This window comes from Roseomonas chloroacetimidivorans (assembly GCF_049629625.1).
Taxonomy (GTDB): Bacteria; Pseudomonadota; Alphaproteobacteria; order Acetobacterales; family Acetobacteraceae; genus Roseomonas; species Roseomonas chloroacetimidivorans.
In genome coordinates this window covers 1-112,945 of record NZ_JBNBZS010000013.1, presented here as the reverse complement: position 1 = coordinate 112,945, position 112,945 = coordinate 1, and the positions used below count along the sequence as shown (strand labels likewise).

Genomic DNA, 112,945 nt, shown 5'->3' with positions numbered 1-112,945 from the left:
CGCCGTTCCAGCACCGCGGTCTCGAAAGGCAGCATCCTCACGCCGCGGCCTCGGCGAAGCGGGCGATGTGGAAGGGCTCGATCGGCGTCTCCGTCCGCCCCGTGGCGATCAGCTCCGCCATCACCTCGCCCACACCGGGGCCGAGCTGGAAGCCGTGGCCGCAGAAGCCGAAGGCGTAGAACAGGCCGGGCCATTTCGCGCTCGGCCCCATCACCGGGATGTCGTCGCGCATGTAGCCCTCGATCCCGCTCCAGCTCCGGATGATCCGCAGAGCGCCCAGCGCCGGCACCATGCGGCGAAGCTGCGTGAACTGATGCAGGGTGATGCGCGGGTTCGCGCGGAAGGGCGGCCTGTCCAGCTCGGCTGGCCCGTGCCCCGTGCCGCCGAAGACGATGTTCCCGCGCTTCACCTGCCGCAGGTAGATCACCTCCCGGATGTCCTTGGTGGTGATCCCCAGCACCGGTTCCAGCGCATAGGGCACCGGCTCCGTCACCCCCATCTGCGGGCCACGCGGGGTGAGGGGCACCGGCTCGGCCAGCCGCGCCGCGATCCGCCCGCCCCAGGCTCCCGCCGAGACCTGCACCACTGGAGCGCGCCAGCAGCGGCCATCCGCCGTGTCCAGTCGGAAGTCGCCTCCCTCGCGCTCAATGTTCAGCACTTCCGTGTTCTCCTCGATCCGCGCCCCCGCGCGCCGGGCGGCCCGGGCGAAGGCAGGGGCGGCGAGGCGAGGATTGGCGTGGCCGTCATGTGGAGAATAGGAGCCGGCAAGGACCTCAGTGGAGAGCCAGGGAAACCGCGCGCGCACCGCGTTCCCGCTGAGGATCTCGAGTTCCAGCCCGTAGGGCCGTGCGCCGTCGCGATAGGCCTCCATGTTCGCCACCGCCTCGGGCGTGTAGGCGACGCGGAGATGGCCTGTGGGGAGGAACTCCGCCTCCTCGCCCAGCAGCTCCGGCAGCCGGCCCCAAACGGCGCGGGAGCGGTTCGCAAGGGGAAGCTGCGGCAGGAAGCGCCCCTGCCGCCGCACGTTGCCGAAATTGACCCCGCTGGCCTGCTGCCCCACCAGCCCGCGCTCCAGCAGAATGACGGAAAGGCCGCGCTGCCGCAGGAAGAAGGCGGTGGCGGCACCCATCAGCCCGCCCCCCAGAACCAGCACGTCGGCGCGGTTGTCGCTCATTCCGCCTCTTCCAGCGTGACGGCAACGGGCAGGGGCTTCACCGGCGCTTGGCCGCGCAGCCGCCCCGCCGCCTGTACGGGCAGGCTGCGTGCGGCCGCGACGATCTCAGCCCCCGCCATGCCGCAGTACCGGCCCTGGCAGCGCCCCATGCCGACGCGGCTGAAGGCCTTGGCGCGGTTGACCTCCCGCGCGTCCAGTTCCGTCGCGGTGCGCCGCAGGTCGCCGGCTGTGATCGTTTCGCAGCGGCAGACCAGGGTTTCGTCGGGCAGGTTGGCGACAAGATCGGCCGGCCAGGGGAAGGCGAGGGCCAAGCCGCGGCGGAAGCGGTCCATCACCCGCTTCCCCCGCCGCAGCACCTCCAGGTCATAGCCGGGCGGCGCCGGCAGGCCGAGGTCGCGCAGAGCGGCCAGCGCCGCCAGCCGCCCAGCAACCTCTGCCCCGTCCGCGCCGAGGATGCGCACCCCATCGCCGGCGAGGTACACGCCGGAAACCTCGCTGCGCCCATCCTCGTCGGCACGGGGGAGCCATTGGCGACTGTCCGGGTCATAGTCAAAGGAGCAGCCCGCGAGGTCGGCGAGCTGGCTTTCCGCCCGCAAATGCCAGCCCATGCCGACAGCATCGCAGGTGATCACCTCCTCGCCCCCGTCCGAACCGGCAATGGCAAGGCCCGCCACGCGGGTTCCGGTGGCATCGGCCAGGATGCGGCGGGGCACCACGCCCCGGCGGATGGGCACGCCCGCCCGCATGAGCCGCCCTATGAGCGCAGCACCCTTGGCGAGCAGCGCGGGGCGGGATGCCATCAGCGGCAGCCCCTTCCAGCGCGCTCCCGGGGGCGCCGTGTCCAGCACGGCCGCGACCTCCGCTCCAGCCTTCACGTACTGCGCCGCGACGAGATAGAGCAGCGGCCCTGAGCCGAGGAAGGCGACGCGGCTTCCGATCGCGCAGGCCTGGGCCTTCAACGCGATCTGGGCGGCGCCCAGGCTGAAGGTGCCGGGCAGAGTCCAGCCGGGCAGGGGGATCAGCCGGTCCGTGGCACCGGTGGCGAGGATCAGCGCGTCGAAGGGCAGGATGCACGCCCGCTCGCCGCTCTGCAGATAGAGCTCCCCACCATGGATGTTCCAGGCCAGGGTTTCCGGCAGATGCTCGATCTTCGGGCGCAGCGCGTCGAAGGTGGCGTGCAGTGCCGTCGCGCGGCTGGCCTCTGTACCGTAGAGCGCGCGCGCGTCGCGCCGGAAGCCCGGGGGCTGGCGGCGGTAGATCTGGCCTCCGTTGTTCCGCCCCTCATCCACCACCACAGGCCGCAGCCCGGCCGCGGCCAGGAGCTCAGCCGCCCGCGTTCCGGCCGGTCCGGCGCCAACAATCACTATCCGAGGTGGGGCCATGGAGCCTCCCGCGTCACGATCCGTATTCCCGCCGCGAGCGGCGTGCCGCAGGCCCGCAGGCGCTCGCCCTCCTCGGTCCAGACCCAGCAGTCCTGGCAAGCCCCCATCAGGCAGAAGCCCGCCCGCGGGCCGTCCCCGAATTCCGAGACGCGCAGCGCGGCGGCATTCAGCAGGATGGCCGTGAGCAGCGTGTCGCCCTCCAGCCCCGTGGCGGGCTGGCCATCGATGGTGAAGGCGATGCTCGGCCGGTCCGTCTCGCCGAGCCGCCGCAGGAGGGGAGTGCCAATGGTCATCAACGATCTCGCCGCAACCGCCGTGCCACTCTGCCCGTCTCCCCTTCCGATCTGCACGAGCGAGGATCGGGCCGGCGGCGCGTCCGGGTCCAATTGCTTCTCACGTAGCGTCCAGAACCCCGGGTTATTGATCCATGGCCCATAACCCCCGGTTTGTAGGGACACCCGAGAAGTCATTGGCCGGGCCCGACCGGGCATGGCAGTCATCCCCGGCGATGCGGGGAGCATGTGGATGGGCTGGCGCGTGGGTGTCGATGTCGGCGGCTCCTTCACCGACTTCGCCGCGCTGCACGAGGAGGATGGGCGCCTCGTCACCCTCAAGGTCTTCTCCAGACCTGACGCGCCTGGCGCCGAGATCGAGCAAGGGCTGGGCCTGCTTGCCGCGCGGCACGGCGTCGCGCCGGAGGAGGTCGCCTACTTCACCCATGGCACGACGGTGGGCATCAACACCGTCATCCAGCGCAACGGCGTGCCGCTCGCCCTCCTTACCACGCGCGGCTTTGAGGATGTGCTGGAGATGGCCCGGCTCAAGATGCCGCGCTACCACAACCTCTATGCCCGCCGCCCCGATCCGCTGGTCCCGCGCGATCGCGTCTTTGGCATCGAGGAGCGCATCCGCGCCGATGGCCGCGCGCTGCTGCCTGTCTCGCGGGATAGCGTGCTGGCCGCCCATGCCGCCGCGCGCGCGGCCGGCGCCGAGGCGATCGTCATCGCCCTGCTCCATGCCTGGCGCAGCGACGCGCATGAGCGCGAGGTGGAGGCCATCCTGGCCGAGATCGATCCTGCCTTGCCCGTGTTCCGCGCCAGCGCTGTCTGGCCGATCATCCGAGAATACGAGCGCAGCGTAACGGCCTGCATCAGCGGTTACGTACAGCCCCGCGTGGCCCACTACCTCGATCGCTTCGAGGAGACGCTGGCCGGGCTCGGCGTTCCCGCGGCACCGCGCATTACCCGCTCCAACGGCGGGGTGATGGCGCTTCGGCAGGCCAAGGCCGAGTGCGTGCAGATGATTCTTTCTGGCACAGCCTCTGGCGTAATCGGCGCCGGCTTCATCGCGCGCCAGTGCGGCTTTCCCCGCCTGCTGACCCTCGATATCGGCGGCACTAGCGCGGACCTGGCGGTGCTGCTGGACGGCGAGCCCGAGTATGGTACGGGCGAGGTGATCGGCGACTTCCAGATCCACATCCCCTCCGTCTCCGTCACCTCCATCGGCCAGGGCGGCGGCTCTATCGCCTGGGTGGACGATTTCGGCGTGCTGCAGGTCGGGCCGCGAAGCGCAGGATCGACGCCGGGGCCCGCCTGCTACAACAAGGGTGGCACTGAGCCGACAATCACCGACGCTGTGGCCGTGCTCGGGCTGATCGGCCACAGCGACCTCGGCTACAGCGCCGTGCGGCTGGACGTGGAGGCGGCGCGTAGGGCCGTGGGCCGCATCGCCGAGCGGCTGGGCACGACGGCGGAGGAAGCAGCCGCGGGCATCCTCGAACTCTCCGTTTCCGCCATGTACGCCGATGCCAGCGGGTTGATCTCCCGCTTCGGCCTGGACGCGCGCGAGTTCAGCCTGCTGGCCTTCGGCGGCGCCGGCCCGATGCTTGCCTGCTTCCTGGCGCGGGAGCTGAACATGGCGGGCGTGGTGGTGCCGCCGACACCCGGTGTGCTGAGCGCCCTCGGCGGCCTGGTCGCCGATCTCCGCAGCGACTTCATCCGCACCCTCTACGCCACGCTTCAACCGGGGGTCGAGACGCCGCTGCGCGAGGCGCTGGAATCCATGCGACGTGACGCGACGACGTGGCTGGTGGAAGAGCAGGGCTTCACCGGCACGCCCGTCATCAATGTTTCTGCCGAGATGCGCTACCGTGGCCAGTCCTTCGAGGTGGACACGCCGGTCGAGGCGCGCTGGATCGAGGCCGGCGATGTCGAGGCTCTGCGCACTGCCTTTCACGCTCAACACGAGCGCCTCTACGGCCACGCCGATCCGAAAGAGGTGGTGCAGGTTGTCTCGCTTCGCCTCCTCATCGCTGGGGCGACGCCGAAGCCTGTCCTTCCCCGCGTCGCCGAGGCAACCGCCCCTGCCATACCGGAGGCGGTGGTGCAGGCCTTTTTGGATGGCGCGCCCCGTCCCGTGCCGCTCTATGCGCGCGCGTGCCTGCGCGCCGGCCATACCTTCCCCGGCCCCGCCATCATCGCCCAGCCTGACAGCACCACCTGCGTGCCGGCCGGCTTCGCGGTGACGGTGGATGGCTTTGGAAACCTCATCATCACCCCCGAATCCCGCTGAGGGTGCTTCCGATGTCCATCGACCGCCGCAGTCTGCAGATCCTGGCTAATCATTGCGGTGCCGCCGCCGACGCGATGGCCTTCACCCTGATGCGCACCGCCCACTCCGCCTTCGTGAAGGAGACGGAGGACTTCTCCTGCACGCTGGTAACGCCGGAGGGCATGGCCTTTGTCTCTCCTCGCCAGTTCGGCGCGCCCTGGTACAGCGGCATCGACTACGGACCGGTGCTCGAGATGATCCCCTCCTACGAGGAGGGCGATATCTGCATCACCAACGATCCCTATAGCGGCAACGTGGCCACCCATACGCCGGACATCCACATCTGGAAGCCTGTTTTCCACGGTGGCCAGATCGTCTGTTTCGTGGTCGGCCACATCCACAACACCGATGTCGGCGGCGCCGTCCCCGCCTCGCTCTCCCGCTCCCTTACGGAGATCGAGCAGGAGGGCATACGCGTGCCCCCGCTGAAGCTCGTCAGCCGCGGCCAGATGAACGACGACGTGCTGCGAATCATGCAGCTCAATGTCCGCGCGCCTGGCCAGAACTGGGGCGACCTGAAGGCGCAGATTGCCTCCGTCAATATTGGCGAGCGCAAGATCCACGAGATCATCGCCCGCTTCGGGATCAGCACCTTCCGCGACGGCACCCGCGAGATGCTGGACTACGCGGAGGAGCAGGCTCGCGCGGTGATCCGCGGCATCCCCAACGGGGAGTACTTCTTTGCCGACTTCGCCGATGAGGACGGGGAGGGGGGCGTCCCCTGCCGCGTCGCCCTGACCCTGAGAGTCCAGGACGAGACGGTGGAGCTGGACTATACCGGCAGTGACCCGCAGGTGGCTTCCTCCCTCAACATGCCCACCGGCGGGCGGGAGCGGCACCCGCTCGGCCTCGTCGGCCTCACCTATGTTCTCTACACGCTGAATAACGACCTGCTGCTGAACGCCGGCACGTTGCGCGCCGCGCGGGCCATCATGCCGGAGGGCACGGTGGTGAACGCCGTCGCCCCCGCGGCCGTCGGCATGCGCTCGCTCACCTGCATGCTGACGCAGATCGTCACCTTCGGCGCCTTCTCGCTCGCGCTGCCCGACCGAATGCCCGCCACTTCACCCGGCGGCAATTCCATCATGAATGTCCGCACCACGGGCTGGGATGGCCGGCCCGTCATGGCCTCCATCGGCCCCGTGGGCGGCGGGGGCGGGGGCACGCCGATCTCGGACGGCCCGAACGGTGCGGGAGGCGCCCAGGCCTTCCTGAAGAATACGCCTATTGAGATCAGTGAGGCGGAGGTGCCTATTCTCTTCCGCCGCTACGGGTTGTGGCCGGACAGCGCCGGGCCGGGTCGCTACCGCGGTGGCCTCTCGGCCGTGATGGAGTTCCAGGTGTTCTCCCCGGACACGGTGGTGACGGCCCGCAACCGTAACCGCTCCGTTTTCGCGTCCTGGGGCGTCATGGGCGGCCGCGCGGGCGCTACCTCGCAGTTCCTGCGCAACCCCGGAACGCCGGGGGAGCTGAGCCTCGGCAACACCGACATCTTGCGCTGCGAGCCCGGCGACGTCGTCCGCGTGGTTGGCGCCGGCGCGGGCGGCTATGGCGACCCCCTCACACGCGACCCGAAGCTGGTGGCCGAAGACGTCAGCCGGGGGTTCGTCTCGCTGGACCGAGCACGGGACGCCTATGGTGTGGCTTTACGCAACGGGGCCGTGGACGAGGCCGCTACTCGCGCCCTGCGCGCCGAGGCTGGCCGCGCGCAGCCGTCGGGCCATTTCGACCTGGGTGATGCCCGCCGCGCTTTCGAGGCGCTTTGGCCAGAGGAGCGTTACGAGGCGTTGACCCGCTTCCTGGCAGGCCAGCCGCTCCGCTGGCGTCACCACCTCAAGCGGCGCTTCTTTGCGGCCGTTGCAGCGGGGATAGGGGCCGAGCTGGGCCTGGCCGAACAGATGGACCGGATCGGCGCTGAGCTGCTGGCGGTGGCAGGGCTGCAAGCAGAGCGTTGACGTCACCCGGCTTGGACCTGGATCGAAGGCATTCTGACGTCCTGCTGGGCGAGTTGGCTTATCGCTTCCCCTAAGGCGCGCAGGGAAGGCCTGCCTCGTTCTTGGTGCCCGTAGCAGGTGTCGCTGATCCTTGACGGGGCTCTGGCGGATGATCGGCGCAGGCGCACGACCGCATGCTGTTGTCGCGCCAGGCTCGGCGCTTGTTGAAGTAGGCCGGCTGCCGCCGGCGAAAAGAGCCAGAGCCGGTGCCTTGGAAATCGGGCGCCATCGTTCCGGGTTGCTCATGACAGGCGTGCCCGCTGGAAACTGACCAGAGGCGAGAAACTGGATGGCCTGTGCGGCCGCTCATCCCGCCCCATCTATCATGAGCGCCATCGCGGAGGTGGTGCTGCGACGACCCTCGGCGCTCGCCTTGCTCCTCCTAGCCAACTCCTACCACAGGGCCCTCGCGCGGGCGTGGACGTCCGGCCGGCCTTCCAGACGCGGAGCGCGCTAAGCGCGCTGGCAATGGTCCGGGAGGGAGTCGGGATCGGCTTGGTCACGCGGCTCATGGCTGCCTCCGTGAGGATGACCGACATCACTCTGCTGCCGGTGCAGGACGCCGTGCTGAGCCGAGAGGTAGGTGTCGCTACGGTGCACGGGCGCGCGCTGCTGCCGAGTGGACGAGCCGCCGCCGAGGTGCTGCGGCAGGCCCACGCGGAGTAACGATCGTAGGTTAGCAGCCAGCAGCTGAGGCGATGGAAGAACCGGATTGGGCACCCAGCGGAAGAGCTGACCCGACCGCAGGCGGGATGTCCAGTTTCGGGCTGCGGCACGACGAAGCGGATGCGCGAGAGCAAGCCTGGTCTGGTTGAATGCACGGCCTGGCTGACAGCACCACTCTAATGGAGCCGGACGATACGCGAGAGTAGCGTCTCCGTGATCGCCGTGAAGCGTTCCGGCTCGCCAAATGCTCTTGCCGACAGCATCGCTCCGTAAATGGCCGACATGAAAGCGTCAGCCTCTTCCGCCGGCGACCTGACCAGCGACACGCTGCCCTGGCGGACACCCAGGGCGAGGAGCCGCGCCAGCCATCCCGTGAGATCGGCGAAGTGCAGCCTGACGGAGGCCGCGAGATCATCCGGCAGGCTCGGAAGCTCGGCGGCAAGCATCGCGGCTACGCAGAACGGCGCGGTGTTGTCCGCAATGCAGCGCTCCCAATAGGTCGCATAGGCACGGAGCTGGGCGCTGGCCTCCGGTTCCGCTTCCGCCAATTGCTCAACCTGCAAGCGGATCACCGCGCGCGACTGCTCCACGACCGCCTTCGCCAAATCGCTCTTGCCTGGGAAGTGGTGGTGGATGCTTGCCTTCCGGACGCCGATCACTTCGGCCACATCAGCATAGCTGAAGCCGTTGTACCCCCGCGTCATGATGAGGCGCCGCGCTTCGTCGATGATTCGCTCAGAAGTGGACCGCATCGTTCCCTTTGTTTCCCTTCTACTAGGTAGGTAGTCGCTTGACGCGGGGCCGACAACGGCGCTTAGTCTACCTACTAGAAGGGAGACACATGGCCCGCCGGGCCATGGTGATCGCCCTGGGTCCGCAGCATTCGAGGAGTGCATCATGCAGGCATCCCATAGGCCGAGCTCTCGCCTAAGCGCCTTCGCCGTCATCGGGGCTGTGCTGTGCGGCGCCACTGCCGCCTTTGCCTACACTGCCGGATGGATCTCGCCGGATCGCCTCTCGCGCGAGAAGGTGCTGGCTGGCCTGAGCCCTCCAGGAGGTCCTGCGCCTGGCCACCGGCGCAATCACGTGAAGGGTATCTGCTTCACCGGAACTTTCGAGGCCAACGGTGTCGGCACGGCCCTCTCCCGCGCATCGTTGCTCTCCACCGGCTCCTATCCCGTGATCGGGCGGTTCAACCTCGGCACCGCTGACATCTCGGAGCCCGATGCCAAGCCCCGGGCGCGCGGACTGAGTCTCCAGATCCTCGGGCCTGACGGCTCGGAATGGCGTACCGCCATGATCACCGCGCCCTTCTTCCCTGTCTCTACCCCAGAAGCCTTCTACGCCCTGCTCCAGGCCTCGCGGAGCAAGGAGCCGGGTGCCATGCGTGCCTTTGCCGCGGCGCATCCGGAGATCGCCCGCTTCGGTGCTTGGGCTGCCAGCGCTCCCTGGACCGGCAGCTATGCCGAGGAGCGCTATAACTCACTAAACGCGTTCATCTTCACCGATGCGCAGGGGCAGGACCATGCCGTCCGCTGGTCGATGCGCCCGCAGGCGCAGCCCGTGCCTGTCCCGCCTGACCAGCTCGCCACCCGTCCACCGGATTTCCTGAACGAGGAGATCAAGGCCCGGCTCGCCGCTGGCCCGCTGCGCTGGACCATGGAGGTGACCGTGGCCGAGCCCGGTGACCCCGTGGCCGATCCGAGCCAAGTCTGGCCCGAGAGCCGTCGCACCGTCGATGTCGCCACCCTCACGATTCAGGCGCTGCAGGACGAGGCCGATGGCCCCTGCCGGGATGTCAACTACGACCCGACCGTGCTGCCCCGGGGCATGAGCGTCTCTATCGATCCCTTTCCGGCCGCCCGCTCCTCCGCCTACGCGCTTTCGTACCGGCGGCGCGCAGCAGAGGACGCCCAGTACCCTCGCACCACTCCGGGAGCCCATCCATGACCCGCCTGCGTTTCAGCCCGCTACAGCGCGTCCTCCACTGGCTGATGGCAGCCTGCATCCTGGCCATGCTCTTCATCGGAGTAGGAATGGTTTCGACCATATCGGCCCGCTACCTGACGCTCGTCTCCATTCACAAGCCGCTTGGCATCGCAATTCTCGTCCTCGCCCTGCTGCGCCTGATCCTGCGCCTGCGACGTGGTGCCCCCGCGCTGCCGGCAGACCTGCCAGAGCCGATGAAGCTCGCCGCCCATCTCTCCCACATTGTCCTCTACGCGCTGATGATCGCCATGCCACTGCTGGGCTGGGCGATGCTCTCGGCCGAGGGAATCCCTGTGCTGCTCTCTGGCGGCATGCGCCTACCGCCCATCGCGCCGCAGAGGCCGGACCTATATGCCCTGCTTCGAAGCGCGCATGGATACCTCGCCTATGCCTTTTTCGCTGTGATCCTGCTCCATCTGGGCGCGGCCCTCTACCATGCGCTGATACGCCGCGACGGAGTGTTCAGCGCGATGGCGCCGGTTGCGACACGCCGCCTTAGTCGCTGACACGTCAGCCGATACCTAACGGCCGATGCGGAAGCCCAGCTTCCCGAACAGGGCCTTCAGGCCTGGGGCAGAGATCGTCGTAGATGGTGGAATAGCGGAGCTGTGAAGGTCCGCCTTCGGCGGTCCACCTGGAGCGACCGTCCGCTGGCGAGGGGCGCTGAGCCGCCATGGCAGAGTCTGGCCGGTGGCCGCGGGCGTTTTCGAGGCGATCGTGCGCGACCTTCAGGTGCTGCTGCGGTTAAAGACGGGCCGTGCTCCCGAGCCGACGGCCGCGGTGCTGGACGGCCGCACGCTCCGCTCCTCGCCAGAGAGGGGGCACCACGCGGCCATGGCGGGGCCAAGCGAAAGCGCGGCTCGAAGGTGCACGCGGCCGTCGGCATGTGGGGCCACCTGCTCGCCCTTCATGTCTTCCTTCGTGGCACTACAGGAATTCTTCGTCCTCTACCCGCTCGACCGGCTGCCGCCCCGCAAGCTCGGTCCGCGCGCCGGCCATCGGCGACATCCCTGGATCGAGGCGCAGGACCGCATCCGGCCGCACAACAAAATCCTCCGGAGCGAGGAGGAGCGGCAGGCCGCGGTGGCGGCCTGTTCCGCGCTCTGCGGCTACGTCCATTCGAACGTGGGCGTCGTGCTCGACGCGCTGGAACGCTCCGGCCCTATCGTCAGCACGCGCGTGATTTACACCAGCGACCGCGGCGACAACGTCGGTGCCCGTGGCCTCCGAGGCAAGAGCAACCTCTACCAGGAATCGGTGGCTGTCCCGATGCTCATGGCCGGCCCCGGCATTCGGCCGGGCGCGGTCGAAACCCCGATCAGCCTGATCGATCTGTATCCCACGATCCTGGACGCTGGTGCGCCAGATCGGGCGCCCGATCATCAGATGGACGCTCATCCATGATGACCAGCATGAAGGAAAGGCCGAGGGGCAGTGGCACGAAGAGGAAGTGGTAGAGCGCGGTCAGCGCGAATTGCAGCCGCGACAGGTCGACGACACCGGGGTCCATTGGTTTGCTCGGCCCGACCGGCCGCCGCGCGCGTCGGGGGTGCGGTTCGGCCTGGGGATGACCCCAGAAGCCATGGATCGGGGGGGCGCTTTGATCTCGACCAAGGACCCGGGAGGGCGGCTCGGCGAAGAGGGGGGGCATGTCGCACCCCGATCGGATAAGCAACGCAAGGCCCGCCGCCAGGCCTGGCTGAGGGAGGCCAAGGCGCGGCTGGACTCCATGCCGGAGGCCTGCGAAGCGCCCCGCCCCGCGCGCCCGGCCATGCCTGGGGCGCCGCTGATCCGGCTCGTCGCCCCGGCGCCCCCGCTGATCAGGAAGGGCGCGGGCGCGGCAGATAGTCAGCCGCTCGGAGCGCTTCCAGGCCTCGTAGTCGGACTGGGGGATCAGGGTCTCGGCGACGGTTGTCCCGAACTTCGAGACGGTCTTGGGTGCCCTAATCTGATCCTCTGCATCGGGTCCGAAGGGACAACGCAGCCGAATGGCTACACCGCGTTCATCCTTCACGCCGGCCAGAGCGAAGCGAAGCGCGGCTGACTGTTGCCGGGGTGCCACGGGCAGCGAGTAGTCGCAAAAGAAGATCCCCGCAGCCCAGGGACAACTCTGGAGCGGGCGGCGGCGTGCGCGTATCCAGCGCTCGCGCAGATCGTAGTTGAAGCCCTGCCGATCAGGATATGATGATGTTAACGCGTGCGGCCCTGCTCGCAACCACTCTGCTCACCCTGCCACTGATAGCCCGTGCCGAACCTGTACAGGGCGTCTATGTCGCTGGCGCCGCAGGCGTGAACCTCCTTGCCCGCTCCGTGGGTGACGCCGAAATCCCGCTTCTTCAAGCGCTTCAAGCCACAGGCGTCTCGGACCGCTCCGAGTTGCGGTGGGACCTGGGCTGGGCCGGCATCGCCAGCCTCGGTTACGGCTTCAGTAATGGCCTTCGTATCGAGGCTGAGGGTAGTTTCCGGGAGAACAGCCTGGACCGGGCTACTGTTTTTGGCGCGGTGGCCAGCCAGATTGGCGGCCATGCGCGTAGCTACGGCGCAATGGGCAATGTGCTCTATGACTTCAACACCCCCGGATGGTCCGTAACGCCCTATCTCGGCCTGGGCCTGGGCTATGTCTGGCACGAGTATGACGGCTTGCGCGGCACGTTTGGCCGTGTGCGTGCAGGCATCGACGACACCGACGGATCCTTTGCCTATCAGGCGATGGCGGGTCTCTCCATGGATCTGGGTATCGCTGGTCTCGCGCTGACTGCCGAATACCGCTTTCTCGGCACGTTGTTCCCAGAGATGGAACTGCTGGCCAGCAATGCCGTCACGCGCACCCCGCTCGGCCAGGGCACGCTGGAGGTGGGGAATTACAATCACTCCGTCCTGATCGGCCTGCGCTACAACTTCGGTGCGCCGCGCCAGGCCCCGGTGCCCGTCGCTGCCCCGGCTCCGGCCGCTGCTGCTCCGGCTCCGGCCCGCACCTACCTGGTGTTCTTCGACTTCGACCGCGCTGACCTGACGGACCGCGCCCGCCGGATCATCGGCGAGGCCGCCCAGGCCGTGCAGAGCACCGGCACGACCCGCATCGAAGTGGCCGGCCATGCCGACCGCTCGGGCACGCCGCAGTACAACCAGCGCCTGTCCATGCGCCGCGCCGAGGCCGTTGCGGCCGAGCTCGCGCGCCGGGGCATCGCCCGCAATCAGATGTCGATCCAGGCCTTCGGCGAGAGCCGTCCGCTGGTCCCGACCGCCGATGGCGTACGTGAGCCGCAGAACCGCCGCGTCGAGATCGTCCTGCGCTAGGAGACGGCAAGCCTCCTGGCACCGTAAGAGGCTCCGCCCACAAGGCGGGGCTCTTGCGTTGAAGGGCTGATGGCTGCTGTACTGCCAGCCCTGGCCACCTTGCGCGGCCCTCGCTCTCGGCATCGTTTACTTGCCTGACCCGGTTGGCGCATTCGCCAGAGTAGGGGTGCCCGCAACCCTAGCCTGCCGCAGGCCTATGCCCGGCGGTCCTAAACCACCAAAGCAGCAGAGGTCGCCCCGTCGCGAGCCGCGAATGGCGGGGCAGCTCGTGTGTATTGGGGGGAAGGGCCGTTCCTATTCGCCAGGAAGCAGCGGCACGTCAGCCAAGCAAAAGCGGCAGCGCAAGGGGGTGCGCTGCCGCTTGGGGGAAGCAACGCAGGGGGCTGCGTCGCGGCTGCAACCCTGATCGGGCAGATGACTACCCACAACCCCAAATCCGCCGTTCGGTGGCAGATCTGGCACAGTGTTGCCGTTCGATCACAAAGGGCGGTGCTGTCTGCTATCAATTTGCCGAGGAAATGCCTCGATGAAGAGCGGCCTCCTCCTGCAACGCCTTCCTCACAATCTCTGCCGCGTCATCAGTCAAGGCGACACAGACCCGCCGGCGGTCAGATCCATGAAAGTAGCGCCGCACCAATTTTGCTTTCTCAAGCGCGTCCAGCTTGCGCAAGGCGGTGCTCTGCGGCGCGCCGGAGGAGACACAAAGCGATGATACAGAGACATGGCCACCCTCAGCCCGGACAGCTGCGAGATCGAGCAGCATGTCCCAGGCCGGCCACTCAAAAATCTCGCCGATCGCCGTGCGACGGCGGTGCGCACGAAGCTGGAGGAGCCGCTTCAACGCAGCCGGGGAGGTAGGGTCAGCAGACCTGGGCGCCTCATCACCGCGCGCATGCCGCACCGACAAGGGTGCCGCCTCGGCCTGGGAGGCAGCAACATTGAGGATGCGTTCAAACGTCGCTTTGAGTTCTGCCACTAGAGCTGCCGTGTCCGGCCCGTGCGAGGGGCCGCTCCCTAGGCGGGAAGGCGAGGCGGGCGGAGCAGTGCTGCTGGTGCTATGCGCCCCAACCGATGCTAGGACATGTGTCACAGAACTTAACCCTTTACGGAGCTCGGATGCACTTACGTTCGAGGTGGCATAGGTTTTCATCTCGCACATGCAGCATCCTTAGTTCAGCGCCACCGTACCTTTTTTGCAACACTTTGTCGGACCGGAGGGCCTTAATCGCTGAAGGCAAAAGCTCAGCAGCAGCCCAGCCATGGGTCCCCAGGGGCGGCAGCATAACGTCTGAGCTGATCTACCCGGCGCCGATCGTCGGGACGGCCGCGGACGGTGCAGGCAAGCTGGTCATGGCGCGCCGGGGCATTCCTGGCGCCGCCTTTGCCCGACGGGCAAGAGGACCGACACAGGAGCTACCAAGACCACCTCCTTGCTGCATTGGCGCCGCTGGCTCTCGCCTGTGCATCGCTGCCCCGTGCCACTGACCGCCTCTAGTGAACCAGATTGCCGCCCGGACGGAGAATTCATGCGGCCCCGATTTGCACTCGGCCATGGCGGTGAGCGCCCGTTAGCCCTCCTTCCGGGATCCGGGATCCGGGATCCGGGATCCGGGATCCGGGATCCGGGCGCCGCAGTGGTCTTATACGGACGGAGCAGGCGGGGAGTGGCACCATGCGCTGCCCAGAATTGCGGCCCTCCGATCGACCAGGTCCGATAAGGAGGACAAAACATCAGCAAACCCAGAGAGAGTTGTGTGGGTCTTCTAGCTAGAGGAAGTCAGTCGCAGGCCGGCGGGCACGAGGCGCATACGGGCTCTCTTGGCACCAGGCCACAAAATCGGAGGCGTCCATCGGGCGACCGAAGAGATAGCCTTGCGCCTCGTCGCAAGTCGTCTTTTCGATAAGAGCCAGGGCCTGCAGGGTTTCGATGCCCTCTGCCACCATGCGGTATCCGAGCTTGTGGGAAAGCTCGATCATCGTCGCGACAAGGGCGCGCTTACGCTCGTCGGTGACGATGTCACGCAGAAAGGACTGGTCGATTTTCACCACATGGGCAGGTATGCGCTGGAGATAGGAAAGGCTGCTGTACCCAGTCCCGAAATCATCAATTGCCAGACGAATTCCGGCCCGGGCAATGGCTTCAAGCGTAGCAATGGATCGGCTTGCATCCTCCATGAGGGCGCTTTCGGTGACCTCGAGTTCAAGACAGTTCGCGGCCAACGAATGATGCGCCAAGCCGGAGATCGCTCGCTCAACAAAGTCAGGCTCCAGAAGATTTACCGCTGATACGTTCACCGAGATTTGCAGGTCGAGGCCGGCATTGCGCCAAGCCGCAAGTTGCATCAGGGCGGCATCAAGCACCCATGCTGTTGTTGCCCTGACCAGCGAGGTCTGCTCGACGATCGGCATGAACTCGGCTGGCGAGATTTCGCCGAAGGTCGGATGCTTCCAACGGAGCAGAGCTTCCGCCCCGACGCACGCGCGCGAGGCGAGATCGACCCGGGGCTGAAAGACGAGCCGCAGCTGATTGGCGGCTTCGAGAGCCGTGCCGAAATCATTGAGAAGCCTAAAGCGGCGCTGGTGCACCGCATCCTGGCTCAGCGAGTAAACGCTGACGTTGTTGCCCGAACTCCGCGCATCCTGAGCAGCACTGTGGGCTCTCCTGAGCACATCCACTGGCTTGATCTCACTCAGCACGAACGGAACCAAGCCGACGGTCGTGGTGGTAACGAAGCGGGAATGTGCCGAGCTGCGAAGTTCATCCAGCTTTTGATTCAGCAGCGCGATATAGGCCTGCTCTTCAGCCCCCGGCGGAGCCAGATACGCAAACTGGGTCGCAGCGATGTGGTAGACCTTTCGCGTCGGGCCAATGGCCGAGGTGAGGGTCCGGGCCGCCTCGCTGACCATGGCGTCGGTAAAGGAGGACCCCATGACACGCACCGAGTTGCTGAGCTGCTCAGGACTCGCGAGATCCACCAGCACGGCGATACGTTGCTCATGACGAGGCCTGTCCCTGGCCAGATCTTCGAGGTCTTCGGCAAACTGGATACGGTTAGGCAGCCCACTGAGCGGGTCAACGCGGCCGAAGGCATGCTGCAACTCGATTTGCGCCATCGCCATGGCCGCGAGATCGGTCAAAGAGGCCAGTTCTGTAGCAGACGCCTGCCTTGGCTCCGTTCCAAGAACGCACATCGCGCCCAGGCCGAACCCGTCTCGTGTTGTCAACGGCGCCCCCGCGTAGAAGCGGACGCCCGTCCGAGCGAGGTGACTGTCGCGATAGCGCGAATCCTCCAGGAGGTCTGGAATGACGACCATGTGGGCGCACTCCGCCACCTGGGCACATGGTGCTTTGTCTCGCGGTATCGAGTTATGCGTGATGCCCACGCGCGACTTGAACCATTGCCGGTCGAGGTCGGTCAGGGAGACAGCGGCAATCGGCAGCCCAAAGATCTGGGCCGCCATGCGGGTAATACGGTCGAATGCCTCACTCGGTTCGGTGTCAAGCAGGTTGAGCTGACGCAGAGCATCGAGACGCGCCTCTTCTGACTTGTTTTCCACGACGCCCTCCTGATCCGGGACAGACCCTTGTGTGAGGTTTAACCTCCACTCGAGCGGGAAGTTCAGCACCCTGCTGAGGGGCTTGCATCGACCGCACCGGTCGCAACCGATACAGTTCCGAGAACCTCGTCCGCGGCCGCTATCTTCTCAAGCGCGCCCCCCCCCCGGAAAAGGTCGTTCGGGTTCCCTGCCTGGTACGACCATTATTCCTCCCCGGAAAGGGCGACCTCTTCAGGCTCTTGGTGGCGGCGCCCCGCTGTTCTTCTGGCCTCGTGCGGCATGGAGGCACGGGCCAGACATTCGTCCCTGAGCTTCCGCATTCTACGCGGCAGAGGCCGCTTACGTGGATCTGTTCGTGGTGGGAATCCGGGCTTCCTGTCCGATGCGGGGGCAGTTCCCCCGGCCGGTGGCCAGCCGGACAGTGCCAACAGGCGCCGATGCCGCACATCGTCGTGCGAGGCGCTAGACGCGGGAGGGCCGGCCGGTCCAGGCTTCATTTAACGACAAGACGGAGAGGAAACGATGGTCCAGATGGGAATTCGCCGGCGTTCGCTGCTTGGGGGGCTTGGCGCGGCCCTGCCGCTGGCGGCGCGCGCGGAGGGAGGCTATCCGACCCGCCCGATCACCATGCTCGTGGGCTTCGCGCCGGGGGGCGGCACGGACATTGTCGTCCGCATGCTGTCCCCGCGTTTGCAGGAGGAACTGGGACAGCCCGTCACGGTGGAGAACCGGCCGGGTGCCAGCGGCACTCTCGCCTCGGCCGCAGCGGCCCGATCGAAGCCGGACGGCTATACCCTGGTCACCGGAACGGTGAGCACCCAGTGCACAGTGGCACCGCTGCTGAATCCGCAGCCCTATGACCAGCTCCGCGACTTCACTCCCATCATGCTGGTCGGCACGCTGCCCCTGGTGGTCGTGGTACGGGCGGATAGTCCGGCGCGCGACGTGGCGGGACTGAAGGCGCTGGCGCAGGAGAAGCCCGATGGGCTGAACTATGGCACCTCGGGCGTGGGCAGCCAGCAGCACCTGGCGAGCGAACTGCTCTCCCGCCAGGGGAAGATGAGGATGACCCATGTTCCCTATCGCGGCACCGGCCAATCCGTGAACGCCCTGCTGGCTGGCGATGTGAATGTGAATATCGATACCCTGGCCACTTACCTGCCGCATATCCGCGCGGGTCGGATGCGGGCTCTGGCAACCACGCTGCCGCAACGCGCCTCCGCGCTGCCAGAGGTGCCGACGGTTCAGGAACAGGGTTTCCCGGGCTACGACATGTCCGTCTGGTACATGGTGCTCGGCCCGGCAGGACTGCCGACCGAAGTGGTGCGGCGCTGGGAAGCGGCGCTGGGCCGGACTATCGCCGACCCCACAATCAACCGGCGGCTGGTCGAAGCCGGCTACATTCCTGGCGGCGGCACGGCGACCGAGGCGGCCGCCCTGATCCGGCGTGACGCGGAGCGGCTGGGCCGGCTCGTTCAGGAGGCCGGCATACGCCTGGACTGAGAAATCCTGGGACGCGCGGGCGGAACGCGCATGATGCCGCCATGGGGCGCGCGTAGGTCCGCGCGACGCAACATTCCTCGACGTCGGCAACAGTTTGATGCCAAACTCCGCCTGGAATGGAATCGGCGGAGAAGCGGCCTGTTCGCCATTCCTTCGGCGATGCGGGGGATGCGGGCATGCGGGTGGGGAAGGTGGCTTCGCAGTCCCGCCTTCCGCTCCTGGGCAGACGAAGCTGGCGAACCCTTCTGAGCCTGTTTGTCGCGGGCATCACGTCTGGTGCGATGGCGCAGGGCAGTGGCCGGGTTTCTGGCCACGCGGCCTCTATCCATCTGCAGATCGTGGGCGGGCTGGCGGGGTTGACCCAGTACACGCGGCTGGAGGCGCCCTTCTGGCGGCAACGCGTGCCGCAGATCACCGACGGACGGCTGGTGGCCGATATCGAACCCTTCGACCGTAGCGGCATCCGGGGGCAGGACGCGCTACGCCTTCTCCGCCTGGGAGTGACGCCCTTCAGCACGGCGGAGCTCGGGCTCGTCGCTGCGGACGAGCCTGAGCTCGCTGCCCTCGAACTGCCCGGTATGGCGCCGGACACTGCGACTCTGCGTCAGGTGATCGACACCCAGCGCCCCTGGCTGAAGGCGCTGCTGCGGGACCGGCATGAGACGGAGCTCCTGGCCATCTATGTTTACCCGGCCCAGGTTGTGTTCTGCGCACGTCCCTTCCGTGGCCTGCTCGACCTTCGCGGCCGCCGAATCCGCACCTCCAGCGTGCTGCAATCGGAATGGGTGTCCGCCCTTGGCGCCGTGCCGGTGGTCGTTCCGTTCGCGGAAATCGTGCCTGCCATCCGGGCGAATGTGGTGGAATGCGCGATCACGGGCACCCTCTCGGGCTGGCAGATCAGGCTCAACGAGGTGACAGGCCACATCCACGCCATGGCACTGACCTGGGGCGTGACGCTCTTTGGCGCGAACAGGACCGCCTGGGACGCGCTGCCCCTGGAGATACAAGATCTGCTGCGGCGAGAGCTGGCCGAGCTGGAACACCGGATCTGGGAAACGGCAGAGGCCGAGACCGGGCTCGGCCTCGCCTGCAACACGGGCCAGCCGGAATGCGCGGGTGAGCAGGTGGAGGCCGCCGAGCTCCGCCCGCGCGGGCGCATGACCCTCGTGCCTGTTTCAGCGGAAGATGACGCCCTGCGGCGCCGGCTGGTGCGCGATGCCATCCTGCCACGCTGGGCGGAGCGCTGCGGCGATAGCTGCGGGGCGGGGTGGAACGAGCGGATCGGGGACGCGCTCGGCATCACCGCCCCCGTGACACCCTAGGGCCGGCGCGATGGCCGCCCGCCCAGGATCCCGTCATGGCCGCGCCTGGCTCTGGGTCCTTCTAGGCACGCTTGCCCTGCTGGCGTTGCAGGCGGCGATCACTGCGATCATCTGCCGGCAGGGCCGGCAGTCCGCCGCGCTCTATGCGCAGCAGGCGGTCAGCACTGCGGCGGAGGGTGCGGCAGCCTCCGCGAACCGTGCTTTCCTCGCCGTGGACAGCGCGCTGGCCGGCCTTCCAAGCCTCCTTGCGGCCGCGGTGCCGGAGGCCGGCCTTTCTCCCCAAGAGCGCTCCGCCGCGTTCTCCCGTGTGCTGACAGCGCTTGGCGATAGCAGCCTGGTCTTCCGGGACCTGATCCTACTGCCGAGGGAGGGGGGCCTGCCCCTTGCCGCCGCCCTGCCTGGTTCGCGGCGCCGGCCGCCGCCCGTGCCCCATGCGGCCCTGCTCGCCCCGCCACGGGCCGATGCCATGACAGGCCGCGCCACCATTGTCGGTCCCGTGCCGAACCCCGCAACGGGTGAATGGGCCCTCTTTTTTGCGCGGCCTGTTTCGATGCCGGGCCAGCCGCCCATGCTTGCGGTGGCGGAGCTGCCGGTGCCCCTGATCGCCTCGGGCCTGGGCAGCGCCGGCGCACGCGGCGAAATGCCCGGGCTGCGCGTCCTTCTGATCCGTGTTGATGACCGGGTGCTCATGGCCAGTGCTCCGCATGACGAGGCCCGGATCGGCCGCCCGATGCCGCCTCCGGTGGCGGCCGGCACGGAGCCCGGACGCTTCAACGCGGTGCGGCGCACGCTCTATCCAAACGTGCATGTCGTCGCGACGCAGGAGGCCGGGGCGGCGCTGCGGGACTGGAACGAGACCGAGGCGCGCATCCTCTACGCGGCCGGCGGTCTGGCCGTCCTGACCACCGTCGTTGCCGTGCTGCTCGTCGCCATGTTGCGCCAGCGGAACCGCGTCGAGGCGGAGCGGGCACGCGGCAGGCTGATGCTCGAATCCTCCATCGAGGCCATGTCGGATGGCTTTGTCATGTGGGACGAGCAGGACCGGCTGATCGTCTGCAACCAGCGCTACCGAGACTTCTACCGCGCCAGCGCCCCCGCGATCCGCCCGGGCGCCACGATGACGGAGATCATGCGTTACGGCGCGGAGCACGGGCAGTATCCGGAGGCCGGCCCGGACAAGCAGGCCTTCGTTGCCGAAGCGATGGCCCATTATCGCCAGCCCTGGAACGCGGCGCCGGTGGAGCGGCTGTTGCCGGACGGGCGCTGGATCCTGGTGACGGAGCGCCGCGTACCCGGCGGTGGTTCCGTCGGGATCCGGACGGACATCACGCAACAGAAGCGCGCCGCCGCCGATCTTGCCGAGGCACGCGACCAGGCGGCCGCGGCCGCGGCCGCCAAATCGCGCTTCCTGGCCCGGATGAGCCATGAGTTGCGGACCCCGCTCAACGGGGTGCTCGGCATGGCGCAGGCCCTGTCGAAGGACCCGGTGCTGCCGCCCGAGCAGCGTGCCCGCGCCGCCATGCTGGAAGAGGCAGGGCGGCATCTTCTGGCGGTCGCGAATGACGTGCTGGACCTGGCCCATGTGGAGGGCGGGCGCATGCCGCTCCGGCCCGAGCCGACAGCGCTGCTGCCCCTCCTGCGGGCCTGCGCGGCGCTGACCCGTTCCGCCGCGGTGGCCAGGGATGTCGTGATGGAGCTTGAGTACGATCCCACGCTTCCGCCGGCGGTCATGCTGGATTCCATGCGTTTCCGGCAATTGCTGCTGAATCTGCTCTCCAATGCCGTGAAGTTCACCGCCGTGAACGGACGCGTGATTGTGCGCGCCGTCCGGTCGGAAGCGGACCGCCTTCGCCTCGAGGTGCTGGACACCGGGCCAGGCATCCCGCCAGACCAGCGCATCAACATCTTCCGTGACTTCGTCCGGCTGGACGGCAATGGGCCCGCCGAGGGTATGGGCCTGGGACTGGCGATCGCGACCGGCATTGTCGAGGCAATGGGCGGCAGCATCGGCGTGGACGACAACCCAGAGGCCGTGGCCCGTGGAGGCACCGGATCCCTCTTCTGGGCGGAGTTGCCGCTTATTCCAACGGAGTTGGCGACCAAGGCATCGGCCGCCCAGGCGCAGGGGCGGTCGCTGCGGGTGCTGGTGGTGGACGACGTGGCCACCAATCGCTCGGTCGCCCGTGCCCTGCTGGAGCGTGCCGGGCACCGGGTGGAGTTGGCCTCCGGCGGCGCCGAGGCCGTGGAGGCGGTCGCCCGCACGGCCCGGTCGGGCGAAGCCTTCGATCTTGTACTCATGGATCTCGCCATGCCCGGCATGGACGGACTCGAGGCGACGCGGCGGATCCGGGACCTTCCACAGGAAGAAGGACGCGACGTGCCGGTGGTCGCGCTGACAGCCGGCGTCATGAACCGCGACAGCGCAGCCTGTCAGGAGGCGGGCATGACGGGCTTCCTGGCCAAGCCCGTGACGCTGGAAGCGCTGGCGGCCGAGCTGGCGCGCGTTGCCCCGAAGGCGGCGAAGGCACCGGCGGCGTAACGCCGGGATCGCTCTGAAGGCGGCCTGGGCGGCCAGCCGGCCCGGTCAGAAACCGATCGCGGCTACCTCTTCCGCCTGGCGCCAGACGCGCAGGAAGTTGCCGGCCCAGAGCAGGCCGATCGCCTTCCGGTCGTACCCGCGGCGGTGCAGCACCTCGGTCAGCGCGCCGGACTCACCGGCATGCATCCAGCCCGTAACGCCGCCACCACCGTCGAAGTCGGAGGAAAGGCCGACATGCTCAATTCCAATGCGACGCACAGCGTGGTCCACATGATCGGCAATATCCTCCACCGTGGCGGTGAACCGGCCATCCGGGCCGGGGTCGCGCAGGAAGGCGGGCACGGCGGTGATCTGCACCAGCCCGCCGGAGTCGCGCAGCGCATCCAGCTGCTCGTCATCCAGGTTGCGCGGATGCTGGCGAAGCGCGGCGCAGCAGGCATGGGTTGCGACGATCGGAGCACGGGAGACTTCCACCGCCTGCATCATTGATGCCTTGGAGGCGTGCGACACGTCCACAAGCATGCCCAGCCGGTTCATCTCCTCGATCGCCTGCCGGCCGAGGGTCGAAAGCCCGCCATGCAGCGTGGTCGGCTCGGGTCGGTCCCGGCGCGGGCGGGCCGCGTCGGCCAGGTCGTTATGCCCGTCATGGGTAAGGGTGAGATAGATCGCCCCCAACCCGCGCCACAGCGCCAGGCGGGAAAGGTCGTGTCCCATGGCGTTGCCGTTCTCCACCGCCAGCAGGATGGAGACGGCGTTGGCCGCATGTGCCGCCTCCAGCTCCGCCACGCGCGTCACGATCCGGCGGCCCTCGCCATGAGCCGTGTCGCGGATGTGGCGGAGCATGGCCTCGGCGCGGGCGCCGGCCTCGGCATGATCCTCCGGCGTTCGCGGGCCCTGCGGCGTGTAGGCGATGAAGACCACCGCCTTCAACCCGCCGGCCTTCATCCGCGAGAAATCGACGCAGCGCTGCGTCACCCCGCGGGGGTCGACCATCTCTGGCCAGGGGATGTCGACATGGGTGTCGAGGGTGAGGGTCTCGGCGTGGATCTCGGCGTGCATGGTCTTACTTCGTGCGGGCGTCGGAGACGCGGGCGATCATCTGTGGCAGCGCCTCCGGATGGAGCCAGCGGAAGACGGCAACAAGACGGGTGGCGGGCTCGATCCATATCGTGTTGCCGCCGGCGCCCACGGCGAAGAGGCTGGCGCGGTCTGCCTTGGGGAAGCGGCCGCTGCGGTTGAGCCACCACATGAAGCCATAATCCGGGTGGAGCGCGACGGGCGCGCCGGATTCCGCCACCCAGCCTTCCGGCAGGATGCGGCGGCCTTCCCACACACCGTCATGCAGCATCAGTAGGCCGATGCGCGCTTGGTCCTCGGCATCCGTCACGATGCCGCCGCCCCAGTGGCCGCCGCCGGGGACGGAAATCATGGGAATGCCGCCGATCTCGACGGTGGCGTTCCGGTAGCCCTCCCACCGCCAGTTCGGGGAGGAGCCAATAGGGTCCGCCACGCGGGCCTTCCACACCTCCGGCAATGGGCGGCGGAAGCGGTGGAGCAGGGCAAGGGAGAGAACGTTCACGCGGACATCGTTGTATTCCCAGTGCTCGCCGGGGGCGGCGAGGGGGCGGGGCCAGCCCTTGGGCTTCTTGCCCTCACTGGCCAGGTCGCGGCCGCGGTCGATCTGGTCGGCCTTGCCGAAGAGCGTGCCCTCCCACTCGCTGGTCTGCTGGAGCAGCATGCGCCAGGTGATGGCGCTGTTGCGCGGACCGGCGAAGGCGGGGTCGTTCACGCTGGCGGCGACGGGGGCGTCGAGATCCGGGATCAACCCATCGCCATGCGCGATGCCCGCGAGGATGGAGAGGCAGGACTTGGCGACGGAGAAGGTCATGTCCGCCTGACGCGTGTTGCCCCACCGCGCGGCGACCACGCCGTCCCGCAGGATCAGGCCGTTGGGGGCGCCGCGCGGCACGACCGGACCCAGCACCTCATTGTCCGGCGCGGGCTCGAAATGCCCGCCCTCCAGATGGGCCAGCAGGTCGCGGGGAAAGGGTGTTTCCCGGCTCTTGGCGAAGGCAACGGCCTCGGCAAGGCGGGCGGGGTCGAAGCCCAGCGCCTCGGGGGCGGTCTCGGGCAGCGGGGCGGGGTAGGGGGCAGGGAAGCTCATTGCCGCCCAGGGTGGACCCGCGCGCGCCAGAGGGCAAAGGGGGGCAGGCCGACATCCATCTTGGTGTCCGCCAGGGAAACCACCACATTGGGGTCATGACACAGACCCCCCAGAGTCCAACCCCCGGCACGGAGGTCGCGCTGCTCGGCGGCGGATGCTTCTGGTGCCTCGACGCCGTCTATCGCAACCTGAGCGGCGTGACCGAGGTGGTCTCCGGCTATGCCGGCGGCCATGTCGCCAATCCCTCCTACGAGCAGGTCTGCGGTAAGGGCACAGGCCATGCCGAGGTGGTGCGCGTGGTGTTCGATCCGAAGGTCGTGTCCTATGCCGACATTCTCCGGATCTTCTTCACGATCCACGACCCCACCACCAAGGACCGCCAGGGGGCCGATGTCGGGCCCCAGTACCGCAGCGTCATCTTCTTCGACGGCCCGCAGCAGGAGGCGACCGCAAAGGAGATTATGGCGGAGGTGGAGCGCGAGGGCCTCTATCCCGGCCCGATCGTGACGGAACTCCAGCCCGCGCCGACCTTCTGGCCGGCGGAGCCGGAGCACCAGGATTACTTCGCCCGCAATCCCTGGTCCGGCTATTGCCGCGCCGTGGTGGCGCCGAAGGTCGCCAAGTTCCGCAAGAGCTTCGCACACCGGCTGAAGGAGCGCGCGGCATGAGCGCGGCAGGCAAGGAAGGCGAGGAATTCGCCGTTGAGCGCAGCGACGAGCAGTGGCGGGAGAGCCTCTCGCCCGATGCCTATCGGGTGCTGCGCCATCACGGCACGGAGCGGCCCGGCACCAGCCCGCTGAACGTGGAAAAGCGCGACGGCGTATTCCACTGCGCCGGCTGTCAGGCGCCGCTCTTCACCAGCGACACGAAGTATGAGAGCGGCTCCGGCTGGCCATCCTTCTGGAAGCCGATCGAGGGGGCGGTGAAGACCACCACCGACCAGTCCCATGGCATGATCCGCACGGAGGTGAAATGCGCCACCTGCGGTGGACATCTGGGCCATGTTTTTCCGGACGGACCGCGCCCGACCGGGCTGCGCTATTGCATGAACGGTGTGGCGCTCGACTTCCATCCGAAGGACGAGGACGGGCTAGCGCTCGAATAAACCAGTGGATCGTGCCGACCGCGTGACGGTGGCCGGCTGATTTCAACCGGTTAAGGCCGGCGGAATCGCATCAAGGCCGCGTCATTCCATGCTAGACGGGATGGCGCGGCGCTGAGCGAGCCGTTAACCCGCAGGCCGTACTCGAAGCCCGTCCCGGAGCCGATCGATCCATGCGCCGCCTTGTTCTCGCGCTTCCTCTGCTGGCGGCTGGCCTTTTGCCTGGCTCGGGCCGCGCGAATGTGGTCTTCGTCGTGAATTCCATGGACCCGGGCATCCAGATCGTGGATGCCGCGACCCGGGCAGAGATCAGGCAAATTCCGGTTCTGCGGGAGCCGCATCATGTGGCGCTTACCCCGGGGAAGGATGTGCTGCTGGTCGGGGATTCGGCCGGGAACGAGATCCTGTTCCTGGACCTCGCGACGGGCGAGGTGCGGAAGCGCGAGCGGATCGCCAACCCGTACAATCTGGAATTCAGCCCCGATGGGAAGCTGCTGGTCGTGACTGGACTGCGGCGGGACCAGGTGGACATCTATGCCTGGGATGGGCCGAATCTCGGCCTGAACCTGCTCAGCCGGGTGAAGCCGGGGGACATGCCCAGCCATATCGCCTACCGCCCGGATAGTCGCTTTACCTATGTCACCCTCCAGGGCAGCCGCGCCATCGCGGCGATCGACCTGGAGACGCGCCAGGTGGCCTGGACCCTCCAGGTCGGGCGGCAGCCGGCTGGCATCATTTGGCATAATGGCAAGCTGCTGGTCGGGGTCATGGGGGCGGATTACGTGGCCGTGGTGGACCCGGAGGCCCGCAAGGTGGAGCGGACGATCAAGGTGGGCCGAGGGGCGCATGCGCTTTTCGTCTCGCCGGGTGGGGGGCCGATCTATGTCACCAGCCGTGTGGACAGCCGGATCACCGCGCTGGACCCGGTCAGCCTGGATGTGATGCGGACCTATGACGTGCCGGGCGGGCCCGACTGCCTCTCCTTCGATGAACGCGGGCGGATCTGGGCCACGCTGCGCTGGAGCCGGCAACTTGGCCTGCTGGACCCGGAGACGGGGGAGATGACCACCTCGCCCGTCGGACGCTCGCCGCACGGGATCTTTTTTCAGAACCGTAACCTCGAAGTGCGCCATGAAGCCTCCGACGCGCTGGTGGCCCGCTAACTCCATGGTCCCATGGCGTGATGCCGCGCGGCGGCTGCTGCTGGGCGGGCTGGCGGCGCTGGTTTCCCTGCCGGCCCTGGCCCAGGGCGGGGCGCAAGGGGCGGCCCGGAACTGCCGGGGCACGCTCTACCTGACCATCGACACGGGCTGGTCACGGGAGGCGGAGGAGATCGCCGCCATCCTGCGCCGCCGAGGCGTGCGCGCCACGCTTTTCCTGGCTGATGAGCCGACCTATCGCGGCGACCGCACCCTTTCCCCTGCCTGGGCCGAGTTCTGGCGTGCCCGTGCGGCGGAGGGGCATGTCTTCGCCAGCCATACCTGGCGCCATTGGTACTTCACCGGCGATGCCGGGCCGGGCCGGGTCCGCTATGCCTCCCGCCGTGCCGGGGAAGGATCGGAGGTGCTGGACACGGCCGCCCTCTGCGCCGAGCTGGAGCGGCCCATCCAGGCCCTGCGCGCCATGGTGCCGGATGCGAAGGTTCTGCCGCTCTGGCGCGCACCGGGCGGGCGTACCACGACGGGTGCTGTCGCCATGGCCCGCCAATGCGGCCTGACCCACCAGGGCTGGACGGCCCATGGCTTCCTGGGAGACGAGCTGGACGCCGCCGCGCATCCCAATCGCGCCCTGCTGGCCCGCAACCTCGCGAATATCCGTGATGGTGAGGTCCTGATCATGCATTGGGGCGTGCGCAGCCGCCGCGAGCCTTTCGCCGGCATTCTGGAGCCGCTGATCGCTGGTCTCCAGGAGCGCGGCTTCTGCTTCGACACTCTTCCGCCGGAGGGGCGGCGCTGATGCTCGATTCCGTGGTCCGCCTTTACGACTCCTTCACCAGTTGGCTGTTCCAGATCGGCGTCCAGCCCGCACTCTATGCGCTTGGCTTCATGGAGTGGGAGGAGGACGCCTTCGCCTGGATGGACTTTTTCGTCTTCGGTCTGGTGCAGGTGCTGGTGGTCTATGCTGTCTGCCGGCCGCTGGAGGCCTGGCGCCCAGTGGAGCGCTGGGATGACCGGCGCGTGGTGACGACGGATATCGTCTACACCCTGCTCGCGCGATTGGGCCTGCTGCCGCTGATTGCCTTTGTGCTGCTCGCCCAGTTGCAGGCGAAGTTCGAGGGATGGATCACCGATCTCGGCTGGGTCACGCCGAATCTCGAAACCCTGATCCCCGGGCTGGAGAGCCGGCCGCTGCTCGCCTTTGCGCTCTACATCCTCATCCTCGATTTCGGCGAGTACTGGCGCCACCGGCTTCAGCACACGATTCCCTGGTGGTGGGCGCTGCACTCCATCCACCACGCCCAGGAGAAAATGACTTTCTGGACCGACGACCGGAACCACGTGATCGACGACATGATCGCGGCGCTCTGGTTCGGTGGGCTGGCGCTGCTGATCGGCGTGCCGCCCGGACAATTTCCTCTCATCGTCCTGATCCTGCGCGTGGCGGAAAGCCTGTCGCACGCGAATGTCCGCCTCTCCTTCGGGCGGATTGGCGAGAGGCTGCTCGTCTCGCCGCGCTTCCACCGGCTGCATCACGGGGTGCTCTCGGCGGGGGAGACGGGGAGGAACTTTGCGGTGCTCTTCCCCTTCTGGGACATGATCTTCCGCACCGGTGATTTCCGGCGGGATGTCTTCCCGCGCACGGGAGACCCGGAGGCCTCGCCATCCCTCGTGCATGGCGGGTGGTGGCGGCAGCAGGTGGAGGGAACGCGCCGTTTCTTCGCCGCTCTGCGCGGGGCCGCCTGATCCGGCCGGGGCGGCTTGATCGCCGCCCGGCCTGCGGCATACTGCTCGTGGAAAAAGGGTAACAATCCGGCCACACGCCCATCATACGGCTTCGAGACCCACCGAGGAGGTTGATATGCGAGGCCGGTTTCTTCTTGCCGCGGCGGCACTCCTGCTGGCCGCCCCCTTGGCCCGTGCGCAGCAATTCCCGACGCCGGGCCGCCCGGTGCTGCTGATGGGCGGCTTCCCCGCGGGCACCCAAGCCGATGTGTATTGGCGCCTCATCCAGCAGCCGCTGGCAGCCGAGCTGGGTGTTCCGACGGTGGTGGAGGCGCGCAGCGGCGCCTCGGGCAATCTCGCGCTCGAGGCCACGGCGCGTTCGGCGCCCGACGGGCATACGGTGTTGGCGGCCACCTCCGCCATGCTGGCCATCAATCGCGCCGTGCTGCCGTCGATGCCCATCGACACGCAGACGGATCTCGCGCCGGTCATGACGCTGTTCGAGGTGCCAAACGTACTCGTGGTCAGCGCGGAGAAGCGGCCGCAATACACGGATTGTCGCGCCCTGATCGCCGCCGCGCGCGCGGCGCCCGGCAGGCTGAACTATGCCAGCTCCGGGATCGGTGCCTCCACCCACTTAGCGGCGGCGCAATTCGCCACGGCGGCCAAGATCGACATGGTGCATGTGCCTTATCGGGGCGGGCCCTTCGCGATGACGGCGCTCTACCAGGGCGATGCGGACCTGTTCTTCTACCAGTCAGGGCCGGTGCTGGAGGATTGGCGGTCGGGCAAGGTGCGGCTGCTCGGCGTGACCTCCGCGCAGCGCGTCTCGACCTTGCCGGAGCTGCCCACAATCGCCGAGGCCTGCGACATGCCGGGTTTCGAGAGTACGACCTGGTACGGCGTGGTCGTCTCGGCCCAGACGCCAAAGCCCATCATCAACCGGCTGCAGGCCGCCATCATGAAGGTGACGGACACGCCGGAGATGCGGGCGCGGCTGGAGGCGATGGGCTTCACCATGATGCTGGGCGGGCCGGAGCAGATGCGTGCGCGGCTGGCCGCCGACATCCCGCATTGGGCAAAGGTCGTGGAGCGCTCCGGCGCGCGTCAGCAGTAAGGGCGGTAGACCCCGGCCCGGCTTCAGGACGACGTGGTTCCTGAAGGGCAGCGGCCCTGCGCAGGGTAGCAGTTTAGCTATGCCCCAGGGACCAGGAGACTGACTCCCCTGGGGCCTCGCTTACCCGGCCTTCTCCGGCGCCTGTTCCGTGGATTGGGGCGGGGCAGGCGGCGTGCTTTCGCGCGCAGGCGGCTCGGCCGGGGGGACAGGGGTGGTTTCGCGCGGCGGGGCTGCTGCGGGCGGTCGGGCCGGCGGTGGTGTGGTCTCTCGTGCCGGCGGTTCGGCCGGGGGCGCCGGCGGCGCCGGGGTGGTCTCGCGCGGCGAGGGCTCGGCGGGAGCCTGGGCCGGTGGCGGAGTCGTCTCCCGTGCGGGTGGCTGGGCCGGAGAAACGGCTGGCGGGAGAGGTGTGGCCGGCTCCGGGCGCACGGCTGTGGCTGGCATCACGATAATGGAAACACTGCGCGCGACGGTGTTGCCGGTCGTCCGGCTGAAGCCGGCGACGCGGGCCTCAGACCGGAGGCGGGCTTCGGGGATGCCAGCGGCCTGGAGGGCCTCGCGCACGGCACGGGCGCGGCGGGCTGCGAGCTGGACGCTGGTCTGCTGGCCGCCCTCGCGCTGCGTATGGCCCAGGATGCAGGCGTTCCGGTCCGGCTCGCGCTTCAGGAGGGCGAGAGCGGCGTCGAGATTGGCGCGGCCGGCGTCGTTCAGGCTGTCCCGGCCGGGGGCGAAGGGGATGGCGAAGACGTCATCCTCCAGTTCCTCGGCACCAACGCAGCTGAAGGCGGCGGCAGGGCGGCTTGGCGCCGCAGACCGGGGTTGGGCAAGGGCGGGGCTGGCGGCGAGCGCCAGGAGGAGCACGGCGCGGAAGGGGGTCATGCGGCGGCGAGCGCTCCGGCGTTGGCGAGGCGGGTGAGCAGGGAGGCGGCGTCCACCATGGGGTGGGCGGCGCGGAGGGCGGAAGCATCCACCTCGCGGCGGGCGAGGAGCCAGGTGGCGGCCTCGGCCTCGGGCGGGGTGAGGGGCAGGGCCGTCGTCTCGGTGCGCAGCACCCAGTCGGCACCGCGGCGGACAGGACGACCGCCCTGCGTGAGGACACGGAAGACCCTGGCTGGTCCGGAGGCCGGCGCGGTGGAGATCTCCTCAGCCGGGGTATCGGCCTCGAGGCTGCGGGCGGCGAGGAGGTTGATCCCGCCACGGTGATACCGGGCCTCGGCAATATGCCGGGCGAGAACCTGGAGGACCTGCGGGTCGCGTGCGAACTCTGCCATGCGCTGGCCGAGCTGGGCGGCGCGGGTGGTCAGGGCGAACTGGGCAGCCGGGGTGCCATCCTGCCTCGGCAGGGGCTGGCGGAAGAGCGGATCCTGGATGGCGCGCTCGGCCAGCATATTGGCGAAATCAACCCCGATCGGGGCATGGACGCCGTAGGCCACGTGGACCGAGGCCGGGCCTTCGGCCAGGGCGTCGTGATACCAGCCCCGCGGCAGGTAGAGCAGGTCGCCGGGCTTCAGCACCACCTTCTCCCGCAGCGGCCCCTTGGCACGGTCGTGATGCGCTTGGCCAAGGCTGCGGAAGGCCGGGTGGGGAATCGGGTATTCGGCGCGGCCGGACCAGATATTCCAGGTCTTTTCCCCCTCCACCTGCACGGCCCAGACATCATGCGTGTCGAAATGAGTGGGGAAGGCCTTATGGGCCTGGAAGGAAACATAGACATTGGCCTGGGCGCGCCCGAGTCCGGCATTCTCCAGGGCTTCCGATACGCTGGCGAGGCCGGGGGTGAGGCTGTCCACGTCGTTGAGAACGAGGGAGGCGCCCTTTTCTATCCATTCCCGCAGCATGCGGGCGTCGGGCTGCCACACCTGGGCGTTGTCGCGGTTGTTGGCGCGGATGCAATAGGCCTCGGGCGGAACGGCCTGGGCGTCCATCTGCAGCTTGAGGGACTGGCTGGACCAGTTGTGGGTCTGGTTCAGCAACCGGTCGATACCGGACCAGGAGAGGACCTGCGCGAACTTGCCGGCGCCGCCCTTGATATGGACGGGCTGCCTGTCATGGAACTCGGCGAAAAAGCGCGCCTGGTCCATCGGGGCGAGGAGGTCTGCGAGGGTAAAGGCCATGGCTCAGGCAAAATAGGGCGGAACAGCTGGCGGCGGCCAGGGGCGTGGGGCAGGCTGGGTGGTGAGAGCCAGGCCGGGGCATTTCAGTCCGGTGCGGCTCGTCGCGCGGTCGTGCTTGCACTAGCAGGAGACCGCCCCTGATTCTCAGGGCATGACGGGACCGGAAATGGCCCATTGGAGGACCGAGGCGCCACCGGTGCCGGGGCCTCGCGAAGAGGAGAAGCCGATGCCCGATGACCGGATTCCCGCAACCTGCGGCTCCGGCGCCGATGGTATGCGCGAGGCGCTGCTGGTCGAGGCGGGGGCGGCGCTGTCGCGCATGGCACCGGCCCTGCCCGGGGCGGCACATGCGCTGCTACGGGGGCTGGGCGGAGCGACTCCGCTGGAGGAGCTGGCGGGGATGGCGCCGGAGGCGCTGGCGGCGGATGCGGCCTCGCTCTTCTCGGTGGCGGAGCGACGGCCGCGCGGCACGCTCGCCCTGCGGCTGACGCCGCCCAGCGGGTCGGGCCGGGGCGGGGCGGTTGCGGAGATCGTGACCGACGACATGCCATTCCTGGTGGACAGCTCGATGGCGGCGCTCTCGCTTTCCGGACGGAGCGTGCGGCGGCTGCTGCACCCGATCCTAGGAGTACGGAGGGACGCGACAGGGCGCATAGAGGCGATCGGGCCGGCATTGCCGGGCGGGCCTGCCGGTGGCTCGCTGGCCGAAGTGAACGAAAGCTTGATGCGCATCGAGATCGCCCCGCACGGGGCGGGGCGCATCGCGCCGGCAGACTGGCCGGAGGTCGAGGCAGCGCTGCGGCAGGCCATGGCGGAGGTGCGGCAGGCCGTCGGCGATCTCGGGCCGATGCTGGACCGGCTGCGGAGCGCCGAGCTGGAAGTGGCGGCTGCGCCGGAAGGGGAGGAGGCGATCGCCTTCCTGCGCTGGCTTGCCGAGGACAATTTCGTCCTGCTGGGCCACCGCATCCTGCGTTTTCCGGCGGAAGCTGGCGCGGTTTCGGCGGAAGACGGGCTGGGACTGCTGCGGGACGCATCCGTCGTGGTCTTCGATGCCTTGCGGGATCTGGCGCATGTGCCGGACGCCGTGCGGGAATCACTGGCGGCGCCGGTCGCGCTGGCCGTGGCCAAGGCGAATATGCGCCTGCGCGTGCACCGGCCCAGCCATGCCGATGTGGTGGCGACGCGTATCTTTGCCGATGACGGGCGCGTGGTCGGGCTGCGGCTCTTCCTCGGGCTCTTCGCGGCCACGGCCTATAACCGCAGCCCGCGTTCCATCCCCTGGCTGGGGCCGAAGGTGCGGCGCGTGCAGGCCGCTTTCGGGGCGCCGCCGAACAGCCATGACTGGCGGGCCTTCCAGTCGATCATCGATACCTGGCCGCGCGACGAGTTGTTCCAGGCGAGCGAGGCGGAGATCCTGGCCGGGGCGAGGCGGGCGCTGGACCTGACGATCCGGCCGCGGCCGGCGCTGGTGCTGCGGCGTGATCCCTTCGGGCGCTACGTTTCCGCGATCGTGTGGCTGCCGCGCGAAGTTTATGACACGCGGCTGCGCGAGCGGGTGGCGCGGCTGCTGACCGCGGCCTTCGAAGGACGGCTTTCCGCTTTCTACATTGCCATGGCCGATACGCCTCTGGCGCGGGTGCACTACGTCATCGGAACAGAGCCGGGCGCGGCACCCGTGGTAGATGCGGCGGCGCTGGAAGCGGCGATCGTGCAGGCCGCGCGCGGCTTCCCGGAGGCGGTGGCCCATGCCCTGGCGGAGGAGGCGGGCGAGGCCGAAGGGGCGCGGCTGGCCGCACGGTGGGGGGATGCCTTCCCGGCGGCCTATGCGGAGGTGATGACCCCGGCCCAGGCGGTGGCCGATCTGCGGCTGGCCGAGGCGGCGCTGGCTGCGCGCCGGCCCGTAGCGGCTGTGGCGCGCATTCCCGGCGAGGGGGCTCGGCGGCTTGCGCTGCGCCTGGCGAGCCCAGGCGGGCCGCTGCCCCTGGCGGATGCACTACCTTTGTTCGAGAGCCTGGACCTGCGCGCGATCGAGGAGCAGCCCTGGCGGCTCTGCCCGGCGGGTGTTGGTTCCGTGGTGCTGCATGTCTTCACGCTGGAGGCGGGGACGGAGGCAGCGGAGGACCGCTTCGACGAGTTGCTGGATGCGCTCTCCGCGCTGCTGGAAGGGCGCGCGGAGGCGGATGGCTTCAACCGGCTGGCCCTGCGCGCCGGAATCACTTGGCGCGAGGCCTGGCTGCTGCGGGCGATCTTCCGCTGGTGCAAGCAGGTAGGCTTTGCCTTCCCGCAGCCGGCCGTGGAAGCCGCGCTGGCGGCGAACCCCGAGGCCGCTCGGATCCTGATCGATCTGTTCAAGGCGCGCTTTGATCCGGACGCGGTGGATCGCGAGGCGGCTGAGGGGAAAGCCTCCGCCGAATGGTCGGCGCTGATCGAGGGCGTCGCCGATCCGGACACGGATCGCATCCTGTCGCGGCTGCGCACGGCGCTCGATGCGGTGCTCCGGACGAACTACTTCCAGGGGAAAGATTATCTCTCACTGAAGATCGACAGCGCGCGTGCCGGCGAGATGCCGGATCCGCGGCCGTGGCGGGAGATCTTCGTCTCCGCGATGCATATGGAGGGCTGCCATCTGCGCGCCGGCCCCGTGGCGCGCGGTGGCATCCGCTGGTCGGACCGCCGGGAGGATTTCCGCACGGAGATCCTGGGCCTGATGAAGGCGCAGCGGCTGAAGAATGTCATCATCGTGCCGACCGGGGCGAAGGGCGGCTTCATCCTGAAGGGGAATGTGCCGCTGCCATCCGAGCGCGAGGCGTTCATGGCCGCGGGCGTGGCGGCCTACAAGACGCTGATCCGCGCCATGCTGGACGTGACCGACAATTACAGCGCCGATGGTAGCGTCGTCCCGCCGGACCGCGTCATCCGGCGGGACGGGGATGATCCCTATATCGTCGCGGCGGCGGACAAGGGAACGGCGACCTTCTCCGACATCGCGAACGCGCTTTCGGTCGAATACGGCTTCTGGCTGGGGGATGCTTTCGCCTCCGGCGGCTCGGCCGGGTACGACCACAAGAGGATGGGGATCACGGCGCGCGGCGCCTGGGTGATGATCGCACGCCACTTCGCCGAGATGGGACGCGACATCCAGGCGGAGCCCTTCACCTGCGTCGGCGTGGGCGACATGTCCGGTGACGTCTTCGGCAACGGCCTGCTGATCTCCCGCCAGACACGGTTGGTCGCTGCCTTCGACCATCGGCACATTTTCCTCGATCCGAATCCTGATCCCGAGACTTCGTTCAACGAGCGCAAGCGGCTCTTCGACATGCCGCGTTCCTCCTGGGCCGATTACGACGTACGGCTGGTGAGCGAGGGCGGCGGCGTGTTCCCGCGCAACGCGAAGTTCATCCCGCTTTCGCCCCAGGCGCGCGCGATGCTTGGCATTGCCGAGGAGCGTGCGGAGCCGACGGTGGTGATGCGGGCCATCCTGAGGGCGGATGTCGACCTGCTGTATTTCGGCGGCATCGGGACCTATGTGAAAGCGAGCACCGAGGGCCAGGCGGAAGCGGGCGACCGCGCGAATGACACGCTGCGCGTGGATGGGCGCGAGATCCGCGCGAAGGTGATTGGCGAGGGTGCGAATCTGGCCGTGACCCAGGCCGGGCGGATCGAGGCGGCGCGCAACGGCGTGGCCATCGACACCGATGCACTCGACAACTCCGCGGGAGTCAGCACCTCGGACCACGAGGTGAACATCAAAATCCTGCTGGCCGAGGCCGAACGCGGCGGCAGGCTGACGCGGCGGCAGCGTGACGACCTGCTGGAATCCATGACGGACGAGGTGGCGTCACTGGTGCTGGCCGACAACGCCGCGCAGTTCGCTGCGGTATCGCTGGAACAGGCGGCAGGGGCCGAGGCGCTGCCCGCACAGGCCGTGCTGATCTCGCGGCTGGAGGCAGAGGGACTGCTGGACCGGGCCGTGCTCGGCCTGCCTTCCGCGGCACGGATGGCGGAGCGGATCGGGCTGGGCGATGCGCTGACGCGGCCGGAGATCGCGGCGCTGCTGCCCGTGGCAAAGCTGTGGCTGACGGATGCGATCGAGGACAGCGCGCTGCCGGACGATCCGGCCTTCCTGCCGGTGCTGCGCGGCTATTTCCCGCATGCGTTGCAGGAGAGGCTTCCCGAGTTGATCGAGCGGCACCGGCTGCGGCGCAACCTGGTTGCGACGATCCTGGCGAATGCTGCCGCGAACCGGATTGGGCCGGCAGGTCTCGCGCGCCTTGCCGGGGAAAGCGACCCGGCCTCGGTGGTGCGGGCGGTGTGGCTGGCGGACCGACTGTTCCGAATCGGAACGGCGGAGGACTCGCTGGACTCGGCGGGGCTGCCGGTGGAAGCGCGACGTTCGGCGCTGCTGGCCTTGCGGCGTCTGCACGAAGATGTGGCGCGCGCCCTGCTCGGCGAGACGGCGCCGCTGGCCGAGGCGGAGGCGCTGCTGCTGCCGGGTATCGCGGCCCTGATCACGGCTGTGCCGGTGCCTGAGGGATCGCCCCTGCCGGAGCAGGCGGCTCGGTTGGTGGCGGGGACCTCCTCGCTCTCCGCGGCGGTGGGAATCGTGCGGCTGGCCGCCGGGGCCGGCGTGACGCCAGGCGAGGCGGCGGCGGCCTGGGACGCGGCCGGGCGGGATTTCGGGCTGGAGGCGCTGCGGGCGGCGGCCCGGGCCGCTTCGGCACCGGGTGCCTTCGGTCCGCGCGCCAAGGCGGCACTGCTGGAGGATCTGGGCGCGCTACAGACCCGAATAGCGCGCGCTGCGCTGGCCGGGGCGCCGGTCAGCGTGCCGGCCGAGGCGGTGCGGCTGGCACGGGAAGCAGCGGGGCAGGGTGACCTCGCGGCCGTTGCGGTGGCCCTGCGCGGGCTGGAGCGGGGGTGAGGGGGCGGGCTGCCGGCCTTACACCACCGGCAGCCGCACCACGAAGCGCGCTCCGGCGACGCTGCCATCGAGGTTGCGGCGGTTCTCGGCCATGATGCGGCCGCCCAGCCCTTCGACAATCTGGCGGGAGATGGACAGGCCCAGGCCGGAATGCTGGCCGAAGCGCTCGCCGCTCGGGCGTTCCGTATAGAAGCGGTCGAAGATGCCTTCGAGCTTCGCCTCGGGGATGCCCGGCCCCTCATCCTCGACCGAGATCTCGGCCACCGCGCCCGTGACGCGCGCGCGCACGCGGACGACGCCCTTGGTCGGGGAGAAGGAGACGGCATTGCCGAGCAGGTTGCGGAAGACCTGCACCAGCCGCCCTTCCACCCCGCGCACGACCAGGCGAGCCGGCGCGTCGATCTCCATCCGCGGATCGTTCTCGCCGCGCGTGGTGTTCTGCAGCTCGACCAGGGTGGAGAGGATAGGTGCGACATCCACCGGCTCGGCCACCGAGCGGGAGAGTTCGGCATCAACGCGTGAGCTGTCGGCGATATCGCCGATCAATCGGTCCATCCGCACCGCGTCCTCGGCGATGATGGCGAGAAGCCGCTTCTGCTGGTCCGGGTTCTCCACACGCCGCAGCGTCTCGATGGCGGAGCGAACGGAGGTAAGAGGGTTGCGCAGCTCATGCGCGACATCGGCCGCGAAGCGCTCATTCGCGTCCACCCGTGCCCAGAGTGCGTTGGCGCCGGTCTGAAGGGCGCGGGCGAGGACGCCAATTTCGTCCTGCCGCTGCATGAGCGGCGCAGGCACCGAGCCGCCGCGCCCCTTGCCGGCGCGCATGGAGGCGGCGGAGGCCGCCAGTTCCAGCATCGGCGAGGCGAGGGTGCGGGCGAGATAGACCGACAGCGCCACCGTCAGCGCCAGTGCCATGAGGAAGAGCGCGAGGACAGAGCCGCGGATCTCCATGACCCGCTCATCCACCTCCCGTGCCTCGCGGGTGAGGAGCACGATGCCCACGGGCTGGTTGGCACGGCGCGCCGGTTCCGCAACCGAGACCAGGAGCCGGCCATCAGAGGTCCGGCGGACATAGGGGTTCACCCCGCCCTCCAGCGCCAGCCGCAGCTCCTCCCGCCGGTCGGGGCCCAGATCGGGCTGCCAGTCAAAGGCGGGCGCGCCCGGAGTCTCGTCCACCACCACCGTCGCGGGACCATGCACGCGGGGCAGGCGGAACCAGTCCAGCACCGTCTCATAGGCGCGGGTCAGGGCGCCGGCGACGGGGCCGGGCTGGTCAGGCGGGGCCAGCGGCTCGGTCACGATGGCGCCGCCCGGGCCTTCCCGCACGCGGCTGTCGGCCACCAGCAGCCCGTTATTGTCGAACAGCTTCGCCTGGGTGCCGGGGCTCGGCTCCGTCAGGCGCCGCAGCAGCGGGCGGGCGACATCCGGTACCAGCGTGGCCCGGTCGTCCTGGATGCGAACGCCGGCCTCGGCAATGCCGTTGGCATAGATGCGGGCCTGGGTCCGCAGCCCCTGCACCTCCGCGGCCAGGAGGCCGTCCTGGTACTGGTCGAGATAGAGAAGGGTGGTCGCCAGCAGGAAGGGCGGCAGCATGTTGACCAGCAGGATGCGGCGCAGCAGCGGGGAGACGCGCCGACCCCTCCCGCGCTGTTCCATGGGAACGGGCGGGGGGCGTTCGGTCGTGACAGGGCCGCTGGCGTCCGGCATGCGGAGCAGCATAGGACGGTTTCGGGCCGGCGGTGAGTCCGCCGCGTGGCAATGATGGGGCGGCGCCCCTTAGACTTCCGGAGCGCGCTCGAACAGGCCGGGGGAGGCGTCCATCTCCTGGCCGGAGACCGGCGGAAGATCACTCCCGGCGCCGGCGGCATGCCAGCCCTCTTCCAGCCTCTCCCCCAGCGGAACGGAGCGCCGTCCGGTCAGCATGGCCCGCAGCCGACGGGTGGTGACGCCGCGATTGGCCCAGAGAAAAAAACTGCTGAACAGGCTGTAGCCCTCCGTCCGGCGGAAGGGTTCCAATGTGTCGATGTCGTATGGGTGGCAATAGGTCCAGGCCAGTGGCCCTTCCAGGCGGGGCACCAGGAACCGTAGATCCCAGGGCGCCAGGTAGCGCAGATACATGCCGCCCAGCAGTGGCAGGTTCAGCGGCCCGAGCCTGGCCACGGGGGCCGGAAGTTCCAACAGCCCGCCTGGCCAGGCGAAGGGTCGCTGCGGCGCCTGCCGGTGCCCGTGCAGGAGGGCGCAGCCCGGCAGGACGGAGGAGGAATAGGTGTGCCCCACCTCCAGCAGCGTATCCGCCGCCCACTCCGTGCGCTCGGTCAGGGAGAAGAAGGGGGCACGAAAGCCCAGCACCGGCTGGCCGGAAAGGTCCTGCAGCGTGGCCCGGGTACGGTGTGCCTCCTTCCGCAGCGCGGCGGGGCCGAGCGCCTCCAGTGCACGATGGCTCTGGTTGTGGGAGGCGACCTCATGCCCGCGGGCAGCTATGTCGCGCACCAGCCAGGGCGCGGAATCCGCCACCTCGCCCAGTATGAAGAAGGTGCCGCGCGCGCCGGTCTCATCCAGCAGGTCCAGCAGGGCCGCGGTGGCGGCCAGATGGCGCGTACCGCCGGGATCGGTCGGGCTGCGCTCGATATCGGCGGTGAAGGTCAGTTGCTCTGGCAGGGACACGAAGGGGCAGCTGCGGCCGGTGCGCAGCATGCGGGCCACAGGCTGTTCCTTTGACGGGCCGCGGAGAGGGTTAGGCCCCGTTTTTGGGTTTTTTTTGAGGCGCTTCACCATTCTGTGTGCTTTATCCGTTCCAGGATTTCGGGACCAGGGTGGAGGCGCCTAGAGTGACTTCGACGACGACCATGACGGCGCTTGAGGCGGAAGTGGCGGGGCTGATCGTCTCGGCTCTGCAACTTGAGGTCCAGCCTACGGAGATAGATCCGGAGGCGCCGCTGTTCGGGGAGGGGCTGGGCCTGGATAGCATCGACGCGCTGGAGATGGCGCTGGCCATTTCGCGCCGCTATGGCTTCCAGCTCCGCTCCGATGACGAGCGGAATGGCCGGATCTTCGCCTCGCTGCGAAGCCTGACGGCACATATCGAGAAGAACCGGGTGGGGTAATGATGGCCGATATCGGCCGGGTGGTGTGGCGCGTCGGGGTGCCGTTGGCCTTGCTCGCCCTCTGGCTCCTGCCGGAACTGGGCTGGCCGCCGGGCATCGAGGATGTGACGAGGCGATTCGATGCGCTGTGGCCGGTGCTGGCCTATGGCGGATTGGCCTGGGCCTTCCTGCGTACGCTGCGCCCGGGGCAGGAGCCGCTGATCGCGCGATATATCCGTTTCGACCCGCGACGGGACGCCGCGGCCTGCGCCGGCTATGCCCGCGGCCTGACCTGGTTCTGGGGCGTTGTGCTGGGGCTGACGATGCTGACGGAAGTGGCTGCGGCGATCGCCGGGGTGGATCTGGGCTGGGGGCCGGACGCGCTGCTGCTCGCCCTGTTCCTGGCCGAGCACGCGGTACGCAGCCTGCGCTTCCCCGCCGACGGCATCGCATGGCCGACCCAGACCCTCGGCGCGATCATCCGGGCGGAGCGGGCGAAGCATGGCTAGCATCCCCTTCCTGAACCGCACCCCGGGTGAGGTGCTGGCGCGGCGCGGGGCCGAGCCTGTCACGGCCGGGCGTTACCTGGCCGATGTCGCTGCCCTGGCCCCGCGCCTGCCAAGCACCCCCTACGCACTTAATCTTTGTGCTGACCGCTACCTCGCCCTTGTTGGATTTGGCGCGGCCTTGCTGCGGGGGCAGGTGACGCTGCTTTCGGCCGACCGCTCCTCGCACCGGCAGCGGGAACTGGCCAAGCGGTATCCCGGCACCTATGCCATTACAGATGGGGCGGAGACCGTGATCCCCGCGGCAACGGCCGGCGCGTTCGGCGCGGGCGAAGGGGCGAATTTCACGATCCCGGCGATGCGGGTGGCGGCTATCGGCTTCACTTCAGGCAGCACGGGGGAGCCGGCCCCGCATGCCAAACCCTGGGCCGTCCTGGTCGCCGCTGCCCAAGCCGCGGCCGCCCGCTTCGGCCTGGATGATGCCGCGGACCCGGCCACCGTCATCGGCACCGTGCCCGCCCAGCACATGTATGGCTTTGAGACGACCATGGTGCTGCCGCTCCGCGCGCCGATGGCCATCCATTCCGGCCCGCATTTCTATCCTGTGGAGGTCGCGGAGGCGCTCGCCGCCGCGCCGGGGCGGCGGGTTCTCATCACGACCCCGCTGCAGATGCGTGCGCTGCTGGCGGGCGGGGTGACCGGCCTGGACGCGGCGATCTCTGCCACTGCCCCGCTGGCGCCTGCCCTGGCCGCCGAGGCGGAGGCTGCATGGGGTGCCCCGGTGCTGGAGATCTATGGCGCGACCGAGATGGGCTCGATCGCCAGCCGCCGCACCACCGAGGGCGAGGCCTGGACTCTTTACGACGGCGTGGCGCTGCGCGCGCATGGGCCTGAGGAGGTCGCTGCCCTCGTGCCCGGCCTGCCCGATCCCGTGCCGCTGGCGGATCTGGTGGAGATCGCGGCGGATGGGCGCTTCCGCCTGCTCGGCCGGCGCGGCGACATGGTGAAGCGCGGCGGCAAGCGCGCCTCTCTCGCCGGGCTGAACCGGGTGCTGTCGGAGATTGAGGGCGTGGAAGACGGCGTTTTCCTTGCCCCCGAGGATATCGAGGAAAACCCCGCTGCGCGCCTGGCGGCTTATGTCGTGGCTCCCGGTCGCAGCCGGGCCGAGATCGTGGCGGCGCTGCGGGAGCGGGTGGAGGCGGTGTTCCTGCCCCGCCCCGTTGTGCTGGTACCGCGTCTGCCGCGCAACGAGGTGGGAAAGATCACCCGGCGCAGCCTGGAGGCGCTGCGGGACGCGCTGCCTGGCTCGGATGGAGAGGCGGATTGAGCGAAGGTCCTTGGGAGTCCTCCTTCGCGATCCCCGCCAGCCATCCCTGCCTGCCCGGCCATTTCCCCGGGCGGCCCGTGGTGCCCGGCGTGGTGCTGCTGGACCAGGTGATGGAAGCCGCACGGGCCGCCGGGCTGGGCAGGGCCGCGCGCCTGCCTGCGGCGAAGTTCCTGCGCCCGGTGCTGCCAGAGGAGCGCGTCACGCTGACAATGCGCCGCACGGCTTCAGGACGTGTGGCTTTTACGGGGCGGGTCGGAGAGGATCTGGCCTTCCAGGGCGAGATCGCGGAAGGATGAGAAATCATCCCCGCCGACCGGTTCCCGTGTTCGTTTCGTGTATTCCCGCCCCGGAGCATCCGGCGCACCGAAACCCCGGAAAAGAGGATGGAGGAGCTTCGGGGAGGGCTTTTCCTCTCACAGTGCTTCTCGCCCTATGAGTTGGCTGAAGGAACGCGAACGCGGCGGCGCCGCCCTGCGGCTCATGGCCTGGATCGCGCGCCATGCCGGGTGGCATTTCTCTTACGCGCTGCTCTACCCCGTGACGGCCTATTTCCTTGTCACTGCCCCCGCGCGGCAGAAGGAAGCGGTGCGGCGATTCCTGCGCCGCGCCCTCGGCCGTGCGCCCGGGCCGCGGAACTTCTGGCAGACCTATTTCACCTTCGCCGCAACGATGCTGGACCGGGTCTACCTGCTGCAGGGCCGAACCAAGGGTTTCGAGATCACGGTTTCCGGCCTCGACGAACTGGACCAGCATATCGCCGCGGGACGTGGCTGCGTGCTGCTCGGCGCGCATCTCGGCAGCTTCACCGCGATGCGGGCGCTGGCGGATCGCGGCTGCCCGGTGGAGGTGATGGCCTTCATGTACGAGGCCAACGCCACCCTCGCGAATGCCATCTTCAGTGCGCTGTCTCAGCAGAAAGCGGATCTTGTGGTGCCGCTGGGCCGCGCCGATTCCATGCTGCGGGCCAAGGAATGCCTGGATCGCGGCGGGCTGGTTGGCATCCTGGCCGATCGCCGCCCGGCATTGGGGGAGGATCGTGTCGTGCCGGTTTCCTTCCTGGGCACGCCCGCGCCCTTCCCGGCGGGGCCGCATATCCTGGCCGCGGTGCTGGGTGCTCCGGTCATGCTGGCTTTCGGCATCTGGAAGGGCCCCCGCCGGTACGAGATCCGCTTCGAGCCCTTCGCGGAGCGCGTGGTGCTGAACCGCGCTTCGCGCGAGGCCGATCTGCGGGCGAGCGTGGCGCGCTATGCCGCGCGGCTGGAGGAGGTTGCGCGGGCCTATCCCGGCAACTGGTTCAACTTCTACGACTTCTGGGAAGAGATGGACGCCACCCCTTCTTCCGCCCGCCCCGCAGTGGCGCGCCGCGCCGTGCTTGCACTGCCCTTCCTGGCCATGCCGGCTCGGGCTCAGAAGTCCAACCCGGAGGATGGGCTGGAAGCGGTAATGGCCGCCCTGGCCGCCGTTCGTCGCTCCGAGGCGGATTTTGAGGAAAGCAAGTCGATCGCTGGCCTCGCCGATACGCTGCCGAGCTCGGGGACCCTGCTTTGGCAAGCGCCGGACCACCTGGAGAAGCGCGTGACCACGCCGTTCAATGAGCGCGTGACCGTGGCCGGGAACCATCTGACCTATGAGCGACCGGGGCAGGGAACGCGGCAGGAGGTGAATCTCGACCAGGCGCCGGAGGTGCGGGCGCTGGTGGAGGCGATCCGCTCCACCCTGGCCGGCGACCTCGCCACTCTGCGGCGGCACTACGAGGTTTCGTTCCAGGGATCGGTCCCGAACTGGACAATGACCCTCTCGCCCCTCTCCATGCGGGTGCGTGCCGTAGTGCAGCGGGTGGAGATCCGCGGCAGCGGCGGCGCCATCACCCGCTTCGAGACGGTGGGCAACGAATCCTCGGTCATGCAGATCACCACCCGCCCGTGAACTCCTTCAGGACGGCTGTTTCCGCCCGGCTCCGTGGGGCCGTGCCCCCACTTTTGGCCCTGCTTTTCCTGGCCGCTCTTGGCGTGCTGCTGTTCCGCAGCATCGAGATCCGCACGGACATGGCGGATTTCCTACCCCCCGCCGCCACGCCGGAGGCATCGTTCCTGCTGGGCGAGTTGCGGGAGGGGGCCGCGACCACGCTGCTTCTGGCCGGCGTGGAGGGGGCAGAGGCGCCCGAACTCGCCCGTATCTCCCGCGCCATGGGAACGGCCATGCGGGAGAGTGGTCGCTTCGTCTTTGTGGGCAACGGCACGGCCGACCTGACCGAGGCGGAGCAGGTGCTGCTGTTTCGCTACCGCTACCTGCTCTCGCCCGCGACAAGCCTTGCTTTGTTCGAGGTGCCGGCGCTGCGCGAAAGGCTGCAGGCGCTGCTGGACGGGCTGCGCTCCTCGCTTTCCGGCATTCTGTCCAGGCTGGGCTTCGCGGACCCGGTGGGCGTGTTTCTCGACCTGCTGAAGGGATGGCTGGGTAGCAGCACCGTGCAGGTGCGGGATGGGGTGTGGTTTGCGGGGGGGGAGGGACCTCCGCGTGCGCTGATGGTCGCGCGCATCCGGGCGCTGGGCACGGATGTCGAAGCACAGCGGGAGGCCGCCGAGACCGTGCGGACCGCCTTCGCCACCGCTGACCCGAAGGGGGCACGGCTGCTCCTCTCTGGCCCCGGCGTCTTTGCCGCGAGTGCCGCGGCCTCGGTGAGGGCCGATGTCGAGCGTGTCTCCCTCCTGTCCGGCGTGTTGCTGCTCACTTTCCTGATCTGGCGCTATCGCTCGCCGATCATGCTGCTGGTGGCGGGGGTGCCGCTGCTGGCGGGGACATTAGCTGGGGCGCTGGCCGTGGCGCTGGTCTTCGGGCGGGTGCAGGGCGCCGCGCTTGGCTTTGGAATGACCATGCTCGGCGTGGCCGTGGACTATCCCATCTTGCTGCTGACCGGACGCCGGGGTGGCGAGGCGCTGGGCGCCGCCGCCCGGCGGATCTGGCCGACCCTGCGCCTGGCGGCGGCGGCGGCGGCGCTGGGCCTCCTGGCCATGATCGCATCCGGCTTTCCCGGCCTGGCGCAGCTCGGCCTGTTCGGCGCCGCCGGACTCCTGGTGGGAGTGGCCGTCACACGCTGGGTGCTGCCCTGGCTGCTGCCGGGCGAGGTGGTGGTGGCGCGCCCGCTGCCAAGTTGGATGATGCGTGCCCTTGGCGCACTGCGCGGCCGCCCGGTTCTGGCCGCCGCTGCTATGATCCTGGCCCTGGGCTGGATGGTCCTGGCCGGTCCTCCCCGTTGGGAGGACGACATTGCCCGGCTGAGTCCCGTGCCCGAGGCCGACCGCAATCTGGACACTGAGCTGCGGGCCCAACTCGGGGCCCCGGATGTGCGCCATCTCATTGCGCTAAGCGGGCGGAACGAGGAAGCCGTGCTGCGCGCTTCGGAGCGGGTGGGCGCTGCCCTGGCGCCGCTTCTCGCCGATGGCCGGCTGGCCAGCCTGGATCTGCCCAGCCGATACCTGCCGAGCCGTGAGACCCAGGCGGCCCGACAGGCTGCGCTGCCCCCGGCCGATGTGCTGGAGGGACGCCTGACGGAGGCCATGCAGGGCATGCCCTTCCGCCCCGGCGCCTTTGCGCCCTTCCTGGCGGCCATCGAGGAAAGCCACAACCTGCCCCCACTGGATTCCGCCGCGCTCTCCGCCGCGCCGCTGATCGCGACCCGCCTCTCGCCGATGCTCTCCCGCCGGGGTGACGAATGGCGCGGGCTGGGGCTGCTCGCTGGGGTGCGGGATGCCGAGGCGGTGCGGTCTGCGGTGGCCGGGCTGCAAGATCCGGCCATTCTCTTCGTAGATGTGAAGGGCGAGACGGAGGAGATGATCGCCGCCACCACGCGTGGCGCGCTGATCTGGTGCGGCGTGGGGGCCGTGGCGGTGCTGGTGCTGCTTGGCGCCGGGCTGCACGGAATCGGCCCCGCTTTCCACAGCCTGGCCCCCATTGCAGGGGCGGTGGTGATCGTCCTTGCCAGTCTTTCGGCATTGGGCGAGAGGCTCACGCCCTTTCATCTGGCCGCACTGCTGCTCATGGCCGGTGTCGGGATCGACTATGCGCTGTTCCTGGCCCGTCGGGAGAATGATGCGGAAGAAGCCGCCCGCACCATGGCGGCGGTGCTGACCTGCGCGGTGTCGACGCTGCTGACTTTCGGCCTGCTGGCGCTTTGCGAGACCCCGGTGCTGCGGGGTATCGGGCTGACCGTCTCGATCGGGGTGGCGGCGGCCTTCGGGCTGGCCATGACGCTGGCACCACGCAGCAGAGCGTAAGAAAAAGGCCGGTGAAGATGTGCCTCCGGGCTTGCCTTTATTTTTCCGGCGCAGCATTGGCACGGCTGGTTCAATCCAGCTGTCCTAATTCGGAGAAGAAGGTGAGGGGATCGGACCTGTCGTTTCGGCGATAGGCGTCCCCTGTTCCGGCGTTTTTCCCCACAGTGCCAGAATCCTGCCATCTCCCCGCTGCACAGCGCCCTTGCCGGATGCGATACAGCCGCCAGATGCCCCCTATGCTTCCCATTCTTGCAATTCCCGCCTTTACCGCCGTCAGCGCCATGGGCACGGGCATGGCCGCCACCCGGCAGGCGCTGCATGCGCGGCGCGGCGGGCTGGCACCCTGCGACCTGCCCGGCATGCCCCCGGGCATCTGGGTCGGGCGGGTGCCGGGGCTGGAGGATCTGGCGCTGCCCGAGGGGCTGGCTCGCTTCGATTGCCGCAACAACCGCTTGGCCGAAATGGCCCTGCGGCAGGACGGCTTCGCGGAGGCGGTGGCGGAAGCAGCGTCCCGCTTCGGGGCGCAGCGCGTGGCAGTGGTGCTGGGCACCAGCACGTCGGGCATAGCGGAGACCGAGGAGGCCTATGGCCGGCGGGATGCGACGGGCGCGCTGCCGGCGGAGTTCGACTACGCCCATACGCATGACCTCTATGCCCTGCCGCGCTTTGTGCGTGCCCGGTTAGGGCTGCGTGGACCGGCCATCGCCATCTCCACGGCCTGCACCTCCGGCGCACGCACCTTCCTGGAGGCGCAATCCATGATCGCGGCCGGCCTCTGCGACGCCGCGGTGGTGGGCGGCGTGGACACACTGTGTCGGATGACGCTGCACGGCTTCAACGCGCTGGAACTGCTCTCCAAGGCGGCCTGCCGCCCCTGCGCGGCGGACCGGGACGGCATCTCGATCGGCGAGGCTGCGGGCTTCGCACTGCTGATGCGCCCAGAGGACGCGCCGACCGGCACTGTCGCCCTGCTCGGCGCCGGGGCCAGCGCGGATGGGCACCATATGTCCTCCCCACATCCCGAGGGACTGGGGGCGGTTGCCGCCATGCGCGCTGCGCTGGAGGCAGCGGGCGGTGCCCCGGTCGACTATGTGAATCTGCACGGCACCGGCACGCGGGCGAATGACGCGATGGAGGGCAATGCCGTACGGGCCCTGTTCGGCAATTCGGTGCCCTGCTCCTCCACCAAGGGCTGGACGGGCCATACGCTGGGGGCTTCCGGTGCGCTGGAGGCGGTGATCGCCGCGATCTGCGTCGCAGACGGCCTGGTGCCGGGCTGCCTGGGCGTGGAGACGCCCGACCCGTCCTTCGGCGTGGATGTGGCGACCGGGAACCGAGCTGCCCCGATCCGCCGCGTGCTCAGCAACTCCTTCGGCTTCGGCGGCAGCAACTGCGCGCTCGTGATCGGCCACGCGTGAAGGGCGTTCTTTCGTGAGGTGTGGGATCGCGGGAATTGGCGTGCTCGGCCCCGGGCTGCCGGGTTGGGTGGCGAGCCGTCCCGTCCTGGCCGGGGAGGTGCCCTGGGAGCCGGCGCCGGTGGTCCTGCCGCCACCCGCCGTCCTTCCGCCAACCGAGCGTCGCCGCACCAGTCAGGCCGTCCGTCTGGCTCTGGCCACCGCAGCCGAAGCTGCCGCAGCATCAGGGCTGCCACCCGATACGCTGGAAACCGTCTTCGCCTCCTCGAACGGTGACGGCGCTGTGGTGGGTGGAATCCTGGAGGCGCTGACGGTGCCCGACGGCGCGATCTCGCCGACCCAGTTCCACAACTCCGTTCACAACGCGGCCGCGGGGTACTGGGGTATTGCCGTCGGGTCGATGCGCGCCTCGGTCAGCCTGGGCGGGCATGACGACAGCTTCGCTATGGGGCTGATGCAGGCGACCGCCACCGTCGTCTCGCGCCGGGTGCCCGTGCTGTTCTGCGCCTATGACGCCCCGCTGGCCGCGCCGCTGGATGCGCTGCGCCGCACCGACGCACCCTTTGCCGCGGCACTGGTGCTGGTGCCGGGCGAGGCGCCCGCCGCCCTTTCCGTTGAGTTGGTGGAGAGCGCGGAGGCCAGCTCCGCCGGTTCCCTGGCGCCGCTGATGGCTGGCAACCCGGCCGCGCGTGGCCTGCCACTGCTACAGGCCCTGGCTGCGGGCCGCGCGGGGCCGATCGGAATGCCGCTGCTGGATGGCGGGGCAGTGGTTCTGGAGGTCGAGCCTTGCTGAGCGCGGGAGGCGACGTTCTCCTTTGACGCCGCAAGTGCCCCATGCCGGCGCCATGCGCCTGCTCGACCGTGTCCTGTCGCATGATGCGGATTCAATTGTCTGCGTGGCGACTTCTCACCGCGATCCCGGCAATCCGCTGCGCCGCAACGGCATTCTCCCGGCGGTCTGTGGCGTGGAATACGCATTGCAGGCCATGGCCGCCCATGGCGCGCTGACCGGTGATGGCGCCGCGCAGCTGCCGGGCTATCTTGCCAGCCTGCGGGGCGTCACTCTGGAGGCCGAGCGTCTCGACGATGTGGCGGAGGATCTGCGCGTGGAAGCGCGGGCCCTTTCACGTGCTGTGCGTGGCTTCGTTTACGCCTTCACGGTCGGGGCGGGCGGGGTGGCGCTGCTCTCGGGCCAGGCCGCCATCATTATTCCGGAGCACGCATGATGCGCGCCATCGTCAGTGGCGGCGCCAGCCCGATCGGCGCCGCGATTTCCCGCGCGCTGGCGCGGGACGGGCATCATGTAATCGTGCATGGCAGCGGTAATCCGGAGAGGGCCCGCGCCGTGGCGGAGGATATCTCGGCGTCCGGCGGCAGTGCTGAGGCCGTGACCTTCGACCTGACCGACGCCTCCGCCTGCGCCACCGCCCTGGCGAGCGTGCTGGCATCGGGCCCCATCCAGACTGTCATCCACAACGCCGGCACGCATCAGGACGCGCCCATGGCTGGTATGTCCGCGCCGCAATGGCACGGCGTGATCGATGTCTCGTTGAACGGGTTTTTCCACTTGGTGCAGCCGCTGCTGCTGCCGATGATCGGCACGCGGAGCGGCCGCATCGTCGCGATCTCCTCCGTCTCTGGCCTCATGGGCAATCGCGGGCAGGCGAATTATGCCGCCGCCAAGGCCGGGCTGCATGGCGCGGTGAAGTCGCTGTCTATCGAATGCGCCCCGCGCGGCGTTACTGTGAACGCCGTTGCACCCGGCATCATCGAAAGCCCCGCCACCCAGGCATTCACCCAGGAGCAGATCCGCGCGATGGTGCCGGCCCGGCGCGCCGGGCGGCCGGAGGAAGTGGCGGAACTTGTGGCCTTCCTTGTCTCCGATCGCGCGGCTTACATCACCGGCCAGATCATCTCCATCAATGGCGGCATGGCATGACCATCGAAACCCTTTCCACGCGCCTCGCCTATGAGAATCCCTGGACGCGCGTGCGCGAGGACATCATCCGCCGCGCCGACGGGTCCGAGGGCCTCTATGGTGTCGTCGAGCGCTCGGATTTCGTGGTCGTTGTGCCCATCCAGGATGGCCGTGTCACGCTGGTAGAGCAGTTCCGCTACCCCGTGCAGCGCCGCATGTGGGAATTCGTGATGGGCATGTGGGAAACGCGACCGGGCACCGATCCCGCACAGATCGCCGCAGGGGAGTTGCGGGAGGAAACCGGGCTGATCGCGGGCCGCATGACCTATGCCGGCGAGATGTTCCAGGGCGCTGGCTACTGTAACCAGCGTGGCCATGTTTTCCTGGCGACGGAGCTGACCAGGGGCGAAACCGCGCGGGAATCCACTGAGCAGGACCTGATCTGCCGCGAATTCTCCCTGGCCGAGGTGGAAGCGATGCTGCGCGACGGCGTCATCGTGGACGCGATGAGCATGGCCGCCTTCGGACTGCTTCGGCTGAAGGGACTGATTTGATCCGGTCCGGCCGCGTCTCGGGGCGCGGTCAGGGGCTGAAGCGCAGTTCGCGCGCGGCGCGCTCCAATGTCGCGGCACTGCCGATCTCGTAGAGCGAGCCGAGCCAGTAGCGCAGCGGCCTGACGAGCCGTTCATCGCCGCCGAGGGCACCGAAGAGCGGCTCGATGGAAAGCAGCGGCATCGGATCCGGCCCGCCTTCGGCGGCCTTGTGCTGTAGCAACTCGGCCAGCGGATAGCGGATGGTGATCGGCTGGCCCTTCTCATCCAGGCCGCGGATGCGTCGCATCCAGGCTGCCAGCCCGAGGGCGAGGAGATCGACGGGGCCATTGATGGCCAGGGATGCCTCGATCGGCATGACCAGCAGGTTGATCGGCGCGTCGGTGTTGATGCGCTCCACCGTGTCCTCAATCGCAGGATTGGCGAAGCGGGCAATCAGGGTGCGCTTATAATCAGTGAGGTCGATGCCGGGCACGGGAGGCAAGGTGGGGCCAGTTTCCCGATCCATCAGCGCGGCCATGTAGGCCCGCATCAGCGGGTCCGCCATGACCTCGTGGACATAGGTGTGGCCCATCAGTCGGCCGAGTGCGGCAATGGCGAGATGACTGCCGTTCAGCAAGCGCAGCTTCATCATCTCATAGGGTGCGACATCGGGGACGATCTGGGCGCCAACCGTCTCCCATTCCGGGCGGCCGGCGGCGAAGCGGTCCTCGATCACCCATTGCGTGAAGCTTTCGCAGACGACGGGCCAGCGGTCCCGCAGCCCATAGGCGCTTTCGAGATGGGCGATATGGTCGGGACGGGTGGCCGGGGTGATCCGGTCCACCATGGTATTCGGGAAGGCGCCGTTCGTCGCGATCCAGTCGGCCAGGCGGGCGTCGCGCAGGCGGGCCAGGTCCAGCACGGCGTCGCGCAGCACGTCGCCGTTGTTCTGGATGTTGTCGCAGGTCAGGGCAGTGAAGGGGCCCTGGCCTGCAGTCATGCGCCGGCGATAGGCCTCGACGATGACGCCGACCGCGCTTCGCGGCTGGGCCGGGCTCTCAAGATCCGCGCGGATCAGCGGGTGCTCCGGGTCGAGCCGGCGCGTGGACGGGTGAAGGCAGTAGCCGTTCTCGCTGACCGTCAGGCTGACGATGCGGATGGCGGGTTGGTCGATCCGTGTGAGCAGGGCCTCGGTCGAATCCCCGGCGAAGAGCACACCGGCAAGGGAACCGATGACGGAGACTTTCTCCTGCGTGCCATCGCGCTCGACCAGTGTGTAGAGTCCGTCCTGCGGGACGAGGCTGTCCCGAACCCGGCGGTCGGCGGGCAGGAGGCCGGCGCCGAGGATGCCCCAATCCAGGGAATCGGACCGCCGCTCCAGGAGATCATGCGTGTAACGGGCCATATGGGCGCGGTGGAAGGCGCCGAGGCCGAGATGCACGATACCCGGCCGGACCCGGGCAGGATCATAGCCCGGGCGGCGGATCGGCGGCGCGAGGCTGGCAAGGCTGGCCCGGTTCAGGTCGATCGCATCCACGGCCCGTCTCCTCGCCGGCCTCAGGAGGCTGCCAGGGCCTCTTCCGGCGTCAGGCGCCCATCATAGAGCGCCCGGCCGATGATCACGCCGGCGATCGTGCCGGTGGCGCGGAGCGCATCCAGGTCGGCGCGGCCGGCGACACCGCCACTGGCGACGACCGGGGTTTTCAGGCGGCCCGCCAGGGCGGCCGTAGCGGCCACATTCACTCCGCCCAGCATGCCGTCGCGGTCAATATCGGTGTGAATGATGGCGGCGGCGCCGGCATCCTCCAGCATCAGGGCCAGATCGAGGGCGGTCAGGGTACCGGTCTCGGCCCAGCCCTCAGTGGCCACGCGCCCGTCACGGGCGTCGATCCCGATGGCGACGCGGCCCGGAAAGGCGCGGCAGGCCTCGCGCGCGAAATCGGGGTTCTTCGCGGCGGCGGAGCCCAGGATCACCCGCGCGATGCCCGCTTCCAGCCAGGCCTCGACAGTCGCCATGTCCCGGATGCCGCCACCTAGCTGAACCGGTCGCGTGGTGGCGCCGAGGATGGCGCGCACCGCCTCCGCATTCGCGGGCTTGCCGGCGAAGGCCCCATCGAGATCCACGACATGCAGCCACGGGAAGCCCGCCTTGTCGAAGGCCGCCGCCTGGGTGGCGGGATCGCCATAAATGGTGGCCTGCGCCATGTCGCCGCGCTTCAGGCGCACAACCTGCCCACCCTTCAGGTCGATGGCGGGATAGGGGATGAAGTCCATCAGGAATCCTGCCGGAAGAGCGTCTCGGTCGGGCGGCCACGGGCCGGGTCCAATATTTTATAGTAGTGGTGGCCGGCGACGGTGCGGCCATCGATCCGGGCATAGGCGGGGTGGGTGCCCCAGCGAATATAGCCCTGGCGCTCGAAGACCCCGATGGCCATGGTCTGCGTCTCGCGAACATCCAGGTTCAGCACCCGATGGCCTAGGGCGGCGGCGCGTTCCTCCACCCGCTGCACCAGCATCCGTGCCAGGCCGTAGCCCCGCGCATAGGGGGCGATATAGGCGTGGGTCAGCTGGGCGGCCCAGGCCTGGGCCTCGTTGTTCCGGGCGGGGCGGACGAGCTGGGCGGAACCGACCACATGGCCGTCGAGCCGCGCGACGAAGAGTTCCCGCTCTGGCACCAGCAGCACGCCGCGGAAATGGCGCGTCAGTGCCTCCCGCCCTTGGGGAGCAAGCCAGCCGAACCCGCCGCCCTCGATGATGGCAGCATCCGTCGCCTCGCAGAGATCGGCCATGTCGGCCTCGCTCAGCGCCTCGACGCGTTCGACGGAAAGAGAATGCTTGGTGTCGCTCATGGCGCCCAGCGCAGGAAATTCCGGAGGATGCGCAGCCCGACAGGACCGGACTTCTCGGCGTGGAACTGAGTGCCGGCCATATTGTCCCGGCCGACCACGGCGGGGACGTCGCCGCCATAGACGGTGCTGGCCAGCAGCTCCTCCCGCCGGCCGTCCTTGAGGGCGTAGGAGTGGACGAAATAGGCATGCGCACCCTCTGGCAGGCCGGCGAGGAGGGGATGGCTTCCATGGGCCTCCAGTCCGTTCCAGCCCATCTGGGGCAAGGGCAGGGGGGCGCCGGCAGTGTCGCGCGGGTCCATCGGCGCGATTTCGCCAGCGATCCAGCCCAGACCGGGGGTCACGCCGTGCTCCAGCCCGCGCTCCGCCATCATCTGCATGCCGACGCAGATGCCCAGGAAGGGGCGGCCGCGCTGGATGACGGCTTCACACAGCGCCTCCTTCATCCCCGGCAGGGCAGCGAGGCCGCGGGCGCAGGCGGCGAAGGCGCCCTGGCCCGGAAGAACCACGCGGTCCGCCGCCAGCACCTCGGCAGGGTCGATTGTGACGGAGAGATCCAGGGCCACACCTTCATCCTGCGCCGCCCGCTGGAAGGCGCGGCGGACGGAGGCGAGATTGCCTGATCCGGGATCGATGACGGCGAGCTTCATGCCATTGCCCCGCGCGCCAGCAGGGGCTTGGCGCGGATGGCCCGCAGCAACGCCTCGTCCTCGTCCTGCGCCGCGACCACGCCCTGGTGGGCGAAGCCGCGCCGTTGCAGGGTCCAGCGCTCCAGGTCACGGGCATGAAGGCCGAGCAGGAGTTGGAGAGCGATCCCGGCCCAGCCATCCCAGGGGGCCGGAAGAAGGGCAGAGCCAGCCGCGAGGAGAACATAGCCGAGCAGCGCCAGCCAGAGGCCACGCCAGAGCAGCCAGAGTGGCCCGAAGAGGAAGGCCCAGACGGAGAAGCCTTCGGGCACCAGTCGCGTGCGGGGCTTCTCACCACTCCGGGCATGAATGCTGAAAATGCGCATCAGGCCTCCAGCATGCCTTTGGTGGAGGGAATGGTGCCCTCGGCACGCGGGTCGGCCTCGACGGCCATGCGCAGGGCGCGGGCGAAGGCCTTGAACAGGCCCTCCGCGATATGGTGCGCGTTGCTGCCGGCGCGCTGGGTCAGGTGCACGGTCATGGCGGAGTTCATCGCGACCGCGCGGAAGAATTCCTCGAACAACTCCGTATCCATCTCGCCCACCTTGTCCCGCGCGAAGGTCGCGGACCACACAAGGAAAGGCCGGCCGGAAATATCAATGGCGCATTCGGCCAGCGCCTCGTCCATCGGCACAAGGGCCTGTCCGTAGCGGCGGATGCCGCGCTTGTCGCCCAGCGCCTTGCGGATGGCCTGGCCCAGCACGATGCCGACATCCTCCGTGGTGTGGTGGAAGTCGATATGCAGGTCGCCTTCAGCCTGGACCGCCAGGTCGATCATGGAGTGGCGGGCCAGGGCGGTCAGCATATGGTCCAGGAAGCCGATTCCAGTGGCGATCTCGGCACGGCCGGTGCCGTCCAGGTCCAGTTTCAGCTGGATCCGGGTCTCGCTTGTTTCGCGGCTGATCTCGGCGCGGCGGGGGAAGGCGTCCATGGCGCCCCTTTAGACCGCGGCGGCCCCTGGGGGAACCGAGGGCGTGTATCCCAGCCTTTCCGTGACATTCTTCCGGGCGCCGCCCCTGCGGCCATCAGGACGCCAGACGCGCCGGTACCGGGGTGAGGCGGCGCAGGGTTGGCAGCACCTGCTCCCCGAAGCGCTCCAGCGAGGCGATGACGCGCCGCGCGGGCAGGCCGCTGAAGCCCATGTAGAGGCTCCAATGCGTCGGCGAGAGCAACTGGAAGTCCTCGGCCAGCCTCTCGGTGACCTGCTCGGCGGAGCCGATCGGGGCATTCTCCATCAGCCATTCGATGCTTGGCTCCCCCTCGAATGGGATGGAGCGCATGAAGGCGCCGTCACGCGGTGGCACCTGATCGCGTAGGGAAAGGGTGGTGCGGATGAAGCGCAGCATGCCTTCGGCCGCCTGGCGCTTCTCCGAGGGATCGTCGGTGACGAAGACATAGCGCTGGATGGCGAGCCGCAGGGCTGAATCCGGCAGCCCGCCGGCATGCAAGGCGGCGAGGAGCTTTTCCCGCATGGGCAATGCGCCGGTCGCGCGGCGGTGGCCCTGGCTGATGAAGATCGAGCCTCCTGCCCGCGCCGCACGCTGGATCAGCCGCGGTTCCCCGCCCGCGAGGAAAAGGGGTGGCATTGCCCCCGGAAAGGCGGCGATCGGGGACTCGGGGACCGTGTAGTGCCGGCCCTCATGGCGGACCCAGCCGGTTGTCAGCCCCTGTTCCAGGATGTCCCAACCTTCCTCCAGGATGGCGGTGCGGTTGGCCATCGGGACGGCATAGGTGCGGAACTCGTGCGGCTGGTGCCCGGTGCCCAGGCCTAGCTGGAGCCGGTTACCGGTGAGAGCCTGGAGCATCCCGATCTCCTGCACCGCCCGCAGCGGATGATGCAGAGGCAGCACGACCACGGCCGGGCCAAGGCGCAGGCGCTGCGTGACGGCGGCACAATGCGCGACCATCAGCAGCGGCGAAGGGCAGACCGAATGGCTGGTGAAGTGGTGTTCGGCAAACCAGGCGCCATCGAAGCCGAGTTGCTCCGCCAGGCGCACCTTCTCCACCGTCATTCCCAGGATATCGGCAGGGGTTTCGTCCGCCCGGTTCTGGGACATGAGGTTGAAAAGGGCGATGTCCATGGGCGGTTCTCCGATCGATGGCGGGAAAAGCAGGAAGAGTGCCAAGAGGACAAGACCCCTTGGTCCCAAGGCCGGCACGCGGGCCGGTCCGCGCCATCTTACAGAAGCGGATGATCAGGTCTGCTGGCCCGGACCTTCCTTGGCCAGGTTGAACCTTCGCGTGAGCACGCCAGAAACCGCCTGATGGAAAGAACGTTTTTTAGACGGATCTGTGGTGGGCTCGGAGGCGAGCCCCGTAATCCTGTCCCCCTGGGGTTGCTCCCCAACACGACACGGCCACAGTTTTCCGCCCTCAGGAGTCGGATCGTCGCTGCGTCGGGCGCTGCCAACGCTCCTTCATCAGCTCCCATTCGCTGCGGTTGTCGCTGACCAGCCGGAGCAGGTCGTCCGGCAGCCGCTCCGTCACGGCGGCATCCCAGGTATCGTGCAGGGTCCGCCGCAGCCATAGATCGAAGGGATCGGCTGTCTTGCCGGCGGAGGGCTCGGCTATAGGGCGGCTTTGCATGCTGGCGCCTCGCTCGTCAGCTTCGCCTCACAAACGCTCTTCGAGGCATTTTGCTGCGTGTGCGCTGACCGGCTCGGCATGCTGACGCGGAATGCCGCGGCAGGCGCAGAGGGTGGAGTTGTCGAACGAAGTCGCCACTGGCCTGGATAGGTCGGCCAGGAACGCCATCCTCGCGGCATTGTGCTCGCCCGGGGCGGGGTGAGTGGGGGTGCTATCCGATGGCGATCGGGTCCATTCTGGAAGCAATCTGGGCGGCCTGGTCTAGCTATATAGCTGAATCTGCTGAATTTCCGAAGATCATGTTGATGTGATACTCTGAGGTGAGATCGAGTGGGTCTTCTTTACTGCCCAGAATGATTGCCTCACATTATCGAGAGAGGGCAGAACGCGAGCGGATGCAGGGGCACCCGTGGCGGCGGAGCTCCTACGAGGCGGAACAATGAATCGCGTGTATGGCATCGCTCTTCCAGGCCTGGCCGTGACGTCGCAGGGCGGGCAAGACTTTCTGGTCGAGATCGGAAGCCTGAAGCTCTACTTCTACCGCGAGGAGGCGCGCTTCTTCTCGCGCTGGCGCGAGGGCGACGCCCATGTCTTCGCGACCGGGCGGTGCCGTGTTTCCGTCGAGTGGTGCGGCGCCCCGGGCAAGCGTTCGGTGACCGATAGTGTTGAGGTGGCGACGGCCTGACGGGCCATTTCATCTGGGCGGTCAAACCGATCGCCTCCCGCTGCTTCTTGTCTTAGGTCCCGGGTTCGGCCGCTTTTCATGCGTTCCGCCGGGAAAGCTGGGGATCGGAGGCAGGACCCGCTTCTTTGGCCCGGCATCCCTGCTGGCGAATTCCAGGAGCCGGATGCCCGGTAAGGCGGGCTGGGCTGGCTCGCCCGCCCTTTGTGTTCAAATCTTCACAGCAGGCGCACGGCCGGGCAGCCTCACGCCGATGCATTGGTGCTGGAACGGCTTCGCCTGGATGCGGGCTATGAAACAGCTCCGGGCCAGCCGCCCTGCACGACAAGCCTGACTGTTTCGTCTTTCAGGAGCGCCATGACTGCCTGCGTCGCACGGCTGTCCGTTCGGTCGGAGGGACTGGCGAGTAGGATTTTCCTGCACACTGGCGGGTTGCGAAGCGGCGCCATCGTGAAGATGCGCCCGACCTCATCGGGCATGATGGAGGAGGGCGGGAGCACGGTGTAGCCCAGCCCGGCCGCGACGATCTCCTTCAGGACACGATAAGAGTCTGCCTCAAACCGCACACGCAGCGTAATGCCGGCGTGGTCTGCGGCTGTCTCGATCAGATGCCGCAATCCATGAGGCCGGCTCGGCAGGACCATTTCCATGCCGGCCAGCCGCTCCACCGAAACCGGCGTCTTGGGATCGAGGCCTGCCTGGGCGGAGCCGATGAGCGAGAGCTCGTCCTGTAGCAGGGTTTCGATCCGGAGATGCAGGCCGTCGCCCGGCCCGTAGAGCAAGCTTGCGTCAAGCTCACCGCGCTGGAGCCATTCGACGAGGTGGCCGGCATAGCCCTCGACAATCCGCAGCGACACCTGCGGCAGCTCCGCGGCGACGCGCCGGACCAGGCGGGTGGACAGCACATGGCTCGTGGTCGGCATCAGTCCGAGCGCCACCTGCCCGGAGACGATGGTCGCAAGCGCTCGAACCTCCTCGGCCGAGCGCTCGAGCTGCCGCAGCGGTCCACTCACCCGCTCCAGCAATGCACGGCCGGCCTCGGTCAGCTGCATGCCCCGGCCATGCCGTGTGAACAGCGGAAGACCGACCTCTTCTTCCAGGAGCCGGATCTGGCGGGACAGGGCGGGCTGGACAAGCCGCAGGCGATCGGACGCTTTGCTCAGTGAACCGCACTGGGCGACCTGGATGAAGCTACGGAGCTGCCTGAGGTCCATTCGCCGCTGCCGGATGAGGTATCGAATCCTGTGATAGCGCCTATCAGAAGTTTCATACTCCATGAAAGCGCAGCGGTGGTGAAGATGACCCCAAAAGCCTGCCGCCGAGGTGGGCCCTGTATGGAGGAACGAGGTGGACCTGACAGCAACGGCAGGCGCGAGCCCAGGCGAAGCTTGGCCCGATGACATCTTCGGCGTGCTACGCGAGCGCGAGGTGCGCCAGGTCGCCTATGTACCCGATGGTGGCCATGCGCATCTCATCCGCCGCCTTCATGCCGAGCCCTCTGTCCGGACCGTGCCACTGACCACGGAGGAGGAGGGCGTCGCTATGCTGGCTGGCGCGTGGCTCGGCGGACAGCGCGGCGCCTTGCTGATGCAGTCCAGCGGCGTCGGGAACTGCATCAACATGCTGTCGCTGGTGCGCCTCTGCCGCATTCCACTGCTGATGCTGGTGACGATGCGGGGCGAGTGGGGCGAGTTCAATCCATGGCAGGTGCCGATGGGTTCCACCACACAGGCCGCGCTGGAACTGATGGATGTTCGCGTGCTGCGGGCCGACAGACCGGACGAGGTGAGGGAGGTCGTCTCCGCAGGCGCCAACATGGCCTATGCGGGCGGCACGCCCACGGCGGTGCTGCTCTCCCAGCGGCTGATCGGGGCAAAGGTGTTCGCGAAATGACGGGACTGAGCTTGGATCGCCGCGCGGTCGTGGCCCGCTTGCTGCAGGAACGTGGTGACACCGTCGTCATCACCGGCCTGGGCTCGCCGACCTATGACGTGGCCGCGGCGGGGGATGATGACCGCAACTTCTATCTTTGGGGCGCTATGGGCGGGGCGGCCATGGTCGGGCTTGGCCTTGCCCTGGCGCGGCCGGAACTGCCGGTCCTGGTCGTGACGGGGGATGGCGAGATGCTCATGGGGATGGGAAGCCTTGCCACCATTGCGCTTCAGGCCCCGCCGAACCTCGTCATCGCTGTGCTCGACAACGGTCTCTATGGCGAGACAGGCGGGCAGGAGAGCCATACGGCCGCTGGCACCGACCTTGCCGGCGTGGCGCGGAGCTGCGGTATCGCCGATGTCCGGGTCATCGAGGACATGGAGAATGTTGGATTGCTGGCGGCGCATCTTCTGGACGTGACGGCCGGGCCCCGTTTTGCTGTGATCCGGATCGCGAGGGCAGAGCCTGAGCGCGTGTTGCCGCCGCGTGATGCCGCGGTGCTCCGGGCGCGCACCCGGGCCGCCCTTGGCTTGTCGCCGGGCCCTTGATCCCATGGCAAGCTAGGTCCGGCGCCGGAGGGCGCCAGCAATAAGCAACGCGCTGAACAAGGCGCCGCAAGGGAGGAAAGGCGTATGACGTCCTGGACGAGGCGCGCCGTGGTGTCTGCCGCGGCTATATTGCCGGCCGGCCGACCCCAGGCGCAGACCGCCGCTTGGCCTCACGAGCCCATTCGCATCGTGGTTCCCTTCGCGCCGGGTGGCTCCACCGACGCCGTGGCGCGGCTGGCCGCGCCTGGCCTTCAGCAACGCCTCGGTGTTCCCATTGTCATCGAGAACCGTAGCGGCGCGGCGGGCAGTATCGGCACAGATGTCGTCGCGAAGGCCAGGCCGGATGGATACACTTGGCTGCTGACCTTCGACTCCCACGCCGTGATGCCCATCCTGGTGCCCGGCCTGCCCTTCGATCTGGAGAAGGACCTGGCACCCGTCACGCAGATCGGCCGGGCCCCCTATGTTACGGCCTGCCAGCCGGCCAAACCCTATCGCCGCATGGCCGATGTCTTCGAGGCGGCGCGCCGGGGCGGCGCCTCCTTCGGCTCCACGGGCAACGGCACGATCGGGCACCTCGTGATGCTGCTGATGGCGCAGCGCATGGGGGTCGAATTGACTCACCTGCCCTATCGCAGTGGCGGCCTGGCGGTGAACGATGCGGTAGCTGGCCATGTGGACATGATGATCGGGAGTAGCGCGCTGCTTGCGCCGCATGTTTCGGCCGGCACTCTGAGGCCGCTGATGCAGCTTGGCAGCAGCCGCTTGCCGGCGCTGCCCAGCGTGCCGACGGCGATCGAGGAGGGCTTCACCGATCTGACCGCCGAGGCTTGGTGGGGCGTCTTCGCGCCTGCGCGCGTGCCGGAACCGATCGTCGCACGCTTTCAGGCCGCCTTGATCGATACTTATCGCGAGCCGCGCATTGCCCAGCAGTTCAAGGAGGTGAACCAGGCAGAGCTCGTGCTGGGCGACGCGCCCGCCCTGGCGCGCTTTGTCGAGAGCCAGATACGGGCCTGGGGCGCCGTCGCCAGCAAGAACCATGTGCGCCCTGACTGAGGAGCTCCGACTTAGCGGCGCCGATTAGGCCGGCGACGGCCGCATCAGCGAGGTTTGTTGCGGCTCGTGGGGCTGTTGGCTGGCGTGAGGGCGCGTCGTTCCCAGGACCGCCCGCCAAGTCGATAGCCGCCCGGAGCAGTGACGCGCGACTGATCGCGGGGGCAGGCGAGTACCAACTGCGAACCGCATACCGGCTGGGCACGGCGGGGATGCCGGAGGGAATGCGTACAGTGCCAGTCATAGCTTCCCTCTCCATCGCGAACATCCTCATTTGTGGCGGTGCGCCGATCGCCGCCAGGATGAGCTTATGTCACGTGTTTCGGCGAGCTTTGGGCGGTGCCCCACCTGCGTTCCGGATGGCCCATGGTGAGAGAAGGCCGAAAAGGAGCTGAAAAGGGGCCTGCCGTGTGCAACACCAAGCTTGAGCCAGCGCGACCTAGCAACGCCAATTTCCTCATAGAGCGTGAAAAATAATCATTCTTGGTGGGCTATCCCAGCTTGCTGCACCCATGCCAGCTTGCGCCCGCTGTCGTCGGCAAGGAATGACAGGGAGGATCGGCGAGCATGTTCGGGGCCTCGGCCAGCCTCATGGCTGGGAGCACGCCGATCTTCAATCCGGCTGCCACGCCCTTCTGGATTCTGAATGCCGGCCTGCGAGCACGGAAGCGCCGCGCCTGGTGCTTCACTAAACTGCTGCGTCCGCCGTCCGAGGACGTGATCCGCATGGATTTTCGGCGCAGCGACCGACAAAGGGAATGCGTATATGGAGATGACAGGCGAGCGGCGGATCTCGGTCCCGCGGCAGGTAGTCTGGGATGCCCTGAACGACCCGGCCGTGCTGAAAGCTTCGATTCCCGGCTGCGACTCGGTTGAGCGGGTGGGGGACGACCAATTTAAGGCGACCGTCTCCATGCGGATCGGCCCTATGTCCATCCGGTTCGGCGGGAAGGTGAAATTGGAGAACCTGCAGCCGCCGGAGGGGTACTCCATCAGCGGCGAAGGAAGCGGCGGGCCGATGGGGTTCGCGAAGGGCACGGCCGACGTCGTCCTTGTTGAGGACGGACCAGATGCCACGCGTCTTTCCTACGTGGCCAAGGCACAGATCGGTGGCAAGATGGCGCAGCTTGGCGCGCGTCTGATTGACTCGACGGCCAAGCAGGTTTCCGACCAGTTCTTCACTGCCTTTGCCAGCCATGTCGAGGGTTCGCGGGATGCTGGGCAGGCCAAGGAGCCTGAGCCCCGAGCCGAGCCGGTGGAACAGGCCGTTGCGGCGGAGCCCCAGCCAACAGCGCCGTCGCGCCCAGGTTTGAAGATTGTCCTTTGGGTCGTCTGTGTTTCCGCGTTGATCCTGGCCGCAGTGTTCTTTCTCTGAGGCAGATCTAGGGCCAAGGGGCCGGCATTCCTTACCGCGGGCCCACCGATTGCGGCGCGCAGCAATTGGGGATGACGGCGATGGTCGGCGAGGATGTCCTCTCGCGCATCATGAGCGGCGGGCTCGGCTGGCGGCGGTAGCGTGCTGGCCGGGATTCGGGCGTGTCCTTGGCGGAGCCGGGCGGTCAGGGGCTGATCATGCGGACTGCCCTGCCTACGACGTGGCCACGCCGACTGCGCGGTTGGCGAAGGTGGCAAAGGATCCGGTAGCAGGACCGGGGCCTCCATCGAAAAGGGCTGCGGATGCTTGTCGCCATTTCTCTGGAACAGAAGGCCGGCCCTCACGGGACCGGCCTCCACGATTGATCAGGCCGCGAGCAGTTGCGCGGACTCTTCCTCGGTCAACGGCAGCAGTGGCGGACGCAGGCGTGTCCAGCCCTGGTGGCCGGTCTCCTTGGCCAGCAGCACCTTCAGAGAAGCCATCTGCGCGAATTTCGAGGCGAGGGTGCGCTTGGCCACCACCCGCGCCTGTGCCGCATCGACCTCGTTAGCCTTGGAGGGGTCATTGGCGTAGCGGTAGATAAACGCCAGATCGGCCGCCACAAGATTGGAGGTAGCGGTGATACAACCTGCGCCGCCCTTGCGCATAAGCGGCAGCAGCAGCGGGTCAGCGCCGGCCAGTACGGCAAAGCCGGGGAAGCGGTCTACCAGCATCTCCATGTTGGCGAAGTCGCCAGCGCTGTCCTTGATGCCCGTGAAAGTGCCGGGATAGCGCTTCAGCAGAGCTTCGATGATGCCAGGGGTGATGGGTACGGCCGACATCTGCGGGATGTGATAGAGCACAACACGCAGGTTGCTGTCGCCAATCCGTTCCACGATCTCGGAATAGGCGGCGATCACGCCTGCCTCACTGGGCGCCTTGTAGTAGAAGGGCGGCAGCATCACGACGGTGTTCACACCCAGGGAGAGCGCGTGCTTGGTCAGCGCCACCGTCTCGGGAATAGCGACCACGCCCGTTCCGGGCAGCAGCCGCTTCGTTTCAATGCCGCTCTGCACGGCAGCTTCCAGGATCGTCTTGCGCTCGTCCAATGAGAAGGAGTTCGCCTCGCCCGTGGTGCCGAGGAGGGCGATGCCGTCGCAGCCCTGGGCGATCAGCCGCTTCGCATGCTCGACGAAGACGGGCAGGTCGGGCGACAGGTCCTCCTTCAGAGGGGTGAGGGCGGCGGAATAGACGCCGGTGGGGTGAAGGGCGCTCATGCGGGAACTCCAGTCCATGTCTCGTCCATGCGGACGTATTTGATTCCCGGGAGGGAATAGATGTTGGCGATATGCAGGGCCCCGTCCGGCAACGGGATCGTCGCCGGAAAGGGAAACTCACGGCTGTTTTTCTCCCGCGCCGTTCGGGTGCTGCTTGCGGCCGGCGTGGGCGTTGGCAGCGGCTGCTGCGGTGGTCAGTACGCTGCCTCGTACATCGCCAGGATCTCGTCCCGGCTCAGGTCGCGGGGATTGTTGTCAAGCAACCGGCGGATGGCGTGCGCCTCGGTTGCCATGATGCCGAGATCGTCCTTCGGCACATTCAGGCGGGAGAGGCGCATCTCCACTCCCAGGCGCTCGCAGAAGGCGTGGGTTCCCTCCAGCACCGCCTTCGGGTCGGTCGAGGCAGGCAGGCCCAGCGCCTCCAGTACCAGTGCCGTCTTTTCCGGGACTGCAGGGGCGTTGAAGGCCAGGGTGTGCGGAAAGATCAGCGCGCAGGCCAGGCCATGCGGGATGTGGTGGCGCGTGCCCAACGGATAGGCCACTGCATGGCCGGCGGTGGTGTTCACCGGGCCCAGGCAGAAACCGCCATACATGGAGGCCAGCGCGAGGCCCGCGCGCGCCTCCTTATCAGCCCCGTCCTTCACCGCGCGCGGCAGGTAGCGGCCGACGAGGCGGATGCCCTCCAAAGCGTAGAGGTCAATGATGGGATGCGACTTCTTGCTGGTGAAGGCCTCAGTGCAATGCGCCATGGCGTCCACACCCGTGGCCGCGGTCACGGCGGGCGGCACGGTCATGGTCAGGTCGGGATCGACCACGGCCAGATCGGCCAACATATGCCGGCTCTGCACGGCCAGCTTGTTCTGGGTGGCGGGATCGGTGACGAGGGAGCGTGTACCGCCCTCGCTGCCCGTGCCGGCCGTCGTGGGCACCTGAACGAGAGCGGCACTCCGGCCTTTCACCTTCTCAGGCCCGACGACATCATGCAGCGTCTGCCCGCTGCCCGGAAGCACGGCCACCAGCTTGGCAAGATCCATGGCGCTGCCCCCGCCATAGCCGATGACGAGGTCCGGCCTCATGGCTTCAGCGACCGCCAGCACCTTCTCCAAATTCGGCAGGTCGGGCTCGGGCTTCACCTCGCCGAAAACCGTCACCTCGCCGGGCAGGCCCAGCAGCTTCACGCGGGTCGCGTTGAAGGCATCGGCCACCACGAGAATACGCTTGAGACCACGCTCCTCCACCCAGGGGCGGATGACGGAAAGGGTTCCGGAGCCGAACTCGATGCGCTGGGGGCGGAGAAGCTCAATCGGGCTGTGAAGATGGGGCATCGTGTTGGTTCCAGTTGGAAGGGATCACCCCGCACGGCGCACACCGATGGCCCCGAGGGAGAGGCGGACGCCCTCCGTCAGCTCGTCGGTCAGGCGGCGGAGATGGGGAAGGGCGGTCTGGACGAAAGAATCGATGGTCTGGCGCCCGGCCTGGATTGTCAGGCTGACGCCCGCGAGCGGCATTCCATCGGTGCCGAGGACCGGGGCGGCGACAGTGCGGAGCCCGTAGGCATTCTCGCCGTCCGAAATGGCATAGCCCTGGGCGCGCACAACTTCGAGCCGCGCTAGCAGGGCGTCCAGATCAGTGACCGTGCGGTCGGAGAGCATCACACGCTCCACGCTCTCCAGGTGCTCCACCTGGCGGTCGCGCGGCAGAAAGGCGAGGATCGAGTGGCCGAGTGCCGTTGCATAGGCCCCGACCCGCGTACCGGGGCGGCGTACAACGCCACTGCGGTCCAGCCCATGCTGCACGCGCTGCAGGTAGATCACCTCGCCCTGTTCGATCACGCCGAGAGAGCCGGCATCGGCCACTTGCGGGACCAGCTCCCGCAGCAACGGCTCCGCATGGCCCGGCAGGTCGTTGGCGGAAAGGGCGGCGAAGCCGATTTCCAGGCAGCGCAAAGTCAGCCGAAAGCGGCGCGTTCCCGGTACCGCGCGCAGATAGCCGAGGGCGATGAGGGTGTGGATCAGCCGGAAGGCAGTACCGCGGTCCAGCCCGGCGCGCGCGGCGACCTCCGTGACCGTGAGCTCGGGCAGGTCCGGCCCGAAGGCGCGCAGGACCGCGAACACCTTGGCGGCGGAGTGAACGAGGTTCTTCGGATTGGTTGGCGGCGCAGGCGTGTCTGAGGAAATAGCGTCCTCCTCCTCGTTGCTCCTGCCCATCGCCGCTCCGTTCAGTTTCCGACCTCAGTTGATCGGACTGCGAACATTTGTTGTGTGATGCTCGATATTCAGCAGGGCACCGGCGGTACGTCAAGCGGACCGATCTTGCATCGTCGCTGAGGCCAGTTGCCGCCGCTAACCGTGATCTGCCGGCGGGCGATGGCGTCCCTTCGCCGGGCTGCAGGAAGGTCGTCAGCGCTGCGACTCCCCCTGGCCTGATGAAACGGCCGATGCGCTGTACCCCGCCGCGGGCCGGATCTCGGAGCATGGAACTGTCGCTTGCCGCTCAGGCCAGTGACTTGCCAGCCGTCCCGCAGCAAGGGCATCGGAAAGGGCGGCGCCAACAACGCGGAATCAGCAAGAAGGGGCGGCTGGTAGCCGCCCCGAACTGACTGCTGTGGCCCGGTGCCGGGCCGGGCAGGGGCCTCTCAGCCGCCGGCCACGCCTTGCGTGTTCACATAGACTGCATAGAGGGACTTGCTTGCGGCCATGAAAAGCCGGTTGCGGTTGCGACCACCGAAGGCGAGGTTGGCGCAGCGCTCCGGCAGGTGGATATGGCCGATCGCCTTGCCTTCCTTGTTGATGATGCGCACGCCGTCGAACTCCGGGCTCATGCCCCAGCCACACCAGAGATTTCCGTCCACATCCACCCGGAATCCGTCGGGCCGCTCGCCCGGCTTCGCCTGGTAGAAGACGCGGTTGTTGGCGAGCTTCGTGCCGTCTTCCACAACGTCGAAAACACGGATGACGCGCGGGTTCGCTGCCGCCTCGACGACGTAGAGCAGCTTCTCGTCTGGCGAGAAAGCGAGGCCATTGGGTCGTCCTACCTCACCGGAAACGACGGTGATCTGCCCGGTGCGGCCATCGACGCGATAGATGTTCGTGGGCAGCTCGGCCTGGGCCTGATGGCCCTCGTACAGCCCGAGGATGCCGAAGGGCGGGTCGGTGAACCAAATGGAGCCGTCGGACTTCACCACCACGTCGTTAGGAGAGTTCAGCGGCTTTCCGTCGAAGCGGTCGGCGATGACGGTGATGCTGCCGTCATACTCGGTGCGGGTCACGCGCCGGGCGCCGTGCTCGCAAGCGATCAGGCGGCCCTGGCGGTCGCGTGTGTGGCCGTTGGCGAAGTTGTCGGGGCTGCGATACTCGTCCACCTGGCCGGTCACCTCGCTCCAGCGCAGCGTGCGCTGGTTGGGGATGTCGGACCAGAGCAGGCAGCGCTGGTCGCCCATCCAAACCGGCCCCTCGCTCCAACGGGCACCGGTCCAGAGCCGCTCCACCGCCGCGGCGTCGAGCTGGTAGCGCGCGAAGGACGGATCGAGAATTTCGAAGGCCGGGTCGGGATAACGAGTGACATCCTCCCAGCGCGCGGCGGCGGGACGGGCGGAGATCAGGGCGGCGCCGCCCAGGGCGAGGCCACCCAGGCCGCGCCGGTTCATGATGGTCATTCTTGGTTCCCTCTTGCCATCGCGGATTGGCCGGGACGCGCGCGGAGGCCCGCGCCCCGTTCGGCCGGGGCGATGTCCCGGCCGTTTATGCTTGAACTGCTGTGCTCAGTCCGCCTGTGCGCCGGACTTCTCAATGGTCTCCCGCCACATCGGCCGCTCCTTGGCGGCGCGCGCGGCGGCATCGGCGGCCGAGGTCCAGATCGGCTTCGCGCCGACGCGGGCAAAGCGCTCGCGCTGCGACGCATCGTCCACCGTCGCCTTGAGCGCGGCGTTCAGACGCTCGACGACCGCATTCGGTGTCGCAGCCGGGGCCACGAAGCCGCCCCAAACCGTCACGACAAAGTTCTCCATTCCGGACTCGGCCATCGTCGGAATTTGCGGCAGGGTTGGCCAACGCTCCGCGCTGGTCACGGCCAATGCCCGGATCTGCCCGGCCTCGACCAGCGCCTGGTAGGACGCCACGCCATCGATGGCGAAGTCGATGTCGCCGCTCAGCAAGGCTGGCTGGATCTGCGAGGCACCGCGATAGGGCACGTGTACTGCCTCGATCCCCAAGCGGCTGAACAGCATGGCGGAGGAGAGATGCGTGGTGGTGCCGACGCCGGTGGAGCCATAGGTGATGCCGCCTCGCTTGGACTTCGCCCAGGTAATGAACTCCTGCAGCGTCTTGGCTGGCACTTTGCCCGGCGCCACGACGGCGATGTTGGGGAACTCCCAGCCCAGCGCGATCGGGCGGAGGTCCTTCTCGATATCGTAGGGAACGGATTTGTAGAGGTACTGATTGATCGAGAAATTGCTGACCGTGCCGGCGCCAATCGTGTAGCCGTCCGGCGCTGCCTTCGCGACCGCGTCAATACCGATATTGCCGCTGGCGCCCGGGCGGTTCTCGATCACCACGGGCTGGCCCAGCGTCTGGCTCATATGGTCTGCATAGACTCGCGCGATCACGTCGGTGGCCCCGCCCGGGGGATAGGGCACGACCAGGCGGACGGGGCGCGTTGGCCAGGTGCCTCCTTCCGCCCGGGCGATAGATGGCAGGGCGAGCGCCGAACCGAGGGCGGTCCCGAGAAGCGTGCGGCGGTTCATGTGTGTGTTTCCTCTCTGGCCAATCTGCAGGCCATTCAGGCCTCGGGGGGAAGAACCTTGCCGGGGTTCATCATCCCGGCGGGATCGATCAACGCCTTGATCCGGCGCATCAGCGCGATCTCGGCGGGGTCTGTGACGCGGCCAAGGCGGCCACGATTGCTGATGCCAATGCCATGCTCGGCGCTGATCACGCCGCCAAGCTTGGCGGTTTCGTCATCCACCACCGCGTTGATCTGCGCGACCATCGGTGCGGCCGTGGCAGCATCCGGGAAGCGCTTGGCGTCCAGGATGGCGAGGACATGGATGTTCCCGTCTCCGATATGGCCGTGCATCACGATGCGGGCGTCCGGCGCCACCTCGCGAAGGCGGCGCTCCACATTGCGGGCGAAGAGCGCCTGGTTCTCCAACGGCACCACGCTGTCATGGCTGACGACGTAGCCGGCGCGCTTGCTGCCCTCCGAGACGGAGTGGCGGATTTTCCACAGTGCCTCCGCCTGGGCGCCGCTCTCGGCAATCACCGCATCGGTCACCAGCCCTTCCTCGAAGGCGGTGCCGAGCAATTCCTCAAGCGACGTACGAAGATCAGTGCTGGCGAGCGTGTCTGTCAGCTCGATCAGCAAGTACCAGGGGGCTTCCAGCGCGAAGGGAATCGCCACGTCCGGGACGTTCTCGGCGATGACCTCGATCTGGGGACGCGACATTGCCTCAAGGCTCGCCAGCCGATCGCCCACCATGTCGCGCAGGCGGCCCATCAGGGTCAGCGCCGCTTCGATCTCCGGCAATGCTACCATGGCAAGCGCCGAGACGCGGGGACGAGGGAAGAGCTTGAGCGAGGCGGCGGTGACAATGCCCAGCGTGCCCTCGGCGCCGATGAAGAGCTGCTTCAGGTCATAGCCGGAGGAGTTCTTGCGCAGCCCGTGGAGACGGTTCAGCACCGAACCATCTGGCAGCACCACCTCAAGCCCCAGCACCAGTTCCCGCGTGTTGCCGTAGCGCAGCACGGCTGTTCCGCCCGCATTGGTGGAAATGTTGCCGCCGATCTGGCAACTGCCCTCGGCGCCGAGGCTGAGCGGGAAGAGGCGGTCCACCCCGGCTGCTGCCTCCTGGATATTCTGCAGGATGCAGCCGGCTTCCACGGTGATGGAGTTGGCCAGGGCGCTGATGGCACGGATGCGGTTCAGCCGGTCCAGCCGCAGTACCACCGCCTGGCCTGATGCATCCGGGGTAGCGGCGCCGCACATGCCGGTGTTTCCGCCCTGGGGAACGATCACCACGCCCCTCTCGGCGCAGAGCCGCACCACATCGGCGACCTGGGCGGTGTCGGCGGGCTTCACCACAGCGGCGGCCTGGCCGTGGTAACGGCCGCGCCAGTCCACCACATAGGGCTCCTGGTCCTCGTTGATCGCCACGACGTGCTGGCGCCCCACGATGGCGGCCAAGGCTTCGACCAGCTGGGCAGTGTCCGCGGCGGGTGACGAAAGGGCTGCGCTCACGGCGTGGGGCTCCATCCTGTGGGCGGGGACGAATGGGACACGCTTCTCATCGCATCATCCTCCCTCGCCGGGGCGCTTCAGTCACCCCGATAGTCGTTTACATGATTGAATTGCGCAGACGCTAATGCGCGAAGCGTGCAGGAATGTCGAGGGGGCGTTCTCCTCCGGTAGGCAGGATTCAACCATCGACCCATGTTCCGGGCCGTCACGGTAGTGTGTGAGGGCCGGGAAGGCTGGTCCTTTGAGGCACAAAAATGCGCGAACCGCGCAGAACTGGTTGACTTTCCGGGAAGATGCGCAGAAGCAGCGCCGGAATTTCCGCATACGAGCGGAAGCGCACTGCCCTAGGCGCCGGTAGGAGAACGTCCATGCAGATCCCCATCAAGCGCGGCATTGAGCGGGTGCCGGGCGGCATGATGGTGGTACCCCTGGCACTCGGGGCCCTCATCGCCACCTTCTTCCCGGACACGCCGAAATTCTTCGGTTCCTTTACCGGGGCGCTTTTCTCCGGGGCGCTGACCATCCTGGCCGTGTTCTATGTCTGCATGGGCGCCAGCATCGATTTCAAGGCGACACCCTACATCCTCAAGAAGGGCGGCACCCTCTTTGGCGTGAAGATCGGCGTGGCCATCCTGCTGGGCGTGGTCTTCGGCCAGGTTCTGGGCGAGGCACCGATCACCTCCGGTGTCTTCGCTGGCCTGTCCACGCTCGCCATCGTCGCCGCGATGAACGACACCAATGGCGGTCTCTACATGGCGCTGATGGGCCAGTACGGCGAACCTCGCGACGTCGGCGCCTACACCGTCATGACGCTGGAATCCGGCCCCTTCCTGACCATGGTGACACTCGGCGTCGCTGGTCTTTCCGCCTTTCCCTGGCCGACGCTGGTGGGCTCCATCTTGCCCCTGCTGGTCGGCATGATCCTTGGCAACCTGGACCGTGACATGCGCGAGTTCCTGAGCCGCGCCATTCCCGTGATGATTCCGTTCTTCGCCTTCGCCCTCGGCAGCGGGCTCGACCTGACGAAGGTCTGGCAGGCCGGGTTGCTGGGGCTGGGCCTGGGCGTGGCGGTCGTGGTCCTCACGGGGATCCCGCTCTTCTTCGCCGACCGCATGATCGGCGGCACGGGTGTTGCGGGTGTGGCGGCCGCCTCCACCGCGGGTAACGCAGCGGCCGTTCCCGCCATCGTGGCGGCGGCCAATCCGGTCTATGCGCCGGCGGCGGGCCCGGCGACCATCCTGGTCGCAGCGGCGGTGATCGTCACGACGGTGCTCGTGCCGTTGCTGACGGCCTGGACGGCCCGGCGCTTCGGCCGGCCGCCGCAGCCGAACGCGGCCGCTTGAAGAGCCCAGGCATGACGCGGAACTGGCTGATCCTCGCCGACGATCTCACCGGCGCGGCCGATTGCGGCATCGCCTTCGCGCGGCGCGGGCTGGATGCTTCGGTGGGCTGGCATGGCGTTGAGGTCACTTCGGGCGCCGATGTGCTGGCAGTGGATGCTGATAGCCGGCGGCTTTCGCCGGAGGACGCGGCAGCACGCCATGTTGCTCTGCTGCGCGCCCGCCATCGCCCCGGCCAGGGCCTGATCAAGAAGATCGATTCGACCTTGCGCGGGCAGCCCGCCGCGGAACTCGCCGCCACATGCCGCGCGCTGCGTGAGGCCGGGCGGCCGGCCCTGGCGATCGTGGCTCCCGCCTTTCCAGCCACCGGTCGTACGACCGAGGGCGGGCGCGTGCATATGAATGGCGTGCCGCTGGAAGCCACTCCGCTTTGGGCTCGCGATCATACCTACCAGAGCGCCACGCTGACGGAAGTTTTGGCCTCCGTCGGTCTTTCGGCACGCCTGCTGCCGATTGATCTCGTGCGACAGGGCGAGGCGCCGCTGGCCGGCGCGTTGCGCGCCGCGATCGATCAGGGTCTGGATGCGGTGGTCTGCGATGCCGCCGCACCCGAGGATCTCGACACGCTTGCCCGGGCCAGCCTGCCCATGGCTGGCCAGGTCTTCTGGATCGGCTCCGGCGGCATCGCCGCCGCGCTGGCCGCCGCCCTGCCGGATGCCGGTGCGCCGCACGGCGCCGTTCCAACCCCGCGCGGCGGCGTGCTCGTTGTCGTCGGGAGCATCGCGGAGGCCTCGCGCGCCGCGGCGGCGCGGCTGGTCGGCGAGGATGCTGCCACCCTCTTCGAGGTTCCGGTGGGCCTGTTGCGCGCCGGTCCCGCCGACTCGCGCTGGGCGTCAGTCTCCGACGCAGTGGCGGATTCGCTGGCCTCCGGGCGCGACACGCTGGTTCTGATCGTGGATGCCTCGGTGGCCGACCTGTCCCAGGGTGCGACCCTGGCCGCCGCGCTCGGAGAACTGCTTGCTCCGGCCGGGGCCCGCATGGGCGCCCTTTTCGCCACGGGCGGCGAGACCGCTTGTGCCCTGCTCAGCCATCTCGGCGTCCATGGAATCCGTCTGCTGGACGAGGTCGAGGCCGGCGTGCCGCTCGGCGTTACCCAAGGGGCGATTCAGGTGCCGGTCATGACCAAGGCCGGTGCTTTCGGCAACGACGGAACCATTCTCCGCAGCCTTCAGCGTCTGCGTGACCTTTCCCGGGAGACCTCTCCATGAGCACCGATACCCGCCCCATCATCGCTATCACCATGGGCGATGCCTCCGGCATCGGTCCGGAAATCATTATGAAGGCGCTGGCACGAGAGGACGTCTATGCCATGTGCCGCCCGTTGGTCGTGGGCGACGCCACCCGCCTGCGCGAGGCTGAGGCGATCGTGCAGAAGGGCCTGGATGTGAGGGCGCTGCCAGATCCCGCCGGCGCGCGCTACATCCGCGGAACGGTGGACTGCATCGACGTTGGCGTCGTTCCCGCCGGCCATCCCTTTGGCAAGCTCTCCCCGTTGGCGGGGGAGGGGGCGTATCGTTATATCGAACGCGCAACGCGCCTCGTTGAGGCCGGTCAGGCCGACGCCATCTGCACCGCCCCGCTTTCTAAGGAAGCGCTGCACGCAGCCGGGCACAAATATCCCGGGCATACCGAGCTGCTGGCCCATCTGACCGGCACGCCGGAGGTGTCCATGATGCTGGTGGCGCCCAAGCTGCGGGTAATCCACGTGACCACCCATATCGGCCTGATTGACGCGATCAAGAAGATCGAGCCGGGCCTGGTGGAGCGCGTGATTGCCCGCGGCCACGCGACGCTGGTGAAGTCCGGCATCGCCGACCCGCGCATCGGCGTGTGCGGCATCAACCCGCATGCCGGCGAGAACGGCCTGTTCGGCCATGGCGAGGAAGAGCAGAAGATCATCCCCGCCGTGCAGGCCTGCCAGGCCAAGGGCTGGAAGGTGGAGGGCCCGCTGCCCGCCGATACGTTGTTCTTCCGCGCCGCCCGCGGCGATTTCGACCTGGTGGTCGCCATGTACCATGACCAGGGCCATGGCCCGGTGAAGGTGATGGGCCTGGAGGCGGGTGTGAATATCACCGTTGGCCTGCCAGTCATTCGCACCTCGGTGGACCACGGAACGGCCTTCGACATCGCCGGCAAGGGCATTGCTGATGAGGGCTCGCTCGTGGAGGCTCTGAAGCAGGCGGTGGATCTCGCCCCTAAGCGGGAAGCGGCTGCGGCCTGAGGCGCCGCACCGGGAGGGTGGCTCCTCCCGGGATCGCCGCCTCGGTGCCACTGAGGTAGACTTCACCTCATGAAACGCAGGCGAACACGCCACGACGAGATCCTGGAGGCACTCGCCGCTGGCGATGCGGATGTGGACGGGCTGGCTGCGCGCTTCGGCGTCTCAGCCTCCACGATCCGGCGCGATCTGAAGGCGCTCTCGGCGAAGCGGGCGATCGCGCGCACCTATGGCGGGGCGATTCTGGCCGGGTCATCCCATGAAGCCAGCCTTGGCGCACGTTCCGGGCAGAACCAGGCCGCCAAGGCGGCCATCGCGCGTACCGCCCTCTCTCTGATTTCCGATGGTGAAACCGTGATCCTTGATGGCGGATCGACGGTGGAGACGCTGGGACGCCTGCTGCGCGGGCGCCGGCTTCGTGTCGTGACGAATAATTTGCCCTTGATCCCGGTGCTCGCCGATGCGCCGGAGATCGAATTGGTCGTGCTGGGCGGGAAGGTGCGGCCGATCAGCATGAGCACTGTCGGGCCGGTGGCGGAGCAGGCGCTGCGCCATGTGACCGCCGACCATGTCTTCATGAGTGCGGACGGCGTGATGCCCGGCCATGGCCTCTGCGAGGCAACGCTGGAGCAGGTATCGCTGAAGTCGTTGATGATTCGCCAGGCACGGTCCACCGTCGTGCTGGCAGACGCCTCCAAGCTGAACCGGGCCGGGCAGCCCTTCTGGGCGCCTCTGCCGCCAGGCTGGACCCTTGTGACGAATGCGCCGCCCGAGGCCTGTGCGCCCTTTGAGGCAGAGAGCCCTGCGGTTCTGTGCGCCGGGTGAGCCGCGACGATTTCTCCGGGGATTGACTGGCTTGGGCCAAGACATCTGGGGAGGCGCCTCAAGCTGGGCGTGTTCTACCGACGGAACTGGCCGGACCTGTCGGGGCGCATGCGCCGCCTGCCGGTTAAGCGAAACGATGCATGGAACCCACCAGTTCCTATTCTGTCGAAGTTAGAGGGTGAAGATGCAGCTCGGGATGATCGGCCTGGAGCGGATGGGCGGCAAGGTTGAGCAGGCGGTTCCGGCGGATATGCTGTCAGTGTCGCTCTTCGTCTGCTTCCGCTCACGCCAGAATCATACTTAGGCGGATAAGATCCTTTCCACTGTGCGCTTCGGCTTTGGTGGATATCTCGAACTGAAGACCGAGCCTGCCGCATGGGCCGTTCAGGCGTGGCGACCTGCTCCGGTCTGAAGCGCCAGTACCGGACCTGATTATCGCTCCTTACGCGGTGTGCAGCTTGTTCATGTCGAGGGCAGGGCGGAGCTGATTGGACTGCGCTTGCGCGGTTTTCTGCGGGGCTCTCCATGTCTAGCCTTCTCCGGTGGTGCCGCTTCCCGTCTCCAGCAGAGGCCGCACGGCGGAAAGGCTTTCCATCACCGACGCGAGATGTGCCCGAAGGGCAGCCGACGCATCCTCGCGGCACCCGGCCTGCAGCAGGTCCAGGATCGCCAGGTGCTCGCGCGCCTGTCCGTAATAGCGCTGCCTGTCAGTGAGCGAGCGGTAGATCAGAAGACGCCGCACCCGGTTCACGCGCTGCAGCGCCTCGAGCATGAAGGGATTGCCTGAGGCGCCGACGATCGCCTCGTGGTAGCGAACGCCGCGTTCGTAGAGCGCATCTGAGGAGGCTGTCTCGATCCCACCGGCCAGCATGTGCTCCTCCACCGCCCGGCAACGAGCAGCCACGGCCGGGTCCAGCCGATAACCCGGCTCCAACAGGCTCGCGGGCTCGATCGCCAGGCGGAGGCGGTAGGTCTGCTCCAAGGCGTCCGGGGTGGTCAGCACCGACGAGAAGCGCCAGCCGTAGCCCGCCTTGCGCTCGGCCCAGCCTTCCGCGGCGATCCGGTCCAGGAGTTGGGCGAGTTGGCCACGCGTGACGCGGTAGCGCTCGCGCAGTGCGGCTTCCGAGATGGTGTCCGGAAGCCGCCCGGCCACACGATCCTCGGCGATGGCGAAGTAGATGGCTGCCAGTCCTTCCGGCCTGCGGCGCCCTGCCAGGGCCGCGGCCGGGGCGCCGCCATCTGGGGCCACGAAGAAGCCGCGGCGCGGTGCCGTTGTGGCGACACCGTGATCGGCCAGCACCCGCAGCGCCTGCCCCACGGGGAAGCGGGAGACCCCGAAGCGGTCAGCCAGGCGCTGTGCCGAGAGATGCGCGCCGGGAAGCAGCACTCCGGCGCTCACATCCTCAGCCAGGGCCTGAACGATCTGCGAGACGGTGTTGGTTGGCGTCTCGGACATGTGGTGCGGAATCTCCCGTTTCGGTGGGCTCGGTAGAGCGGAGCGGTGCCCCGCAGCAAACCACCGGAAAGCCTGAGCCCGATAATTGCATTTCTTGCTTCTAACATGCAGGATGGTTATGGCAGCAGAAGACCGAGGGAACGCGTGCCATGATCACACGCCGTGACCTGACCCAGACCGCCGCACTGGCGCTGGCCATGGGCCGCAGCTGGACCCATGCGGCTTTCCCAACTTGCCCGCGAGGAAACACAGAAGTCCGCTGCCATCATCCGCAATGCGCCGGTCGGCCCGGAGGGCAGATCGGATCCTGGCGGCCGATCAACGAAGGACGAGCATGACCGAGACCACCATTCCCGAACGCGACCTCCTGGACCTTGCCACACATGCCCTGACGCGCGGAGGCATGCGGGAGGGGGAAGCCGCGCTCGCCGCGCAGGTGCTCGTGCTGGCCGATATGTTTGGCGTGCGTACCCATGGCATCAGCCGCGTGGCGCAGTACCTGGACCGCGTGCGTGTGGGCGGCATCGACGCCATGGCTGAGGTGCAGGTCGCGCGGATGGCGCCGGGCCTCACCATGGTGGACGGGCGCAACGGCATCGGGCCCCTGATTGGCATGCGCGCGTTGCAGGCCGCCATGGACTCCGCCCGGGAGGTAGGTATCGGGGCGGCCTTTGCCCGCGGCAGCAACCATTTCGGCCCGATCCTGCCCTATGCCTTCCTCGCGGCGGAACAAGGCTTCGCCAGCATCATCGCCAGCAACGCGACAACCACCATCGCGCCCTGGGGCGGGAAGGACACGCGCGTCGGCAACAATCCGATGGGCATCGGCATGCCCAATCCCGGTGGCGATCCCATCATCCTGGACATTGCGCTCTCGGTTGCGGCGCGCGCCAAGATCCGCAAGCTCCTGCAACAGGGGCAGGCCATGCCCGAGGGATGGGCGGCGGATGCGGACGGAAAGCCGACGACTGACCCGAAGAGGGGGCTGGAGGGCTTTCTGCTCCCCGTGGGCGGACACAAGGGATACGGCCTGGCGGTGATGGTGGACCTGCTGGCCGGGCTGCTGTCGGGCGCCGCCTACCTGACGCATGTGCAGGCCTGGGATAAGAACCCGGAAGCGGCGCAGAATCTCGGCCACGTCTTCATTCTGATCGACACGACGAAACTGCATGCCGCCGATTGGCTGCGGGAGCGCATGGCGGATTTCGGCGCCATCCTACGCAGCACGCCGCCCGCCGATCCGGCGCAGCCGGTCATGGCGCCCGGGGACCGAGAGATCGCGATGCACGCCAAGGCCCGCCGCGATGGCGTAACCGTTGCCACGGCGGATCTGGACGCGGTGAAGGCGCTGGCTGCCTGATCAGGCGGCGGGCTGGCCCTGCATGGGGCTGGCCCGCCGGGTGGCTTCAGTTGTTGGTCGCGCCGCTCTGCTTCACGATGGGTGCCCAACGTTCAAACTCAGCGCGTACGAAGGCGTCGGTCTCGGCCGGGCCGCTCCAGATATCCTCCGATCCCAGATCCTTCAGGCGCTGCCGCATAGCTGGCTGGCCGAGCAGGTTGCGTATTTCCGCGGAGAGCCGGTTGATGATGGATTGCGGCGTCCCGGCAGGGGCGAAGAGGCCGGTCCAGGACTGGACATTGTAGTCAGGCACGCCCTGCTCCGCGATGGTCCGGATGTCCGGCCGGCTGGAGAGACGGGACTTGCCGCCGACGCCAAGGATTTTCACCTGCCCGGCCTCATGGGCCGGAAGCACGGTCGGAAGGTTGAGAAAGGCCATGGGGACCGTGCCCGCGATCAGGTCCGACAAGGCCGGGCCACCGCCGCGGTAAGGCACGTGGTTTAACTCGACCCCAGTGCGGAGCCGCAGCAGCTCGCCTGCAAGATGATTGCTGCTGCCGACACCGGTCGAGGCGAAGCTCAGCCCGCCGCGTGTTGCCCGGATCTTCGCCAGAAGCCCCTGCACATCCGAAACGCCGAGGGAGGGATGCACGGCCAGGGCGTTCGGCACGTCCACCATCATGGCGATGGCTGAGAGCGCCTCGCGCGGGTCGTAGCCCTGGTCCGGCACGACCAGATGGTTGAACACGTGGTTCGAGGCGGAGGAGACAAGAAGTGTGTAGCCGTCGGGCTTCGCGCGCGCGACCTGGCCCATGCCAACTGCGCCGCCCCCGCCCGCGCGGTTCTCTACCACGAAAGAGCGCCCGAATGCGGCCTGCAGCCCCGGCGTGAGCAGCCGCGCCACCACGTCATTGGAGCCGCCCGGCGCATAGGGCACGATCATAAGCACCGGGCGGTCCGGCCAGGTCTCGCCCTGCGCGGAGGCCCGTCCGGCGAGGGTCCAGGCGGGCAGGGCTGCAGCCGCCCCTATTACGGTTCTCCTTTGCATAGGCTTGTCGTCCTCCGCTTTGCTGATCCGTCAGCCGGCTTCTATGCCGCAGAGAGCATTTTCTTTGACAAAAATGCAAGAAGCCGCGAACACTCCTGGCGGACGATGAAGGGAATGAGGAAGCGCGAGGTGGTGTCCTGGAGCGTTCAGTGCCTTCTTCAGGGCTATCCCGGAAAGTCGAAGTATCATGGCGGGCTGGGCTGGAGCACGGTCGCCCTGGCGCGCGGGCCCGAGGGGCGCATCGCTGTTCTGGACACTGGGGGCTTTGGGGCGCGGCGGCAACTTCTCACGCAGCTCCAGTCAGCCGGCGTGGCGCCGGACCAGGTAACGGATCTCCTGCTCACCCACCTGCATTATGACCACTGTCTGAACTGGCCGATGTTTTCCCGCGCGACGATCCATGTCGGCGCGGGGGAGCTGGAGGTGGCTTTAACCCTGCCGGACGGTGATCCGCTCTACCCGGAATTCACCATCCGCGAGTTGGCGCGGGTCCCGCGCCTGCAGCGGCTGGAGGATGGCGGTACGGGCCTGCCGGGCATTACCTGCTTCACCGCGCCCGGGCACACGATGCACCACCTCGTCTTCGTGCTGGAGGGCTCGCCGCGCACCATTTTCTCGGCCGACGTCGCGAAGAACCGCTCCGAACTTGCCACAGGCCACGCGGATATGACGCTGGACGCGGTTGCCCACGCCGCCTCAATCGAGCGGCTGAACGCGACCTGGCGCGAGATTCCTGGAACCGTGCTCCTCCCGGGCCACGATCTGCCGCTCGGCCTCGACAAGAGCGGCGGCATGGTCGCGCTGGGCCGGCGCAGCTGCGCGATCGATGCTTGGTTCGGCAACACGCTTGAGGAGGTGACCCGTTTCGACCTGACCGAAGGGGCAGCCTGACGGCTCCCCGGTCGGACCGGGTGAGGGGCAGCAACGCCGTCCGCGCCGGCAAGACCCGAAATGTGCATGCTCTTCAGGCGCTGATCGGCTCGGCGCTGTTACGCATCGCGGCCTCGTCGGGGGCTTCCGCCATGTGCTGCGCGGCAATACAGCCAAAGGTGAGCGCCGGGCCGAGCGTAATGCCGCCGCCGGGATAGTGCCCCCATGATGCTCGCCATATCACTGCCTGCGGCATAGAGGGCCGGGAATCGGTGCCCCTCGGCATCCGATACCTTTGCATGGCCGTTGGCACGCAGCCCCGCACAGGTGCCGAGGTCGCCTACGACCAGCTCCATCGCGTAAAACGGACCCTTAGCGATTGGAGCCAGGAAAGGGTTAGGCAGGAACTCCGGGTCACTGTTAAAGCAATTACAGGCGGTGGAATCCCTGCCGAACGGGCGATCACTGCTTCATGCCGCGCCCGAACTTTTCGGCGGCTATTCGATCCGAAGGCCGGCTTCCCTGACCAGGCGTCCTGTCGTCTCCACCTCCCGCCGCGCCAGCGCGTCCATCTCCGCGACGCTCAGGGGGCGGAGCTGCGCGCCCGCCGCTGTGGCGATCTCTTGTACCCTTGGTTGAGTCGTCGCGCGGCGAAGGGCCTCGTTGATCTTCAGCAGAATGTCTTGCGGGGTGCCGGCGGGCGCGAAAATGGCGAACCAAGCATCCACGACATAGCCGGGCAGTCCGGCCTCTGCCGATGTGGGCACCTCAGGCAAGGCAGCCAGCCGCGCGTCGCTGGCAACCGCGAGGGCTCTGACCTGCCCGCCCCTCAGCAGCGACATGGCGGAGGATGGCGTGGTGATGAGGAGGTCCACCCGCCCGCCGGCGACGTCCTGCAGGGCAGGGGCGGCGCCACGATACGGCACGTGGAGCATGGGCGCGCCAACAAGCTTTGCCAGCTGGAGGCCGGCGAAGTTCTGGACCGAGCCTGTGCCGGCGGAGGCGTAGGTGACCCGCCCGGGATTGGCGCGGATATGAGCCACCAGCTCCGTCAGGTTCCGCACGGGCAGGGCCGGGCTGGCGAAGATCACATGGGGCGAGACGGTCGCCATGCCGACGGCCGCCAGGTCCCGGTTCGGATCCCAGCCGATGTCGGGCGTCAGCACGGAATTCGCGCCATGGTAGCCGGAGTATTGCAGCAGCAGCGTGTAGCCGTCCGGCTTGGCCCGCGCGACGGCGAGGATACCGACATTCCCGTTGCCGCCCGAGCGATTCTCGACGACGACCTGCTGGCCAAGAAGCTGGCTCAGTGGTTCCTGGAATAGTCGCGCCGCGAAATCCGTGCCGCCCCCAGGCGGGTTCGGGGCAATGATCGTGATCGCGCGTACGGGCCAGTCCGTCTCGGCGGCCCAGGCCGGGCTGGCGGCAAGGGCTGCGGTGCTGAGCATCAGGTGCCGACGTAGCAGGGTGGTCATGGCGTCTCTTCCTCCTGTTGGTTCTTTGTTGTTTGTCCGCCGATCGTGCCGGCGTGGCTGCTGGCGGATTAGCCGCTACCGGGCAGAGGAAGGTCGGCAGCTTCTTGCACACCCCGCTTCGCTGCCTCGGGCAACACGGCCTGGAGGGACGTTCGAACCACCGCCACCATGGGACCAGGCGCGCGCAGGGCGGCTGCCAGGGCAGGAAGATCCCCGTCGTTCCGGACGCGCAGGACGGGAGCGCCGAAGGATGCGGCCCAGGTTCCGAGATCTGGATTCACGAGCGCAGTGCCGGAGGGGCGGCCGGGATGGCTTCTCTCCTGGTGTATCCGGATCGAGGCGTAGCTGCCGTTCTCCGAAATGAGTAGCTTGATTTGGGCGCCGCGCGCCATGCCCACGGCCAGTTCCTGCCCCGTCATCAGCACGCCGCCATCGCCGACGGCACAGATCACCGTCCGGTCGGGATGTCGCAGCGCGGCCGCGACTGCGGCGGGCACGCCGAAGCCCATGGCACCCGAGATGGGAGCGAGAAGCCGCTGGGGCGGCGCCCAGGCCAGCTTGCGGTAAAAAGGCGCCGCGAAGGTTCCGGCATCCAGCGTGACGATTGCATTGCCCGGTGCGCATTCACCGACGATCTGCGCCACGCGCGAGAAGGCGATGCCGTCGGGGCAAGATGGCACGGTGAGACGGCTGTCGGCCTCTTGCAAGGCATAGAGCCGCCGCAGCCAGGCGGGGCGCGTGGCCGGCTGGGAAGGCACCTGGCCGGCCATGGCGTCCAGCACGCTGGTGGCCGCGCCGGCGACGGCCAGCTCAGCCGGGAATTGCCAGCCCAGGAAGCGCTGCTCCGCGCAGACATGCACGAGGCGCTGCCCGGCAGCCGGCCAGCTATAGCCCTGGGTGGTGATGTCGGTCAGGCGCGTACCCAGCGCCACCACCAGATCCGCCTCGGCGAAGGCCTCGCGCTGCGCGTCGGGGTTCCGGAGGCCGAGATCGCCGGCATAGAGCGGGTGCCGGTTCGGGAAGAGATCCTGTCGGCGGAAGGATACGGCGACCGGCAGCTGCCACGTCTCTGCAAAGGTCAGCAGCGCCTCCCGCCCGCCAGGGACGTCCAGCCCGTGGCCAGCCAGGAGGATGGGGCGCTCCGAATGGCGCAGGAGGTCAGCTAGCCTTTTTGCGTCTGCTGTGGACAGCGCCGCCGGAACCAATGCCGTGGTTGGCGGCGCGGTGGCGAGGCAGGGAGCGGCCAGAACGTCTTCGGGCAGCGAAAGAACCACGGGGCCGGGTACGCCCTGCGTGGCCATGTTCCAGGCGCGGGCGACGAGCTCTGGCACCTGGTCCGCGTGCGTCGCCTCGCCCACCCATTTGGCGATGCTGCCGAACATCGCCTCGTAGTCGATCTCCTGGAAGGCGCGACGGCGGAGGTCGCGCTGCTCCACCTGGCCGATGATGAGGAGGAGCGGTACCGCGTCCTGCTCGGCGGTGTGCAGGGCGATGGCGGCGTTGCAGGCACCGGGGCCGCGGGAGACGAGCACCACGCCCGGACGGCCTGTGAGCCTGGCATCCGTCACCGCCATGAAGCCGGCGCCGCCCTCGTGACGGCAGGTCACGAGGTCCAGGCCGGGATGCCCATGCAGCGCATCCAGCAGGGCGATGTAGGATTCCCCGGGCACGCAGAAAGCGCGGTCGACGCCGCGGGCGGCCAGCATATCGACGAGGATGGCGGCGGCGGTTCTGATCTGTTCCATGACATGGGCATACCGCCGCAGCCGATGCGGCGGCTGCGATTACCAGCTATAGCGGCATGCTATGGACCAGACCCGGCTTCGATCCCTCCTGGCCATCGCCGAGCACGGCACCTTCAGCCGCGCCGCGTCCGCGCTCGGCCTGGCCCAGCCGAGCCTGTCCCGTCAGATCGCGCTGCTGGAGCAGGAACTTGGCCGCCCGCTGCTCTACCGCCACGGGCGCGGCGCGCGACTGACGGCGGATGGGCAAAGGCTTGTCGAAGCGGCGCGCCCTCTCCTCGCCGCGATCGCTAGCCTTCCCGCCCTGCTCGACGACGATGTCCCGCGCGGCCGGGTGGTGCTGGGCGTACCGACCTTCATGTCCGTGCACCTGGCGGAGTCCATCTTCGGATCGCTGCGCCGAACCTACCCGCATCTGCAAATTCGCCTGGTGGACGGCTTCAGCGGCTTCGTAAACCAGTGGCTGACAGAGGGGCGGCTGGACCTGGCCATCCTCTATGACAGCCGCCGCAGCCGCACCATCTCTGCGGAGTTGCTCGCCGAGGAGGAGTTGCTGCTTTTCGCCCGCAGCCGGCATGCAGGCGACATCCCGGCGCAGGGTCCCGTTCCCGTATCACGGCTGAGCAGGCTCGACCTAATCCTGCCGGATCGGCAGCATGGGCTCCGCCGTGCGTTGCATGCTGCCGGCGCGCGCCCGGACCTCACGCGGCTCCTGGAGGTGGACAGCCTCGCGGGCATCAGAGCCCTGGTTGAACGTGGCATTGCCTGGAGTGTTCTTCCGCGGGCAGGTCTGACCCGGGAGTTGAAGGACCGCCGCTACGTGCTGCGTCCGATCGGCGACCCGCCGCTCCGGGCCAAGCTGATGGTCGCCCTGAGTCCCATGCGGCCAGTCACACCGGCCCTGCGAGCCGTCCTGGCTCATCTTCATGCGACCGTGGCATCCCTCCAGGAACAAACCATCATGAGTCGGCCTGTGGAAATGGCCAAGGCTGGTGCGCAGGACCCAGCAATCCGGGGTAGAGGCTGACCTACTTGGCTGAATCCGTGGCGACCGGAGCTGCTGCCATGGCTGGCCTGTTCTGGCTGACGAAGGCGCCGATTCGGCGGATTGCGCCCTACTTTCCGCTTTGTCACAGGGTGCGCCGGACCGACGACCAGCGGGTGGTCAACGGCATCATCCACGTCATGAATTTTCGGCGGGCTCGCCGGCGGGGCGGGTGAACTGGATCGGCTGATGATCGATGCCACCACCCTCAAAGCACACCGCATGGCTGCCAGTTGGCAACGATGGGGATGGCACGTACCGGTGCGCCGAGCCTACCGGCTCGTCCTCCAGCACGAGCAAGCGCTAGCAGGCAAGCGTTGGTCAGCCCTTCACTCGTGGCAGCGGCGCGTCGATCGTACAGACCAACCCCATCCTTCGGAACTCCAGATGTGCGCTGCCGCGCAGCTCCACAGCCAGTCCACGCTCGAGCATGCGCGTTCCGAAGCCCCGGCGGGTGGGGGGCTCGACAGGTGGGCCGCCGGTCTCGGCCCAACGCAGTCGTAGCCGCGCGTCATCTCCACGGCCGTCCACGCTCCATCGCACCTCGACGGCGCCGGCGGCACTCGACAGTGCGCCATATTTGATCGCGTTCGTGCACAGCTCATGCGCCGCCATTGCGACCGCGACCGCCGTCTGCGGCTCAACAAGAATATGGGGACCCTCGAGCGTGACCCGGCTGACATCGGCGCCGGCAGTTGCTGCGACAGAGCTCCTAATGATGTCCCCGAGCGACGCAGGCTCCCAGCTCTGCCCGGTCAGCAGGCTGTGGGCAGCTGCGAGCGCAGCGAGCCGCGCCTCGAATGTCGCTCGTCCCGTGGCTGGGTCGACGCCGCTGCGGAATGATTGGTGCGCGAGCCCCTGCACGATCGCGAGCGTGTTCCTCACGCGGTGGTTGAGCTCGTTGATGAGAAGCTGCTGGTGCAGCGCAGCGCGTTTGCGCTCGCTGACGTCGCGCGCGGTGATCGAGATGCTCGCCACACTACCCGTTTCATCGACCACCGGTGCGAGCGATAGGTCGAGAAAGGACTGGCCACCCTCGCGCGCCTCGATGCCTACCTCGACACTCGCCAGCGTTTCGCCGAGCGATGCCCGTTCGAGCAATTCCTGGAGGGTTGCCCGTTCCGTTACAGGAAATAGATCCAGCACCGAGCCTGCATGCGCGAGGTCGAGTGCCGAGCCGAACATGTGAGACGCCGCGTCATTATACGCGACGACTCCGCCATCCCCGCGGACGGCGATGAAGCCGTCCGGCGATTGGGTGAGAACGGTCGCGAGATAGCGTTCCGAAAGCGCCATCTGTGACCGTCGGAGTTGAGCGGGGGCGGTCTTGCCGGCTGCGAGCTGCTGGTTGATTCGTCCGAGAACGAGCGCTGTGGCGGTGCGCTCGCGCGAGGCCCGCGCAGCATCGCTGAGCAGCGCCGCCAGACTTGCCGGCGCGGAAGCCGCATCAGCCGTCCAGGAGGACGCAAGTCGCGGGACGAATGGAAGGCTCGTCCGGAACCGCTCGAGCCGCTCCGAAGGCAGCACGAAAACGATCTGTGACCGCGGGCTCGTGGCCCGCACCTCGCGCGCTAAGGGCAGGGGGCTTGCCACGGACGGCCCCAGGACTACCACATCCGGTGCCGCAGATACGATTCCCTCCGGCTGGACCTCGCCCCGCTCGTTTACCTCGTGGATTTCAACTTCGAATGCTTCAGCCAGGGATTTGAGCAGGGCGAAAAGGCCGTCGAATTCCTGCCGGAAGCCAACAAGAACCACGCGGGACACGTGGGAAGTGTCCATCCTGGAGAGCCTAAAGCAGCGGTAGGTTGAGAAGAGAACGGCCAAGCCAGGTTTTTATCAGCTGCGTGCTCGGTGCCATGACATGCGCGGCCTGGGCATCGCGCATCAGACGCGCGATCACGCTGTTCTGCCCGTATCCGCGTCCGCCGCTGAGAATCATCGCCTGCTGCGTCACGAACGCGGCCATTTCCGCCACGTCGGCCTTAGAGGCGAAGAGCGCCAGCGCTGTCTGCGGGTCGCCCAGATCGCCCATCCGGGCTGCCTCGTAGATCAGCTGGCGCGTTCGTTGAACCGCAATCCACATGTCGGCAACCTGCTGGGACAGCACGGGTACTTCGCTCAGCGACTCACCGGTATGCTCGTGCCTGCGGTCCTTGAGCTGCGCGATTGTCGCGTCGAGCGCAGCCCGTGCGATGCCGAGATAGACTCCGGACATCGCGATGATGAAATAGGGTGCGACAACCTCAAAGACGTACCAGATCTCGTCGCCCTCGGCGCCAAGCATGTTCCGGCGAGGAATGCGCGCCTCCTCGAGGCGCACGGAGCGCGAGCTGTTGCCGCGCATGCCGAAGCCATTCCAGTCATGCTGCCAACGGAGACCTGGCGTCGACGCTTCGACTGCAAAGCAGGTGAAGGTGCCTGGATCGAGCTCCTCGCCGGGCGGAACGGCAGACATGACATAGGAGTCGGCCCAGCCGCCACTTGTAACGAAGCTCTTCTGGCCGTCGAGAATGACGTTCTCCGCCTCGGCACGGAACTGGGTGCGAGGAAGGAAGAAGTGAACGCCGGTGCCCGGCTCGCTGAGCGCCAGGGATGTGATGTGGCGACCCTCGGCGATCGGGCGGAGGAACCGCTCCTCGTGATCCGCAGTGGCTTTGGAGGCGAGTACCTTTGCGGCGACGCTATGCATGCCGAAGCACATCGCCGTCGAGCTGCAATGACGGCCCAATTCCTCGGTGACCGTCGCTAGCGCCAGCAGCCCCTGCTCGTGTCCACCGAAGCGTTCCGGAATGTGAAGACCCATCAGCCCGGCTTCGGCGAGCGCGCGCATACCGCGCTCGGGCCAGCGGCCGGCTTGGTCGACCTCATCGGCATCGGCAGCTAACACGGAGGTGCCGATTTCGGCGGCGAGCGCACGGAACCGCTCGGGGCCCCCCCCGTAATCCTGCACGAACATGAGGTGACCTTGTGGCTGTAGGCGATGGACAAGCCGTGACGGGTAGTATCCTCTATGCCTGCCCTAGCGACACGGTGCAACCGTGAGGTCTGCTATGCGCGCGGCCTGGCGGATGCCGAGCTCGGCTTTCGCCCCCGGGGTCCCGATCGCGGCAGGCTCGCCGGGGGACGACGGCATCTCCGGCGCGACTACAGCGTCGGTCACATCGGTGCGGATGCCTGTCGAGCCCGGCACGACGATCGCGATGAACCGCGCGGCGCGAGGCGTTTCGGACCGCGCCCGCATTCTGCTGCAGGACGGTGCGACGCCGATCCGGTGCCGCGGCACTCTTCATGCTCGCACTTCGAATCGAGTGGCCGCCAAACCGCGCCGGTTCGGCCGCATTGGAGCGCGTGGTGGCGCTGACACGGGTAGCGCTTGAATGGGGCGAAAGAGGCGGACTCCTTTCTCCGCCTTGACTGAGTCGCCGCCGAGTCGCGCGGCCGCCCGGAATACGGGCGGTGCTCAGCGCCCAGCAGTGGACCGATGCTCGGCCTCTGTCACTGCTTCCATGCAGCCCGACGCGTTTCCCTGCTGGTCGAGTGTCCGCGCCCGGTTCAGCGCCGCCCTGGCTTCGGCCATCCCGGTGCCGCCGCCGCCTTGCTCTGCTGTTTGGCGGGTTGCCTGTGCCTCTCGCGCCGGGTTTTGGAAGGGGACGGTTGGCTCATTGCGGGTGCCGGGCTGAGATGCCTGTCCTTCCCGCGCCGCGGCGACCCCCTGGCCGCCCGATGAGGCAGCGGCCGCGCCCGCCGTGCCCTCATCCAAGCGGCGTTCCAGGGCGGCAATTCGGTCGCCGCAGGGCGAGGCGGCAGCCGGAAGGGCTGCAAGGGCCAGAACACCAAACGCGGCCGCTGTGGCGGGCAGGAAGCGAGAGATCATGGACTGGTGGCTTTCGGCTGCCGCACGGTCACGGGTGCCCCGGACCGCGTCAGGATGGTTTCAGCAGGAAGCGCTCAGGGCGCCGAGCCGGGGGCTGCGGCCCGGCGCCCCGGCCTGGTCGTTAGGCGTTGATCTGGTCGCGGATTGGTAGCCGCCGGATGCGCTTGCCCGTGGCCGCGAAGATCGCGTTGGCGATGGCCGGCGCCACAGGTGGCAAGCCCGGCTCGCCGACCCCACCGAGGGGCCGGTCGTAGCTGGCCCCGGTCAGGATGTGCACTCGGATTTCCCGCGGTGAGGTGGCGATGCGCGTCAACTCGTAGGCGTCAAAGTTGCTCTGCTCCGCCCGGCCGTTCTTGAAGGAGATTTCAGCCGAGGTGGCGAGGCCGTGGCCCATCACGACCGCGCCCTCCATCTGGGCGCGGACGCGTTCCGGGTTCACCACCGGGCCGCAATCCACCGCGATATCCACCCGCGGAACGGAGAAGGCGCCACCTTCGCCCACCTCCACTTCGGCCGCGACGGCGACGTAGGTTACGAAACTGTAGTGGCCGGCAATCCCCAGGCCGTGCCCGCGCGGCATCTGCCGGCCCCAGCCGATGCCCTCGGCCGCCGTCTCCACCACCCGGCGCAGGCGGCCAGTGTCGATCGGATAGAGCTTCGGGTCCTCGCCGTGATTCCAGGCATCGCCAAGGTCAACCGGATCAATCACCCGTGCGGGGCCGATCAGCTCCAGCAGGTAGTCCTTCGGATCGCGCCCCGCGGCATGCGCCAGCTCGGCCACGAAGGACTGGATAGCGAAGGCATGCGGGATGTTGGACACGGAGCGGTACCAGCCCACGCGCACATGCGCCGCCGCCTCCGGGTTCTCCATGCGAATGTTCGGCACGGCGAAGGGCGTGTTGACGAAGCCCATGCCGAGTTCCAGCGGCAGCTCGTGTTTCGGGTCCGGCGCGAATAGCGCGCCGATTGTGGGCGCCGCGCTGCGGTGCAGCCAGCTGACCGGCTTGCCAGAGGCGTCGAGACCGGCCTCCAGCCGCTCCATTGAGACAGTGCCGTAGTATCCGTTGCTCAGGTCGTCCTCACGGGTCCAGGTAACCTTAACCGGTGCGCCGCCCATCTCCTTGCTGCACAGCCCGGCCTCGATCACGTAGTCGGGCTTGGACTTACGCCCGAAGCCGCCGCCGAGGAGAGTGACGTGCACCGTCACCGCTTCCATGGGCAGGCCGAGGCGCTGCGCCAGGCGGGCGCGCGCCACCTGCGGCGCCTGGGTGCAGGCCCAGGCCTCGCAGCGCCCGCCCTCGATGCGAACCAGAGCGGCTGGCGGCTCCATCGGCGTCTGCGCCAAGTGGGGGATGTAGTACTCCGCTTCCACCCGCTTAGCCGCGCCGGCCATGGCACGGTCCACATCGCCCTCGTTGCGCACCACCTTGGCCGGACGGCGCACTGAGGCCTCCAGCCCCTGGCGGTAGGTATCGGATGAGTAGACGGCGTTCGGCCCGTCCTCCCATGTGATCTTCAACGCGTCTCGGCCCCGCATCGCGGCCCAGGTATTGCGGGCGATTACGGCAACGCCGCCGAGCGGCTGAAACTCGGAGGGGAGGGAGGGTGGGTCGATTCGCACCACCCTCACCACGCCGGGCACCTTCAGCGCCTCTGCTTCGTCCAGGCTCGCCACCTTACCGCCATAGACCGGCGGCCGCGCCACCACGGCGTAGAACATCCCCTCCACCCGCGCATCGATGCCGTAAATGGCACGCCCTGTGGAGATGTCGTGATTGTCCACCAAGCCGGTACCCTCACGGCCGATGTATCGGAACGTGGAGGGATCCTTCAGCCGGACCGCATCGCGTGGCGCCGGCAGCTCGGAGGCCGCCCGGGCTAGCTCTCCATAGCCTAGGCTACGCCCGCTGGATGCGTGGGTCACGACGTGGTTGGCGGCGGTCACCTCCCCGACAGGCACACCCCAGCGTGCAGCAGCTGCCTGCTCCAGCATCACGCGCGCCCCAGCGCCAGCGCGGCGAAGCGGCATGAAGAAGTGACGCAGGCTGCGCGAGCCGTCGGTATCCTGGTTGCCGTACCGTTCCTCGTCGCCATCTGCCTGGACGACGCGCACCTTGTCCCAGTTCGCTCCCAGTTCGTCCGCAACAACCATGGCGATGGAGGTGCGTACGCCCTGTCCCATCTCCTGCCGGTGGCAGGTAATGGTGACGATGCCGTCCTCGGCGATCGCGACGAAAAGCTTCGGGTCGTCGCGAGAGCCGTTCGGCATTCCGTCGGCACCGAACTTCTTCTCGCCTTGTCCCTGCGCCGCGGAGCGGTGTGGCAGCCCTACAGCCAGTACCAGGGCGCCCGCGCCTAACCCGGCGACCAAGCCGCGGCGGCTGACATTGAGCAGAGTGCTGCCCTCATGGCCATTGTCACGGGAACTCATAGCCGGCCTCCCTTGCTGGCGGCCTGCTTGATGGCAGCCCGGATGCGCGGGTAGGTGCCGCAACGGCAAAGATTGCCGTTCATCGCAGTGTCAATATCGGCGTCGGAGGGGTTGGGCGTGTCCCGAAGCAGCGAGGCTGCCTGCATGATCTGGCCTGTCTGGCAGTACCCGCACTGGGCCACGTTCAAATCGCGCCAGGCCACCTGGACCGGATGGTTGCCGTCGGGTGACAGGCCCTCAATGGTGGTGACCTTGCGGCCATCGGCCAGCGATACGGGCGTCTGGCAGGCCAGTGCTGGTGCCCCGTCCAGGTGCACGGTGCAGGCGCCGCACTGGGCAATGCCGCAGCCAAACTTGGTGCCGGTCAGCCCAAGCTCGTCGCGCAAGTACCAGAGCAGCGGCATATCGGGATCGCCGTCGAAGCGGCGCTCCGTGCCGTTCACGATGAGGGCCGTTACCATGGCCGCCTCCCTTTTTGTGCAGTGGACGCCCGCGGGCAACAATAAGTCAAGAAAAGTGTCGGGTTGGCACATGTCGGCCGAACCTTCCGGCTTGGTTGTTCCAACGTCCGTCCTCTTACCCAAGCCAATGCTCAGCGACGCTCGGTCGGTCACACTCTGGTGACCGCAGTCTGCCAAGTCGTCCGTGGGACGTGGGCGCCATCTATGCCTCGGTCGGGGGGAGGGACGGCCTACTGCTATTCACAATCGGCGCGCCAGCTCGGGGCGACGGCACTGAAGGCGAGGATGGACCGACCCCAAACTGTACTTTATAGCGGCTGAAGGGGCGCTATGTGGGGCCGGTGATTGAGTGCGGTGGTTTGATATCGGGGGCTCAATCGGCGTTCACGCTGGGCGGCTCTGCACTGACCTTTCCCCCGCCCAGCCTTGTGATCTCACGATGGGGTCGCCTGTTGTTAGCTTCACTTTCGACAATGCTTCTCAGGGCGCACTGGCCTATGGGGGAGCAATTCTCGAACGCTATGGAACTCACGGGACCTATTACCTGTCGGCCGATGCTAATGGAGCCGCCTCCACGTATAAGCTGGATGCGGCGACGCTCCGCGGCATTCACGCGAGCGGTCACGAGGTCGGATGTCACGTCGCCGCGGTTCGGAACCTGGGAGCACAGATCGACCGCAATCTCGCCGAGATCCAGTCGGTTCTGCCCAATGTCGGAGTTGAGCATTTTGCCTACCCACCCGGCCGTGTGACACGAGAGAGCAGACGCCTGGTCGCCGCCCGCTTTCGGACCGGCCGGAGCCTCCATCCAGGTATCAACCGCGGGCGAGTTGATAGCGCCGCGCTCCTTGCAAACAAGCTCTGCGGACCGGCGGAGATTTATCGGCAGGCAATCGTTCTGATCCACGACGTCGCAAGCCGAGGCGGGTGGCTCATCTTTTCTACCCAGGATGTGTCACATTCGCCCGGCGCCAGCGGCGCCCATGCGCTCGCGTTCGAGCATGTGGTGCGTGTTGCTGCCGACGCTGGTTGCTTGCTGCAGCCGATCGGCGTGGCGGCACGTTCGCTCGTAGCACGCCCAGGAAGCACTCACCCATCCAGGGACGGCTTCCCGAAAGGGAGGACACCGGAATGAGGGCACCCGACGCACCCGAGGTTAGCGTCATCGTCCCGACCTTCCGTCGCCCCCAGTTGTTGCGACGTGCCCTTGAAGCTCTTGAAGCACAGACCTTGTGGGAGTGGTCGAGCGGCGAGGTAGTCGTCGTAGACAACTGCCCTGGGAAGTCGGCGCAGCAAACCGTCGCAGCGCTGCCCAGTGGCCGTGTTCCCGTCCACTACGTCGCTGAGCCGCGTCCTGGCATCTCCCATGCGCGGAACAAGGGCCTGGAGGTGGCTCGTGGGCGGATGATCGCCTTTGTCGATGACGATAACCTGATCACTGAGACATCGCTGAGCGCGCTGCGGACTGCTCTTGAAGAAACCGGCTGCTCCGCGGCTTTCGGACGGATTGTCGGCCTTCCCGAAACCGCATGCCCGCCAGAGTGCCTCTACTTCATCGGGCCCTACTCGCGTGAACTCGGGGAGGTGCGGCGCGACATCACCGACGAGCGCGCCTATCTTGGTGCCTGCCTTTCACTTTTCCGCCGGCCCGTGCTGGCCGAGCGTAGCATGCCCTTCGATCCGGCGCTCGGGCTGATCGGAGGGGAGGATTCGGCGCTCCTGCAGGAGCTTGCCGAGGAAGGCCACCGCTTTGTTTTCGAACCGGCGGCCGTCGGTTTCGAGCTCGTTCCTCCAGCACGCCTGAACCGCGGCTCCATGCAGCGGCGGCGGTTCCGTAGTGGGCAGATCCGCGCAGCGAATGCGGGCAGCGGCATGCGGCGGGCCGTTTGGATAGGCGTTGGCATCCTCCAGGTGGTCCTGCACGCGCCGGCCGCAGGACTGAGCAGTCTGCTCGGGCTGCGGCAACGGGCCGAAACGCACCGGGGGCAGGCATGGGGCGGCCTTGGCAAGCTCTTGTGGCACCGAAAGAAGCCGCCCTTCTATGGAGGAGACGTTCCGCCAGCGGAGGCTGGCGGCCCGGCCTCGTCCTAGATAGCCAGAGAGTCTTCTGCCGGATCCGGCTGATTTCGAAGCCGGTTGCCCGCATGTGCCTGTGTGCTCTCTCTGGCCAGAGTCGCGCTCAGTATGGTCCGGTTGAAGGCGGTAAGAAGCGGCACGCGGCGCGAAAGGGCTCGGGCTGTCAGCAATGCTATGGTGAGCGCGGCAGCGCCGCCCAGGCGAGTGCCGCGGTGATCCCCATCACGATAACCCGCGCGATCGCTGCCCCTTCTAGCCCAGCGGCGGTGACGCCTATCCAGCAGAACAGGACGTTGAGGGCGAGCGTGACGCAAACCACGGCCACACGGAGGCGCTGCCGCCCTGTCGCGCTCAGTGCATCGGCCCAGATGACATAGAGGCCCGAGAAGAACGGGAAGGCTGCGGCGAGGCGGACAATGAGCGGCAGCTCGTCATATCGGGCGCCGAAGATGAGGGGTAAAAGCCCCGCGAATAAGACGAGCCCGAGTGCGCCCGCAGCCCCGATTCCGGCAGCGACCGGGATGAGGCGGTTTGCATAGCTGACACAGGATCTCGGGCTATCCGCTGCCAGCCGGAACATGCGGCCGACATTGGCCGAGGCGAGGGCACGCACGGGCATGTTGATGGTTTCAACGATCCGATAGGCAGCGGCATATTCGCCCGCAGCCTCGGCCCCGACCATTTCCAGCACAATAGGCTTGTCCAGGTCACGGGCCGAGGCCTGAAGCGTGCTTTCGGCCGCGAAGGCCAGTCCATCGCCTGCATACCCGCCCATCCAGCGGAAAATGGGGGCGCCGTGGTCCCGGATCACGAGCGTGAGGCACAGGAGGGCCGCAGCCGCCGAGGAGCCGGCGTACCACCACGCCCAGCCTGGTAGCGTCAGTTCCCCAGGCATGGCCGCGGCGAGGGCGATGGCCAGCAGCCGGCACAGGCCAATCGTGATGATCACCGCCGATTGTCGGGCCGCTTGGCTGGTTCCCATGAAGACGGAAACGCCAAGATTCGCGTAGCGGCCCAGCAGGAGATCGGAGGCCAGGACGAGGAAGAGCGGAAGGGAGCCGATCCGTCCGACCTCCAGCAATGGCAGCACAAGCATGCCGAGAAGCAGGATCGCGGCACCCGTGACGGTGATGATAATGAGGCAGTGCCCAAGCCAGGGGCGCAGCGCTGCCGGATCGCGCGACACCGCGCGAATCAGGAGTTGATCACAGCCCCAGCCGGCGAAGCAGGATGCGGCGATGGTGAGGGCCGTGAGGCTGGCAAAGATGCCGTACCCGTCTGGCCCCAGGCTCCGGACGGCCAGCACCAGCCAGCCGATCTGGGTCAGCAGTTGCAAGGCGTAGCCGCCGAAGATCAGGGCCGTGTCGCGCGCAACGAGGCGTGCAGTGCCGGTATCGAGCAGCGCAGCGATGCGCGCACGGAGATTCTGCATGGGTCAGCCTGGGCGCGGCGTGTCACGCAGAGCGTCACGAATGGCGTACCAATCGGGCTTGCGGCGCAGGTCCCGGTCATAGGCATTGGTGCGGGCCGGCAATCCGTCCCGGCGCCTGACGAAACGGCTGTCGTCCTGCCATCCGTGCCGGTCTGAAAGGCCCCAGAGCACCAGCGCGTCTACGGCGCGCTCCTGAAGTACAACCCGAAGGAAGTCGCGGTACATCGCCGCATTCTCCGCGTCCCGTGCTGCCGGTTCTGCGGGAAGAAGGTGGTCCACCATGTCGAGTTCGGTGATCTCGACCTTGAGGCCGAGTGAGGCCACGTCGCGGATGAAGCGCTGCAGTACCTCCGGGTTCAGTCGCGCGGAGCGCGGGGTGAGGTGGGCTTGCATACCGAGCGCGTGGACTGGAGCTCGGCGTCGAACGAGACCGTTGAGCAGTTCGAGCATCGCGCGACGGCGGAAACCCTGCTCGCGGGAGTCGAGTTCAAGGTCATAGTCGTTCACCACCAGCCGCGCGGAGGGATCGGCCTCGGCAGCCATTTCCAGGGCCATCGCGATGTAGTCCGGCCCGAGCGCGCGGAGGAAGGGCGAGGCGCGTAGGCCATCCGGGCGGCGGTGCCATTCGAAAATTGGCTCATTGACCACATCCCAACTGCTGATCCGCCCAGCATAGCGTCCAGCGACGGTGCGGATGTGCAGCGACAGCAGCCGGCGCATTTCGGAAGCACCAGCATTCGGGTCGAACCAGCGCGGCAGTGCCTCGTGCCACAGGAAGGCGTGACCGCGAATTTTGCCGAATCCCTCCCGCGCGGAGAGATCGAAGAGGTAATCGGCGTCCCGGAAGTCGAAGCCATCTGGCCTGGGGCGCAGCTTGTCCCATTTCAACTCGAGGCCCGGAACCAAGAATGCCGCGTCCGCACGAAGCAGCGTTAGCAGAGCCGGCGCGTCCTCCAACTGCCAGCGTGCAACCATGCAGCCGAGGTTCAGGCCTCGTGCCCGGGCATGCACGAGCAGCCCGTCCTCCTGCGCAGTGCCTTTTTGGGCAGCGAAAAGCGGGGGTAGGGCGCTGAGCAGCGCGCGGCGGGTGATTTCGCGGCGCTTCTGCCCCGAGGCGGCTGGGGAAGGTTGCAGGTCGCCTGAGCCGGAACTGGCACACGAGCCGGCCCGACCGGATCCAAGAATTGGGAGCCTCATGCGCTGCGGAGCCGCTGGAGGCGGTCGCGGACCTGCTCCATCCGTTCGCTGGTGGCTAGGTCCGCCAGGGTCGCACGGAGCAGCGGCGGATCGTCCCAGGGAACGTCGTGCCAGCCTTGGAGATAGTGGCTGTTCCTGTCCCGCTTCCACTCGACCGGAAACAGCGCGACCGTGTCGCCGGGAACAGGCAGCCGGACCTCTGGAGCATCTCCGCCCATGGCGCCCAGCAACGCCGCCGTGAGCCCAAGCTCATCACTGCGCGCGAGATGGCAGGTCGGTGTGGCGCGCGGATTCATCTCGAGCATAAGGGCCCCCCCGTCCGGGGTCACCATAAAGTCGAAGCCGTGGAAGCCTGAAAGGCCCAGTCTTCCCACGAAAGCCTCCGCCGTGGCGGCCATCGCTGGGTTGTCCACGACCCGCACGACGGCGGCAGGGCCGCTCGCGCCGGCTGTTTCCAGGGCGATAACCGAAAGACCCGCAAGCACGCGCCCCCTTTCGCAGACGACCGCGCGATTTGCCGGCACTCCAGGGACGAACTCCTGCAAATGCGGGACGCAGGGGCGCCATGCGCGGCGCGCCACGAAGGCGCGGACGCTTCTCTCCCGCACCGAGCGCATGGCCGCGGCGAGCAGGGACTGAGGTGCGGTGAGGCGGTCCCAGGCGGGCCCGGCAGCCGCGGCGTCCCGCAGCACGGTAACGCCCTCACCACCCCAGTTGCCGTCGACCTTCAGCACGCGCGGAAGTGGCCCGGCCGCCATTGCGGCGTCGAGCGCCGCCCTATTGGGCAGATGCAAGGTGGGCGGGACCGGAAGTCCCATCTCTGCCGCAAGAGCCATCTGGGCGCCCTTGGACAGCGCCACCGGATAGCTGGTGGGGTCACCGAGCGATGCCTCCACTGTGGCGCGCATCGCGGGATCGGCATGCAGCGCGACGATCAGCGCCGTCGAGACGTCGTCTGTCGGGATGAGCCGGTCCGGGCGCGCCGCCTGGATCGCCCCGGAGACATCCTTGAGGAGACGCCAGGGACGTAGCCGGTGCCATATCTCGGGCGCCGCGCTGCGGCCGAGATAGGCGCGGGGCGGTGAGGCGCCCTCAACATGGAAGCCAGCGCGCCGCAACGCCATGCAGAGGCGGGCCGGGAAGGGCCAGGGCTGGGTCGAGATGACGAGGAGGCGGGGGGCGGCCATGCGGGTCAGGTCCGGTCGGCGGGGCGCTGGCCCCAGAACAGCTTGCCGGCGACCTCCGCAACCTTCAGTCGGCGCATCTCCGCCTTCGCGGCGCCGCCCAGCCGGCTGAAACCCCAAAGGCCTGTGACCAGAACGAGCTGTAACGTGGCACGAAGAGCGAGCGACACTACTCCGACCATGCGATTCCGCGCGTGGCGCACGGTAATCCGCCCATAAAGCTGACCGGCGCGGAAGGAGCGGTTTCTGCGATAGGCTGTGGTCAGCCGCGCCGCCGGAATGACCTCCTTCACCGGAGCCTCGCCGCACCAGACGAAGCGTCGCCCTGCCGCGTGCAGCCGGACGAAGAAGTCGTAATCCTCCCCGCCGGAGCGGCCGAGGGCGGGATCAAAGGGCTGTTCCGCCCCAAAGCAACTCGCGGCGCGGAGGAGGCAGTTGCCCGTTCCTATCCAGAGGCCGCTGAGCCGGGGGTCATGGTCCAGCCCCACGGGACTGCCGGTCGGGAGGGCGATGTCGCGCGTCAGGCCGCGTCCTGTGGGGTCCCAGCTTGGCGCGCCTCCCGGGAAAATGGGCAGCACCGCGCCGAACACCACGTCAGCCCCCGTTGTCTCCCCGGTCGCGACGAGGGCGGAGAGCCAGCCCGGCTCCGCCACCTGGTCATCGTCCAGAAAGGCGAGCCATTCGGCGCCGCAGGCCGCGGCCGCCGCGTTGCGGGCGACGGAGATGTTCGGCTCAGAAACGGAGAGGTAGCGCAGAGGCAGGCCGGGGCACGCTGCTTCTGCGAGGACGGCATCCCGCGCATTGGCGTCGCGCGAGTTGTCCACCACGAGGACCTCGGCCGAAGCGCCCGCCGGCAGCACCTGCGCCCGCACGCTCCGCAGCGCGTCGAGCAGCATGGCGGGGCGGTTATAGGTTGGAATTGCGACGAGCGCCTTCATTTGTCTTCCGGGATCAGAGGCAGGTTTGCGGGCGCCCCGCACCGGTGCGCTGCGTGTTGGGCGGAGCCGGCCGGCCGGAATAGCAAGTCGGGCCGCAGCGACGGGACCGTCGTCAGCGGGGTGGCGGCAGCCGGTGCATGAGACGAAGCAGCCGCGGTGCCTCGAGCAGGTAGCGGCGCCACAGCCTGCGGGGCTCGCTTACCAGCCGGTGCAGCCATTCAAGATGCGCCTGCTGGACCCACCGGGGTGCACGGCGCTTTACCCCGACCACGAATTCGGCCGCTGCGCCGACGCATAGGCCAACACCGGTCGCCCGGCCGGTCGCTGCTATCCGTGCGGCCAACACTTCCTGCCGCGGTGAGCCGATGCAGAGCAGGACGAAGCGTGCTGGGTGATTCAGCACGAAGTCGACGCAGGCCTCCACCGCTGCGGGGTCGTTCATGAAGCCCATCGGCGGTTCATGATGCGCCAGGGCCGAAAGGCTGAAGCGTCTCCGGAGGCGCTCGGCGACCTCCGGTCCTCCCCCGATCAAGGTGACTGGCGTGTCAGGGCGAATGACCCTCTCGAACAACGCCTGGAGAAGATCCGACCCTGGCACCACGACCAGATCATAGCCTCGGCGGGCCGCTAGGGACCGGAGAACCCGGCTGTCACAGAGTGAGAGCCACGCGGCCTCGTAGATTGGCAATAGTTCATCCTGCCCGGAGCCTTGCAGGCGAAGAAGGTGGTCCGCGTTGGGCGTGACAACATAAGCAAAGGGCTGCTCGGGTGGGCGCGCGTTGAGCAGAGACAACACTTGTTCAGGGCCGATCATGTCAAAACGAACACGGAAAAGGCGCTGCGCGGGGACCGGGCCCCGGGCCCTGGACTGATCATCTGCCCGCTCAGCGAGCATGGCAGGCATGCCTCCGAGGTGGCCGGATAAATGGCACGCGTCCGGCATAGGCGGTTCGAACAATCTCTCTTGCGGTGAGGCAATGTCTCACTTTATACGTGTCATGCCTCAGAGGCACAACCATAGCCTGTAAGATTGCTTCTACGAACGGGGCGATAAGAGGCGCAGTCTAGTTAGCGGATAAGGGCGTGGCGGGGAGAGGTGATCGGGCCGGTCGAATGATCGCACCTCGCATACCGCGACGGCGCCGGGCACCGATCCTTACGTGAGCAACGCTGAAGCCCTTTCGTCCGGTGTGCCCGCTCTGCTTCATCGCGATGGAGCAGTGGAGGACGCGCTGGCGACTTACATGCCTCCGCGCGGCACAGGGCCTTTCCTGACCCTCTCCGACCTGCTCGTCACCCTGGTGCTGCGCTGGTTCTGGGTCGGGTTGGCCTTCGCCCTGCCGGTAATCCTGGCCTTGGTGCTCGCCCTCACCATGCCCGTGCGGTACACCGCGGAAACGGTTCTGATGGTACTTGTCAGCCGAGAAAATGCCGGAGCGACCGATCTGACGGGCTTCGGCCCGAATGTCGTCTCTGTCGAGATCCTCAAGGCGGTGCGCGCGGAGATCGAGATTCTCCAGAGCGAGGAGGTGCTGCGTCGCGCAGTGGCCCGCGTTGGGGTAGAGCGTCTCTTTCCTGATATGCGCGAACAAACCGGGCCCGGGACCGCGGCCGATCGCGCGGAGTATCGGCTTGCCTCAGCTGTGGAGGGATTGCGCCGAGCCCTCCAGTCCGATGCGGACACCACAAGCAACGTCCTACGGGTCCGCCTGACCTTGCCGGACCGGGAGGCGGCCCTGGCAGCGTCACGCGCCTTGTTGGACGCCTATTTGGCGCGCCGGGCCGAACTGTTCACGGAAGGCAACTCGCACCTTCTCCTCGCCGAGCTCGACCGCTACCGCGAGAAGCTGCGGCAGTTGGACTCCGCGATTGGTGAGGTGAAGGCCCGGACCGGCATTGTGGATATCACTTCGGAGCTGCAGCTCGCCTCCAGCCGGCTGGACGCAGCGACGCGCCGCGAGGATCAGCTCCGTGAGCACGGGGTGCAGACCGAGGCTCAGCTTCGCTCCGCCGAGGCTCGGCTGGCCGCTCAACCGACCCGCGTCTACGCTTCCTCCGAGGCAACAAACGTCAACAATGGCGACGAGGCCCGCAACACCCTCACGCGTCTGCTTCAGGAACGGGAGCGGATGGCGGCGCAATACGCGCCGGGCTGGCCTGGCCTGGCCGATCTCGACCAGCGGATCGCCGCCGCGCGCTCCGCGATCCGCGACACTGCACGCAACATGTTCCAGACAACGCGTGAGACCCGCAATCCGGTGCTGGACCAACTCGCCGCGCGTGTCGTGACGTTGCATGTAGAGAACGACGCAATCCAGCGGCAGCTTGCAGAGGTGCGGCGCCAGCGGCAGGCCGCGGAGGCGCGCGGCACGGAACTGGTGCAGGCGGATGCCGAACTTCGCGACCTCGGGCGCCAGCGCGAGGGAATGGAGACCGTGGTTCGGCAACTCATCACGCGGGAAGCCGGAGTGCGGATCGAGGAGGACAGCCGCCGCCAGCGCAGCCCGAGCATCAACATCGTCCAGTCCCCGACGGCGCCGCTGCGGGGAACGAGCAGGCGCCGGCTCTTGGCAGCGGGCGGGCTGGTCGCGGGCATGGGACTGGCTGCGGCGACGCTCCTTCTTCTCGCTCTCACGCGGCGCAGCTTTGCGACGCCGGCCGAGGCGGAGCGGGGCGTCGGGCTGCCGGCGCTGGCGAGCTTTGGCTCGCTCAAGTCGGCCGCCCAGGAGCTGAGGCGGATGCCGGAAGTTGCGGACTTCGTCGCCATGCTGCTGGACGTCCGAGTCTCCGGCAAGCGTCCGTGCCTTGTGCAACTTGTCTCCGCGGGCGAGGAGGACGGGCGAGAGGAGCTGGGACGCAGCATCGCCCTGGAATATGCCCGGCGGATCGGAACGGATACGCTGCTGATCGACCTCCAGACCGATGGCCGGGCACAGCTCGCTGCTCTGGGTTCACAGCCCATGGAGGTGGAACGGATTCCCGGGCACCTGCTGGTGTTCAACACGGTCGTACCGAACCTTTGGATCTCCTTTGACGCGCAGAACTCCAGCCTTATGGATCCTACGGTCACCCTGGAAGGAACGCGCGACCTGCTGGAACAGCTGCGGCGCGCCTTCGACGCGGTCGTGGTGATCGGCCCGGATAACAACGAGAGCTATGCCATGCGTCGCCTGACCTCGCTAATGGACGCGAACGTGATCGTTGTACGGGGTGAGCGCACGGAGGGGGCGCGGGCGCGGACGTTGCGCGACTGGATCCTTGACTGCGGCGGGACCTTGCTGGGTTTCGTCTTCACTGGCCGGCGACAAATTCTTCCGCCGGCGCTCGCCCGGATAGCCTGACATGCGGTCCGTTGCTGCCCTTCTTCTGATTATCCTGGCCGCCTGCACGACGCAGGAACTGCGGCCCGTGCCGAACGAGCCGCAAGGCTTCGCGACTTGGACCGAGACGGTTCCGGACTACCGCTTCGGCGCGGGGGACCGCGTACGCGTGCAGTTTCTCCTCACGCCCGAGATGAATGAGACCGCGCTGATCGCGCCGGACGGCGCCATTTCAACCCGCGCCAGCGGCCGCGTGCTGGCTGCTGGTCTGACGCCTTTGGAACTGGAGGCGTCGGTCACCCGCGCTTCGCACCGCGTTCTGAACAACCCCATCGTCACTGTGTCGCTGGAGGAGGCCGGGGGGGCCACAGTGCTCGTGGGCGGCGCTGTCCGCCAGCCCGGCGCGGTGCCCCTGCGCGGCCCTTCCGGTACGTTGGAGGCGATCATCAGGGCTGGTGGCTTCGAGCCGGATGCTCGCATGGACGAGGTGGTGCTGATCCGCCGCGGCCCGAGTAACCGCCCGATGCTGCGGACCTTGGATGTGCGCGGTTTCATCCAGACTGCCTCCGTCCGGCCAAATCCATCCAACGCCGATGTCCCACTCTATCCCGGGGACATCGTCTACGTACCGCGCAGCCGGATCGGCGAGGTAAATCAGTGGATTGACCAGTACGTCAATCGCCTCGTTCCATTCCAGCGAAGCTTCTCCTACGCGGTAAACCCCAGCTCGACGGTGCCCTTCTGATGAGTTCCTCCGCGGCGCCTGTCCCCCCTCCACCGATTGCGGAGGTGGGCGCGGCAGCGCTTCAGAGCCGTGAACAAGCATCGCCCGTCACACTCGTTCGCTGGACCCACGGGCTCGTGAATCGGATTGTAGCGGCGGGTGACGTCCTCTCGCTCGTGCTGCCGGCGCTGCTTCTCGTCCTGGTTCCTGAACTTTTTCCGTCGCCCCTGACTTGGCAGCAGGTCGCCGTCGTCACCGCTGTCCAGGTCTGGGCTTTCCTCTCTGTCATGCGAGGCATGGAGGCTTATCGCGTCGAGTACTATCACACCTTCTGGCTGCAGCACGGGCAGCTGATCGCGGGCTTTGCCGTCGCGTCATTTGTCGCACTGCTTACCTTGCAAGCCTGTGTCTCGGCCGTTCAAACGACAGAGCGCTGGTTCCTGGTCTGGCAGGGGCTGCAACTCGCCCTTCTGATTCTCATTCGCCAATTCCAGGCGGTGCACGTGCTGATCGTGAACCGCAGGCGCATCCTGCAGCGCAGGGTCGTCATCATCGGCGCCAATGAGGTTGCCAGCCGGATCGTACGGGAACTGAAGCAGGCGGACCGCCGCGCGCAGTTCGATGTTGTGGCCGTGTTCCGGACCGAAAGCGACGATCCCACGGTCACCCAGGTGGCGGAACAGCCAGTGCTAGGTGATCTCGATATGCTCACCGCTTTCGCGCAGGATCACGGGATCGACCTGATCGTTCTCGCGAAGCCCTGGGCGCAGGCTCGGGAGATGTTTCGCCTGGTTCCACGGATCGAGTGGATCGCGGCCGACGTGGTCATCCCTTTCGACAGCGAGGATTTGCGGCCGAGCCTTGCGCGACTGATGCCGCTTGGGCCGCTCTCCACTCTCCAGGTCGCGTCACGGCCCTTCAAGGGGACCCAGGGTCTGCTGAAGTTGCTGGAGGACTATGTTGTTGCCAGTGCCGCCCTGATCCTGCTCAGCCCACTGATGCTGCTGATTGCGCTGCTTATCAAGCTGGACAGCCCGGGTCCGGTCATCTTCCTTCAGCCTCGGACCGGTTTCAGCCAGAAGCAGTTCTGGATTTGGAAGTTCCGGACGATGACTGTCGACCCGACGGACGACGGTTCTGTCGGAACCCAGAGCCGCCACGACCGGCGCATAACGCGGGTGGGTGGTATCCTTAGGCGCCTGAGCCTCGATGAGCTGCCCCAGCTAATCAATGTGCTGCGGGGCGAGATGTCGATCGTTGGACCCCGGCCCTATGTTTCGAATATGCTGGTGGGGCAGGACCGCTTCTCCGAACTGGTACGGCGCTACGCCGTGCGACACCGGATCAAGCCAGGGCTGACGGGTTGGGCCCAGGCAAACGGCCTGCGCAGTGCTGCCTTGCGGGATCCTGACAACGCACGCCGCAGCATCGAGATGGACCTGTGGTACATTACCCACTGGTCGCTCGGGCTGGATATAAGGATCATGCTGCAGACGGTCGCAACAGGCCTTTCTGGTCGGAACGTCTACTAGGCCGGCCATGGGCGCCGCTCCCCGTCCCATCCGCGCCATGGGCGGCGCTCCAATGGCCGCGCCGGTTGCCGGGCCGCAGATGCGCAGCATGCATCGGCCCGTGGTTCCGCCGGCCGCGACCTCGTGGTCGTCGGTCCCGGATCGGCTTCACGCGGTGTTCGTGGGGCTGGTGATCGCCTTCTACACGGGCGCCCGGATCAGGTTCGGGGCACCGGGCGAGGCCACCATCGGCGCCTCGGACCCACTCAACACCGTGATGAGCCTCGTCCTCTTGGTTGGCGGCTCAGGGCTGATCCTTGCGCATCTCCGCCGCAGCCTCATGATGTTCCGCCCCGCCCTGCCATTTGTCGCCATGCTGACTGTGATGCTGGTTTCAGCTCTATGGTCGCAGGCCCCGGAAAATTCGCTCCGCCGCACCGTCACCATGGCCGCCCTGGTGCTGTTTGCCATCAGCAGTCAGGTAACGCTGGGGCCGGAGCGCTTCATGCGTATTGCGGTGCGGACGCTGCTTGCTGTCTCCGTTCTTTCCTTGCTGGAGGCCGTGCTGCGGCCAGCCTATGGCTTCGACGTCGGGGAGTATGCGAACGCAATCCGGGGTCTTTACGGGCAGAAGAACGCCTTTGGCATGGCACTCCTTGCCGGGGCGCTGGCTCTGTCCTTCGTGGTACTCGCGCGGGGGCGCTTCCAGGTATCGGATGGCGTGATCATCCTCTTTCTGCTCATCCTCTTGGTCCTTTCGCGCTCGACAACCTCGCTCCTACTCACGCTTGCGGTGACAGGCGCCACGATGACAGTGGTGGCGCTCGGCACCGGCGGGGTCTTGCGGATCTCAACGACATTGGTGCTTGTCATTGGCGGAGTTGCGGCAGCGCTCGTCCTCGGCACGGTGCAGATGGATGATCTCCTGGAGTTCATCGGCAAGGATGCCTCACTGACGGGCCGAACCGAAATCTGGGAAGCTGTCCATGAGATTATCGCGCTCCGGCCATTGACCGGCTACGGCTACGCTGCCTTCTGGGTCCAGGGCTCCAACGGCGTGCTGCGCGTGTGGGACCATGTCGCCTGGGAGGTTACCAGCGCCCATAGCGGGTATCTGGAGGTCATGCTTCAGTTCGGCGCCCTGGGGTTGATCCTTGTCGGGCTTCTCGTCCTAGTCACGTTACTGCTCGCAATCCGTGCGGCATGCCGGGGCGAGCAGCGGGTCGCCATTTGGGTGATGTTGTACCTCGGCGTGATGGGCGTGCTGAACAAAAGCGAGTCCGTGCTGCTCGGCCCCGACCTCATGATGGTTTACTGGGTAGTGGCTGTGCTGACCCTTGCCGGCGTAAAGCGGCGCGGGGAGGTATAGGTTCACTGTGAGAGCTGGACGCTTCTTGTAGAGGGCCCGAGGCTTTCAGCGCGCTTGAAACTGGAACATGCGTTGAGGCGCGTCGTGCGGCACTACACTCCGGTACGGGATCCTGAGGTCGTCGACGAGGAAATACGACTGCTCCGCCACTTGCTTGCGGCGAGCCTGTGCCCGAGGGCGATGAACCGGTTCTCGAAATGAAAGGTCGAGAGGTGTGCAAGCATGAAGGTTGCGCCGATCAACAGCGGCCGCTTCGCATACTTGGTGAGCTTGTCGCCGGTGCCGAGCCAACTGCTCATCAGTATGCCGTGAATCACGTAGAGTGCGAAGGACACATGCGCGACATAGGCCATGGGCCGCGATTCAAGCACCCGAGCCAGCAGTGTTGGCGCGGCGCGGAGAGTGGCGCCGATCAGCAACATTGCGATGTAAGGCCGCAGGTAGTTCAGTGCACCTGTCTCTGGATGGGCGCTCGCGATCAGCAGGGGCATCAAGAGGTAGGGATTTAGCCACGCGAGCCAGCGGCCGGGCTGCCCGCCGAACCAGCCACCATACACCAATGCGAGGACGCATCCTGCCAGGATTTCATCCACGCGGCGCCAGGTGACGAAGTCGAGATGCGCTCCCCAGGCAATGCGATGGGCGGTCACCGCGAGGCAGGCCAACGGCAGGGCATACAATCCGCGTCGTCCGAACAGTGCTACGAGCGCGGCAACGCCGATGTAGAACTGCACCTCGACGCAGAGGCTCCAGAAGTGCTCGACTTCCGGACGGATCTGGAAACCCGGCAGGTTAGCCAGAAAAAGAAGATGCTGCGCGTATTCGCGCGGAGAGGCGCCAATCAGCACCAATGTTGCGAGCAGTGCCATCCATGCGAGGGGCAGGATTCGCGCAGCGCGGCGAATGAGAAAACCTGGAACATTCCCGCTCGCCATGAGGGACCGGGTAATCAGGAAGCCCGACAGGATGAAGAACAGGGCCATTCCCGCTGCGGCTGTGGCGGCGTTCAGCTTCAGGAAGGCTGGGCCGATTGGCAGGAGATGCCCTGCCATGACCAACAGGATGCTCACCGCCCGCCAGCCATCAAGGACCGCAAGCCGGTGTGGCTCGCCCCTGTTCTCCGTCATTGCAATGATCTCACGGGGGGGGTGATAGCACTGGAGCTTGGGGCGGCCAAATGGGAACAAGAGGAACATCGGACCCCCTGACCGCCCGGTGCCGAGCGATCAATTCGGACGAGTGCAATGCCCCGTCAAGGAAGGGGAGGTTCGACTTCGCCCCGGGCTCTGCGAAGGTTTTGTGGGCGTCCGCATGCCGGTCCGATGCCGAACAGCCTACCGCCGCATCGACGGCAGCTTCGGCCGCGACGACTTCGTCTACGACCATCAGACGGACAACGACAGCTGCCCTAGCCAAGCCGACCGGGCCCGCCCCCCCCCAGCCAATCCGAACTCCGACTTCTTCAGCACAAGCGGCGCTGAGCTGCCCTTTCGTTAATGCAACTGCGCCAGCCGGCCCGCTTGAGCCCGTGCGATGAGGGCCTCGGCATCGGCTGGTAGCAGCAGCCGCTCCGCTACCGCATCCGCCGCGGCGCGCCGCACGGCGGCGACATAGGCTGCGTCGTCCGCATAGCGCTCAGCGATGGACGGGCGTGGGTCGCCTGCCGCCAGCCTCTCCTCCCTCGTTGCGGCGAGGGGCACCACCGCGCCCTGCAGCGGGTAGAGCGCCGCTGGGCCGAAGCCCTTGGACCGCGGATTCCAGCCGGTGGAACTGGCGCGCGGCACCGCAAGCTGCAGCGCCCGCACCCCCGCTACGCTCATTCCGTCGCCGTCCATCCAGGGCACGAAGACCGGGTAGCGCCCGAGTTCACGCGGCGGCAGCACGGACTGGTCGGAATAGGTAGCGGTCGTGTGGATCCCGGCATAGGGCAGGCCGGGGATCGGCGCTGGCATGGCGGCCTCGGCGGGCACCAGCGTGCCATGGGCGCGCATCGGCACACGGCTCGCGGGCGGCTCACGCCCTTCGGCCAGCCAGCTCTCCATCGCGGTCAGAAGCGCGCGCATGGGCGGGCCGGCATGCAGGGGGTTGGTTGGTAGGGAAGCCGCCTCAATCCGGCGTGCCGTGCCGCCCGGCGCCTCGAAATGCGGTGTGCCTGCGATCAGGTAGGCTCGCACATCCGGCGGCAGGTCGATGTGATGCCCCGCCGTATCCGTCACGAGGAGCGAGGCGCGGGAGGCCCACCACTCGTGCTCGCTATCACTCTGCATCACCTTGGGGCAGGTGGAGGAGAGGCGGCAGCGCAGCAGCAGTCCGTCCCGCCGGCCAGAAAGCGGGTCGTCAAGCACCGCGTAGGTGAAGGGGAAGGTGTCCGCCTGCCAGGCCGGGTCCTGCGGGTGGCGGGCATTCCGGCCCGGCTGGCCGAAGCGGAGGTTCGTCGCCATGCGCCGCGCCCCGGCCACATGGGGCATCAGCCCGTCGAAGACGACCCGTCCCTCCGTATCCTCGTTGAAGCCGAGATACAGGAAGTCCCGCAGGAAGCGGCCGGATTGCGAGACGCCGAAGCCGATCGCCCGCTGCACCGCCGGCTGCCCGGCATGCGCCAGTGGATTGGCCGGCGAGCCATCCCGTCGCAGGAAGGAGACGACGTCCCGCACGGCAGCGAAGCCGGTGCCAAGCACCGCCGGGTCACGGCCGGTATAGGTCACCTCGTAGAGCGCGCCGGCATCGAAGCCTGCGGCGGGGCGGGAAATCTCGATGCGCTTCTCGTCCACCGCGCGGGCGGACAACCCCTCGGGTGTCCGGCGGGGGTCGGACCAGACCTGGCGCACGGTCACTTGCAGGCTCGCCGGGTCGGCAAGCGGCCAGGAGAGCGTGGCAGGCGCGGGGTTGCTGGTATTGTCGAAGACGAACTCCTCCCGCACCGGCCCGGTCACGCCACGCAGCACGGGGGCGGCCAGGACGAGCTGCCCCGGGGCAGAGGGGATATCGGCCTGCCAGCCCACCCAGACCATGGTCGTGCCGCGCCCGGCCAGGAAGCCAATTCCGGCATCCTCGGCGGCGGCGAGCTTGCTCGCGCCGGGTTGCGGCACATCGTCGAAGAGCTGCGGCGCGAGCTTCCGGCCGCGATTTGGCACGTCCAGGAGCAGGGTTCCGCTGCCGCGCGCCGGATCGGCCGGGCGCAGGATCACCACGTCGGCCGTGGCCTCCACCCGCGCCGCGGCGTTGCGCGGCGCCATGCCGAGATCGGCGATAACAGCATTGCGGGGATCGGTGGGGTCGAGAGCAATCGTCGCGCGGCCGGTGATGCGGCGGTACCCGCCCACCTCCCCGAAGATGCGCCCGGCGAAGGCGGGCACGTCCTCCGTCACCTCGAAGCGCGTTACCTCGGCCGCCGCGGGTGCCGAGAGGGCGAGCATCCCCGCCAGGACGGCTAGTTGCCGCATGAACGCTTCCTCCAACTATTTTGGTGAGGATCGCCTCCCCCACGCGACTGATCAAGGCTGTCGGAGCAGCCCCAGGCACTTCCGTCAGAGGTAGCAACCCTCCAGCAGCTACCCAATGTGGACGGGAAAACCGGCATCTGGCCGGTAGCGGACTGGCAGCTTACGGGTGGCGGAAGGCCCAAGGCTGACATCGTCAGCATCCATGACGTTGGTGCACGCGAGCAGGGGCCGGTGGGCAACGTATTTCCTCGTTCCGGCTGCTTGCTTCGGCTATGATGCCCGCGCGCCGTGTGACACGGCGCCAAAACAAGTCGGGAGGGATCGCCATGCGCCACCACGACTGTATAGCCGCCGTCACCTTGCTTGCCCTCACTCTCGCCGCGCCGCCGACCGCGGCGCAAATCGGGCACGAGCACGCCGCGCACGCTCCTGCCACCCGCATCCTCGGCAATGTGAACTTCCCTGTGCAGTGCAGCGCCGCCGCTCAGGAGGCCTTCAACCGGGGGATGCTACTGCAGCACTCCTTCTGGTACGAGGCTGCCAGCGCGGCGTTTCGCGAGGCGCGTCAAGCTGACCCTGGCTGCACAATGACCCATTGGGGCGAGGCGTTGAGCCTGCTTACCAACCCGTACAGCCCGCCCACACCGGCCAACCTGCGCCAGGGCCGCATCCTGCTCGAGGAGGCGAGGCAGCTGCCCGCGCGGAACGAGCGCGAGGCGGCCTACATTGAGGCGCTGTCGTTGGTCTTCGCCGGCGACGATCTGGCTGGGCACCGTGCGCGGGTCGGCGCTTACCGCGATGCCATGGCCCGGTTCCACCAACGGTTCCCCGATGACACCGAGGGGGCGATCCAGTACGCCCTGGTGCTCGGCGTCGCCGCCTCGCCGACCGATAAGACCTACGCGGACCAACTCCGCGGGGCCGAGATCCTGGAGCGCGAGTGGCCGCGGCAGCCCGACCACCCCGGCATTGTCCACTACCTGATCCACCTATACGACTACCCGCCACTGGCCGAGCGCGGCATCCGCGCCGCCGAGCGCTACGCCGACCTGGCTGCGGACGCAGCGCACGCGCAGCACATGCCTTCGCACATCTTCACCCGGGTCGGGCGCTGGGAGTCCTCCATCGAGACCAACCGGCGCGCGGCCGATCGGGCGGTGGCGGCGAACGATACGGAGCAGGAATTCCACGCGCACGACTACATGGTCTATGCCTATCTGCAGACCGGGCAGGACCAGGCGGCGCGGCGCGCGATCGACGGCGTGGGGGGGACGAACGGGGACCGGCGCCAGGCGCACGCCTTCGCCTCTGCGGCGATGCCGGCGCGCTACGTCTTGGAACGCGGCGCCTGGGCCGAGGCGGCGGTGCTGATGCCGCGGCAGACCAACTTCCTCTTTACCGACGCACTGATCCACTTCGCCCGCGCCTACGGCCTCGCGCGGGTCGGGCGACCGGCGGAGGCGGTGGCCGACATTGCGGCACTGGCGCGCATCACCGAGGCACTGCGGACGCGTGATGTCTACTGGTCGGAGCAGGTGGACATCCAGCGCCAAGCGGCGGAGGGCTGGGCGGCCTTCGCCTCGGGCCAGCGAGAGGCGGGCCTGGTCACGCTGCGCGAGGCGGCCGAACGCGAGGGGCGGACGGAGAAGCACGTCGTCACTCCCGGCCCGCTGGCGCCGGCGCGCGAGCTACTAGCCGAGGCGCTGCTCGAAGCGAGGCAGCACGCGGCAGCGCAGCGCGAATTCGAGACGGTACAGCGCACCGAGCCGCGCCGCTTCCGCGCGGTCTACGGCGCCGCGCGTGCGGCGGAGCTCGCGGGCGATCATGCGGCGGCGCGGCGGACCTACACACAGCTTCTGGAGATCGCGGCGAAAGCCGACACACCACGGCCGGAGCTGGCGATGGCGCAGGCTTATCTCGGGCAGAACTAGGGTCTGTAATTTGACTGGACTGGCCGGCTGGTCTGTCCGGCGCTGATCTGGCCCGAGGACGAGCCGCCTTGAAGGTTCCCGAGACTTTCAGGGCGGCATGGTCATGACCAGGGCGATCCTGGACAGCGCCCAATGGGTGTCACTAAGGCTTGTGGTGCAGCAAATCTCGCTCACACGGAAGCGCGGCGAGGAGGCGCTGCGCCACTTCGTGGAAGCCACGCTCCCGAGCGGCCGGACCGCGGTGCCTGCATCGAGAGCTGGCGCGTTTCAACGTTTGGAGGGCGGAGGTGGCTGAGATGGAAGCTGACCATGTCTTTCAGGGATCCACCCCGGCTTTATATGATCATTATCTTGGGCCAATGATCTTCGAACCCTATGCGGAGGATCTGGCGTCCCGGATGGCAGATCTGCGGCAGGGCCGCATTTGAGACCGCAGCTGGGACAGGCGTGGTCAAGCGCGTTCGGCTCTCCGTCCTTCCAGAGGATGTCACTATCAATGGAACGGACCTCAGCCAGCCGATGCTTGATCACGCGTCTAGCCAGCCTTGGTTTGCGCAGGTGGCTTGGCAGCAGTCTGCCGCCCAGGATTTTCGCATCAGCGTTGTCCGCTTCTGGGCTTAGGGGGAACGCCCGTCAGAGTCCGAGAAGGGCGCGGAGGCGACATGACCGGATCTCGGGGGTGGCCCCCAATCCGACCTTACACCAAGCACAGCTACGAGGGCCAAGGCTGGCAACTCGATGAGGCAAGCCAGAAACAAACGCTTGCGGCAAGCGCGAATGATGGAAAGTAAGTTCCTGGCGAGGTGACCATAGCGTGTTACAACCCGCGGCTGATCTTTCATGAGGCCGAACATGCGCCCGACCAAATTGCGCCGACAATAAACGCGGCCGTTCAGCGGCTAGGGTCTGCGGTGGGCGCGGGTGGAGGAAAGAGCCGCCTCACCGCCCCGCATCTCCGCGTTGACGCACTGCAGCATCATCCGTAAAAGCCCGCCCTCCGAACCAGCGAAGCCCGAACCGGCGCAGCCCTACCCAGCGCCGGAGGCGCCGCTTGACCATGCCGATGACTTTCTCCGACCTCTCCCTGGCGCCGAGCCTGCTGCGCGCGCTGGCCGAGGAAGGGTATGCCAACCCCACCCCTATCCAGGCCCAATCGATCCCGATGTTGCTGGAGGGCCGCGACCTGCTGGGTATGGCTCAGACCGGTACAGGCAAGACCGCTGCCTTCGCGCTGCCGCTGCTGCATCGCCTTGCCATGGCTTCCCGCCGAGCGCCCAAGGGCGGTGCCCGAGTCCTGGTCCTGGCGCCCACGCGCGAACTGGTCTCTCAGATCGCCGACGGCTTCGAGAGCTTCGGCCGCCATCTGCAGCCCAGCGTGACGACGATCTTCGGTGGCGTCAGCCAGTTCCATCAGGTGAATGCGCTCAAGACGGGTCTGGACATCATCGTGGCCACGCCGGGGCGCTTGCTGGACCTGATCAACCAGGGCCTCTGCGATCTGTCGCAGCTTGAGGCGTTGGTGCTGGATGAGGCTGACCAGATGCTCGATATGGGCTTCGCTAAGCCGATTGAGCGCATCGTCGCGACTCTGCCGAAAGATCGGCACACGCTGCTGTTTTCAGCAACGATGCCGAAATCCATCGCCTCCCTTGCCGAGAGCCTGCTGCGCGATCCGGCGAAGGTCGAGATCGCCCCGCCGTCGACCACCGTCGACCGGATCGAGCAATCGGTCATGTTCGTCGACGCGGCCAACAAGAAGGTGGCGCTGCTGGCGCTGCTGCGGACGCCGGGGATCGGCCAGGCTGTGGTATTCACTCTGCAGAAGAACATCGCCAACGAAGTCTGCGCCTTCATCATCGGGGCGGGCATCACTGCCGAGGCCCTGCACGGCAACAAGTCGCAGGGCCAGCGGGAACGCGCGCTGGAGGCCTTCCGCGCTGGAACCGTGCAGGTCCTGGTAGCGACGGATATCGCGGCGCGCGGCATCGATGTCGACACGGTGACACATGTCTTCAACCATGACCTGCCGAGCCTGCCGGAAAGCTATGTCCACCGCATAGGTCGCACCGGCCGCGCGGGGCGTAGCGGCTTCGCCGTCACGCTCTGCGATGCCGAGCAGCGTGCCTGGTTGCGTGATGTGGAGCGGGAAATCGGTCGCGCCCTAACCGTGCAAGCCGATCACCAGTGGCATTCGGAAGCGGCGCGGAACTCGACCATGCGCCCACCTGTGTTGGGTGGTGCGCCGGTCAAGGAAATCAAGCCGCAGGAAAGGCGCGAGCGCAGGGTTTGGACCGAGGAAGAGAAGCTCGCCGCGCGGGCAGCGGCCAAGGCGGCCTGACACTAAGTCTGATTAGGCCGGTGGGTCGGCCCCTACCGGTCTTTGCAAACCCCGTTGGCGTTGCCGATCGTCGCCAAGGTAAAGGCATCTGGTCCAGCCGTCGCCCACGCCGGGACGAAAATGCGTCAACGGTTTAGGTGCCTGCCAGACGAAGAACGCACTATGCCGCTATGGAGCAAGGCCCCACTGCAGCATGGCTTCGACGAAGCGGAACCTCATCTCGGCCGGCCCGAGAGGATGCCGATGCCGGTCTTCGAATGTCGCGCTTCACCTGCGCCCGCTCGAGCTCCTTCTGCAGCCGGCCGATCTCCGCCTGCTCCGCGGACAGCGTCGATGCCGCCCCGGCGGGGTGGTCCGAGGCCGTGATCCCGCTCGCCGGTCCAAGCCGCTCTCGCCAGTTGCGCAGTATCGAAGGCTGGACCCCCAACTCCTTCGCCACATGGTTCAGCGGGCGGCCGCCGCCCTACGGCAGCCCCGCCGCCTCCCGCTCGAACCCCTCCGTGATCTCACGTCGTGTCTTGCTTGCCATCAGGGCACCTTGCTCCAAAGAAGCTTGTCCGAGGTGTCCACCAGCACGGGGGAGGGGTAGGTTGAACCTTCTGTACTCAGGTGGCGACATAACCCGCTGAGCGCAGCATGCTGTCGAGCGTGGGCGGTTCAGGGTCAGAGGCAAAGATCCGTTCGGGGATGCCGTCCGGTCTCGCGAGTTCAACGAACGTCGCTTCGCCGGTCAGCCCGACCTTCGTAGCCACCGCGACTGCCGCCTTGATGGCCGAGGCCTCAGACCTATATCCGGAATAGGTCAGCGTGCCCTGAGCGATCTTCCAGGCTGTGCCGTCAGGCTGGACAGTATAGGTAATCATGGGTCGATCGCTCCTTGGTGGTCTCGATAGCCTAGCGGGGCCAACTCGAACGAGACATATGGGGATGCTGCGGTGATTTGCATGGCGGAGCCGAAGCCTGGCGCCCTGGCCTTAACATACCTTCATGTCTTGGCACCCTGGGCACCTGTTCGGCCAGCCAGAAACGAGGCAGGCTCGCGCTGAGCTTCAGACCCCCGGGCATCGTCGCTGGCGCGCCGAGATGATCGGCCGAGCCGGTGAAATGTACCTGCGGAAGGGCTGCGGGCGCATCGGTGTCCGTCTTTTCGTCGGTCATGTCGCGGTACGGCAGGTCGCGTTATGACCCGGCCAATAGCCAAGTGTGGTGTGGTGCCGCCCGCCATACCAAGAGGACTGCGTAAATACGGGCGCTTCGCGTAGCCGCTGGGGAACCCTAACCGCCCGGCGTGAGTGCCCTATGCGGTCTCCGACGTCGCTCTGGCGAATGCGTCGAGGGACAAGGTACGCGAGTTTTCTGGACGCCGGGGGTAACCGCACGCGGGCTCACGCGTAGGCATTGGCCCTCTGATCTTTCATGATCTTTAGCTGCTCCTCATGGAGGGTTTTGGCGCGCCGTATGCGTGTTCAACCGGCTGCGGACGCCAGTCCTCCCCCGAAAAAAGAGGCTGGAGAACCGGTCATCCAGGCCGATGCCGCATAATGCCGACGAGGAAGCGGCTGCGACCGGGGCGCAGGGCGAGCAGCATATCTGAACCACCATCGGGCGTCGCCTGGCACTATGGCGTGGGAATAGGGATTAGCTGCTCCCGCTCGTAGGCAACCATAATGCCCAATTCTCGTACCCGCGACGGCGGCAGAGCAACGAAGTCCTTTCCCTGCGCCGTCTCGAACGCGATGACGATGGGCAGGAGGCCGAACGGCACCTTTCCTCCTTCTGGGAAGATCGTCGTAACCTTGGCCATGCCCGGGGGGAGCTATGCGGGAATTTGGGTGACGCGGTGATCAGGCGGCGTTCTGTGCTGGCGTGTTGGTGACCTCGACGCCGTTCTTGAATGTGACGCCCTGGATGAGCTTGGGCAACTGGTTCTCGCCCTTCAGCCTGCGCCAGGTCTTGGCCGCGGCCATGACGAGCTTGAACACCATGAGCCGGGCGGTGTCCTGGGACAGGGCGCCCCTGGTCCGGATGGTGCGGTGCCGGACGGTGGCGAACACGCTCTCGATGGGGTTCGAGGTGCGGAGGTGGTCCCAGTGCTCGGCGGGGAAGTCGTAGAAGGTCAGCAGTGCGTCCCGGTCCTTCACCAGGCAGGTGACCGCTCTCTCGTACTTGGCCCCGTATTTCCCGGCGAAGGTGGTGATCGCCGTCTCAGCCGTGTTGCGGTCCGGCGCCTGCCAGATCTCGCGCAGGTCAGCCTTGGCCGCCGGCTGGACGGACCGGGGCAGCTTGTCCAACACGTTGGCGGTCTTGTGCACCCAGCACCGTTGATGCCGGGTCGCCGGCGAGACCTCCTCCAGCGCCTTCCAGAAGCCGAGCGCGCCATCGCCCGTGGCCAGTTCGGGCGCAATCGCCAGGCCACGGGCCTTGAGGTCCCCCAGCAGCTCCCGCCAGCTCTGCGCGCTCTCGCGCAGGCCGACCTGGAAGCCGAGCAGCTCCTTCTTGCCCTCCGGGGTGGCGCCAATGAGCACCAGCATACACTCGGCCTGCGGCTCCATCCTGGCCTGCAGGTAGATGCCATCGGCCCAGACATATACGTAGCGCCGGGCCGACAGGTCGCGCCGCTGCCAGCGCGCGTAGTCCGCCTGCCACTCATCCCGCAGCCGCGCGATCACCGAGGGCGACAGGTTCGGGGCGTCGCGGCCCAGCAAGGCCCCGAGCG

General features: G+C 67.7%; 99 protein-coding genes and 4 pseudogenes (1 of these 103 cut by a window edge). 51 read left to right on the top strand and 52 right to left on the bottom strand.

The genetic code is table 11. From position 1 onward, the window contains the following. The 4 genes in view from ACO1BU_RS12240 to ACO1BU_RS12225 are tightly spaced (at most 2 nt apart) and all read right to left on the bottom strand, a layout consistent with a single transcriptional unit that may run on beyond the window. Positions 1–35, bottom strand: partial view of a GNAT family N-acetyltransferase gene (locus ACO1BU_RS12240; RefSeq protein ID WP_424136225.1) — the beginning only. Its footprint begins 424 nt before the window's first position; the window shows 35 of its 459 coding nt (coding positions 1–35); the start codon lies at positions 33–35; the stop codon falls past the left edge of the window. A 2-nt stretch (positions 36–37) separates the two neighbouring features. Beyond that, positions 38–1,174 (bottom strand): NAD(P)/FAD-dependent oxidoreductase, encoded by a 1,137-nt coding sequence (locus ACO1BU_RS12235; protein WP_424136224.1) that lies wholly within the window; start codon positions 1,172–1,174, stop codon positions 38–40. Continuing rightward, positions 1,171–2,556 (bottom strand): FAD/NAD(P)-dependent oxidoreductase, encoded by a 1,386-nt coding sequence (locus ACO1BU_RS12230; RefSeq protein ID WP_424136223.1) that lies wholly within the window; start codon positions 2,554–2,556, stop codon positions 1,171–1,173. Before ACO1BU_RS12230 ends, ACO1BU_RS12235 begins: the two co-directional genes overlap by 4 nt. After that, the gene (locus ACO1BU_RS12225) at positions 2,538–2,849 is read right to left on the bottom strand and encodes a (2Fe-2S)-binding protein (RefSeq protein ID WP_424136222.1); all 312 of its coding nucleotides are present in this window, start codon (positions 2,847–2,849) and stop codon (positions 2,538–2,540) included. The genes ACO1BU_RS12230 and ACO1BU_RS12225 overlap by 19 nt, the downstream gene beginning before the upstream one ends. Positions 2,850–3,045: 196 nt before the next feature. Between ACO1BU_RS12225 and ACO1BU_RS12220 the strand changes: the two genes are divergently transcribed. The 3 genes from ACO1BU_RS12220 to ACO1BU_RS12210 all read left to right on the top strand — a co-directional run bounded on the left by ACO1BU_RS12220 (position 3,046) and on the right by ACO1BU_RS12210 (position 7,826). Continuing rightward, positions 3,046–5,127, top strand: a complete 2,082-nt coding sequence (locus tag ACO1BU_RS12220; protein WP_424136221.1) for a hydantoinase/oxoprolinase family protein — start codon at positions 3,046–3,048, stop codon at positions 5,125–5,127. 11 nt (positions 5,128–5,138) lie between these two features. After that, the gene (locus ACO1BU_RS12215; protein ID WP_424136220.1) at positions 5,139–7,121 is read left to right on the top strand and encodes a hydantoinase B/oxoprolinase family protein; all 1,983 of its coding nucleotides are present in this window, start codon (positions 5,139–5,141) and stop codon (positions 7,119–7,121) included. 306 nt (positions 7,122–7,427) lie between these two features. Next, positions 7,428–7,826, top strand: coding sequence for a LysR family transcriptional regulator substrate-binding protein (locus ACO1BU_RS12210; protein WP_424136280.1), 399 nt, complete (start codon positions 7,428–7,430; stop codon positions 7,824–7,826). A gap of 176 nt (positions 7,827–8,002) precedes the next feature. Here the strand turns inward: ACO1BU_RS12210 and ACO1BU_RS12205 are convergent, their stop codons facing one another. After that, the gene (locus ACO1BU_RS12205; protein WP_424136219.1) at positions 8,003–8,578 is read right to left on the bottom strand and encodes a TetR/AcrR family transcriptional regulator; all 576 of its coding nucleotides are present in this window, start codon (positions 8,576–8,578) and stop codon (positions 8,003–8,005) included. Between the two features lie 145 nt (positions 8,579–8,723). Here ACO1BU_RS12205 and ACO1BU_RS12200 point away from each other — a divergent pair, with 145 nt between their 5' ends. The 3 genes and pseudogenes from ACO1BU_RS12200 to ACO1BU_RS12190 all read left to right on the top strand — a co-directional run. Further along, positions 8,724–9,776 (top strand): catalase family peroxidase, encoded by a 1,053-nt coding sequence (locus tag ACO1BU_RS12200; protein ID WP_424136218.1) that lies wholly within the window; start codon positions 8,724–8,726, stop codon positions 9,774–9,776. Then, positions 9,773–10,321 carry a cytochrome b gene (locus tag ACO1BU_RS12195; protein WP_424136217.1) on the top strand — a complete coding sequence of 183 codons (549 nt, stop codon included), beginning with the start codon at positions 9,773–9,775 and terminating at the stop codon, positions 10,319–10,321. Before ACO1BU_RS12200 ends, ACO1BU_RS12195 begins: the two co-directional genes overlap by 4 nt. 328 nt (positions 10,322–10,649) lie before the next feature. Continuing rightward, positions 10,650–11,111: pseudogene (locus ACO1BU_RS12190) on the top strand (sulfatase-like hydrolase/transferase); the annotation flags it as partial. Between the two features lie 51 nt (positions 11,112–11,162). Here ACO1BU_RS12190 and ACO1BU_RS12185 read toward each other — a convergent pair. Continuing rightward, positions 11,163–11,325, bottom strand: a pseudogene (locus ACO1BU_RS12185) (cytochrome ubiquinol oxidase subunit I); the annotation flags it as partial. Between the two features lie 677 nt (positions 11,326–12,002). Between ACO1BU_RS12185 and ACO1BU_RS12180 the strand changes: the two are divergent. Further along, positions 12,003–13,112, top strand: a complete 1,110-nt coding sequence (locus ACO1BU_RS12180; protein WP_424136216.1) for an OmpA family protein — start codon at positions 12,003–12,005, stop codon at positions 13,110–13,112. 502 nt (positions 13,113–13,614) lie between these two features. Here the strand turns inward: ACO1BU_RS12180 and ACO1BU_RS12175 are convergent. Continuing rightward, the gene (locus tag ACO1BU_RS12175) at positions 13,615–13,875 is read right to left on the bottom strand and encodes a hypothetical protein (protein WP_424136215.1); all 261 of its coding nucleotides are present in this window, start codon (positions 13,873–13,875) and stop codon (positions 13,615–13,617) included. Positions 13,876–14,879: 1,004 nt separating this feature from the next. Beyond that, on the bottom strand, positions 14,880–16,670 hold the full coding sequence (locus tag ACO1BU_RS12170) for a putative bifunctional diguanylate cyclase/phosphodiesterase (protein ID WP_424136214.1): 1,791 nt from the start codon (positions 16,668–16,670) through the stop codon (positions 14,880–14,882). Positions 16,671–17,192: 522 nt separating this feature from the next. On the opposite strand from ACO1BU_RS12170, the gene ACO1BU_RS12165 reads away from it, so the two are divergent. From ACO1BU_RS12165 to ACO1BU_RS12155, 3 genes are all read left to right on the top strand, one after another. Beyond that, positions 17,193–18,173, top strand: coding sequence for a Bug family tripartite tricarboxylate transporter substrate binding protein (locus ACO1BU_RS12165; RefSeq protein WP_424136213.1), 981 nt, complete (start codon positions 17,193–17,195; stop codon positions 18,171–18,173). A gap of 116 nt (positions 18,174–18,289) precedes the next feature. Further along, positions 18,290–19,495, top strand: coding sequence for a TRAP transporter substrate-binding protein (locus ACO1BU_RS12160; protein ID WP_424136212.1), 1,206 nt, complete (start codon positions 18,290–18,292; stop codon positions 19,493–19,495). Positions 19,496–19,505: 10 nt separating this feature from the next. Then, positions 19,506–22,034, top strand: coding sequence for a PAS-domain containing protein (locus ACO1BU_RS12155; protein WP_424136211.1), 2,529 nt, complete (start codon positions 19,506–19,508; stop codon positions 22,032–22,034). Between the two features lie 45 nt (positions 22,035–22,079). On the opposite strand, the gene ACO1BU_RS12150 is transcribed toward ACO1BU_RS12155, so the two are convergent. Then, positions 22,080–23,093, bottom strand: a complete 1,014-nt coding sequence (locus tag ACO1BU_RS12150) for a dipeptidase (RefSeq protein WP_424136210.1) — start codon at positions 23,091–23,093, stop codon at positions 22,080–22,082. Between the two features lie 4 nt (positions 23,094–23,097). After that, the gene (locus tag ACO1BU_RS12145; protein WP_424136209.1) at positions 23,098–24,198 is read right to left on the bottom strand and encodes a serine hydrolase domain-containing protein; all 1,101 of its coding nucleotides are present in this window, start codon (positions 24,196–24,198) and stop codon (positions 23,098–23,100) included. Between the two features lie 95 nt (positions 24,199–24,293). On the opposite strand from ACO1BU_RS12145, the gene msrA reads away from it, so the two are divergent. The 6 genes from msrA to ACO1BU_RS12115 all read left to right on the top strand — a co-directional run bounded on the left by msrA (position 24,294) and on the right by ACO1BU_RS12115 (position 29,299). Further along, the gene (gene msrA / locus ACO1BU_RS12140) at positions 24,294–24,866 is read left to right on the top strand and encodes a peptide-methionine (S)-S-oxide reductase MsrA (RefSeq protein WP_424136208.1); all 573 of its coding nucleotides are present in this window, start codon (positions 24,294–24,296) and stop codon (positions 24,864–24,866) included. Then, the gene (gene msrB, locus ACO1BU_RS12135; protein WP_424136207.1) at positions 24,863–25,303 is read left to right on the top strand and encodes a peptide-methionine (R)-S-oxide reductase MsrB; all 441 of its coding nucleotides are present in this window, start codon (positions 24,863–24,865) and stop codon (positions 25,301–25,303) included. Before msrA ends, msrB begins: the two co-directional genes overlap by 4 nt. A gap of 170 nt (positions 25,304–25,473) precedes the next feature. After that, positions 25,474–26,463 carry a YncE family protein gene (locus ACO1BU_RS12130; protein ID WP_424136206.1) on the top strand — a complete coding sequence of 330 codons (990 nt, stop codon included), beginning with the start codon at positions 25,474–25,476 and terminating at the stop codon, positions 26,461–26,463. A 4-nt stretch (positions 26,464–26,467) separates the two neighbouring features. Continuing rightward, the gene (locus ACO1BU_RS12125; RefSeq protein WP_424136205.1) at positions 26,468–27,256 is read left to right on the top strand and encodes a polysaccharide deacetylase family protein; all 789 of its coding nucleotides are present in this window, start codon (positions 26,468–26,470) and stop codon (positions 27,254–27,256) included. Next, positions 27,256–28,203, top strand: coding sequence for a sterol desaturase family protein (locus tag ACO1BU_RS12120; protein WP_424136204.1), 948 nt, complete (start codon positions 27,256–27,258; stop codon positions 28,201–28,203). Before ACO1BU_RS12125 ends, ACO1BU_RS12120 begins: the two co-directional genes overlap by 1 nt. Before the next feature lie 115 nt (positions 28,204–28,318). Continuing rightward, positions 28,319–29,299: a Bug family tripartite tricarboxylate transporter substrate binding protein gene (locus ACO1BU_RS12115; protein WP_424136203.1), complete on the top strand. Its 981-nt coding sequence runs from the start codon at positions 28,319–28,321 to the stop codon at positions 29,297–29,299. A 120-nt stretch (positions 29,300–29,419) separates the two neighbouring features. Here ACO1BU_RS12115 and ACO1BU_RS12110 read toward each other — a convergent pair whose 3' ends face one another. Together ACO1BU_RS12110 and ACO1BU_RS12105 are read right to left on the bottom strand one after the other, a co-directional pair. After that, entirely contained in the window at positions 29,420–30,175 is a 756-nt protein-coding gene (locus tag ACO1BU_RS12110) for an OmpA family protein (RefSeq protein WP_424136202.1), read from the bottom strand. After that, positions 30,172–31,410, bottom strand: coding sequence for a cupin domain-containing protein (locus ACO1BU_RS12105; protein ID WP_424136201.1), 1,239 nt, complete (start codon positions 31,408–31,410; stop codon positions 30,172–30,174). The genes ACO1BU_RS12110 and ACO1BU_RS12105 overlap by 4 nt, the downstream gene beginning before the upstream one ends. A gap of 226 nt (positions 31,411–31,636) precedes the next feature. On the opposite strand from ACO1BU_RS12105, the gene ACO1BU_RS12100 reads away from it, so the two are divergent. Next, on the top strand, positions 31,637–36,328 hold the full coding sequence (locus tag ACO1BU_RS12100) for an NAD-glutamate dehydrogenase (RefSeq protein WP_424136200.1): 4,692 nt from the start codon (positions 31,637–31,639) through the stop codon (positions 36,326–36,328). 18 nt (positions 36,329–36,346) lie between these two features. Here ACO1BU_RS12100 and ACO1BU_RS12095 read toward each other — a convergent pair whose 3' ends face one another. Both ACO1BU_RS12095 and ACO1BU_RS12090 read right to left on the bottom strand, forming a co-directional pair. Then, positions 36,347–38,035 carry a stimulus-sensing domain-containing protein gene (locus tag ACO1BU_RS12095; protein WP_424136199.1) on the bottom strand — a complete coding sequence of 563 codons (1,689 nt, stop codon included), beginning with the start codon at positions 38,033–38,035 and terminating at the stop codon, positions 36,347–36,349. Positions 38,036–38,104: 69 nt separating this feature from the next. After that, complete coding sequence (locus tag ACO1BU_RS12090; protein ID WP_424136279.1) at positions 38,105–39,022, bottom strand: DUF3473 domain-containing protein; 918 nt, start codon at positions 39,020–39,022, stop codon at positions 38,105–38,107. Positions 39,023–39,156: 134 nt separating this feature from the next. Here ACO1BU_RS12090 and ACO1BU_RS12085 point away from each other — a divergent pair, with 134 nt between their 5' ends. The 11 genes from ACO1BU_RS12085 (at position 39,157) to ACO1BU_RS12035 (ending at position 49,402) form a co-directional block, all read left to right on the top strand. After that, complete coding sequence (locus tag ACO1BU_RS12085) at positions 39,157–39,432, top strand: phosphopantetheine-binding protein (RefSeq protein WP_424136198.1); 276 nt, start codon at positions 39,157–39,159, stop codon at positions 39,430–39,432. 2 nt (positions 39,433–39,434) lie between these two features. Continuing rightward, complete coding sequence (locus ACO1BU_RS12080; RefSeq protein ID WP_424136197.1) at positions 39,435–39,920, top strand: hypothetical protein; 486 nt, start codon at positions 39,435–39,437, stop codon at positions 39,918–39,920. Next, positions 39,913–41,244, top strand: coding sequence for an AMP-binding protein (locus tag ACO1BU_RS12075; RefSeq protein ID WP_424136196.1), 1,332 nt, complete (start codon positions 39,913–39,915; stop codon positions 41,242–41,244). The genes ACO1BU_RS12080 and ACO1BU_RS12075 overlap by 8 nt, the downstream gene beginning before the upstream one ends. Continuing rightward, on the top strand, positions 41,241–41,540 hold the full coding sequence (locus ACO1BU_RS12070) for an ApeI family dehydratase (protein WP_424136195.1): 300 nt from the start codon (positions 41,241–41,243) through the stop codon (positions 41,538–41,540). The genes ACO1BU_RS12075 and ACO1BU_RS12070 overlap by 4 nt, the downstream gene beginning before the upstream one ends. A gap of 136 nt (positions 41,541–41,676) precedes the next feature. Further along, positions 41,677–43,170 carry an LpxL/LpxP family acyltransferase gene (locus ACO1BU_RS12065; RefSeq protein WP_424136194.1) on the top strand — a complete coding sequence of 498 codons (1,494 nt, stop codon included), beginning with the start codon at positions 41,677–41,679 and terminating at the stop codon, positions 43,168–43,170. Between the two features lie 41 nt (positions 43,171–43,211). Continuing rightward, complete coding sequence (locus ACO1BU_RS12060) at positions 43,212–45,515, top strand: MMPL family transporter (RefSeq protein WP_424136193.1); 2,304 nt, start codon at positions 43,212–43,214, stop codon at positions 45,513–45,515. A 227-nt stretch (positions 45,516–45,742) separates the two neighbouring features. Then, a complete protein-coding gene (locus ACO1BU_RS12055) occupies positions 45,743–46,933 on the top strand; it encodes a beta-ketoacyl-[acyl-carrier-protein] synthase family protein (protein WP_424136192.1) in 1,191 nt (396 codons plus the stop codon). A 13-nt stretch (positions 46,934–46,946) separates the two neighbouring features. Next, complete coding sequence (locus ACO1BU_RS12050) at positions 46,947–47,723, top strand: beta-ketoacyl synthase chain length factor (protein ID WP_424136191.1); 777 nt, start codon at positions 46,947–46,949, stop codon at positions 47,721–47,723. 22 nt (positions 47,724–47,745) lie between these two features. Beyond that, entirely contained in the window at positions 47,746–48,156 is a 411-nt protein-coding gene (locus tag ACO1BU_RS12045) for a hotdog family protein (protein ID WP_424136190.1), read from the top strand. Beyond that, positions 48,156–48,869, top strand: coding sequence for a 3-oxoacyl-ACP reductase FabG (gene fabG, locus ACO1BU_RS12040; RefSeq protein WP_424136189.1), 714 nt, complete (start codon positions 48,156–48,158; stop codon positions 48,867–48,869). The genes ACO1BU_RS12045 and fabG overlap by 1 nt, the downstream gene beginning before the upstream one ends. Beyond that, a complete protein-coding gene (locus tag ACO1BU_RS12035; protein ID WP_424136188.1) occupies positions 48,866–49,402 on the top strand; it encodes an NUDIX domain-containing protein in 537 nt (178 codons plus the stop codon). Before fabG ends, ACO1BU_RS12035 begins: the two co-directional genes overlap by 4 nt. 28 nt (positions 49,403–49,430) lie before the next feature. On the opposite strand, the gene ACO1BU_RS12030 is transcribed toward ACO1BU_RS12035, so the two are convergent. The 8 genes from ACO1BU_RS12030 to ACO1BU_RS11995 all read right to left on the bottom strand — a co-directional run bounded on the left by ACO1BU_RS12030 (position 49,431) and on the right by ACO1BU_RS11995 (position 55,499). Next, positions 49,431–50,918 (bottom strand): mannitol dehydrogenase family protein, encoded by a 1,488-nt coding sequence (locus tag ACO1BU_RS12030; protein WP_424136187.1) that lies wholly within the window; start codon positions 50,916–50,918, stop codon positions 49,431–49,433. A 20-nt stretch (positions 50,919–50,938) separates the two neighbouring features. Continuing rightward, entirely contained in the window at positions 50,939–51,655 is a 717-nt protein-coding gene (gene hisA / locus ACO1BU_RS12025; RefSeq protein ID WP_424136186.1) for a 1-(5-phosphoribosyl)-5-[(5-phosphoribosylamino)methylideneamino]imidazole-4-carboxamide isomerase, read from the bottom strand. Then, positions 51,655–52,230 carry a GNAT family N-acetyltransferase gene (locus tag ACO1BU_RS12020; RefSeq protein ID WP_424136185.1) on the bottom strand — a complete coding sequence of 192 codons (576 nt, stop codon included), beginning with the start codon at positions 52,228–52,230 and terminating at the stop codon, positions 51,655–51,657. The genes hisA and ACO1BU_RS12020 overlap by 1 nt, the downstream gene beginning before the upstream one ends. After that, positions 52,227–52,877, bottom strand: a complete 651-nt coding sequence (gene hisH / locus ACO1BU_RS12015; RefSeq protein ID WP_424136184.1) for an imidazole glycerol phosphate synthase subunit HisH — start codon at positions 52,875–52,877, stop codon at positions 52,227–52,229. The genes ACO1BU_RS12020 and hisH overlap by 4 nt, the downstream gene beginning before the upstream one ends. After that, positions 52,874–53,239, bottom strand: a complete 366-nt coding sequence (locus ACO1BU_RS12010; RefSeq protein WP_424136183.1) for a DUF2628 domain-containing protein — start codon at positions 53,237–53,239, stop codon at positions 52,874–52,876. Before ACO1BU_RS12010 ends, hisH begins: the two co-directional genes overlap by 4 nt. Continuing rightward, positions 53,239–53,844, bottom strand: a complete 606-nt coding sequence (gene hisB / locus ACO1BU_RS12005; protein ID WP_424136182.1) for an imidazoleglycerol-phosphate dehydratase HisB — start codon at positions 53,842–53,844, stop codon at positions 53,239–53,241. The genes ACO1BU_RS12010 and hisB overlap by 1 nt, the downstream gene beginning before the upstream one ends. A 94-nt stretch (positions 53,845–53,938) precedes the next feature. Next, a complete protein-coding gene (locus ACO1BU_RS12000) occupies positions 53,939–54,994 on the bottom strand; it encodes an LLM class flavin-dependent oxidoreductase (protein ID WP_424136181.1) in 1,056 nt (351 codons plus the stop codon). A gap of 292 nt (positions 54,995–55,286) precedes the next feature. Further along, positions 55,287–55,499, bottom strand: coding sequence for a hypothetical protein (locus ACO1BU_RS11995; protein WP_424136180.1), 213 nt, complete (start codon positions 55,497–55,499; stop codon positions 55,287–55,289). 439 nt (positions 55,500–55,938) lie between these two features. Here ACO1BU_RS11995 and ACO1BU_RS11990 point away from each other — a divergent pair, with 439 nt between their 5' ends. Further along, the gene (locus tag ACO1BU_RS11990; RefSeq protein ID WP_424136179.1) at positions 55,939–56,184 is read left to right on the top strand and encodes a hypothetical protein; all 246 of its coding nucleotides are present in this window, start codon (positions 55,939–55,941) and stop codon (positions 56,182–56,184) included. Positions 56,185–56,471: 287 nt separating this feature from the next. On the opposite strand, the gene ACO1BU_RS11985 is transcribed toward ACO1BU_RS11990, so the two are convergent. Both ACO1BU_RS11985 and ACO1BU_RS11980 read right to left on the bottom strand, forming a co-directional pair. Beyond that, positions 56,472–57,233: a LysR substrate-binding domain-containing protein gene (locus tag ACO1BU_RS11985; RefSeq protein ID WP_424136278.1), complete on the bottom strand. Its 762-nt coding sequence runs from the start codon at positions 57,231–57,233 to the stop codon at positions 56,472–56,474. Positions 57,234–57,269: 36 nt separating this feature from the next. Then, positions 57,270–57,395 (bottom strand): annotated as a pseudogene (locus ACO1BU_RS11980) (LysR family transcriptional regulator); the annotation flags it as partial. Between the two features lie 133 nt (positions 57,396–57,528). Here ACO1BU_RS11980 and ACO1BU_RS11975 point away from each other — a divergent pair. The 4 genes from ACO1BU_RS11975 (at position 57,529) to ACO1BU_RS11960 (ending at position 61,089) form a co-directional block, all read left to right on the top strand. Next, positions 57,529–58,074, top strand: a complete 546-nt coding sequence (locus tag ACO1BU_RS11975; protein ID WP_424136178.1) for a thiamine pyrophosphate-binding protein — start codon at positions 57,529–57,531, stop codon at positions 58,072–58,074. Next, the gene (locus ACO1BU_RS11970; protein ID WP_424136177.1) at positions 58,071–58,661 is read left to right on the top strand and encodes a thiamine pyrophosphate-dependent enzyme; all 591 of its coding nucleotides are present in this window, start codon (positions 58,071–58,073) and stop codon (positions 58,659–58,661) included. Before ACO1BU_RS11975 ends, ACO1BU_RS11970 begins: the two co-directional genes overlap by 4 nt. 84 nt (positions 58,662–58,745) lie before the next feature. Beyond that, positions 58,746–59,717, top strand: coding sequence for a Bug family tripartite tricarboxylate transporter substrate binding protein (locus tag ACO1BU_RS11965; RefSeq protein ID WP_424136176.1), 972 nt, complete (start codon positions 58,746–58,748; stop codon positions 59,715–59,717). Between the two features lie 769 nt (positions 59,718–60,486). Further along, positions 60,487–61,089, top strand: coding sequence for an SRPBCC family protein (locus tag ACO1BU_RS11960; RefSeq protein ID WP_424136175.1), 603 nt, complete (start codon positions 60,487–60,489; stop codon positions 61,087–61,089). Between the two features lie 365 nt (positions 61,090–61,454). On the opposite strand, the gene ACO1BU_RS11955 is transcribed toward ACO1BU_RS11960, so the two are convergent. The 6 genes from ACO1BU_RS11955 to ACO1BU_RS11930 all read right to left on the bottom strand — a co-directional run bounded on the left by ACO1BU_RS11955 (position 61,455) and on the right by ACO1BU_RS11930 (position 68,579). After that, positions 61,455–62,345 (bottom strand): dihydrodipicolinate synthase family protein, encoded by an 891-nt coding sequence (locus tag ACO1BU_RS11955; RefSeq protein WP_424136174.1) that lies wholly within the window; start codon positions 62,343–62,345, stop codon positions 61,455–61,457. Positions 62,346–62,539: 194 nt separating this feature from the next. Beyond that, a complete protein-coding gene (locus ACO1BU_RS11950; protein WP_424136173.1) occupies positions 62,540–63,670 on the bottom strand; it encodes an iron-containing alcohol dehydrogenase in 1,131 nt (376 codons plus the stop codon). Between the two features lie 24 nt (positions 63,671–63,694). Then, positions 63,695–64,552: an IclR family transcriptional regulator gene (locus ACO1BU_RS11945; RefSeq protein ID WP_424136172.1), complete on the bottom strand. Its 858-nt coding sequence runs from the start codon at positions 64,550–64,552 to the stop codon at positions 63,695–63,697. 428 nt (positions 64,553–64,980) lie between these two features. After that, on the bottom strand, positions 64,981–66,000 hold the full coding sequence (locus tag ACO1BU_RS11940) for an SMP-30/gluconolactonase/LRE family protein (protein WP_424136171.1): 1,020 nt from the start codon (positions 65,998–66,000) through the stop codon (positions 64,981–64,983). Positions 66,001–66,105: 105 nt separating this feature from the next. Further along, a complete protein-coding gene (locus ACO1BU_RS11935) occupies positions 66,106–67,086 on the bottom strand; it encodes a Bug family tripartite tricarboxylate transporter substrate binding protein (RefSeq protein WP_424136170.1) in 981 nt (326 codons plus the stop codon). Between the two features lie 35 nt (positions 67,087–67,121). Next, complete coding sequence (locus ACO1BU_RS11930; RefSeq protein WP_424136169.1) at positions 67,122–68,579, bottom strand: FAD-binding oxidoreductase; 1,458 nt, start codon at positions 68,577–68,579, stop codon at positions 67,122–67,124. A 368-nt stretch (positions 68,580–68,947) separates the two neighbouring features. Between ACO1BU_RS11930 and ACO1BU_RS11925 the strand changes: the two genes are divergently transcribed. The 5 genes from ACO1BU_RS11925 to ACO1BU_RS11905 all read left to right on the top strand — a co-directional run bounded on the left by ACO1BU_RS11925 (position 68,948) and on the right by ACO1BU_RS11905 (position 73,326). Then, entirely contained in the window at positions 68,948–69,922 is a 975-nt protein-coding gene (locus ACO1BU_RS11925; RefSeq protein ID WP_424136168.1) for a 2-keto-3-deoxygluconate permease, read from the top strand. An 11-nt stretch (positions 69,923–69,933) separates the two neighbouring features. Next, entirely contained in the window at positions 69,934–71,187 is a 1,254-nt protein-coding gene (locus ACO1BU_RS11920) for a four-carbon acid sugar kinase family protein (RefSeq protein ID WP_424136167.1), read from the top strand. Further along, positions 71,184–72,200, top strand: coding sequence for a 4-hydroxythreonine-4-phosphate dehydrogenase PdxA (gene pdxA / locus ACO1BU_RS11915; RefSeq protein ID WP_424136166.1), 1,017 nt, complete (start codon positions 71,184–71,186; stop codon positions 72,198–72,200). The genes ACO1BU_RS11920 and pdxA overlap by 4 nt, the downstream gene beginning before the upstream one ends. A 69-nt stretch (positions 72,201–72,269) precedes the next feature. Further along, positions 72,270–73,022 (top strand): DeoR/GlpR family DNA-binding transcription regulator, encoded by a 753-nt coding sequence (locus ACO1BU_RS11910; protein WP_424136165.1) that lies wholly within the window; start codon positions 72,270–72,272, stop codon positions 73,020–73,022. 178 nt (positions 73,023–73,200) lie between these two features. Continuing rightward, complete coding sequence (locus ACO1BU_RS11905; protein WP_424136164.1) at positions 73,201–73,326, top strand: hypothetical protein; 126 nt, start codon at positions 73,201–73,203, stop codon at positions 73,324–73,326. Positions 73,327–73,551: 225 nt separating this feature from the next. On the opposite strand, the gene ACO1BU_RS11900 is transcribed toward ACO1BU_RS11905, so the two are convergent. Then, a complete protein-coding gene (locus ACO1BU_RS11900; RefSeq protein WP_424136163.1) occupies positions 73,552–74,478 on the bottom strand; it encodes a GntR family transcriptional regulator in 927 nt (308 codons plus the stop codon). A gap of 334 nt (positions 74,479–74,812) precedes the next feature. On the opposite strand from ACO1BU_RS11900, the gene ACO1BU_RS11895 reads away from it, so the two are divergent. Continuing rightward, positions 74,813–75,838 (top strand): Ldh family oxidoreductase, encoded by a 1,026-nt coding sequence (locus tag ACO1BU_RS11895; protein WP_424136162.1) that lies wholly within the window; start codon positions 74,813–74,815, stop codon positions 75,836–75,838. Between the two features lie 46 nt (positions 75,839–75,884). Here ACO1BU_RS11895 and ACO1BU_RS11890 read toward each other — a convergent pair whose 3' ends face one another. Beyond that, entirely contained in the window at positions 75,885–76,865 is a 981-nt protein-coding gene (locus tag ACO1BU_RS11890) for a Bug family tripartite tricarboxylate transporter substrate binding protein (RefSeq protein WP_424136161.1), read from the bottom strand. Between the two features lie 105 nt (positions 76,866–76,970). On the opposite strand from ACO1BU_RS11890, the gene ACO1BU_RS11885 reads away from it, so the two are divergent. Continuing rightward, on the top strand, positions 76,971–77,756 hold the full coding sequence (locus ACO1BU_RS11885; RefSeq protein ID WP_424136160.1) for an MBL fold metallo-hydrolase: 786 nt from the start codon (positions 76,971–76,973) through the stop codon (positions 77,754–77,756). Between the two features lie 73 nt (positions 77,757–77,829). Here ACO1BU_RS11885 and ACO1BU_RS11880 read toward each other — a convergent pair whose 3' ends face one another. From ACO1BU_RS11880 to ACO1BU_RS11865, 4 genes and pseudogenes are all read right to left on the bottom strand, one after another. Continuing rightward, positions 77,830–77,991, bottom strand: coding sequence for a hypothetical protein (locus ACO1BU_RS11880; RefSeq protein ID WP_424136284.1), 162 nt, complete (start codon positions 77,989–77,991; stop codon positions 77,830–77,832). Between the two features lie 19 nt (positions 77,992–78,010). Then, a pseudogene (locus ACO1BU_RS11875) lies at positions 78,011–78,091 on the bottom strand (hypothetical protein); the annotation flags it as partial. A gap of 141 nt (positions 78,092–78,232) precedes the next feature. Next, on the bottom strand, positions 78,233–79,210 hold the full coding sequence (locus tag ACO1BU_RS11870; RefSeq protein WP_424136159.1) for a Bug family tripartite tricarboxylate transporter substrate binding protein: 978 nt from the start codon (positions 79,208–79,210) through the stop codon (positions 78,233–78,235). 68 nt (positions 79,211–79,278) lie between these two features. Then, positions 79,279–80,955, bottom strand: coding sequence for a thiamine pyrophosphate-binding protein (locus ACO1BU_RS11865; protein ID WP_424136158.1), 1,677 nt, complete (start codon positions 80,953–80,955; stop codon positions 79,279–79,281). A gap of 61 nt (positions 80,956–81,016) precedes the next feature. On the opposite strand from ACO1BU_RS11865, the gene ACO1BU_RS11860 reads away from it, so the two are divergent. Continuing rightward, positions 81,017–81,979, top strand: coding sequence for a LysR family transcriptional regulator (locus ACO1BU_RS11860; RefSeq protein WP_424136157.1), 963 nt, complete (start codon positions 81,017–81,019; stop codon positions 81,977–81,979). 38 nt (positions 81,980–82,017) lie between these two features. After that, positions 82,018–82,173: a hypothetical protein gene (locus ACO1BU_RS11855; RefSeq protein WP_424136156.1), complete on the top strand. Its 156-nt coding sequence runs from the start codon at positions 82,018–82,020 to the stop codon at positions 82,171–82,173. A gap of 145 nt (positions 82,174–82,318) precedes the next feature. Here ACO1BU_RS11855 and ACO1BU_RS11850 read toward each other — a convergent pair whose 3' ends face one another. The 5 genes from ACO1BU_RS11850 to ACO1BU_RS11830 all read right to left on the bottom strand — a co-directional run bounded on the left by ACO1BU_RS11850 (position 82,319) and on the right by ACO1BU_RS11830 (position 88,766). After that, the gene (locus tag ACO1BU_RS11850; protein ID WP_424136155.1) at positions 82,319–83,764 is read right to left on the bottom strand and encodes a sensor histidine kinase; all 1,446 of its coding nucleotides are present in this window, start codon (positions 83,762–83,764) and stop codon (positions 82,319–82,321) included. A 25-nt stretch (positions 83,765–83,789) separates the two neighbouring features. Then, complete coding sequence (locus ACO1BU_RS11845; protein WP_424136154.1) at positions 83,790–84,956, bottom strand: acyl-CoA dehydrogenase family protein; 1,167 nt, start codon at positions 84,954–84,956, stop codon at positions 83,790–83,792. Positions 84,957–85,460: 504 nt separating this feature from the next. Further along, positions 85,461–85,874 carry a hypothetical protein gene (locus ACO1BU_RS11840; RefSeq protein ID WP_424136153.1) on the bottom strand — a complete coding sequence of 138 codons (414 nt, stop codon included), beginning with the start codon at positions 85,872–85,874 and terminating at the stop codon, positions 85,461–85,463. A gap of 121 nt (positions 85,875–85,995) precedes the next feature. Next, complete coding sequence (locus tag ACO1BU_RS11835; RefSeq protein ID WP_424136152.1) at positions 85,996–88,305, bottom strand: xanthine dehydrogenase family protein molybdopterin-binding subunit; 2,310 nt, start codon at positions 88,303–88,305, stop codon at positions 85,996–85,998. Beyond that, positions 88,302–88,766 carry a (2Fe-2S)-binding protein gene (locus tag ACO1BU_RS11830; protein WP_424136151.1) on the bottom strand — a complete coding sequence of 155 codons (465 nt, stop codon included), beginning with the start codon at positions 88,764–88,766 and terminating at the stop codon, positions 88,302–88,304. The genes ACO1BU_RS11835 and ACO1BU_RS11830 overlap by 4 nt, the downstream gene beginning before the upstream one ends. Before the next feature lie 439 nt (positions 88,767–89,205). Here ACO1BU_RS11830 and ACO1BU_RS11825 point away from each other — a divergent pair, with 439 nt between their 5' ends. Beyond that, positions 89,206–89,901, top strand: a complete 696-nt coding sequence (locus ACO1BU_RS11825; protein ID WP_424136150.1) for a polysaccharide deacetylase family protein — start codon at positions 89,206–89,208, stop codon at positions 89,899–89,901. Further along, complete coding sequence (locus ACO1BU_RS11820; protein WP_424136149.1) at positions 89,898–90,857, top strand: glycosyltransferase family 2 protein; 960 nt, start codon at positions 89,898–89,900, stop codon at positions 90,855–90,857. The genes ACO1BU_RS11825 and ACO1BU_RS11820 overlap by 4 nt, the downstream gene beginning before the upstream one ends. Positions 90,858–91,014: 157 nt before the next feature. Here the strand turns inward: ACO1BU_RS11820 and ACO1BU_RS11815 are convergent, their stop codons facing one another. The 5 genes from ACO1BU_RS11815 to ACO1BU_RS11795 all read right to left on the bottom strand — a co-directional run bounded on the left by ACO1BU_RS11815 (position 91,015) and on the right by ACO1BU_RS11795 (position 96,389). Next, positions 91,015–92,274 (bottom strand): lipopolysaccharide biosynthesis protein, encoded by a 1,260-nt coding sequence (locus ACO1BU_RS11815; RefSeq protein WP_424136148.1) that lies wholly within the window; start codon positions 92,272–92,274, stop codon positions 91,015–91,017. 3 nt (positions 92,275–92,277) lie between these two features. After that, positions 92,278–93,471 carry an endo-1,4-beta-xylanase gene (locus tag ACO1BU_RS11810; RefSeq protein ID WP_424136147.1) on the bottom strand — a complete coding sequence of 398 codons (1,194 nt, stop codon included), beginning with the start codon at positions 93,469–93,471 and terminating at the stop codon, positions 92,278–92,280. After that, complete coding sequence (locus tag ACO1BU_RS11805; protein ID WP_424136146.1) at positions 93,468–94,658, bottom strand: ATP-grasp domain-containing protein; 1,191 nt, start codon at positions 94,656–94,658, stop codon at positions 93,468–93,470. The genes ACO1BU_RS11810 and ACO1BU_RS11805 overlap by 4 nt, the downstream gene beginning before the upstream one ends. A 5-nt stretch (positions 94,659–94,663) precedes the next feature. Next, positions 94,664–95,593, bottom strand: a complete 930-nt coding sequence (locus ACO1BU_RS11800) for a glycosyltransferase family 2 protein (protein ID WP_424136145.1) — start codon at positions 95,591–95,593, stop codon at positions 94,664–94,666. 112 nt (positions 95,594–95,705) lie between these two features. After that, on the bottom strand, positions 95,706–96,389 hold the full coding sequence (locus ACO1BU_RS11795) for a WecB/TagA/CpsF family glycosyltransferase (RefSeq protein ID WP_424136277.1): 684 nt from the start codon (positions 96,387–96,389) through the stop codon (positions 95,706–95,708). A gap of 364 nt (positions 96,390–96,753) precedes the next feature. Here ACO1BU_RS11795 and ACO1BU_RS11790 point away from each other — a divergent pair, with 364 nt between their 5' ends. The 4 genes from ACO1BU_RS11790 to ACO1BU_RS11775 all read left to right on the top strand — a co-directional run bounded on the left by ACO1BU_RS11790 (position 96,754) and on the right by ACO1BU_RS11775 (position 102,517). Further along, positions 96,754–98,934, top strand: coding sequence for a GumC family protein (locus ACO1BU_RS11790; RefSeq protein WP_424136144.1), 2,181 nt, complete (start codon positions 96,754–96,756; stop codon positions 98,932–98,934). A 1-nt stretch (position 98,935) separates the two neighbouring features. Then, on the top strand, positions 98,936–99,658 hold the full coding sequence (locus tag ACO1BU_RS11785) for a polysaccharide biosynthesis/export family protein (RefSeq protein WP_424136143.1): 723 nt from the start codon (positions 98,936–98,938) through the stop codon (positions 99,656–99,658). Between the two features lie 116 nt (positions 99,659–99,774). Continuing rightward, complete coding sequence (locus ACO1BU_RS11780) at positions 99,775–101,169, top strand: exopolysaccharide biosynthesis polyprenyl glycosylphosphotransferase (protein ID WP_424136142.1); 1,395 nt, start codon at positions 99,775–99,777, stop codon at positions 101,167–101,169. A 7-nt stretch (positions 101,170–101,176) separates the two neighbouring features. Further along, the gene (locus ACO1BU_RS11775) at positions 101,177–102,517 is read left to right on the top strand and encodes an O-antigen ligase family protein (RefSeq protein WP_424136141.1); all 1,341 of its coding nucleotides are present in this window, start codon (positions 101,177–101,179) and stop codon (positions 102,515–102,517) included. A gap of 92 nt (positions 102,518–102,609) precedes the next feature. On the opposite strand, the gene ACO1BU_RS11770 is transcribed toward ACO1BU_RS11775, so the two are convergent. Both ACO1BU_RS11770 and ACO1BU_RS11765 read right to left on the bottom strand, forming a co-directional pair. Beyond that, positions 102,610–103,644: an acyltransferase family protein gene (locus tag ACO1BU_RS11770; protein WP_424136140.1), complete on the bottom strand. Its 1,035-nt coding sequence runs from the start codon at positions 103,642–103,644 to the stop codon at positions 102,610–102,612. 366 nt (positions 103,645–104,010) lie between these two features. Beyond that, entirely contained in the window at positions 104,011–105,960 is a 1,950-nt protein-coding gene (locus ACO1BU_RS11765; protein WP_424136139.1) for an alpha/beta hydrolase domain-containing protein, read from the bottom strand. 326 nt (positions 105,961–106,286) lie between these two features. Here ACO1BU_RS11765 and ACO1BU_RS11760 point away from each other — a divergent pair, with 326 nt between their 5' ends. From ACO1BU_RS11760 to ACO1BU_RS11750, 3 genes are all read left to right on the top strand, one after another. Then, entirely contained in the window at positions 106,287–107,891 is a 1,605-nt protein-coding gene (locus ACO1BU_RS11760; RefSeq protein ID WP_424136138.1) for a hypothetical protein, read from the top strand. A gap of 287 nt (positions 107,892–108,178) precedes the next feature. Beyond that, positions 108,179–108,319 carry a hypothetical protein gene (locus ACO1BU_RS11755; protein ID WP_424136137.1) on the top strand — a complete coding sequence of 47 codons (141 nt, stop codon included), beginning with the start codon at positions 108,179–108,181 and terminating at the stop codon, positions 108,317–108,319. Between the two features lie 629 nt (positions 108,320–108,948). After that, the gene (locus ACO1BU_RS11750) at positions 108,949–110,229 is read left to right on the top strand and encodes a DEAD/DEAH box helicase (protein ID WP_424136276.1); all 1,281 of its coding nucleotides are present in this window, start codon (positions 108,949–108,951) and stop codon (positions 110,227–110,229) included. 160 nt (positions 110,230–110,389) lie between these two features. Here the strand turns inward: ACO1BU_RS11750 and ACO1BU_RS11745 are convergent, their stop codons facing one another. The 4 genes from ACO1BU_RS11745 to ACO1BU_RS11730 form a co-directional block, all read right to left on the bottom strand. Further along, positions 110,390–110,677: a transposase gene (locus tag ACO1BU_RS11745; RefSeq protein WP_424136275.1), complete on the bottom strand. Its 288-nt coding sequence runs from the start codon at positions 110,675–110,677 to the stop codon at positions 110,390–110,392. A 157-nt stretch (positions 110,678–110,834) separates the two neighbouring features. Beyond that, positions 110,835–111,092 carry a hypothetical protein gene (locus tag ACO1BU_RS11740; protein ID WP_424136136.1) on the bottom strand — a complete coding sequence of 86 codons (258 nt, stop codon included), beginning with the start codon at positions 111,090–111,092 and terminating at the stop codon, positions 110,835–110,837. Positions 111,093–111,847: 755 nt separating this feature from the next. Then, complete coding sequence (locus ACO1BU_RS11735) at positions 111,848–112,033, bottom strand: hypothetical protein (RefSeq protein WP_424136135.1); 186 nt, start codon at positions 112,031–112,033, stop codon at positions 111,848–111,850. Between the two features lie 40 nt (positions 112,034–112,073). Continuing rightward, the coding region (locus tag ACO1BU_RS11730; RefSeq protein ID WP_424136134.1) for an IS256 family transposase at positions 112,074–112,945 on the bottom strand (872 nt) is incomplete at its 5' end.

Coding starts and splice junctions, on each gene's coding strand:
- ACO1BU_RS11835 (WP_424136152.1), bottom strand. CDS start 88,305: ATGAGTTCCCGTGACAATGGCCATGAGGGCAGCACTCTGCTCAATGTC.
- ACO1BU_RS12115 (WP_424136203.1), top strand. CDS start 28,319: ATGCGAGGCCGGTTTCTTCTTGCCGCGGCGGCACTCCTGCTGGCCGCC.
- ACO1BU_RS11990 (WP_424136179.1), top strand. CDS start 55,939: ATGAATCGCGTGTATGGCATCGCTCTTCCAGGCCTGGCCGTGACGTCG.
- ACO1BU_RS12110 (WP_424136202.1), bottom strand. CDS start 30,175: ATGACCCCCTTCCGCGCCGTGCTCCTCCTGGCGCTCGCCGCCAGCCCC.
- ACO1BU_RS12235 (WP_424136224.1), bottom strand. CDS start 1,174: ATGAGCGACAACCGCGCCGACGTGCTGGTTCTGGGGGGCGGGCTGATG.
- ACO1BU_RS12020 (WP_424136185.1), bottom strand. CDS start 52,230: ATGAGCGACACCAAGCATTCTCTTTCCGTCGAACGCGTCGAGGCGCTG.
- ACO1BU_RS11965 (WP_424136176.1), top strand. CDS start 58,746: ATGACGTCCTGGACGAGGCGCGCCGTGGTGTCTGCCGCGGCTATATTG.
- hisA (WP_424136186.1), bottom strand. CDS start 51,655: ATGGACTTCATCCCCTATCCCGCCATCGACCTGAAGGGTGGGCAGGTT.
- ACO1BU_RS11985 (WP_424136278.1), bottom strand. CDS start 57,233: ATGCAGCTGACCGAGGCCGGCCGTGCATTGCTGGAGCGGGTGAGTGGA.
- ACO1BU_RS11765 (WP_424136139.1), bottom strand. CDS start 105,960: ATGCGGCAACTAGCCGTCCTGGCGGGGATGCTCGCCCTCTCGGCACCC.
- ACO1BU_RS11750 (WP_424136276.1), top strand. CDS start 108,949: ATGCCGATGACTTTCTCCGACCTCTCCCTGGCGCCGAGCCTGCTGCGC.
- ACO1BU_RS11880 (WP_424136284.1), bottom strand. CDS start 77,991: ATGCCGCAGGCAGTGATATGGCGAGCATCATGGGGGCACTATCCCGGC.
- ACO1BU_RS12230 (WP_424136223.1), bottom strand. CDS start 2,556: ATGGCCCCACCTCGGATAGTGATTGTTGGCGCCGGACCGGCCGGAACG.
- ACO1BU_RS11940 (WP_424136171.1), bottom strand. CDS start 66,000: ATGACCATCATGAACCGGCGCGGCCTGGGTGGCCTCGCCCTGGGCGGC.
- ACO1BU_RS11925 (WP_424136168.1), top strand. CDS start 68,948: ATGCAGATCCCCATCAAGCGCGGCATTGAGCGGGTGCCGGGCGGCATG.
- ACO1BU_RS12090 (WP_424136279.1), bottom strand. CDS start 39,022: ATGCTGCGCACCGGCCGCAGCTGCCCCTTCGTGTCCCTGCCAGAGCAA.
- ACO1BU_RS12105 (WP_424136201.1), bottom strand. CDS start 31,410: ATGGCCTTTACCCTCGCAGACCTCCTCGCCCCGATGGACCAGGCGCGC.
- ACO1BU_RS12150 (WP_424136210.1), bottom strand. CDS start 23,093: ATGCACGCCGAGATCCACGCCGAGACCCTCACCCTCGACACCCATGTC.
- pdxA (WP_424136166.1), top strand. CDS start 71,184: ATGAGCACCGATACCCGCCCCATCATCGCTATCACCATGGGCGATGCC.
- ACO1BU_RS12100 (WP_424136200.1), top strand. CDS start 31,637: ATGCCCGATGACCGGATTCCCGCAACCTGCGGCTCCGGCGCCGATGGT.
- ACO1BU_RS11840 (WP_424136153.1), bottom strand. CDS start 85,874: ATGATCTCTCGCTTCCTGCCCGCCACAGCGGCCGCGTTTGGTGTTCTG.
- ACO1BU_RS12035 (WP_424136188.1), top strand. CDS start 48,866: ATGACCATCGAAACCCTTTCCACGCGCCTCGCCTATGAGAATCCCTGG.
- ACO1BU_RS12165 (WP_424136213.1), top strand. CDS start 17,193: ATGGTCCAGATGGGAATTCGCCGGCGTTCGCTGCTTGGGGGGCTTGGC.
- ACO1BU_RS12055 (WP_424136192.1), top strand. CDS start 45,743: ATGCCCCCTATGCTTCCCATTCTTGCAATTCCCGCCTTTACCGCCGTC.
- ACO1BU_RS11810 (WP_424136147.1), bottom strand. CDS start 93,471: ATGAGGCTCCCAATTCTTGGATCCGGTCGGGCCGGCTCGTGTGCCAGT.
- ACO1BU_RS11935 (WP_424136170.1), bottom strand. CDS start 67,086: ATGAACCGCCGCACGCTTCTCGGGACCGCCCTCGGTTCGGCGCTCGCC.
- ACO1BU_RS11785 (WP_424136143.1), top strand. CDS start 98,936: ATGCGGTCCGTTGCTGCCCTTCTTCTGATTATCCTGGCCGCCTGCACG.
- ACO1BU_RS11885 (WP_424136160.1), top strand. CDS start 76,971: ATGAAGGGAATGAGGAAGCGCGAGGTGGTGTCCTGGAGCGTTCAGTGC.
- ACO1BU_RS11775 (WP_424136141.1), top strand. CDS start 101,177: ATGGGCGCCGCTCCCCGTCCCATCCGCGCCATGGGCGGCGCTCCAATG.
- ACO1BU_RS12130 (WP_424136206.1), top strand. CDS start 25,474: ATGCGCCGCCTTGTTCTCGCGCTTCCTCTGCTGGCGGCTGGCCTTTTG.
- ACO1BU_RS11900 (WP_424136163.1), bottom strand. CDS start 74,478: ATGTCCGAGACGCCAACCAACACCGTCTCGCAGATCGTTCAGGCCCTG.
- ACO1BU_RS11995 (WP_424136180.1), bottom strand. CDS start 55,499: ATGCAAAGCCGCCCTATAGCCGAGCCCTCCGCCGGCAAGACAGCCGAT.
- ACO1BU_RS11800 (WP_424136145.1), bottom strand. CDS start 95,593: ATGAAGGCGCTCGTCGCAATTCCAACCTATAACCGCCCCGCCATGCTG.
- msrB (WP_424136207.1), top strand. CDS start 24,863: ATGAGCGCGGCAGGCAAGGAAGGCGAGGAATTCGCCGTTGAGCGCAGC.
- ACO1BU_RS12175 (WP_424136215.1), bottom strand. CDS start 13,875: ATGCTGCTCGATCTCGCAGCTGTCCGGGCTGAGGGTGGCCATGTCTCT.
- ACO1BU_RS12155 (WP_424136211.1), top strand. CDS start 19,506: ATGGCCGCCCGCCCAGGATCCCGTCATGGCCGCGCCTGGCTCTGGGTC.
- ACO1BU_RS12215 (WP_424136220.1), top strand. CDS start 5,139: ATGTCCATCGACCGCCGCAGTCTGCAGATCCTGGCTAATCATTGCGGT.
- ACO1BU_RS12095 (WP_424136199.1), bottom strand. CDS start 38,035: ATGCCGGACGCCAGCGGCCCTGTCACGACCGAACGCCCCCCGCCCGTT.
- ACO1BU_RS11860 (WP_424136157.1), top strand. CDS start 81,017: ATGGACCAGACCCGGCTTCGATCCCTCCTGGCCATCGCCGAGCACGGC.
- ACO1BU_RS12010 (WP_424136183.1), bottom strand. CDS start 53,239: ATGCGCATTTTCAGCATTCATGCCCGGAGTGGTGAGAAGCCCCGCACG.
- ACO1BU_RS12220 (WP_424136221.1), top strand. CDS start 3,046: ATGGCAGTCATCCCCGGCGATGCGGGGAGCATGTGGATGGGCTGGCGC.
- ACO1BU_RS12200 (WP_424136218.1), top strand. CDS start 8,724: ATGCAGGCATCCCATAGGCCGAGCTCTCGCCTAAGCGCCTTCGCCGTC.
- ACO1BU_RS12000 (WP_424136181.1), bottom strand. CDS start 54,994: ATGGACATCGCCCTTTTCAACCTCATGTCCCAGAACCGGGCGGACGAA.
- ACO1BU_RS12195 (WP_424136217.1), top strand. CDS start 9,773: ATGACCCGCCTGCGTTTCAGCCCGCTACAGCGCGTCCTCCACTGGCTG.
- ACO1BU_RS11970 (WP_424136177.1), top strand. CDS start 58,071: ATGACGGGACTGAGCTTGGATCGCCGCGCGGTCGTGGCCCGCTTGCTG.
- ACO1BU_RS11735 (WP_424136135.1), bottom strand. CDS start 112,033: ATGGCCAAGGTTACGACGATCTTCCCAGAAGGAGGAAAGGTGCCGTTC.
- ACO1BU_RS11740 (WP_424136136.1), bottom strand. CDS start 111,092: ATGATTACCTATACTGTCCAGCCTGACGGCACAGCCTGGAAGATCGCT.
- ACO1BU_RS12065 (WP_424136194.1), top strand. CDS start 41,677: ATGAGTTGGCTGAAGGAACGCGAACGCGGCGGCGCCGCCCTGCGGCTC.
- ACO1BU_RS11960 (WP_424136175.1), top strand. CDS start 60,487: ATGACAGGCGAGCGGCGGATCTCGGTCCCGCGGCAGGTAGTCTGGGAT.
- ACO1BU_RS12145 (WP_424136209.1), bottom strand. CDS start 24,198: ATGAGCTTCCCTGCCCCCTACCCCGCCCCGCTGCCCGAGACCGCCCCC.
- msrA (WP_424136208.1), top strand. CDS start 24,294: ATGACACAGACCCCCCAGAGTCCAACCCCCGGCACGGAGGTCGCGCTG.
- ACO1BU_RS11890 (WP_424136161.1), bottom strand. CDS start 76,865: ATGCAAAGGAGAACCGTAATAGGGGCGGCTGCAGCCCTGCCCGCCTGG.
- ACO1BU_RS12075 (WP_424136196.1), top strand. CDS start 39,913: ATGGCTAGCATCCCCTTCCTGAACCGCACCCCGGGTGAGGTGCTGGCG.
- ACO1BU_RS11815 (WP_424136148.1), bottom strand. CDS start 92,274: ATGCAGAATCTCCGTGCGCGCATCGCTGCGCTGCTCGATACCGGCACT.
- ACO1BU_RS12225 (WP_424136222.1), bottom strand. CDS start 2,849: ATGACCATTGGCACTCCCCTCCTGCGGCGGCTCGGCGAGACGGACCGG.
- fabG (WP_424136189.1), top strand. CDS start 48,156: ATGCGCGCCATCGTCAGTGGCGGCGCCAGCCCGATCGGCGCCGCGATT.
- ACO1BU_RS11950 (WP_424136173.1), bottom strand. CDS start 63,670: ATGCCCCATCTTCACAGCCCGATTGAGCTTCTCCGCCCCCAGCGCATC.
- ACO1BU_RS11770 (WP_424136140.1), bottom strand. CDS start 103,644: ATGACGGAGAACAGGGGCGAGCCACACCGGCTTGCGGTCCTTGATGGC.
- ACO1BU_RS11825 (WP_424136150.1), top strand. CDS start 89,206: ATGGGGTCGCCTGTTGTTAGCTTCACTTTCGACAATGCTTCTCAGGGC.
- ACO1BU_RS11895 (WP_424136162.1), top strand. CDS start 74,813: ATGACCGAGACCACCATTCCCGAACGCGACCTCCTGGACCTTGCCACA.
- ACO1BU_RS11855 (WP_424136156.1), top strand. CDS start 82,018: ATGGCTGGCCTGTTCTGGCTGACGAAGGCGCCGATTCGGCGGATTGCG.
- ACO1BU_RS12080 (WP_424136197.1), top strand. CDS start 39,435: ATGGCCGATATCGGCCGGGTGGTGTGGCGCGTCGGGGTGCCGTTGGCC.
- ACO1BU_RS11820 (WP_424136149.1), top strand. CDS start 89,898: ATGAGGGCACCCGACGCACCCGAGGTTAGCGTCATCGTCCCGACCTTC.
- ACO1BU_RS12125 (WP_424136205.1), top strand. CDS start 26,468: ATGGTCCCATGGCGTGATGCCGCGCGGCGGCTGCTGCTGGGCGGGCTG.
- ACO1BU_RS11865 (WP_424136158.1), bottom strand. CDS start 80,955: ATGGAACAGATCAGAACCGCCGCCGCCATCCTCGTCGATATGCTGGCC.
- ACO1BU_RS12160 (WP_424136212.1), top strand. CDS start 18,290: ATGGAATCGGCGGAGAAGCGGCCTGTTCGCCATTCCTTCGGCGATGCG.
- ACO1BU_RS11805 (WP_424136146.1), bottom strand. CDS start 94,658: ATGGCCGCCCCCCGCCTCCTCGTCATCTCGACCCAGCCCTGGCCCTTC.
- hisH (WP_424136184.1), bottom strand. CDS start 52,877: ATGAAGCTCGCCGTCATCGATCCCGGATCAGGCAATCTCGCCTCCGTC.
- ACO1BU_RS12120 (WP_424136204.1), top strand. CDS start 27,256: ATGCTCGATTCCGTGGTCCGCCTTTACGACTCCTTCACCAGTTGGCTG.
- ACO1BU_RS11760 (WP_424136138.1), top strand. CDS start 106,287: ATGCGCCACCACGACTGTATAGCCGCCGTCACCTTGCTTGCCCTCACT.
- hisB (WP_424136182.1), bottom strand. CDS start 53,844: ATGGACGCCTTCCCCCGCCGCGCCGAGATCAGCCGCGAAACAAGCGAG.
- ACO1BU_RS11845 (WP_424136154.1), bottom strand. CDS start 84,956: ATGTTCGTGCAGGATTACGGGGGGGGCCCCGAGCGGTTCCGTGCGCTC.
- ACO1BU_RS11830 (WP_424136151.1), bottom strand. CDS start 88,766: ATGGTAACGGCCCTCATCGTGAACGGCACGGAGCGCCGCTTCGACGGC.
- ACO1BU_RS11920 (WP_424136167.1), top strand. CDS start 69,934: ATGACGCGGAACTGGCTGATCCTCGCCGACGATCTCACCGGCGCGGCC.
- ACO1BU_RS11870 (WP_424136159.1), bottom strand. CDS start 79,210: ATGACCACCCTGCTACGTCGGCACCTGATGCTCAGCACCGCAGCCCTT.
- ACO1BU_RS11955 (WP_424136174.1), bottom strand. CDS start 62,345: ATGAGCGCCCTTCACCCCACCGGCGTCTATTCCGCCGCCCTCACCCCT.
- ACO1BU_RS11910 (WP_424136165.1), top strand. CDS start 72,270: ATGAAACGCAGGCGAACACGCCACGACGAGATCCTGGAGGCACTCGCC.
- ACO1BU_RS12205 (WP_424136219.1), bottom strand. CDS start 8,578: ATGCGGTCCACTTCTGAGCGAATCATCGACGAAGCGCGGCGCCTCATC.
- ACO1BU_RS12180 (WP_424136216.1), top strand. CDS start 12,003: ATGTTAACGCGTGCGGCCCTGCTCGCAACCACTCTGCTCACCCTGCCA.
- ACO1BU_RS11945 (WP_424136172.1), bottom strand. CDS start 64,552: ATGGGCAGGAGCAACGAGGAGGAGGACGCTATTTCCTCAGACACGCCT.